Here is a 90,718-nt window from a genome sequence, read left to right as displayed (position 1 = left end):
TACACTACATTATTAAACCAACAAGGAATTTATTTAATTTATTTTTAAATTAATTTATCAAACTTATTAATACACTCGTTTTTAACTTTTTATGCATAAATGTTTTTCCTCCTATTTGAATTTATTTAAAATCTCGAACCCCTCTTCAATAGTTTTTTTTCTTTTCAACTACTATTTATCTCCTAAATTAAAGCTTTACTAACCGCTGTTTTTATCTAATGTTAGATAACTATACTATTATATATATTCTCTAAAGCTTCTAATTAATAATTAATCCAACAAAAATTGCGTCTTAGAATCCAAACAATTCTCTTTTATGACACAAAATATAGTGAAAAGTCTTACCCATATTTTACCCTAAACAATCTTTAAATCACAAAAACCCCCTGAGTACTCTTCTAAATCTCTTTGAAACCCTAAAAAAAGAAAACATTAAAAAAAAATCGAAATAATATCTACAAAAAAAGCTCCGAATATATATTCAGAGTTTTTTTTTATTTTAAAGTGCCATTTATACCATCATATATTACAACTATTTTTTAACCCTTTAATTGTATAGTCAAATTTTACACTACTTTTATTGTGATGACCAGCCGACACATAATGTCCATAAAGTGTTTTAACTGCGTTTTCATTAATCATTTGAGCAAAAATACCATAATCACCTCCATTATCTGTTGATGGATTATTTGGAATTCGAGTTATTAAATGTATATGGTTATAATCTGCAATTGTATTAGCATTAGCTCTTGTAAAACCCTCTGTATTGAATTCCCCCATAAATAAGGGTTATATTCTATAACAAAATTCTGAAGTTGTGGTTGGAGTTGCTCCTGAATCATTTATCCAAACAAAATAAGTGTCGTCTATATTTGTCATTATATCTGCCCACCAATCGTCTGCAAATGAAGTAGACATATTGCACACATACTCTTTCATCCCTAGAATTAAATTTGCTTGTGCTGTTGATGACATTTCTGAATATTTTAATCCTGTTTCGAACCCAGAATAATCATAAGTACCTCTGTACGAATCTACTTCACCATTCATATCTGCTTAACCTACCTCTAAGTAAGTGTGAAGTAGACGTTAAAGAAGCCGATGAAAGCTCTGTAGTAGAAAAACTATTATATAAAGAAAGTGCTAAATCTCTTTCATCAGAAAAAATATCAAAAGTTATACCATCATAAGTTTCTACTGCAGGTTCACCACCTAAAAATACCAGAACGATTGAAACATTATCTCCGTGAACCAAAAAATTAACTACACAATGGTGACCATCTAATTGAAAGCCCCAAGAAAACCACTGGTTTCTGGGTCTCAAAACATATCAATAGAATAATAACTTGAACTCCAAACACTACTCATTATCTCACTTAACCAACCTTCGGAAAGTTCTGTAATTTCATATACTTTTTGACAACCGTCTGAACTTAAATCTCCATAAGTAATACCATCTCTGTTATCATCATTTGCTGGTGTATTGTGCCATAAATAAAATCTTTTATCATCTAAACAAACCGAAGTTTCATCTAATAATTCAGTAGATAAAGAACTTCTGAAATCTACCATTGCTTCTCGCATATTTTCTATTTCCGTTCTTGAACACTGAGCTTCTTCTCCAACTGTATCACAAGCAGTAGTACAACCACTACCATCATTTGTATCATCAGAATCATTACTATTAAATACATAACCATCTGGTTGTTCACAAGCATACGTACTTATATCTAAATTACCCAACCCGTCTTCATCTGCATCTTAACACCAAATACTTTCTACACAATCTGTATCTGAACTATCGATACCCTTCCACATGATATAAATATAAATGAAGATGCTAGAAATAAAATTTTAAATGTTTTTGTTGCCATTCGTTTTACTTTTATTTATTTATATTTAGATGTATTTAATTTACTTGTGTGTGTGTTTACTTCTATGCCATTTAATTATCTTATGTTTTAATTCTAAAAAAAAGAAAACTACACTAAATGAAAAAAGCAAATATTAAAATAAGAATTAAGTTATCTAGATAAAAAGGTAAATGTAAAATCAAAATGGTTTTAAACAAAAAAAGCACTCTAGAAGAGTGCTTTTAAGTGGTCCCACTTGGGCAAAGTTAGTTTTTTAATAGTTTTTAACATACATTTACTACTGTTAATCAATTTGTTACGAATGTAGTTGAATGGTTTTTAATGTGGTTGAATGTGTTTTAATTCATTTTACCTCCCCTATTCAGCCCCCCAATTAAAAGAGGTAAAAAAATATTAAAAAATGAATTATTACTTTGAATTAAGAAAAGATAAAATAGATAAAAACGGTTTTGTTCCTATCAGATTAATTGTATCTGATAAAACAATCAGAATTAGAAAAAGTATTGGAGCAAAAACAAGAGTTAACGATTGGGACAATCAGAATTATTATATTAAAAACGTAAAAGGGCAAGAATTCTATAATAAGATTGAGAGCTACAATAAATCTATTGGTTCAATAAAAGAAAAAGTAGACAAGATTTTTAAGTTTTTTGAATATAACGAAATTGCATTTTCAAAAAATACATTCTTAGAGAAGTTTGAAAAAACAGAAGTAAAAGTTACAATTGATTTTTTTGATGCATTTGAAGAATATATTGAAATATCAAAACTTACCAAAACAAACTCAACTATTACAAAAATTAAATCTGTTAGAAACTTTGTTGCTGCTTTTAAAGAAGAATCTTCATTTAATTTAAGATTAGATAACATAGATTATCGGTTTGAAGAATCTTTTATGGATTATTGCTTTAACACGAGAAAAACACTAAATAATTATTATGCAAAAATAATTAAGACTTTAAAAGCATTTTTAAATTGGTGCTATGAAAGAGGCTATCATAATTCTTTAGAATTCAAAAAAATTAAATGTAAAGAAGATGACACAGAAGTAATTTATCTTACAATGGATGAGCTAATAAAGCTTTACAAGCATAAGTTTAAAAATGCTTCCATGGATAGAGCGAGAGACATGTTCTGTTTCTTAGCTTTCACTGGTCAAAGGCATATAGATATATATAGACTTAAAAATGCAAATATTGAAGGTGAGTATTTAAGCTTTACAGTACAGAAAACTAAAACTGTAGACCATCACGTTTATTTAATTAAACAAGCTAAGGAACTCATTGAAAAATATAAAGACACTATGTATTTTCCTATCCCTAGAATTACTTCTCAAAAACTAAATGAAAAAATACAAGAATGTTGTGAAGAAATTGAATTAACACAAGAAATGGTTTTAACTCGATATATAGGAGCAAGAGAAATTTCACAAAGCTTTAGAAAGTGCGATTTAATCACCTCACATGTTGGGAGAAAAACATTTATAACCAATAGCTTAGTTTTAGGGATACCAGAAAGAGTGGTAAGAAGTATATCAAATCATAAGGACGAAAAAAGTTTCAGAAAATATGTAAATATTTCTGAAATTCACAAACAAAAAGAATTAGAAAGATGGAGTTCAGTTTTTTAAGAAAGATGAAAACAAATAATCAAAAAGTAAATGAACAACCTAAATGTATTGTCCTAAACAACTACATTATACAAACTGTTGACTTTATCTTAAAAGAAGACAATATTGATTATAAAAATACATTAATTACAATATTGAAAGCTATCGAACATGAGGAGTTAGATGAAATTATAACAACCATTAAATACAATGATAAAACTAAATATATAGAGTTAGTTAAAGCCTCGGAAAATTTATCTATTCATAATGATACTCTAAAAAATTATAGATACGGTTTTAAAACAAGAATAGAAGATGACTTCTTAAAACTTCATAATGATGCTAAAGATAGTTTAAGTACAGGCGACTTAGTTGCATTCTTGTTAAAACAATATTCTTATTATAAGAATATAAATTCAGAAATAATAGTTCCTGCAATTAATTTAATATTGGATGAAATAATTATTAGTTTAAAACAAAATATCCCACTTTTAAAACAAGAAATAAACCATCAGTCCTACTTACCTATATCTAAAGCAATTTATGTATTTCTTATTTATCCTAAAAAAGAGGGTATGAATAAGTTTAAAAATATTATTCGAAAAGACTTAGATTATAAGAATAATTCAGATTTTCAATATGAGTATTTTGTTACTGTAGATAGATTTTTTCGTAGATTAGGTCTTGATTACATTCCTTATATAGAGAACATGCCTGAGAAGCATGATGTTATATTAGCAAAAAAAAGTAATTCTATAACTAAATCCGAAATATCTGCCATAATAGATAAAGATGATTTTTTTAATGTGAATGTTCCATTGTTAAATTATAAAGCTAAAGATTTAATAATTGTTGATAAAAACATTAAAAACCTAAATGAATTTACGCACTCTTTATCCATAATAATTAATCATTTCTATATAGTCAATAATACATCTAAATTGGATTTTGATTTAGGAGCAGTATTTATAGAAAATATAACAAAACCATACCCCATATACCCCGATGATGTATTAATAAGAACTAGAGAAATTCTTAAAGAGATGTTCTCTAAAGTTGATAATTTTAAACTTTACTTCTTCTACTACATCTACGAACAGAAGGATTTTAAAAACTTACCAGGTTGGGTAAATAAGTTTCCTCCATTATTAGCAAATTACCTTGGTGAGTTAGATAAATTTTCTCAAGCAACAATCAAAAAATACTTTTTACCAAATGAAGATAACCCTGTATTTAACAAAAATCAGAAAATAAATGATTTTATAGAAAACATAACTACCTAGTAATCAGGGTTGGTTATGCTTGGTTAAAGCATATTCTGTTTTATTAAAATAAATTGCGGCAAATTAAAACTCATAAAAATATGCCTAGATTTATTAAAGATGATTCAAAAGAATTAAAAGAAACAACAGTAGTCGAGAGTACAGCAAAACCAGAAAAAGAAATTTTATCTCCTTTGTATTTTCCACCTCAAGAAGACCAAATGCGTCAGAAAGATGTCGCAGCAATGTTTGGAAAATCTATACAAACAATCTGCTCGTGGACAAAGCTAAACAAAATACCCTATTTTAGGTTAGGTGATTATCCTATATATTCTAGGAAACAACTAATCTTATTTGCTTCAAAAAACCACAAACTTATTTCTAATAAATAAAAAAAGCAACGAGGTCCAAACTCATTGCTTTTTTTGTGTGTTTTTCTAATACATTATTAATAACGTATAGTACAAATATACGTATAAACTCTATAAATATGTCCGATATACCATATTTAAGGATTGGTACATCCTATTATAAAATCGTTCAAGTACCAACAATAAATAATCAGTTTAATGAAGCTTTAATTAGATGGGATGTTTCTACCATTATACAAGACCATGGTAGAAAGTATTTAGACAACATCCCTAAATATCATGGTAAAATATGTTTCCCAAGTCATTTTGATTTTTCTAAAGAAATTCACGGGTTTTACAATACTTACTCTCCGTTAAACCATACACCAAAAGAAGGAGGTGTTAAAAATACTGTTAAGTTTTTCAAACACATTTTTGGCTCACAGTTTGAACTTGGGTTAGATTATTTTAAACTTTTGTACGAACATCCTTCACAAATTTTACCTGTTCTATGTTTGGTTAGTAAAGAGCGTTCCACAGGTAAAAGCTCCTTTTTAAAATACTTAAAAGAAGTGTTTGGACATAATATGAGTTATTTAGATAGTCACTCCCTAAATAGCAATTTTAACTTGGATTGGGGAAACAAACTGTTACTTGGTTTAGACGAAGCCTTTCTTCAAAAAGAGGAAATAACGGAAAAAATAAAATACCTCTCCACATCAAATAAAAATAAGATTGAGGCTAAGGGTAAAGAACGATTTGAAGTAGACTTTTTTGGTAAGTTTATTATGTGTAGCAACAAAGAAAATTCATTCATTAAAATCGATTCTGATGAAATTAGATTTTGGGTAATTAAAGTTCCTGTAATCAAACAAGAAGATGTTAATTTTCTAGATAAGTTAGTTGATGAGATTCCAGCCTTTTTACACTTTATTAAAAACAGAAAATTTGCTAGTGAAAGAAAAACTAGAATGTGGTTTACTGCACAACAAATTTATACTCCTGCTCTTAAAAAATTAGTAAACAATAATAGAAATAGAGTGGAAAAAGAAATAGCACACCTTCTTTTAAGTGTTATGGAGAAATTTGAGTTAGAAGAAGTACACTTTAGTTTGATGGACTTATTAAATGCGCTTGGAAAAACACGAGTAAAAACGGATTTAACACAACTTCGTTTACTGCTAAAAAAAGAGTGGAAAATAGAACAAAAAAACAACTCTTTTAAGTATCAAAAATTTGTCATTTGCAGCGATGGTGAAATTATACTTTTAGACACAAAAGGAAGATATTTCACAATCAAAAAAAGTTTTTTAAACAAAAACTTTGATGACTTGATGACGACGTAGCCTTTATATACTTTAAACTCAGTAATAATAAAGGATTGTCCCGTCATCAAAACCGTCATCAAACCGTCATCAATAAAAAAAATGATGACATGTTTAAAAAAAAAGTTGATGACCTGATGACAAGTTGATGACGCAACTTTCCCATTACTGCAAAGGGATTCAAGAGTATCGTCATCAAATCATCAACTTTTAGACATTTTTCACACGCATAACACAAACAAAAATGAATTGTAAAAAAGCAAAACAAATAGATCTAGTTTCTTACCTAAAAAAACAAGGATTTAGAACAGGCAAAACCGATACAAAAGAAGTTTGGTTTTACTCCCCTTTTAGAAGCAATGAAAAAACACCATCTTTTAAAGTTGATATCAATAAAAATATCTGGTATGACTTTGGCGAAGGAGCTGGAGGAACAATCATTGACTTTTTAACAAAATACAATAATTGTTCAATCAAAGAATCCTTAGCTATTTTGTCCGAAGGTTCTTTTTCTTTTCACCAGCAAAAAAAACAAGTTATCATTGAACCAGAACCAACTTACTCTATTGAAAAAGTAACAGAATTAACGAATCAAAATTTAATTAATTATTTAATGAGCAGAAAAATTGATTTACAATTTGCAAAACGATTTTGCTTTCAAGTTCATTACTCTTTTTCTAATGGAAAAGAAAACTATGGAGTTGCTTTTATGAATGATGTTGGGGGATTTGAAATTAGACATGAATTCTTTAAAGGTTGCTTAGGAAGCAAAGAAATTACAACCATAAATAATAGTTCTGATGTAGTTTCAATATTTGAAGCTTGGTTTGATTTCCTCTCTTACCTAACCTTGAAAAAAGAAATACCTAAAGAAAATTTCATCATTCTAAATTCTACTTCTATGGTAGGAAAAGCTATTGCTTTATTGGATAATTATATAGAAATAAAATTGATGTTAGATAACGATGATGCTGGAAATAGAGCAACTGATATTATAGAAAAAAGTGTAAATATTAAAATTACAGATAACAGAATACACTATAAAAACTACAATGACTTAAATGAGTTTTTGATGAATCAAAAATAATTGCAGTCAGTTGTTAGCCAGTCGTGGCTTTAATTCCTGTTTAGTGCCTACTTCGTGCCCTAAAAAGAAATCAAAACCCGCTGGCTTATTCACAGAAAAATGTTCATAAGAAAAAAAAATGAAATCAAATTCAAACAATAAAGTAAAAGTCGTTTTTTATCTTAATTCAGAGGATAAAGAATTCATCAAAAACAAATGTGAAATCTTACAAATTAAGCCATCATTTTTTATAAGAAATGCAGTATTAGAAAAATTAAACAAACCTGTATTTACAAAAAATATATATGATTTAGATACTAGAAAATATCAGACTTCTTTAATTAGAATCGGAAATAACTTAAATCAAATAGCAAAAAAATTAAACTCAAACGAGCAGTTTTTAATTGCAGACCAACAAGTTGTTTTAGATGAAATTAAAAACATCAATAATCATATTATAGAAATCAATTCAAAATTATAAACCATTATTATGGAAGAAAATACAAACAAAGCACTTTTTACTTTAATGCAAAAAGTTGTAGATAAATTAGAAACTATTTCTAAAGATGTAAGTAGTAAAGATCAAACAGAGTTAGAAACCATTATAAAAAAAACCAATGTTCAAATAACTAAACTAGTACCAGAGGTAATTAAACTCCAATCAAAACTTTTGCAAAATAGTTTAGACACTAAGAGTGAAATTGTTGAATATGTAAAAGAAAGTATAGAAACTCCTAATGTCAACAACTATACTGAGTACAGTTTGTTTGGAAGTAAATCCCATTTTAAACCTTGGGTAATTGGGGTTTTCTTTTTTGGTTTGGTTACAGTTTGGTGTTCCGCAAAATATCTTCCTTCATATTTTACTGAAAAAAGTTTATTGAGCAAAGAAAGAGCTGAGTATCAGATTTTCTATAATTATGTTTATTTCAAACAAATTAGAAAGGATGAGCCTAATGTTGCAAATGATATTCTAAAAAAGATAAAGCAAAAAGACACCTTGTTTATGAAAGAATATCACACACTTTTAAAAACTCATCAACGAGAAATAAAAAAGCAAGAATTAAAAGAACAACTTAACGCACTTGACAATAATGATAGCTAAACTAGAATCTATATCCTATTTACAAAATGCTCTTGCGTATTGTGATCGTGGCGGAGAGTTAATTGCTTCAAATAAATGTATTGGAAACAGTACTCAAATTAATTATCAAATGGAAAAAAATAACGTTTTCAATGATAGATGTATAAAAAACAGCTTTCATATAAAAATTAGAATTGCTCCAGAAGATAAAGGAAAATTAAACACACAAGATTGGATTGATATTTCAAACGATTATGCTAAAAAAATCGGTTTTCAAGAAAATCCTTTTGCAGTATATATTCACGAGGAAAACACAGAGAGAGAGCATATTCACATAGTATCTTCACGTATACAATCTAATAATTTAGCAGTTAGTGATAGTTACACGTATTATCAAAATATGGACTTTTGTAGAATGATAGAAAACAAGTACAAGCTAAGACAAGTAAAACGTGTATTAGAAGCAGTAAAAAAACAGGAGGTATTTGTGAAAGGAGATAAAAGAATTGGACCATTGGAAGAAAAAATTAAATCTGCTATTGATCAATCTGATTCTTTTGAAGATTTTGAATTTCACTTAAAAAATATGGGAGTTAAAACAAAAAAAGGTAGAGGAATAGGTTTTATAGATGAAAAAGGGGTTTATATAAAAGGTTCTGCCATTGATAGAAAATATTCTTTAAAAGGGATTGAAAAACTATTATCATACGAACAACAAGAAAAACGAATGAATAAAAAAGTTAGAGGTTTTAAAATGTAAGTTTTTAATTTTATGAGGTAGTATAAAGCTATAAATATCTATTTATAGCTTTATCTTTTTATATAAATGCACATTTATATAAAAAGACAAACCGTACGTGACGCCTTCCGCTTGGGATCATTTTAAAAATCAGTTGATTTTTAACGCTTGCTTGTGAAGAAAAAATCAACTGATTTTTAAAACGGAAAACCTTTTATTATCCCAAAATATTTTACCAAAACACCATATATTTGATTTTATATAACCAGTTGCCTACAATTATGAAAAAAATCCTAATTACATTAATAATTTGTCTTTTAAGTATAAATAGTTATACTCAAGAAAAAATTACAACTGAATTAAAAAACGCCTACGAAAAAGAAAAATACGATTTGATAATTTCGGAACATTCTGAAAAGGCAAATGAATATCCAGCAAAAGCAATTTATTATATTGGAATGGCTTACTATATGAAAGCCGACGACAATAATGCAATTAAACTTATGGATTTATCTATTAAAAAAGACAAATCTGACCCAGATGCATATTTTATAAAAGGAATGACCTTTAATTATTTGGGACAATTAGAAAAAGCGGTTGAATCTTTCAAAAAAGCAATTGAATTAGATTCGAGTAATACAAATTATTATAGTGGTTTAGGAGATTCATATTTGAATCTTAAAAAATATGACAAAGCTCTTAAATCTTATATTACAGCAACTGAAAAAACAGAGCCTATTGAAAGACCTTTTGCAATGATTCCTCAAATTTATGCAGAATTAAATCAACCTAAAAAGGCTTTAGTGGCTTTTTACAAATCAAAAGAATCAGTTTCAAAAGAATCTGATTCTTATATAAACGCACTTTATAACATAGGACTTTATGAATTTCTAAATAAAGATTTTGAGAAATCAGAAATCGCATATAAAGAATTGATTGAATTAGCACCAAAAGACTATCAATATTATGCCAAACTAATTCAAGTTTATTATTCAAAAAAAGAATATGAAAAAGCAGAACCATTAAAAGAAAATCTTTACAAAGCTTATAAAAAAGGAGAACTAAAAGGTAATTTAAAAACTATGTTTTGTTTTGATCAATTTGAATGGAAAGGAAAAACAATACTCGTTTTTGAAAAATTTGCTGTAAAAGAAGGAGAATTATACTATAAGCATATTTTTTATATTCCAATTGAAGAAGGAAAAACTGAATTTACTATTCAAACAGAAAACTCACCAATTTCAGAAGAATTAGGGACAGGGAAATATGCAGTTGGAATGGATAAAAATGGAACTCATTCAACTTTCGGTTTTATTAAAGAAAATTTTGAATATGATAACTTGAAAAGTATTGTTATAAAAATTCTTGATGAACAAATAAAAGCAGGAGCAAGTTCAAGAAAAGGTAAGAATTAACTGTGGGCAACACCGTATAAACTTTATTGCTAGTTATAGCTCACTTGAGAAATTCCTACGGAATTTCGCCGTTCGTGTTTTATTTAGTAAATTCATTGCCTAAACCACGCAACAAAGCTTATACAACAACGTTACCACACATTTGAAAAAAATACCAGAAACAGAATGAATATTTTAAAATTATTTACACTTTTTATACTTACTACGACTCTTCTAGGATGTGAATCTAATAAACAAAAATTAATTATTCTAAAGGGATTAGCTATCGGAACTTCTTACAAGATAGAATATTATAGCAGTAATAATAATCCGAAAATCAAAAAAGGAATTGACTCTGTCATTAATTCAATGAATAAGTCTTTGAGTACTTATATACCTAATAGTGATATATCTCAAATAAATAAAGGAAATTCAAACATTAGTACAGATATTCTTTTTCAAGATGTATTTAAACTTTCAAAAGATTTATATAAAAAATCAAAAGGCTATTTTGACCCAACTGTTGGAACATTAAGAAATGCATATGGATTTGGAGATACTAAACCTCTTAAATTAATTACTGATTATAAATTAGATTCTATGATGAATTATGTCGGTTTTAATAAAGTTAAGCTATTAGACAATAATAAAATTTTTAAAGAAAATCCTAAAATTTATCTTGACTTTAATTCAATTGCAAAAGGCTATACAATAGATAAAATTGTTGAATCAATTGCAAATAAAGGTATTGAAAATCTGAGAGTAGAACTTGGTGGGGAAATTAGAGTAATTGGAAAAAACTTGAATTATAATGATAATTGGACAATTGGAATTGAAAGTATTGAATCTAAAATTAATAATAGAACAGTCAGAGCTAGATTAAAACTAATAGACAAATCAATAGCTGGTTCTGGAAATTTCAGAAAATATAGAATTGATTCTATCACTAAGAAAAGATATGTTCATACAATTAATCCACTAAACGGAAAAGCAGAACAAAGTGATGTTTTAAGTTCGTATGTAATTGCAAACACTTGTGCCAAAGCTGATGGTTATGCAACTGCATTTATGGCTATGGGAATTGAAAAATCAAAAAAATTATTGTCCGAATTAAAAGAAATAGATGCTTATTTGGTTTATTCGGATTCTTTGGGAGAAACGAAAACACATATCACTAAAGGCTTTGAAAAATTAATAATAAAATAGGAATAAAAAACGTGTGGTAACACCGTATATAATTTATTGCTGGCTTCTCGCCTACTTACGAAAGTCCTCGCGGACTTTCTTGGCCTGTAATTATTTACTAAATTAATTGCTTAAACCACGCAACAAACTATATACAACAACGTTGGCAACCATTACCAATCACACTCAAAAGGAATGAAAAATACTTTAGAATACAAAATACTAAAACATTTAAAAGATAATGATAATGGAGATTTCATTAATGTAACAAACTTAATTGTAGACAGAAAATTACTTGAAAGTAAATTACATTCTTTAGCGGAAGAACCTGAAAAATACATATCTTTCATATCTCCATATTTTTTCTTTGGGGTTACTTTATCTAATAAAGAAAACAACGAATTAAAAGCAAAAATTGAAATAAACGGAATTTTACTTTTAGATAAAATTGAAAAAGGAGATAAAAACATAACTGAAAATATATTTAATGGGAATTTTAACGGAACTTTCATTCAAGATTCTCTTTTAGATAAAAGTTTTGTTAAACAAAAAACAGTTAATAAAACAGAAAAAGAACCAAGTAAAAAGTCTTGGATTGAAATAGCTTCTTTGGTTATTGGTTCAATTATAGGTTTGATTGGTATATGGGAATTTATAATAAAAAAATTATTATAGGAATAAAAAACGGTAGCCAACACCGTGTAAAAAAAATTGCTAATTATTGTTATCATTTTGTTTCTTCTTTCTTTATTTATTATCTTTAAATTTCGGAAAGTTTAAGCGTTTTTAAACGCAACTTTCCTTACACAACTAAGTTGGTAACAATTTCAGCAACTACTCAATAAATGAAAAAAATACTATTATTTTTTGTACCAATATTGATTTTTTCTTGTAAAAAAGATAACTCAAATATAAATATTCCTAAAGATTATAAAATAATCGAAGCGGTGATAACTCGTCCAAATAATAAGGACTATAAAAGCAAAATAAAATTTGACTATAATTCCAATGGAAAGTTAAGACAGATTGTTCATTCTTCAAAAGAATATGAATTTAAAGAAACATATCAATACCAAATGGGAAGATTATCCAAAATTTCCTATTTAAACTCAAACCCCTCTTTAAACGGTAATAAAATATTTGAATATAACGATAAAGGGTATCTAAGAAGTTTAACCATAGAAAGAATGGTCAAAAATAAAAATGACTCTACCCTTACTATGACCAAGACTGCAACAAAGGAATTCACTTATAAAAAAAATGAAATAAAAATTGTAACCAAAAGTTCATCCGACAATCCAACTGTAAAAAAAGAAATAATGACTTTAGACGGGGACGGCAAGTTTTTGAATTTAAAAAACGTAAACAATTCAAAAACTGATAAGACTTATGACAAAAAAAACAGTATTAACGATTTAATTTTTGACAAATCATTAATTGGCTATGAATTATATGGAAGAGGTAACTTATTGTCTTTAGGCGATAAAATTTCGAATACTTATGAATACAACGAATTAGTATTTCCTACTGAAAAAAGGACTTTTTATGACGGAAAATTACAATCGATTACGAAGTATTATTACAATAAATAAAAAACTGTTACCAACAAAGTATAAAAAAAATTGCGGTTTAGTGCTAAAACAAAGGTCGTTGCGTGTTTGCTACATCTGATTTTCCTTCGGAAAATCCTCGCATACAAACCCGCAACTATTCTTATACATAAACGTTAGCCACAAATTATAAAAAAACCTAATGAATATAAAATATTTAACACTTTCAATTTTAATTTTTACAATTTTTGGTTGTAATGGGAAAAAGGAAAAAAATGTAAATCAAGAATTGAATAATTTCTCTGAACAAGTAAATTACTTATATGATTTTTTACTTAAAGACGTTGATTACGCATACCAAACAGTTGAGTTTAAAGAAACTGACTATTTTAAATCAACTTTTAATGAAAAAAAAATAAAAAACTTTATATCGAAAATAAAAAAAGAAATAATAATTGAAAAGTCAGTTTTTGATGATATTGTGTTGAATTTAAATATTGAATTACCTAAATCAGTTAAAAGCTTGAAATTTGAAGACCTTAAAATTAAATTAGAATCAAATGAACTATTTGATATAGACAACAATCCTATCAATTTAAGCCAAAGTAGCAGCATTAACTTTACCCCAAATAAAGTTAATTTTAGTACTAAAATTAAAAACGACTCTGTAAAAGAAAATTATTATAATAAATTTACAGGAAAACTAAATTATAGTTTCAAGTTTCTAATTGGTTACGATATAATCAAATTAAACAAAAACAATATCGGAGAAGTATTTACATTAAATAACTGTAAATTTAAATTAATCAGTATTTTTAATAATCAAATATTTATTGAAAATTTATGTAAATCCGATATTTCTTCTAAAGTTATTAATTTAACAAAAAAAGGAAAAATGATTGAACCATATCCAATTTTTGAATTTAATAAACTTAAAAAAAACAATGACACTTTTGCTAATAAAGAAAACTTTCAAACTGTAAGAATTACAAAATTTATGTCTCAAAAAATATTGAAAGAAGTTGAGAAAAATCCAAATATTTCAATATCAAAATTTAATGAAATAGTATTAAATGAAAATAAAAATCCGAAAAATTTTTCTATGATTAAAATCTTTAAAACTATAAGTGAAACTGAATTTATTTTATACTCACCAAAATATCAAACTGAATTAATTAAATTCGTAAAATAATCAGTGGCTAACACCGTGTAAAAAAAATTGCTAGTAAAAGCCTACTTACGAAAATCCTCTCGGATTTTCTTGGTTCGTGTTTTATTTACTAAATTTATTGCTTAAACCACGCAACTTTCCTTACACAACAACGTTAGCCACAAGCTGGTATGGTAAAGCCAAATTAGTAATTACATTTACTAATTAAAACCACAATTTTAACCAATTATCACTTTATGCTGCTATTCCAAAAAATTTAAATCTAGACAAAACCATATATAAGTCGAAAGGTAATAGGTGTTGAAATAATACAAGAAACGGAATAATTTCACTTTATTTTTTGTTACAAAAAAACACCAAATTCTATTAGAATTGGGTGTAATATTGGATGTAAAGCTCACAACTAACTGATTATCAACTGATATTACGGAGAGAGAGTTTTTCTCCTATATCTTAACTCATTAAATTAAATCATATCGTAAGTGAACTAAGTGTAACTCTAAAATCAATAAAATATTTTGGTACATATAGTCTTAAATTTAAAAGCTAAAACCACACCCCCTATTCAACCCCCTTATAAAATTAAAAACCTCATAATCAAATGATTATGAGGTTTTAAAGTGGTCCCACTTGGGCTCGAACCAAGGACCACCTGATTATGAGTCAGGTGCTCTAACCAACTGAGCTATGGGACCGAAATAATTCGGCTGCAAATGTAACACTTTTTATTACATTATTAAAACAAAAAAATTCTTTTTTTTTAAACCGACCTATTCATTAACCAAAGACCAAAATTCTTTAAGTTTTCTTTACTATCTTCAGTTATACTCATTGCAGATAAAGTTTTAAAAGCAATATCTGTATAATCTTTAATTTGTTCTTTTATTAAAACAGGTATGTCGTTTATCTCAAATATTCTTGTTACTTCCGCAATCTTTATAGAATTGTCTTCTAACTTTCGTTGGTAAAAAAACCTTAATTTATTCTTATCAGACTCATTAGCAACTTCTAAAGCTTTTAGGTAAAGAAATGTTTTCTTATTTTCAATGATATCACCTCCTATTTGCTTTCCAAAAGTTTCTGGATCACCAAAAGTATCTAAATAATCATCTTGTAACTGAAAAGCCAAACCTAAATTTAATCCGAAATCGTAAATTAAATTGGCATTTTCTTCATTTGTTTCAGCTACAATTGCTCCCATTTTTAATGCAGCTGCTACCAAAACAGATGTTTTTAAACGAATCATATTAATATACTCATCTATAGAAACATCATTTCTAGTTTCAAAATCTACATCTAATTGTTGTCCATCACAAACTTCTAAAGCCGTTTTACCAAATAATTTGGCTAGTTTCTGAAAAACTGCAGACTCATAATTTTCAAAATATTGATAAGCTAATATCAACATTGCATCACCAGAAAGAATACCTGTATTAATATCCCACTTTTCATGTACTGTTTGCTTTCCTCTTCTTAATGGCGCATCATCCATAATATCATCATGCACCAATGTAAAATTATGAAAAACTTCTACTGCCAACGCTGCTGGCATTGCTTTCTTATAATTAGAGGAAAATATATCTGCTGCCATTAATGTTAAAACCGGACGAATTCTTTTACCTCCTAACTGTAAAATATAATCTATAGGTTCATATAAATTTTTAGGTTCTCTAACCCATTGTTTAGACTCTAGATATGCCAAAAATTCTTGTTGATAGTGTAAAATGTTCAAATCTGTATTTTTTTGTAAAAATAATGTAAAGAAATTCTTCTTTTTAATCTTAATGTTAAAAAATAATTAAAACTTTGGAAACTTTTTTTGTTTCTAAAGTTTCCTTATATATATTTGCAACCGAATTATGAAAGAAAAAATAATAGAAAAATCTAACGAACTCTTTTTAAACTTTGGTTTTAAGAGTGTAACTATGGATGAAATAGCCAGTGCTCTTGGCGTATCTAAAAAGACTATTTATAAATATTTTAATAACAAAACAGCACTTGTAACTTCTGTAACTGAACATATTTTTAACAATATAAGTTTAGGTATTAACCAAATTTGCAGTGTAAAAAAGAATCCTATTGAAGAGATTTTTGATATTAAAAGGTTTATTATGTCTAATTTAAAAGACGAAAAATCATCTCCACAATATCAATTACAAAAATATTACCCTAAGATTTTTGCATCCATCAAAAAAAAACAATTCGAAATTATGCAGGTTTGTGTAATTCAAAATTTAAATGATGGCATAGAACAAGGGTTATACAGAAAAAATTTAGATGTAGAATTTATTTCTAGAATTTATTTTAATGGAATGACAACCATTAAAGACAAAGAACTTTTTCCTTTAAATAACTATTCTATGAACACTTTAATGAACTATTATTTAGAGTATCATTTAAGAGGTATTTGCACAGAAAAAGGATTAGAACAATTAGAAAATCAACTAAAACAGAAATAGAACCAATGAAAAAAACAATTTTAACATGCATAAGTATTTGTTTTTTCTTGATTGCCAGTGCTCAAGAAAAATCAATGAACTTATCTTTAAAAGAAGCTATAAATTATGCTATTGAAAATAGCTATAATACAAAAGCGTCTAAAAATGATATTTTGGGTGCTAAACAAAAAGTTTGGGAAACTACAGCAACTGGTTTACCTCAAATCAGTGCAGCTGTTGGTTACCAAAATTGGTTGAAACAACAAATAACTTTAATACCTGCAGAACTTTTTGGGGGAACAGCAGGAGAATTTGCTGAAGTTAATTTTAGTACAAAGCAAAGTGCTAGTGGTACTGTAACTCTAAACCAGCTTTTGTTTGATGGCTCTTATTTAGTGGGACTACAAGCCTCTAAAACTTACCTAAAAATATCTAAACAAGCAGATGAAAAAACACAATTAGTTACTAGAGAAGCGGTAATTAATGCATATGGTAACGTTTTAGTTTCAGAAAACAGTATTTCTATTTTAGAAGGTAACATTAAAATTCTTCAGAAAAATTATGATGATGCTAAAAAAATCTATGAAAATGGTTTAAATGAAGAAGAAGATGTAGAGCAATTAGAAATTACTTTAGGTAATTTAAAAAGTCAATTAAACAGTGTTTTAAGATTAAAAGATATTGCATATAAAATGCTAAATCTTTCTCTTGGTAACTCTGTAGGTACAAAACTTACTTTAACGGATTCTTTAGATTCTTTAACAGAAATGAATATTGATTTAGGTTTAATTTCTGAAGATTTTAAATATAACGATCATATAGATTTTAAGATTGCAGAAAATGATAGAGAATCTAAAAGATTATTAGTTAAACTAGAACAAAGTAAAGCGCTACCAACTTTATCTGCATATGTAAACTACGGATACAATGCTTATTCAGAATCTTTTACTTTTTTGGACAGTGATCAAAATTATTTTGGTTCTTCTTTATTAGGCGTAAATTTAAATATCCCAATTTTTAGTAGTTTAGGAAGAAGTTCTAGAACCAAACAGGCTAAAATTGAGTTAGAAACAGCAGATATAAGATTAGAAGAAACTAAACAACGTTTAACCTTATTAGCAGAACAAGCTAAAAGCGAATACCAATTAAGTATAGAAGATTATAATACTGCAAAGAAAAATGTAGGTTTAGCAGAAAGAATAGAAAAAAAACAACGTATTAAGTTTTTTGAAGGAATTTCTTCTAGTTTCGATTTACTGCAAGCACAAAATCAATTATACTCACAACAACAAAATTACATTCAATCTATGTTAAATGTAATTGCAAAAAAAGCAACCCTAGAAAACGCATTAAACTTACCAATCAAATAACCAACAAGCAATGAGAAAAATATATTCACTATTAGTAATTACAATTGTTTTTATCTCTTGTGGAGAGAAAAATTCAACATCTGTAGAAGATTTAATAGCAACAGGAACTTTATCGGAACTAAAAGCTAAAAAAAATGAGATTACAGCTAATTTAGAAGAAATAAATGAAGATTTAGAGGCTATAAATACAGCTATTTCAAAGAAAGATAGCGTTAAAAAACTTCCTTTAATAACTACTTTTTTAGCAAAAGAAGAAGTTTTTAAGCATTATTTAGAAATACAAGGAAGCGTAAAAACAAAACAGAACATTTTAATTTACCCAGAAATGGCAGGTATTTTAAAAACTGTTTATGTAAAAGAAGGACAAAAAGTTTCTAAAGGACAAATATTAGCAACTATTGATGATGGTGGTTTAAGCAATCAAGTTGCGCAATTAGAAGCGACAACACAATTAGCTAAAACAACTTACGAGCGTCAAAAACGTTTATGGGAACAAAAAATTGGTTCAGAAATTCAATACTTACAAACTAAAACAAATTTCGAAGCACAAGAAAACACTTTAAAACAACTTAAAAGTCAGCAAGCAAAATCATCAATTAGAGCTCCTTTTTCTGGTGTTATAGATGATGTTATAAAAGAAGCTGGTAGTGTTGTTGCGCCAGGTATAGGTTCAGAAATTTTTAGAATTGTAAACCTTAACAACATGTATATTGAAGCAGAAGTGCCAGAAAGATATATTGCTAGTATCCAAAAAGACAAAGAAGTTAAAGTAGAATTCCCTGTTCTTAATACAGTTGTAGAAAGTAAAGTAAGACAAGTAGGTAGTTTTATCAACCCAAATAACAGATCTTTTAAAGTAGAAGTGCCTGTTGCCAATGAAAGCGGTAATGTAAAACCAAACTTAACAGCTAAACTTCAAATTAACGATTATACAGAAGATAAAGCTATTTTAATTCCACAAAGTATTATCTCGGAAAATGCAAACGGAGAACAATTTGTTTACGCAATTAAAGATAAAAATGCAAATAACGAGGCTGTTGCAGAAAGAGTAATTATTAAAACAGGTAAAACACAAGGAAACTATATAGAAGTTTTAGAAAATTTACCAGTTGGTACAGAAATTATTCAAGAAGGTGCTCGTAGTGTAAATAACGGACAGACAGTAAAAGTTATCAATAAATAAAACAGTTAATGATGACAAAACAAAAAAAACAAGTAGATAAAGAGTTTAAACTATCGTCTTGGGCAATTCATAATAAAACAACCATTTATGTAATAATGGCTGTGTTATTTTTCTATGGTATTTCTGCGTATTTAACCATGGCTAGAGAGAATTTCCCAGAGGTAAAAGAAACTAAAATATACATTAGTACTGCTTATCCTGGTAACACAGCAGAAGATATAGAAAAACTGATTACAGACCCCATAGAAGATCAAGTAAAAACAGTTAGTAATGTTGTAGAAGTTACCTCAACATCGCAAGAAGATTACTCTATTGTTATTGTTGAATTTGATGAAAACATTTCTGTAGAACTTGCAAAACAAAAAGTTAAAGATGAAATTTCTACAGAAACTTCTAGTGAAGATTGGCCTACCTTTAATGATGCAAAAATAGAACCAAATGTGTTCGATTTAAGTTTATCAGAAGAGGTTGCCATTTTAAATATTAATATTTCTGGTGATTACCCTATTTATAAATTAAAAGAGTTTGCAGAGTATTTACAAGATGAAATAGAAGATTTATCAGAAATTAAGCAAGCAGATATTAGAGGTGCTCAAGAAAAAGAGGTTGAAGTTGCTGTAGACATTTATAAAATGATGGCCGCTAAAGTTAGTTTTAGTGATATAACAAATGCTATTAATGGTGGTAACGTAACAATGTCTGCAGGTAATTTTATTACAAGCGGACAAAGGAGAACTGTTAGAATTATTGGCGAAATAGATCAACCTAACGATTTAGAAAATTTTGTTGTAAAATCTGAAAACAACAATCCTATCTACTTAAAAGACGTTGCAACTGTTTCTTTTAAAGACAAAGACAAAACAACATTTGCTAGAGAAAGAGGTGAACCTGTTGTAATGCTAGATGTTAAAAAACGTGCTGGAGAAAACATGGTTGCCGCATCAGAACAAATTAAGGTAATTGTAGATGAAGCTACAGAAAATTATTTTCCTAAAGATTTAAAAGTTACCATTACAAACGATCAATCAGACAAAACAATTGGTCAAGTAGACGACTTAGTAAACAACATTATTTTTGGAGTTATTTTGGTAGTAACTGTTTTAATGTTTTTCTTAGGATTTAAAAATGCTGTTTTTGTTGGGTTTGCAATACCAATGTCTATGTTTATGTCTTTAATGATATTAAACATGTTAGGTTATACGATGAATACCATGATTCTTTTCGGATTAATTATGGGACTCGGAATGTTAGTAGATAACGGAATTGTAGTTGTAGAAAACGTATATCGTTTAATGGATGAAGAAGGCATGAACCGAGTAGAAGCTGCCAAAAAGGGAATTAGCGAAATTGCTTTTCCTATTATCATTTCTACAGCAACAACAGTAGCTGCATTTATTCCTTTAGGTCTTTGGCCAGGAATTATGGGAGATTTTATGGTATTATTACCTATAACGTTATCTACCGTTTTAGGTTCTTCTTTATTAGTAGCTATTTTCTTTAACTCTGTGTTGGTTTCTCAATTTATGAGTGTAGAAGATGTAGATATGCCAATTAAGAAAATTGCTGTTTTAACAGGTATAATGACACTTTTTGGAATTATTACATTATTAACTGGTGGTACTTATAGCGCTCTTGGTGCATTAATGATTTTTACCGCAGTAATGCTTTGGGTGTATAGACTACTTTTAAGAGGATGGTCTAACAACTTTCAAAACAAAGTTTTACCTAAACTAGAAGGTTGGTACGAAATCAGGTTAAGAAGTTCTTTATCTGGTAAAAAACCATACTTTTTAGTGGTATTAACTTTTATTTTACTAATTGCATCTTTTATAGCTTTTGGTTGGTCTTTAAGTACACAAAGAACAAGTGTAGAATTCTTTCCTGATAATAAACCAAACCAAATTATTGTCTATATAGAATATCCAGAAGGAACTGATATTCAAAAAACAAATGAAATTACCAAACTTATCGAAAAGAAAGTAGAAGACGTTTTATATAGTGATGAGTATATGGATGGAGACTACAACTTTATGGTAGAAAGTTTAGTCTCTCAAGTAGGTGAAGGTGCTGGAAACCCTCAAACTGATGGTGGGTCTTCTGCTGAAATGCCTCATAAAGGTAAGGTTACCGCTTCTATGAGAGAATATAAATACAGAAGAGGCTTAGATAGTGAATTAATGCGCCAAAAAGTACAAGCTGGTTTAGTTGGTATTTACCCTGGAGTTTTAATCTCTGTAGAAAAAGATGTAAACGGACCACCAGTTGGATCTCCAATTAATATAGAAATTGAAGGTGATGATTATGAAGAATTGATTCTTACTGCTCAAAGAATGAGAGATTTTATCAATACAAAAAGCATTGCTGGTATTGATGAATTAAAGATTGATGTTAACAAAGACAAACCAGGTATGGAGGTTTTGGTTGATAGAAAAAAAGCAGGTGAACTAGGGGTTTCTTCTGGTCAGGTTGGACAACAATTAAGATCATCAATCTTTGGTACTAAAGCAGGTGTTTTTAAAGAAAACGGAGAAGATTATGATATTTACGTTCGTTTTAATAAAGAAGACAGATATAATACGAGTGCATTATTTAATCAGAATATTATTTTTAGAGATATGGCATCTGGTCAAATAAAAGAAATTCCTGTTTCTACAGTGGCAACACAAAGTAATAGTTCTAGTTTTAGCGCTATTAAGCATGTAGACCTTAGAAGAATTGTTACTGTATATTCTGCTTTAGCACCAGGAGAAACAGATGCTGCAGCTGTTGTAAATAAAATACAAGCAGAAATGAAAAACTTTAAAGACTTACCAGAAGGCGTAAAGATTGATTATACTGGTCAAATTGAAGAACAGAATAAACAAATGGCATTCTTAGTAGGTGCTTTCTTTAGTGGTTTGGCATTAATTTTCTTTATTCTAATTTTCCAATTTAACTCAGTTTCTAAACCAACTATTATTATGATAGCTATTTTCTTAAGCTTTATTGGTGTATTTGGCGGAATTGTTATCTCTGGTAGCTCTTTTGTTATTATGATGACTATGATGGGTATTATTTCTCTTGCTGGTATTGTTGTAAATAACGGAGTAGTATTACTAGATTATGCACAATTATTAATTGACCGAAAGAAAGATGAATTAGATCTAGGTGAAGATGAATATTTAGAAAAAAACGATTTATTTGAAGCAATTGTAAGAGCTGGTAGAGCACGTTTAAGACCTGTTTTATTAACTGCAATTACTACTATATTAGGTTTAATACCTTTAGCAATTGGTTTAAATATTAACTTCTTTACTTTATTTACAGAATACAATCCTCACATTTATTTTGGTGGAGATAACGTAGTCTTCTGGGGGCCTTTAGCTTGGACAGTTATTTATGGATTGTTAATTGCTACTTTTTTAACTTTAATTGTGGTACCTATTTTATTCTTCTTAATTACACAATTTAAAATGTGGTTAAAAAGAAAAACAGCTAAAACAGAGCTAATTCCATAAGTAGTCTATAAAATATTTTTATAAAAAAAGGGATGAAACTCATATAGTTTTATCCCTTTTTGTATTTTCGACAAAATGATAAAAAAGAAGTCTTTTACTGTTGATGAACTAAAACGAAAGTTAGAAAACTATTGTGTTTATCAAGATCGTTGTCATAAAGAAGTAGAGCAAAAAATGCGAGAATTCAACTTGATACCCGAAGCTAGAGAAATGATTTTATTAAGTTTGATGAAAGACAACTTTTTAAATGAAGAGCGTTTTGCTAAGAGTTTTGCCCGCGGAAAATTCCGGATTAAAAACTGGGGAAAACAACGTATTATTAGAGAATTAAAATTTAGAGATATATCTACCTATAATATTAAAACTGCTTTAAAAGAAATTGATGAAAACGAATATTTAGAAACAATTTACAGAATTACAGAAAATAGAAATAACGTAATTTCTGAATCGAATACTTTTAAAAGAAAGAAAAAGTTAATTGATTTTTTAATGCGTAAAGGTTTTGAAAATAATTTAATTTTTAAAACTGTAAACGAAGTTGTTTCTGAAGAAAAATAAAATTTTCTCTTATAAAATTAAGATCTATTATATAAACTTCTAAAAGCTAACAAATAAGGTTAGACTAATTAAGTACTTGTTTGACTTCTTTTTAAGATTGGCTTTCATAAAAAAGTATATTTCATGAAGATACCTAGCGAAACATAAAAAAGGGAGTAACAAAAGCAGAAAACAGCTTTCTAATTTAATTTTGAAATTGTTTTAAAAACAAATCGTCGTTTTTCTTTTTTACTTCAATTACTTTACCCATATCAGAATTAGGTATTGTTACCGACAAAACATAATGTTTAATTTTCCAGGTATTACCTTTTTTTTCTAAAACCCCAGAGCCTCTACAAGTTCCCATTTGGGTATTTAAAAGCTCATCAAACCAAACAAAACCTGCATTATCACTTATATAAATATTGCGTTCTAAAGCTGTAAAACTCCAAGCTTTTCCTTTATCAAAATGAGGTTTACTATAGGCTTCAAATTGTTTTCTATTCCAATTTTCTGATGCATCCGTACCTATAAACACAGAAACTTTGTCCATCAAATTAAAATAATTATCAAAATTAGCTTCTGATGCTGCTTTATGCCAATTATCTAAAACTGTAGTTACATCTTCTTTTATTGATTTTTTTGTATTTTCTTTATGCTGACCATAATTTAAAAAAGAGGTTGACATTAATAAAAAGAAGAAGAAGTTTTTCATGCTTATTTGTTTTTTTTATCAACCTTAAGAAGTTCTTTCTTTTTTCTAAGATTGATAGATTTTATAGAAACACTATCCATTTTAGTGGAATCAATCCCAATAAAATCAATATCTACATCTATTTCTTCTACAAATTGCTTCTTAGATAAAATTGTGTTTATTTTAGAATTTACAGAAGAAAAAGCATCTAATGTTTTATCTACTTGTAAATTAACGTCTTTTGCTGTAATTGCTGGTATTAAAGTTAAGTCTGCTAACCTTAAAGTTTCATTATACAAAACATTAATTCTAGCATCAAAAGAAGGAATATCAAAAACTTGTGGCTTTATACTGTCCTTTAAACTTAAAACTAAATTTCTTAATTCTAAAGCATTACTTAAAGCCTCATTGGGTGATACATGCTCAAATTTCTCTATAAAACCCAGAGCCGGTCTTAAATCTTTCCAGCTTTCAATTTCTTTTTCAAACTCAGGTTTTACCTTTACTAAACTATTATGCTGTTTAGCAATACTCAACTTTGGTTTTTCTACAGGTGTATCTATATTTTCTTTCTTGCCATTACCACAAGAAAATAAAAACACAGACAGTAATAAGTAAATTATTTGTTTCACAAACTATAAATTATTGATGTAAAAGTACACATTTTAACAACTCTATTTAATCATTTAAGAAAATTGTAACAAACAAAGAAAATTACTCTTACATTTTATTTGAAAAAACATAAAAACACATGATGTAAGATTTTATTTTTTAATACGTCTATATAGTTGATTAAAAATAAATACAAAATGTAACAAAGGTTACTGTACAATTTAATCAATAAAAATATCTTTGTTTAAAATAATAATTTAGTGATGAAAAAAGTAATCGAAAAAAGTCTACAAAAATCATATACATATCAAGAATATAGAAATTTAGTTAGTAATCTATTATCAGAAAATAAATCTACAGGAAGCGCTCAGTCTGATGCCTTAACAAATTACAGTTTGTTAAATGATAAAAGAATGAAGCGTTTAGATAAAACAATTAAAATTTCTGAAGAAACAATTACAGAAGTTAGCTCTATTAAAGAACCACAAACTTGGTTAATAATTACAGAAAGCTGGTGTGGTGATGCTGCACAAAACCTACCCGTTATTAACAAGATTGCAGAAACAAGTTCTGCCATTGATCTAAAAATGGTAATTAGAGATGACAATGAAGAATTAATGGACTTATTTTTAACTAATGGAAACAAAGCAATTCCTAAACTTATCGCTTTAGATAAAGATAATAATGTAATTAATACTTGGGGACCAAGACCAACTACAGCAACTCAAATGGTAGCTGATTATAAAGCAGCAAACGGATCTGTAGATGCACAGTTTAAACAAGATTTACAAGTTTGGTACAATAAAAACAAAGGTGAAAATGTACAAGAAGATTTTATAAAGCTGCTAAAAAAACCTTCTATAATAGAAGCTTAGTTCATTAAAATATAGTTTTAAAAACCGCAAATAAATTTATTAATTTGCGGTTTTTCTTTTCTGTATATTTGCAGTTATTAATTTAGATAATTATGCTTGTAGATTACGCTTCTATACCCGATGATGCTAAAGTTTGGATTTACCCTTCTAGCAGAAAATTTTATGCCAATGAAATTGAAGAGTTAGAAGAAAAAATAAAAAAATTTACAGAAAACTGGAAACCAGAAGATGAAAATTTTAAAGCATCTTACCAGTTTTTATATAATAGATTTATTGTTTTTGTTGCTGATGATGCAGAAACTTCTTTATCTATGTTAGATATTGATGCCTCTATTTCTTTTATCCTAAAATTGCAAGAAGAATATAATGTACAGCTTTTAGACAAAATGAATGTTTGTTTTAAACAGGGAGAATTTGTACAATATAAAGAATTAAAAGATTTTAAAAAATTATTAAAAAACAAAGCTCTTACTGGTAAAACTATCATTTTTGACAACCTAATTACAACAAAACTAGATTTTGAAAGCTACTGGGAAACTCCAATAGAAGATAGTTGGTACAGCCGCTTCTTATAATATTATCACCCACTACCCTACTCTTACTTTTATGGACATATCAATATAAAAGCATCAAATTTTTTAACGTTTTTTTCTATACTGTAAATCAATCTTTTAAAGATTAAAAAATAATTCTAACACACTATTTGTCAATCAAATAAAAAGAACTACATTTGCACTCCTTTTTTAAGGAAAAAAATAATTATTAATAAACAAAAACTAATAGTGTAATTATGAACACATTAAGTTACAAAACAGTATCAGCAAACAGCGCTACCGTTAACAAGGAGTGGGTTTTAGTTGATGCAGACGGGCAAACGTTGGGTCGTCTAGCTTCTAAAGTAGCAAAGCTAATTAGAGGTAAATACAAACCAAATTTTACTCCTCACGTAGATTGTGGAGATAACGTGGTTATCATCAACGCAGACAAAATTGTATTAACTGGTAACAAATGGAGAGATAAATCTTACATTCGTCACACAGGTTATCCAGGAGGACAAAGATCGTTAACTGCAACAGAAATGTTTGAGAAAGATCCTACAAGATTAATCGAAAAAGCAGTAAAAGGGATGTTACCAAAAAACACTTTAGGTAGCGCTTTATATAGAAACTTGTATGTATATGCAGGTACAGAGCACAAACAAGCAGGTCAAGAACCTAAAGCTATTAACCTTAACGATTTAAAATAATGGATACAGTTCATAAAATTGGTAGAAGAAAAACTGCTGTTGCTCGTATTTATCTTTCTGAAGGTACTGGTAATATTACAGTAAACGGTAAAGAATACAAAAATTACTTTACAACAGGAACTTTACAATATAAAGTTCAACAACCTTTAATGTTAACAGAAAACTTAGAATCTTACGATATCAAAGTTAATGTTTACGGTGGTGGTGTAACAGGACAAGCAGAAGCTATCCGTTTAGCAATTACTAGAGCTTTAGTTTCTATTAACGAAGAGCACAGACTAGTATTAAAACCAGAAGGTTTATTAACTCGTGACCCTAGAATGGTTGAACGTAAGAAATTCGGTCAGAAGAAAGCACGTAAAAAATTCCAATTCTCGAAACGTTAATATTATGCAGAATTTTTTCTGCACTTTATTATATCGAGAACTGTTATTATTACAAATATTTAATATTAAACAGTTTAGTATCTAAATAGTTAGGACTCTAAAGACTACCTAACTATTGATTTCAAAAACAGAAAGTAAACACATTTTAAAAATGGCAAACGTAAACATTCAAGAATTATTAGAAAACGGAGTACATTTTGGACACTTAACAAGAAAGTGGAATCCAAACATGGCTCCTTATGTTTATACAGAACGTAATGGTGTACACATCATCGATTTGTATAAAACTGCAGCTAAAATAGAAGAAACTTCAGAAGCTTTAAAAAAGATTGCAAACTCTGGACGTAAAATTTTATTTGTTGCTACAAAAAAACAAGCAAAAGATATTGTTGCAGAAAAATCTAAAGCAGTGAACATGCCTTACATCACAGAAAGATGGCCAGGTGGTATGTTAACTAACTTTGTAACTATTAGAAAAGCCGTTAAAAAAATGGCTCAGATTGATAGAATGAAGCAAGATGGTTCTTTTGATGCGTTATCAAAAAGAGAAAAATTACAAATTAACCGTCAAAGAGAAAAATTAGAAAAAAACTTAGGTTCTATTTCTGATATGACTCGTTTACCAGGTGCATTATTTGTAGTTGATATCAAAAAAGAACACATTGCTGTAGCAGAAGCTCAAAAATTAAACATTCCTATTTTTGCAATGGTAGATACTAACTCTGATCCTAGATTAGTAGATTATGTAATACCAGCAAATGATGATGCTTCTAAATCTATTGATAAAGTTTTATCTTATGTAACTGATGCAATTGCAGAAGGTTTATCAGATAGAAAAGCAGATAAAGAAAAAGTAAAAGAAGCTAAAGACGCTCCTAAAAAGGAAGCTCCTAAAGCAGAAGTTACTGAAGAAACAAAATAATTCTAATCAATAAAAAACAAGTAACATGGAAACAGTAAAGATAAGTGCTGCTGATGTTAAAAAATTAAGAGAAGCTACTGGAGCTGGAATGATGGACTGTAAAAAGGCATTAGTTGAAGCAGGTGCAGATTTTGATAAGGCAATTGATATTTTACGTAAAAAAGGTCAGAAAATTGCTGCAAAAAGAGCTGATAGAGAATCTACAGAAGGCGTTGCAGTAACAAGAATTAACGACGATAAAACTGCTGGTGTAGCAATCGTTTTAGCTTGTGAAACTGATTTTGTTGGTAAAAACGAATCTTTCGTAGCTTTAGGTGGTCAGTTTGCTGACATCGCGTTAAACTATGCAGACAAAGAATCTTTTTTAGCTGCTGATTTTGGTGGTATGTCTGTTGCTGATAAATTAGTTGAACAAACTGGTGTTATTGGTGAAAAGTTAGAAATAACTGCTTTCGAAAAAGTAGAAGCTGCTTATGTAGGTGCTTATACTCACATTGGTAAAATTGCTGCTTTAGTTGGTTTATCTGCAGTTGTAGATAATGCAGAAACTCTAGCAAAAGATGTAGCAATGCAAGTTGCTTCTATGGGAGCAACAACTTTATCTTACAAAGATTTTGATCCTGCTTATGTAGCTGCAGAAACTGAAGCTAGAATTGCAGTTATCGAAAAAGATAATATTGAATTAGGTAGATTAGGTAAAACATTAAAAAATGTACCTCAATTTATTTCTATGTCTCAATTATCTGATGAAGTGTTAGCAAAAGCCCAAGAAGCTGCAAAAGCTGAATTAGCTGCAGAAGGTAAACCAGAAAAAATCTGGGATAGAATTTTACCAGGTAAAATGGAAAGATTTATTTCTGACAACACTACTTTAGATATGGAGCAGTGTCTTTTAGACCAAGCTTTTATTAAAGATGAAAAGAAAAACGTAGCACAATATGTTACAACTTATGGTGATGTTGAAGTTTCAACTTTTAAAAGAGTTACTTTAGGATAACTTCTATTTTTCTTACATATAATAATTAAAAGCCATCTATACAATAGATGGCTTTTATATTTTATAAATCTTTTTTCCCTATTTTTGTTAATATCTCTAAGAACAAATGGAAAACAAAAACCCTGAATTATATGTTGTTGCAATAGGTGCATCTGCAGGTGGATTAGATGCAATTCAGCAATTATTTGATAATGTACCAGAAAATACAGGAATGGCATTTGTTGTTATTCAACATTTATCACCAGACTTTAAAAGTCTAATGCCAGAATTATTGGCAAAGCATACAAAAATGAAAATTTTTACTGCTGAAGATAAATTAACCATACAACCAAATTGCATATACCTAAATCAACGAAATAAAAATTTACATATTAAAGGGAGAGAATTATACTTGTTAGACAAAGGTCCTAAGCATAACTTAAACTTACCAATAGATATTTTTTTCCACACATTAGGAGAAGAATATAAAGAAAAATCTATTGGTGTTATTTTATCAGGAACTGGTTCTGATGGTTCTAGAGGTATAAAAACCATTAAAGAAGGTGGTGGTGTTATTTTTGTACAAGACCCAATAACAGCTCAGTTTGATGGTATGCCAAACTCTTCTATTGCAACAAGATTAGTAGATTTTGTATTAAACCCAAAAGATATTGCTCAAAGGTTTAATAGCTTATTAAACCCTCCTTTAATTATAGATGCAGAGTTTCCTACACCAGAATCTAATGAGATTTTAATTACCAAAATACTACAAGAAGTTCATAAGTATTCTGACATTGATTTTAGAGAATATAAAAAAAACACACTTTTAAGAAGGCTTGAAAAACGTATGAACATCAATAATATTGATGAACTATACAACTATTTAACCTTTTTAAAAAATAACGAAAAAGAAAAAGAGTCACTAAAAGAAGATTTTTTAATAGGAGTAACAAGGTTTTTTAGAGATACAGAAGCTTTTCAAACACTACAAAATAAAGTAATACCTGAAATTTGTTCTCGTAAAAAAAGTTCAGAAACTATTCGTGTTTGGGTTCCTGGGTGTTCTTCAGGAGAAGAAGTATACTCTATTGCAATGCTTTTAGATAATCATATACGCTCTTTAAAACTAAACATAAATTTTAAAATATTTGCTTCAGATATAGATCCAAGGGCAATTACTGCTGCTAGCGCAGGTGCTTTTCATATTAATGTTATAAATGAATTAGATAGTATCTACTTAGACAAGTATTTTACTAAAACTGGAGATAAATTACAAATTATAAAAAGAATAAGAGAAAAGATTGTTTTCTCTAGTCATAATTTAATAAAATCACCTCCATTTATTAGAATGGATTTAATTTCTTGTAGAAATCTACTTATTTATTTAGACAACAAAGTGCAGAAGAAAGTAATGTATAACTTTCAATTTGCATTAAATAAATTTGGATACCTATTTTTAGGAAATAGCGAATCTTTGGGTGAAGTTTCTAGGTTTTTTAAAACAATAGATACCAAATGGAAAATATATCAAAACACAGCAGACACCAAACATATTCCTATACAAGAAAATTCTGCAGGAAGAATTCCATCAATATTATATAATAATCCTCCACAAAAATTAGAAAATCCACCTGTTTATAAATTTAAAGAGAATCCAGAAAATGTTTTTCACAAATATCTAAGTAAAAAATACAGTCCTTCATCAATATTCTTTGATAAAAATTACAACATCATTTATATTAAAGGAGATGCTGGTAAAAAATTAGTACATACAGAAGGAATTTTTGAAAACAATCTTTTAAAAGTTGTTGGCCATGATCTGTCTTCTATAATTAGAACTGCAGTTAATAGGTTAGAAGAAGAGAAGAAAGATATAATTGTTAAAGATATTCTTAGCCAAACTAAAAGCGGTAATTTTTCTTTTGATTTACATCTTCATAAACCTGAAAAACATGAAGCTTTAAGTGACGTTTATTTATTACAATTTGGAGAAGAAAAAAAGACTGACGACCAAGTTATTATAGAAAACGTACCTATTGATAAAATATCTAAACAAAGAATAGAAGAAATTGAAGATGAACTTAAAGCAACAAAAACAGAATTACAGAATGTAGTTGAAGAACTAGAAACTAGTAATGAAGAATTACAATCTTCTAACGAAGAATTAATGGCTTCTAATGAAGAGCTACAAAGTACTAATGAAGAATTACAATCTGTAAATGAAGAATTATATACTGTAAATGCAGAATTACAAGAAAAAAACAAACAGCTAGTAAACTTAAATAATGATGTAACAAATCTATTAGACAATACAGATATTGGTACATTATTTTTAGATAGAGAATTATACATTAGAAAGTACACACCGGCAATACAGAAACATTTTAATTTAAAGTATACAGATATTGGAAGACCTATAGAAAGTTTTGCTTCTAATTTTAATGAAGAAATTAGGCTATCTATAATAAACAATTCTAAAGACGTTCTTTTAAAATTAACACCTGTAGAAAAAGAAATAATAGATAATGATGGTAACTATTACTTATCTAGAATTAGTCCTTTTATAACTATTGATAAAAAAATAGATGGTGTTATCATAACTTTTGTAGAAATAACACAATTAAAGAATACAGAAATACAACTAAAAAATACAGAATTAAGATATCATAATTTATTTGAAAACTTAAATGAAGGTTTTGCACATGCTAAAATAATAATTGATGATTCTGGAAAACCTATTGATTGGGAATACTTATCGGTAAACCCATCTTTTGAAAAACAGATTAAAATAAACGAAGAAGACTTATTAGGGAAACCTTTTCTAGAAAACTTTCAAACTTTTAAAGATAACACAACTCTTAATTGGGTTGAGATTTATGGAGAAACTGCCTTAACGGGTAAAGAACACCTTATAGAAACTTACTCTAAATCATTAGACAAACATTTTATCGTTAGAATTTTCTCTCCTAGAAAAGGAGAATTTGGAGCAACTTTTGCCGACATAACAGATATCAAGAAAAAAGAAGAAGCTTTAGAACTTAGTGAAAGAGAGCTTAAAAGAGTACAAAGTTTAACAAATGTTGGTAGCTGGTATTTAGACCTAAAAACAGGAGATGTTACTTGGACAGAAGAATTGTACAAAACTTTTAAAGTAAGTCCAGATCAACAACCCCCTAACCTAGAGGAACAAGAAAAATTATTTAGCCCCAAAACCTATAGTAAACTTACTAAAGTATTAAAAGATATAGAAAAGACGGGAAAACCTTATGAAATAGAATTAGAAATTGTTGAGGGTAAAAAAATAATAGGTTGGCTTTGGGCAAGAGGAGAAGTTGTTAAAAATGAAGATGGTCAAATAATTGCTTTAAGAGGAGCATCACAAGATATTACAGATTATAAAAAAATTGAAGCCGAATTAGTTAAAGCAAAGCAAAAAGCAGAAAATGCAAATATTCATAAGAATTACTTCTTAGCAAATATGAGTCATGAAATAAGGACTCCTATTAACGGAATTATAGGTTTTTCTGAGTTATTAAAAGAAAATAATATTACTCAACAAGAAAGAGGAAGTTATATTGATATTATTGACGGAAACTCTAAACAACTTTTAAATTTAATTGATGATATTATAGATATCGCTAAAATTGAAGCTAACGAATTAAAAATTTCGCAACAAAATTGTGATATTTATGAGTTGATTAAGCATATAGAAATTAATACCAATCAATTAAAAATCACAAAAAACAAACCAGAAATAACTGTAAAATCTTTTACTCCAGAAGAAGCAAAAGGATTAATTATTTCTACAGACACACACAGGCTTAGGCAGGTAATTACCAATCTTTTAAATAATTCTTTAAAATTCTCTGAAAAAGGAGAAATCTATTTTGGATTTAATATTGTAGATGATGAATTGCATTTCTTCGTAAAAGATGAAGGAATGGGAATCCCTAAAAATAAATTAAAAGAAATTTTCCATCGTTTTAAACAAGTAAATTATAACGACACTGCAAAATATGGAGGAACAGGTTTAGGTTTGTCTATTTGTAAAGGAATCTTACAAAAAATGGGAGGAGATATCTCTGTAGAATCTATCTTTAAAGAAGGTACTACTTTTAAATTTACCATTCCTTTAGAAATAATTGAAACAAAGAAAGAAAGAGAAGAAAAAATAAAAAAGAAACTAACTAAAGACGACAATTCTTTTTTAAATAATAAAACCATTTTAATTGCAGAAGATGATAAAATTGTAAGATTATTATATTCTTTATTCTTTAAAGAGACTGATGCAAATATAGTTTTTGCAGTAAATGGTAAGTTAGCCGTAGAAGAATATCAAAAAAACAAAAAGATAGATCTTGTTTTAATGGATATAAGCATGCCAGAAATGAATGGTTTTGATGCTACAAAAAAAATAATTGAAATTAACCCTGATGTAAAAATAATTATGCAAAGTGCATACGCAATGCATGATGAAAAAGAAAAATGTTTTAACCTTGGTTGTAAAGACTATTTAACAAAGCCTATTTCTAAGAAAATTTTATTTAAAGTTTTACAAAAGTGGATTTAATGACACTTTAAAAAATAAAAACCTCACAAAATTGTGAGGTTTTTATTTATCAAAAAAGGAAACTCAAGAAAAAAAACGTAATTTTGCACAACTTTTAAAGAAACTATGAAATATCAAAGAATACTTTTAAAATTAAGTGGAGAAGCCTTAATGGGTGAAAGACAGTACGGAATTGATCCTAAGCGTTTATCTGAATACGCAAAAGAAATTAAAGAAGTAGTTGCAAAAAACATAGAAGTAGCCATTGTTATTGGTGGTGGTAACATCTTTAGAGGTGTTGCAGGTGCAGCTAACGGAATGGATAGAGTACAAGGTGATCACATGGGAATGTTAGCTACTTGTATTAACGGACTTGCTTTGCAAAGTGCTTTAGAAGACGAAGGTGTACATACTCGTTTACAAACTGCTTTAGAGATCAAAGAAGTTGCAGAACCTTATATTAAAAGAAAAGCAATTCGTCATTTAGAAAAAGGTAGAGTTGTAATTTTTGGTGCTGGTACAGGAAACCCATATTTTACTACAGATACAGCAGCTGTATTAAGAGCTATTGAAATTGATGCAGATGCAATTTTAAAAGGAACTCGTGTAGATGGTATCTATAACGTAGATCCAGAAAAAGATAAAAATGCAATTAAGTTTGATACAATTACTTTTAAAGATGTTATTAGTAAAGGCTTAAAAGTAATGGATATGACTGCATTTACATTAAGTGAAGAAAACAAATTACCAATAATTGTTTTTGATATGAATACAAACGGAAACTTAATAAAATTAGTTTCAGGAGAAAATATTGGTACTGTTGTTGATAATCAATAATCAAAATATTTTTAAAATTTATTAAGGATGAACGAAGAAATTGAATTTATTTTAGATTCTACTAAAGAGGCTATGAATAATGCTATAGAGCATTTAGAAAAAGAATTACGTTCAATTAGAGCTGGTAAAGCTACCCCAGCAATGTTAACTAATGTAATGGTAGATTATTATGGATCTCAAACTCCATTAAGCCAAGTTGCAAATGTAAGCACACCAGATGCTAGAACAATTAGCATTCAACCTTGGGAGAAAAATATGCTTCAAGAAATTGAAAAAGCAATTCAATTAGCAAACTTAGGCTTTAATCCTATGAATAATGGAGATGTTATTATGATAAATGTACCTCCTTTAACAGAAGAAAGAAGGGTTGGTTTGGCTAAACAAGCTAAAGCAGAAGCAGAACATGCTAAAGTAGGAGTTAGAAATGCTCGTAAAGATGCCAATAACGACATCAAAAAAACAGACATTTCTGATGATATGAAAAAAATAGCAGAAGCTGATATTCAAAAGCTGACAGATTCTTTTGTTAAAGATATCGACCAAAAATTCTCTATAAAAGAGGTAGAAATAATGAAGGTTTAAACAAAATCTAATAAATAAAAAAGAGAGTGTTTATCAACACTCTCTTTTTTATTTATACACAACTTACACATATTAATTACGTAAATTTTTATATATGAATTTCTGGACAAAAGTTGCAGGCCTTATTCTAAGAAACAGATACTTAGTTTTATTAGGTATTGCTATAATCACTGGTTTATTAGCTACACAGATGAAGTATATGAAATTCTCATATACAGAGGCTAATTTATTACCAGAAGACCATGAAGCTAATTTACAATACAATCAATTTTTAGAAATTTTTGGAGAAGAAGGAAACCTAGTTATTTTAGGTGTGAAAGACTCAACTATTTTTACTCCAAAAAAATTTAATGCTTGGAATAACTTAGTTCAAAAATTTGATAGTTTACAAGAAATCGATTTTACGGTATCTATTGCTGATGTTCAAAAGTTAAAAGCAGATAGACAAAACAAAAAATTTATTCTAGAACCTTTATATAGTAAAGAACCTACAACTACGGATGAAGTAAATGAGATAAAAATTCAACTTTTTGAGAAACTTCCTTTCTATGACAATTTGTTATATAACAAGGATACAGAAACACTACAAACTGCTATTTATATTAAAAAAGAAATTATAAATACTCCACAACGTAGAGATTTTATATATGATACACTAATACCAACCATAACAAAATTTGAAGAAGACAATAATGTAGATGTTCGAATTTCTGGAATGCCTTACATTAGAACACTAAATGCTCAGAACATTCAAGATGAAATCTTATTATTCGTTTTTGGTGCTTTAGGTATAACTGCTTTAATCTTTTTCTTCTTTTTCCGTTCTTATCGTGCAACATTTATAACTCTTTTAGTGGTTACAATTGGGGTAATTTGGGCTTTTGGTTTTATTGGATTATTTAGGTACGAAATAACTGTTTTATCAGCATTAATACCTCCTTTAATTATTGTAATAGGAGTCCCAAATGCGGTCTTTTTAATCAATAAATATCAACAAGAAATAAAAAAACATGGTCAACAGGCTAAAGCATTACAACGTGTAATTTCTAAAATAGGAAATGCTACGTTAATGACTAATATTACTACAGCTTCTGGTTTTGCCACCTTTGTTTTTGTAAAGAGTAGTTTACTGCGTGAGTTCGGAATTTTAGCTTCCGTAAACATTATCAGTATTTTTATATTAGCTCTTTTGATAATTCCTGTTATTTACAGTTTTATGCCGCTTCCAAAAGAAAAACATTTAAACCATTTAGAAACCAAATGGATTGAAAATGTTGTAAATTGGATGGAAAACACAGTTAAAAACAACAGAATTTCTATTTATTTTGCTACAGTAATTGTAATTATTGCCGGAATAATAGGTGTTTATCAAATAAAAGTTTCTGGAAGCTTAATTGAAGACATGCCTAAAAGTTTAGACTTCTACAAAGACATTAAATTCTTTGAGCAAGAATTTGGAGGTATTATGCCATTAGAAATATTAGTTGATACAAAAAAGGAAAAAGGAGTCATGAAATTATCCACCTTAAAAAAGATGGAGAAAATAAATGAAGCTATTGAAACTTTTCCAGAACTATCGAAACCAGTATCTATAACAAATTTAGTTAAATACTCTAAACAAGCTTATTACAAAGGAAACCCTAAATATTATCAGTTACCAACAACTCAAGAACAAAGTTACATATTTGCGTATACTAAAAACTCTAATAGTGAAGCAGGTATGCTAAAAAGCTTTGTAGATTCTACTGGTCGTTACGCAAGAATAACAACTTTTATGAAAGACATTGGTACAGACAAAATGGATGTAATTCAAAATAGACTAAAAGCTGTAATTGCCAAAGAATTTCCATCAGATAAGTATAAAGTTTCTTTAACAGGTAAAGCCTTAGTTTTTATTAAAGGAACTAATTATTTAATAAAAAACTTAGTAATCTCTTTATCTCTAGCTATTTTCTTAATTGCAATTTTTATGGCTTGGATGTTTAGATCTCCACAAATGATATTCATATCATTAATTCCTAATATGTTGCCTTTGTTAATTACTGCAGGATTAATGGGCTTTTTAGGTATACCAATAAAACCTTCTACAATTTTAGTCTTTAGTATTGCTTTTGGTATTTCTGTTGATGATACAATTCACTTTTTAGCAAAATACAGGCAAGAATTAATTGCTAATAAATGGAAAATAAAACCATCTGTTTATGCAGCACTTAAAGAAACAGGTGTTAGTATGTTTTACACATCTATTGTGTTATTCTTCGGCTTTTTAGTTTTTACATTATCTAGTTTTGGAGGCACAATAGCATTAGGTGGTTTGGTTTCTGTTACTCTTTTATTGGCAATGGTTTCTAACTTGCTTTTATTACCTTCTTTATTATTGACTTTCGAGAAAAAAATAGCCAATAAAAAAGTTTTTAAAGAACCTAAAATGAAAATTTTTCCACCAAAGGAGGATTAATTAAAATACAATTATTTTACTATTTATAAATCGGATGTTTTACAACATCCGATTTTAGTTTTAATAAACTCCTTATTTTACAAATAAGATAATTAATAATTTAAGATTTTTATAAAGATTTTTTAGTTGATAATGTAAATAAACAAGCCAAATTATCGTTGTTTATATTGTATCAAAAAAGTATCTTTACTCTTTAATTATAACATATATTTATATCAATATTATAAGAATATGATAAACATGAACATTGCCGATCTTTTAAAATCGGAAGGATTATTATTACAACAAATACATTTAAAAGGCTGGGTAAGAACATTTAGAAGCAATCGTTTTATTGCCTTAAATGATGGGTCTACAATTAACAATATACAATGTGTTATCGATTTTGAAAACACACCAGAAGAAACTTTAAAAAGAATAAATACTGGTGCTGCAGTTTCTATAAAAGGTACATTAGCAGAAAGCCAAGGAAGAGGTCAATCTTTAGAAATACAAGTTTCTGATATTGAAATTTTAGGAGATTCTAACCCTGATGAATATCCAATTCAACCTAAAAAACATAGTTTTGAGTTTTTACGTGAAAATGCTCACTTAAGAATGAGAACCAATACTTTTAGCGCAGTTATGCGAGTACGTTCTAAACTGTCTTTTGCGGTACATCAATATTTTCAAGAAAGAGACTTTAACTATGTAAATACACCAATTGTAACAGGTTCTGATGCAGAAGGCGCAGGAGAAATGTTTAGAGTTACCACTTTTAAAGATAATGAAGCTCCGGTTACAGAAGATGGAAAAATAGACTATTCTAAAGATTTTTTTGGTAAAGAAACTAACTTAACGGTTTCTGGTCAATTAGAAGCAGAAACTTTTGCAATGTCTTTAGGTAAAGCTTATACTTTTGGGCCAACTTTTAGAGCAGAAAACTCTAATACTACACGACATTTAGCAGAATTTTGGATGATAGAACCAGAAGTTGCTTTTATGGATTTAGATGGTAATATGGATTTAGCTGAAGATTTTATTAAATACGTAATAAATTATGTTTTAGAAAAATGTAAAGATGATTTAGCTTTCTTAGACCAACGTTTAACACAAGAAGAAAAAAGCAAACCACAAGCAGAAAGAAGTGATATGAGCTTATTAAACAAGCTTAAATTTGTGGTTGATAATAACTTTAAAAGAGTTTCTTATACAGAAGCAATTGATATTCTTAGAAATTCTAAGCCTAATAAAAAGAAAAAATTTCAATTTCCTATTAATGAATGGGGAGCAGATTTACAATCGGAACACGAACGTTATTTAGTTGAAAAACACTTTAAATGTCCGGTAATTTTATTTGATTATCCAGCAAACATTAAAGCCTTTTACATGCGCTTAAATGACGATGGTAAAACTGTAAGAGCTATGGATGTATTATTTCCAGGAATTGGAGAAATTGTTGGTGGTAGCCAAAGAGAAGAACGTTATGATGTTTTAGTCGAAAAAATGAAAGCATTAGATCTTGATGAAAAGGAGCTTTGGTGGTACTTAGATTTAAGAAAGTTTGGTACAGCTGTACATTCTGGTTTTGGGCTAGGTTTTGAAAGACTCGTTCAGTTTACAACAGGTATGGGAAACATTAGAGATGTAATTCCTTTTCCAAGAACTCCACAAAATGCTGAATTTTAATTAGATTATTGTATATTTAAATCTATGCTAAAACAAAGTTTACAATATAAACTATTACAAAAATTATCTCCTCAACAAATTCAGTTGATGAAGTTGATTCAATTGCCTACACAAGCTTTTGAAGAACGTTTAAAGCAAGAGATTGAAGAAAATCCAGCATTAGATACTGGTAAAGAAGAATCAGATTCATTTGATGAAGACTTATCAAATGAATTTGATGATTCTGGTAATGAAAAAATTGAAGCAGAAGATATAAATATTGATGAATATTTAAGCGATGATGAAATTCCTAGCTATAAAACTCAAGCCAATAATTATTCCGCAGATGATGAAGAAAAAAACGTCCCTTATGCCGCTGGTACTAGTTTTCATCAATCTTTAAAAAACCAATTAAACACTTATTCTTTTGATGATGAAGAAAGAGCTGTTGCAGAGTTTTTAGTTGGTAGTATAGATGATAGTGGATATATAAGAAGAGATATTTTAGACCTTGTAGATGATTTAGCTTTTACTGCAAATATCTTTACAACAGAACAAAAAGTAGTTTCAATCTTAAAAAGAGTAATACATACATTAGATCCTATAGGGGTTGGTGCAAGAGATTTAAAAGAATGTTTAATTATTCAATTAAAGAGAAAAGACAAAACTAAAATTAGAAGTTTGGCTATTGATATTTTAGACCAAGCTTTTGATCATTTTGTAAAAAAACATTACAAAAAACTACAAGAAAAATTTCATATTTCTGAAGAAGAATTAAAAGAAGTTAATACAGAAATCTCTAAATTAAATCCTAAACCAGGAAGTTCTTATGCTGGTAACAATAAAATAGCAGAACAAATTGTTCCAGATTTTTCTATAAAATTAGTGGATGGGGAATTAGATTTAATTTTAAATTCTAGAAACGCCCCAGAACTACACATCTCTAGAGAGTATAATAATATGCTTAAAGGGTATCAAGAATCAAGTACAAAAAGTAAATCTCAAAAAGATGCTGTATTCTTTATAAAACAAAAGTTAGATGCAGCAAAATGGTTTATAGATGCAATTAAACAACGTCAACAAACACTTTTAGTTACTATGAATACTATTATGCATTATCAGTACGAATATTTTTTGACCGGTGATGAAAGAAAGTTAAAGCCAATGATTTTAAAGGATATTGCCGATAAAATTAATATGGATGTTTCTACCGTTTCTAGAGTGGCAAATAGTAAATATGTATCTACGCCTTATGGCACAAAACTGATAAAGGAATTCTTCTCTGAATCTATGAAAAATGATCAAGGTGAAGATGTTTCTACTAAAGAGATAAAGAAAATATTAGAAACAGTTGTTGCAGAAGAAGACAAGAAAAAACCTTTAACAGATGAAAAACTAGCTAATATATTAAAAGAAAAAGGTTATCCTATTGCTAGAAGAACAATTGCCAAATATAGAGAACAATTAGACTTGCCTGTTGCACGATTAAGAAAAGAAATTTAATGAGTTTTTATAAATTCGTATCTGTAATATTACATCCAATTTTAGTTCCTACAATTGGAGTTTTCTTATATTTTTTTTTAATTGAAAATAACTTTAAGAGTAATCAAAAAATAACAGTTATTGCTTTAATATTCGCTGCAACTTATTTTATTCCTTTAATAATTTTAATACTTTTTAAAAAACTAAAACTTATTAAAAATTTCAAAGCAGAAACTATCAAAGAAAGAAAAATTCCTGTCTTTTTAATGATATTATTATTCTATTTACTAGGCAATACCATGATAGGCATCACAAATCTATCAGATTTAGGTTTATTATTTTTTTCAACTACACTTGGACTAGTCATAGTATATTTACTGTTCTTATTTAAATTAAAAACAAGTTTACATTTACTATCATTAGGTGTATCTACTGGTTTCTTCTTTGTACTAAATTCTATCTACAATCAAACATTTACTATTGTAATAATTATTTCAGTTCTACTTTCTGGCCTTTTAGGAAGTTCTAGACTCTATTTAAAAGCACATACACCTACAGAAGTATATATTGGCTATATAATAGGTTTTTTATCACCTATAGCAACTTTTTACGTCTTATAGTAAATAGAATATTAAGCCAAATTTTAAAATTTTGGTATTAATTTTTTCGCCTTCAATATAACTTTGATTAAAAACAGAATTTAATCCATAATAAATATTAATATTAAATTCATCATAACCTGCAGATAAAGTTAAGCCGTATTGAAGTTTATTGTAACTATTAATATCTGAATACTCAAAAGAAACATCATCTTCATCAACGAATTCAAATTTATTTGAGATGTTATAAAAGAATTTCAATCCTGCATATATTCTCCAAAAATCATACTTATTGGCAGCAGAAGTTCTCCATCTTAACTCAATTGGAAACTCTAAATTAGAAGATTTAAAAATATTTTTACTAATAGTACTGTCATCACTAAAAACACCTAGGTTATCAATTTTTTGAACCTTTAAATTATGATTAAAAAAATCATATCCATAACCAAAACCTCCAGCAATAGAAATAGTACCTTCTTTATTTAAGGTTATATCTTTTATAAATCCAAAAGACAAACCATAAGAGAAATTACTTTTAGAGATTACAGTTGGTTGATCTATAAACTGAGCATAAGAAACAGATAAATATATTTGATCATCTGCATACCTACTTCCAACTTGCAATGAATCTTTCTGAGCAAAATTACTTATAGATAAAAATAGTAGAAGAAAAAGAATTATAAATTTCATATTAGAATAAAAGTACAAAAAAGTTTTTATCAAAAAAAAGACAAAAAAAAAGATAATTCAAATGAATTATCTTTTTTATAAATTATATAATAATTTAGATTATTCGCCACTCTTAGCTGAGGCTGAATAACTAATTTTAAGAGCGTTTACATCTCTTAACTTTAATCTTATATCGATAATTGTACCAACACTTGATTCCTTATCTGCTTTTATAGAAGTTGTCATAAACGGTATTTCTGCTTCAGAGACTTTAGTTCTAGCATTTATAATAAATGCAGGCACTTCATCAGCTGTAGAAATCTTATCATTTAATTGAATTCTATTATAACTAGTTCCGTATTTTGCTTCTTTTGCTTTACCAACATATATAGTACTTACCAAGCTTTTATGTTCTAATTTTTTTACTTCAGAAGCAGATGGTAACCTAGGGTTTTCAACCTGCAAAGAAGTTTCTCTCATGGTAGTAGTAACCATAAAGAAAAATAATAACATAAATACAATATCTGGTAAGGCAGCTGTATTTACTGCTGGCATTCCTTTTTTCTTTTTTCTAAATTTAGACATATTGTTAAATTTTAAAAATTAATTTGTAGGTTCTGCATCAGAAATAATTTGAGGATAACTTGTTTTGATAAACTCAACTTTATTCTTCAAAGACACATTGTCTTTTTGATCACTATAAGCCTCTTCAAGTTCATCAAAAGAAATCTTAAACTTCTCAACACTTAATCTGTTTCTTAAAACTCTATAAGCTCTAAGCAGTTCATCTTGAACTGTTAGATACATACCATATTCTGTTAACCTATCACTTTGAACTGAGATAATTGCTTTGTTAGGATGATCAGAAGAAGAATCACTTCTTTCACCTCTACAATAATCACACGGCCCACTTACAACACCATTTTCAACTTTACCTACACCTCCACCATTATCTATAAAAGCGATAGCAGCATCTTTTAGGTCTTTAATTTCCATTCTTTCGCCTTCAACTAAAAGCTCATTATTTCTATTAATGTTAACTTCAAAAATGTTTTTTTCTTTAATAACAGGTGGTACATAATCTGCTGGTGGTTTTTCAGATAGTTTTTTAGAAACTCCTGAATCCACATTCATCGTTGTTGTTACTAAGAAAAAGATTAACAGCAAGAAGGCAATATCTGCCATAGAACCTGCATTAATTTCTGGATTCTCTCTTCTTGCCATATTGTTATGATTTTATTAATCCTTTTACTAAATCGAATACAAAGAAAAAAGTTGCAACAAGACCTAGAGCAACACTGTACCAAATACCAGTACCTACCCATTGGTTAATTGAACCTCCTGCTTCACCACCTTCTAAAACTTTACCTTGTGGATCTAAAACAGGATTACTATCTGCTAAGAAATAAGCAAATACTAAAACAACTCCTAAAACTGCAACACCTAACAAAGTTTTCTTTAAATTATCTGGGTTTGTAAAAAGCCCAATTAAAGAAAGAATTAAGGTTGCTCCTACAGCAAAGTAAAATAATATAGTAGAAAATGTTACTATAGTACCTACTGAACTATTTAATGCTTCTGTATCATCTCCATCAGTCATAAATATTCTGATGAAGAGAAAAGCCCCAATTATAGCGATTACGCCTATAAAAGCACTTAAAATTTTTGATAAATTACTCTTCATAATATATCTTACTTTTTATATTTCACTAATAAATCTATCAATTGGATAGATGCATCTTCCATGTTATTTACAATACTATCAATTTTAGAAACGATATAATTATAAAAGATTTGTAAAATAATTGCAACAATTAAACCAAATACTGTTGTTAATAAGGCTACTTTAATACCTACGGCAACAACACCTGGAGAAATATCATTTGCTACAGCAATCGCATCAAAGGCTCCAATCATACCAATTACAGTACCCATAAACCCAAGCATCGGTGCTAATGCAATAAATAAAGATAACCAAGAAGTATTTTTCTCTAATAATCCCATTTGTACTCCACCATAAGAAACTACTGCTTTCTCAGCTGCTTCAACACCTTCATCTACTCTATCTAAACCTTGGTAAAAAATAGATGCAACTGGTCCTTTAGAGTTTCTACAAACTTCTTTAGCAGCTTCTATACCACCAGAACTTAAAGCTTCATCTACACTTGCTACTAATTTCTTAGTGTTAGTTGTTGCCATGTTTAAATAAATAATTCTTTCAATTGCAATAGCTAAACCTAAAATTAAGGCTACTAATACAATCCCCATAAATTCTGGACCACCTTCAATAAAACGTTGTTTTAATTCTTGGTGAAAAGTTTTTGCTTCAGCTGCTTCTTGTGCGAAAGTTGATTGAATAGCTCCAAAAAACATTAATCCTGTTACGGATAGGACATTTACTACTTTTTTCATCTTTGTTATAATTAATTTTTAATAGTTAACGGGTTAAAGGTATTAATTTTCATCTCAAAAAAACAATAGGAACTAAAATTTAACTAAATATTTTTATAAAGATTAACTCTCTATTATACTTTTGAGAGTGCCAAGTAACAAAAAAATATTGAGCATTAAAAAAAAAAATCAATCTATTTAACGGATAATAGTTGATTTTATTCAATTACATATTTAAAAATGATATTTATCAGTTAATTCGCCTCTCAAAGACGTTTCAAAGACCTTTTTAAACTCTACCGATGATAGGTTTTCATTTAAAAGATACATCATTTTAGCTACAGCAGACTCCGTTGTTATATCCATACCATTAACAACACCTATTTCCTTAAGTAATACACTAGTATCGTAATGCCCCATTATAACTCTACCACTCTTACATTGTGTAACATTTACAATTTTAATCCCTTTCTCTATTGCTTTTTTTAACAATGCAATAAAACTGTCTGAGTTTGGAGCATTACCAGAACCATAAGTTTCTAAAACAACTCCTTTTAGGTTTTTAATATTAAGTATACTCTCTACAACTAACAAAGAAATACCAGGAAATAATTTAAGAACAACCACATCTTTTACTAAATCCTTTCTAACAAAAAATTTCTTTTCAATATCTTTTGTTAGATTATTAACATGCTCATTAAACTTTAAATGAACTCCACTTTCTGCCAAGGGAGGAAAGTTAAAAGAAGTAAATGCTTCAAATTGTTCTGCACTTATTTTTGTTGTTCTATTTGCTCTATATAATTTATATTCAAAATACAAACAAACCTCTGTAATTACTGGACTTCCTTTTTTATTTGCAGAAGCAATTTCTATAGAGGTAATTAAATTCTCTTTTGCATCTGTTCTTAAATCTCCTATTGGCAGTTGAGATCCTGTAAAAATAATTGGCTTTTGTAGATTTTCTAACATAAAACTAATAGCAGAAGAAGTGTATGCCATAGTATCGGAACCTGTTAAAACAACAAAACCATCAAAATTATTATAGTTTTTTTCTAATATGTTTACAATATCTACATAATAATCTGTATTCATGTTTGATGAATCTATCGGTTCATCAAAACAAATACTTTCTATTGTACAATTTAGTTGTTTTAATTCTGGTATTTTTTCTATAATCTGGCTAAAATCAAAAGCTATTAAAGCCTTGGTCTCATAATCTTTTACCATACCAATGGTTCCACCAGTATAAACTAATAATATGTTTGGTTTATTTGTCATTTTGTCATTTTTATACCCCAAACAATAAATTGGAATACTTTATGTTGTAAATTTATCAAACAAAAACGATACACAATCTTAAACACTATAAATTATGATGGGATTTTATATTTTAATTGGTGCAATCTCTATAGTGAGTTGGCTAATTAGTAATAAATTAAAAAGTAAATTTAAAGAATACTCTAAACTTTCTTTAAGAAACGGAATGAGTGGTGCAGAAATTGCCCAAAAAATGTTAGCTGATAATGGTATCTTTGATGTAAAAGTAATTTCTACACCAGGTAGATTAACAGATCACTACAATCCTTCTGACAAAACTGTAAATTTAAGTGAGTCTGTATACAACCAAAGAAATGCTGCAGCTGCAGCTGTTGCTGCTCACGAAGTTGGGCATGCTGTACAACACGCAAAAGCATATAGTTACTTAACAATGCGATCTAAATTAGTACCCGTTGTAAGTGTTACTTCTAAATTTTCGCAATGGTTAGTAATTGGTGGTATTATTTTAGGTGCTGCTTCTGGTTCTACAGGAATCGGGCTTTATATTGCTATTGCTGGTTTAATTTTTATGGGTTTTGCTACTCTTTTTAGCTTTATAACACTACCTGTAGAATATGATGCAAGTAATAGAGCTTTAGCTTGGTTACAAAACAAAAACATGGTTTCTCAACAAGAATTAGCTGGTGCAAAAGATGCTTTAAAATGGGCCGCTAGAACTTATTTAGTTGCTGCTTTGGGTTCTTTAGCTTCCTTATTATATTGGGGATTCCAAATTTTAGGAGGAAGAGATTAAACACCTTAAAAAAGATAATTTTATAAAAAAAGCTTCGATTTATTTCGAGGCTTTTTTTTATGCAGGAAACTTTTGAGTGATTTTGTGCGTCTTGTTTTAATAGAAAAAAGAATTTGTTTATCGGATTTTTAACCCGATTCATCAGAATTGCATTTTCAATTTGTAACAAAACAGGCACTTTTACAGTGTTAATAGAAAAATCAACCAACACTATTTAAAAAATTAACCTTATGAAAGTTTTAAAAATTACTATCTTTTTTTTCTTCGGAATTTTGTCTACTTTTTCTCAGCATAAAATATCAGGTAAAATTGTTGATGAACAAAATCAATCGTTACCCTTTGCCAATATTATTTTACTTAAAACCGAATCTAAAGAAACCCCAAAAGGTGTAGTTTCTAATGACGAAGGAGTATACACTCTAAAAAATATTTCATCAGGAAAATATAAAATAGAAATATCGATGTTAGGTTTCGAAACTAAAATAATAAAAGAGTTTGATTTAAATTCTGATAAAATTTTTAACATCACACTTAAAGAAGAAAGTCAACTTTTAAACGAAGTTGTTGTAAAAAGCAAAAGACCTGTAATTAAACAAACTGCTGAAAAATTAATTGTAGATTTAGAAAAATCTGAAATGATAAACACAAGTCTACAAGATGTAATGCGTAAAATCCCTGGAGTTTTAGTTACTGATAACGGAATTTCGATTGCTGGAAACAGTGGTATCAGAATCTTAATTAACGGAAAAACTACAGATTACATGGATATAGAAACGTTATTAAGAGATTTCCCTGCTGATAATATTGCCAAGATCGAATTGGTAGAACAACCTGGTGCAGAATACGAAGCTTCTGGTTCTGGTGCAATTATCAACATCATTTTAAAGAAAAATGTACGTTTAGGCACTCATGGAAGTACAAATGTTTGGGTTGGTGAAGATGAAGGCGTAGAATATGGAGCAGGTTTTTCTATTGCTAGTTATAAAAACAAACTAAACTGGCAAACAAACGTAAATTATTCTCGACCAACTTGGAGAGACGATTTATTTTTAGATAGAACCGTAGAAGACGAAACTTACAACCAAGAAACTAGAGAACCTTATAGTCCAACAAATTTTAACTTTGGAGGTAGCGTTGATTATTATATTAATGATAAACATTCTTTTGGTGTTGGAGGACAAATAAGTACAAGAACATCAGACAGAATTACAAGTAGTAAAACTATTATTTCTGATGCAACAACTACAAACACATTATTTTCTCAAAACACTTTTGATAGAGAAAGAAAAAACTTTAACATCAACCCTTATTACGAGTATAAAACTGAAACAGATAAATTAGTATTAGACTTTAATTATGTGGATTATTCTAATGATAATACCAACATTTTATCTGAAGTAGGTGGAAGCACTATTAGTTTTTCTGATAAAAAATACATTCAAGAAGGTACTTATTCTATAAAAACTTATAAAGCAGATTATTCTAAAACAATTTCTGATAACTTGAAAGTTAGCGCTGGTACAAGATATGCAAACGTAACTACCGATAATGATTTGCAATCTTTTACACATGATGATGCTAATAATTTTCAGTTTGATGAAGATTTAAGTAGCCAGTTTTTAATTGATGAAAACATTTTTGCATTGTATTCTAAAGTAAATGCAACTGCTGGTAAATGGTCTTTTTCTGGTGGTTTACGTTACGAAAACAGCAACACAGATGGTACTTCTATATTTATGGATAATGGAGATGAAATAGTCGAGGTTAAGAAAAGACCAATTAAAAAGGTTTTCCCTAGTGCTTCTGTAAGTAGAAAATTAACTGAAGTTTTAGGAGCAAGTTTATCTTATAGCTATAGAATACAAAGGCCTTCTTATAGTAGCTTAAATTCTTTTGAAACTTATTTAGACCCTTATTCTGCAGGAGAAGGAAACCCAAATTTAACACCCGCTTACACCAATAATTATCAATTTAATTTAACCTATGAAGGACAACCTTTTTTTACAATTGGTTACAGTGAAACAGAAGATGTATTATTTCAATTAATTAAACAAGACAACGAAACTGCACAAATAAGACAGCAAGATGTAAACGTAGAAAACAATGCTAATTGGAATTTTAGATTATTTGCTCCTTTAAATGTCGCCAAAGGTTTAGAAGGTTATACAGGTATTATTGTTACCAATACAGATTATCAATCTTCTACTTACGGCATTGATTTAAATAAATGGAATTTAATTTGGTTTGTACAAGCAAGCTACCAATTACCTTGGAATATTAATTTTGAATTAAGCGGAAATTACGGAACAGGTGCTTTAGAAGGTCAAATTGATGTAGATTGGTTAGCTGGATTAGATTTTTCTTTTGGTAAAAAGTTTTTAGACGATAAACTAAAAGTAAATCTTGGTTTTAATAAAATGTTAAACAGAGGTTTTGTAGGTAATATTGATTACGGAAATGGAATAGCCGCAGTTGATAGTAATGGTTCTAGACAAAATATTCAGTTACGAATGGTATATAGTTTTGGGTCTAAATTTGGAAAGAAAAAAACTAGTAGAAACACAAATACAGACGAAGAGAACAGAATTAACGACGGGAATTAATTCTAACTATGAATTACAAAACATTATTTATAATAGGCTTATTATTCGAAGCAGTAGGACAAATACTTCTAGCTCAAGGAAATGATTTTGTGTATGCATTAAAACCAATAGATTTTACACATTGGAGTTTGTTAATAGGTGTGGTTTTTATGATGCCACAAACTGTAAATTTCCCTAATAAATTCTTTAGTTATATTGGTACTCCAACTGCAATAATTGGTATAGTTTGTATTATTGGAATGTGCGTTTTAGATTTTATTTGGTGGAGTTACCCTAACTAAGAAATAAGAAATGAATTTGCCGGTCATATTTCTAAATTCCCATCAATTTGGACGCCATTTATTAAAACTGGTCCAAGTTTTTTAAATGTAGGTTTATTTATTTTAAGTTTAAATTTTATCAAAAAAAGTAAAATTGGAGTTTCATTAATTATAATTGCCACTTTAGTTGTATTTTTTGGTAGATTTATACCTCATAGATTAATCTTTACCTATTTAATTACAGCTATAGGATTTTATATGATCTTTTATAAAAGCACAAGAAATGAATACAAAATTAAATAAATCAGATTGGGTAATTCTTGCCATAATTTATGGAGTTACTATTCTATTGGGCTGTATAGATTACTATAAAGAAGGTAATAAGTTAATAGAATATTTAATTGATTTCCCAACAACAGCCTTTTTATCAACTGTAATAATATTAGTATTCATTCAAAAAATTGTACCAATATTTTTAGTACAGAAAAAAGCTTATTTACTATTTTTTATCATCAGTCTATTACTACTAACTGTTGTTGGTACTATAGAAAATTTGATTGGTAGATTAACATCAGGTAGATCTTTGAGCGATATTTCTAATTACTTTACTTATCTACAAAATGGTTTATACAATGCAACTGACATGGTTGGATTTCCTCTAGGAGTTTTACTGATGAAAAAATTTCACGAAGGACAAAAAGATTTATTAGAAGTCCAAAAACAACAAAAAGAAAACGAATTAAAATTGTTGCGTTCCCAAATAGACCCTCATTTTTTGTTCAATAATTTAAATACTTTAGATTCTTTAATTGATACAAACCCAATTAAAGCAAAAGAATACATTAATCGATTGTCTTTAATTTACAGATATTTAATTAAAACTAAAGATGCAGAAGTTATGGAACTTGCAAATGAAATAGAATTTGCAAAAAACTATATTTTTTTAATACAAACCAGGTTTGCTAATGATTATGAGTTTAAAATAAAAGAAAATGTTTCTTTGGTTGATAAATTTATACCAACAGGTTCTATTTTAACTTTATTAGAAAATGTTGTAAAACACAATAAATCTGATGGAACAAATGCTATTAAAACAACAATAACAATTAATAAAGGTTGGTTGATTATTACCAACTCTAAATCGAAAATAAAATCTACAAATGAATCTTTTGGTACTGGTTTAGATAATTTAAAAGCACGCTATAAATTACTTTCCGATGAAAAAATTCAAGTACATAATATGGATACTAAGTTTGAAGTTTTTATTCCGACCATAACTTTAAGTGAATAATGCTGTCTCCTCGAGGGCAGTTGAGAGGTTTTATTTAGGTTTCGACTGCGCTCAACCTAACAATAATTAAGTTAACTATGAAAATATTAATTTTAGAAGACGAAATACCTGCATATCAAAAACTAACAAAATCTTTAGATGCTTTTTTTGATGTAAAAATTTCTCAAGATTGGGCACGTTCTATTGTTGATGGTAAAAAATTATTGGAAGAAAATTCGTACGATTTTATTTTATCTGATATTCAATTGTTAGATGGTTTATCTTTTGATTTGTATAATTCAATTAAAATTGAAACTCCAATCATTTTCTGTTCTGCTCACGATGATTATTTATTTCAAGCTTTTAACACCAATGGAATTGCCTACATTTTAAAACCCTATTCGCAAAACGATTTTGATAAAGCCATACAAAAACACCAAGCTTTGTTTAAAAAAGGAGATTACAATACTTTAAGTAACAATACTATTGATGCTTTAAAATCGGCTTTAAAAGAAGAAAATAACACTTATAAAAAACGTTTTGTAATTAAAAAAGCAACCGGAATTCAATTGTTAAACGCCATAGACATTGCTTTAATAACTGCTTCTGGTGATTTCTGTTTGGTAAATGATAAAGACAGAAAACGACATACAATTTCACAAAATTTAGGTTCTATTCATCAGCAATTGAACCCTAAAAAGTTTTTTAAAATTAACAGAAGTGAAATTGTAAATATCGATTTTATAGAAAATATAGAAAGTCATTTTAAAAATCGATTGTTAATTTCTATTAAAAACCACAAAGAAAAAGTAATGACAAGTTCTTCTACAACTTCTGATTTTAGAAAATGGTTAGAAAACTAACTTTTAGAGAATAGCATAAAACCAAAGAAAGACAGAAAGCAGGTAAACAAGTTTAGCCCTGATTGAAATGGCATCCTTTTTAGAGGAACGAAAAAAAGATATAATGGAAAGCAGGAAATAGCTACCAATAAAAAAACCTTCTTAATTTCTTAAGAAGGTTTTATCTTTTATCTAAAATCTCTATTCTAAAAGAGCTTTAATCATTCAACTTTAAAACTGCCATAAATGCTTCTTGAGGAATTTCTACATTACCAACTTGACGCATTCTTTTCTTACCTTTTTTCTGCTTTTCTAACAGTTTACGTTTTCTAGAAATATCTCCTCCATAACATTTTGCAGTAACATCTTTACGCAATGCTTTGGTAGTTTCACGCGCAATTATTTTTGCTCCAATTGCTGCCTGAATAGGAATATCAAACTGTTGTCTTGGAATTAAAGTTTTTAATTTCTCAACAATTTTCTTACCAATTGTATACGCATTATCTGCATGTAAAAGAGCTGAAAGTGCATCTACGGGTTGTGCATTTAAAAGAATATCAACTCTTACTAACTTAGATTCTTTCATACCTATTGGATGATAATCGAAAGAAGCATACCCTTTAGAAACGGTTTTTAATCGATCGTAAAAATCGAAAACAATTTCTGCCAAAGGCATTTCGAAAATCAATTCAACACGTTCTGTTGTTAAATACGTTTGATTTACAATTTGTCCACGTTTTTCAATACACAAACTCATTACTTGACCAACAAAATCTGACTTTGTAATAATAGAAGCTTTAATAAAAGGTTCTTCTACTCTATCTAATCTAGATGGATCTGGTAAATCTGTTGGATTATTTAAGATAATAATTTCATCAGGGTTTTTCTTTGTGTAAGCATGATAAGAAACGTTAGGTACCGTTGTAATAACAGTCATATTAAACTCACGCTCTAAACGTTCTTGAATGATTTCCATGTGTAACATTCCTAAAAATCCACAACGGAAACCAAAACCTAAGGCTGCAGAACTTTCTGGTTGAAATACCAAAGAAGCATCGTTTAATTGCAGCTTTTCCATAGAATAACGCAACTCTTCATAATCTTCTGTATCAACAGGATAAATACCCGCAAAAACCATTGGTTTTACATCTTCAAAACCATCAATAATTTCTGTAGTTGGGTTGTGTGCATCTGTAATTGTATCTCCTACTTTTACTTCTTTTGCTGTTTTAATCCCTGTAATTAAATAACCAACATCACCCGTTTTTACAGATTTCTTTACAACTTGACTTAATTTTAATGTACCAACTTCATCAGCAAAATAATTTCTACCAGTTGCCATGAATTTAATTTCTTGACCTTTTTTGATTTCTCCGTTTAAAACACGAAAATAAGTTTCAATTCCTCTATAAGAATTGTAAACAGAATCAAAAATTAAGGCTTGTAATGGCGCATCTGGATCTCCTTTTGGAGCAGGGATTCTATCAATAATTGCAGTTAAAATATTATCTACACCAAAACCAGTTTTACCACTTGCATGGATTACATCTTCTGGGTCGCAACCCAATAAATCTACAATATCATCGGTTACTTCTTCTGGATTTGCAGAAGGTAAATCTACTTTATTTAAAACAGGAATAATTTCTAAATCGTTTTCTAAGGCTAAGTATAGGTTAGAAATTGTTTGTGCTTGTATACTTTGTGCTGCATCTACAATTAGCAAAGCTCCTTCACAAGCAGCAATAGAACGAGAAACTTCGTAAGAAAAATCTACGTGACCAGGTGTATCGATTAAATTTAAAACAAAAGGTTCTCCATTATGAATATAATCCATTTGAATTGCATGAGATTTAATGGTAATACCACGTTCTCTCTCTAAATCCATATTGTCTAATAACTGATTTTGCTTTTCGCGTTCAGTTACAGAGCCTGTATAATCTAATAATCTATCTGCTAATGTACTTTTACCATGATCTATATGTGCGATTATGCAAAAGTTTCTAATGTTCTTCATACTGCGTTTTCTAACTACTTTCAACTTACAAAGATATGCTATTTACAAACCTTGTCAAATAAAAAAAGTACAATGAATAAAACTCATTGTACTTTTAAAATAATTAATTCTTTTTTAATTATAGTTTTTTTTCTAATTCTAACTCTAATTCTGTAATAGCCACTTTAAACTCTTCCCAACTTATCGTCTCATCACTAGACTTATCGTACCCTTTTAATAATTCGTTAGCAATAAAACCACTTAGGAATCCATTTACTTCTGCGGATCTTAACAACTTTTTTATTTCTGTTTTTCTTAATCTACCATCCTTATCAGAATCAAAAAATTGAAATGCTTCTTCGGGGGAGTCAAACTGATTAGTAATTAAAATTCTAATTTTTCTTAAAACATTTTCTTTTGCACTCATTCTATTTCTTTAATTTTAGTTAATCTGTGCTTTAAGATAATAAATATTTTTGAATTTTTATTTATTTTTTAATCAAAGAAATTATTTATTCTCATTCTAGAATAAATCCGTTTAATTAATTATTAAATTGGTTATTTCTATTCCTAAAAAAGTTTAGTTTTTATCATCTTTATAAAAAACACTAAATTTGCAAAAAAAGACATCATTTTGATTAAAATAGGCAACATAGAATTACCAGATTTTCCATTATTATTAGCTCCAATGGAAGACGTTTCTGATCCTCCGTTTAGAGCTTTGTGTAAAGAAAATGGTGCAGATGTTGTATATACAGAATTTATTTCTTCTGAAGGATTAATTAGAGATGCTGCAAAAAGCGTCATGAAATTAGACATCTACGAAAAAGAACGCCCTGTGGGAATTCAAATTTTTGGCGCTAATTTAGAATCGATGTTAAAAACGGTTGAAATTGTAGAAAAATCGAAACCAGATATTATTGATATCAATTTTGGTTGTCCTGTAAAAAAAGTGGTTTCAAAAGGAGCTGGAGCTGGAATTTTAAAAGATATAGACTTAATGGTTTCTCTTACAGAAGCTATGGTAAAACATACTAATTTACCGGTAACCGTTAAAACTCGTTTAGGTTGGGATCATGATTCTATAAGAATTGTTGAAGTTGCAGAACGTTTACAAGATGTTGGTTGTGCAGCAATTTCTATTCATGGTAGAACTCGTGCACAAATGTATAAAGGTGATGCAGATTGGAAACCTATTGCCGATGTTAAAAATAACCAAAGAATGCACATTCCTGTTTTTGGAAACGGAGATGTAACATCACCAGAAAAAGCAATGGAAATGAGAGATTCTTACGGTTTAGATGGCTGTATGATTGGTAGAGCTGCTATTGGTTATCCTTGGTTTTTTAATGAAGTTAAACATTATTTTGAAACTGGAAAATATTTAGCAAAACCAACAATTGCAGAAAGAACTCAAGTTGCAAGAAGACATTTACAAATGTCTATTGATTGGAAAGGGCCTGTTTTAGGTGTTTTTGAAACAAGAAGACATTATACCAATTACTTTAAAGGAATTCCGCATTTTAAAGAATATAGAATGAAAATGGTTACTTCTGATGATGCAAAAGATGTTTTTAATGTTTTTGATGAAGTAGAAGCTAAATTTGGAAACACAATTATTCCTGAGTATAAATAGGTTCTTTTATTTTCAAGGAGTTTATAACCTGTATTACATCAACTAAATATTTTTCAAAATTATCATCGGAGGCAAAATAATAAAAATTTTGATGTTATAAATATGGAAACCTATTTTCTGGAATTTCAATTGAAAAATGATTATTAAAATTATTTACAACTGATATTTCTATTTCTTCAAATTGTTTTAATCTAGGTTTTGTTTTTGATGAAGCACACTAAAAACACAAACTGTCAATAGTTAATATGTATATTTTTTCATTAACTAATTAACTCCAATTTAAACACATCAAAACCAATCAATTAAACACAAACAATTCTACTTTTCTATAAATTCTTTAGAAATTCTGCTACTTGCTATTTTTGATGCTATAAAGCCTAAAAATGTTATGGTAAAGATTACAATAAGTAAATTAGAAAATCTAAATTCTACAGGATAAGGTAAGTTTTGAGTAATCATAAATAAACCAAACTCTTTTTGTACAAAGACTAAAACACATCCTAAAGTTAAACCAAGTAACATTCCTAAAAAAGTTAATAAAAACCCTTGTATTTCGAATGTTTTTTTAACTTCCTTAATCGTTGCTCCAATACTTAATAATGTTTTTAGGTTTGATTTTTTATCAATAATCATCATTATAATCGCTCCGATAACATTAAACAAAGCAATGATAACAATCAATGTAAAAATTAAATATGAAACTATATTTTCTGTATTAATAACTTTATAAAATACTTCGTTTAATTGTTCTTTGGTTTGCACTTTAAAAGTATCACCTAACTCTTTTTGAAGTTCTTCTGCAAACAAATCTACCTCTGTATCTTTTTCTAATTTTAGTTCAATACTTGTAATCTGATTTTCTTTGAATTTTAATAGTTTTCTGGCATCATCAAATGAAACAAATACAAACTTATTTTCAAACTCTTCAGTACCGGAATACAAACCAACAATTTGAACATCTAATTTATAAAAAGCATTATTAGGGTTGATAAAACCTGTACCTGGTTTAGGAACCAAAATGGATAATGGAGCTCCAAAATTTAAAACTCCTAAAGATAATTTTCGTGATATTCCATTACCAACCACAGCTGTATTAGAATATTCTTCATTTATCCAATTACCTACAGATAAAATAGAATCTACATGTGTAATTGAAGTATAGTTTTCTTCTACACCTTTTAAATAAGCTATTTCGTTCTTATCATTGTATTCTAGAAAAACACGTTCTTCTATAACTTTAGAGAATACTTTTATAGAAGTATTATTTTCTAGTATTTGATAAAGATCTTCATCAAATAAAAATGATTTCCCTTTTATTGAAGATATTTTTATATCAGGATCAGAATTTTCTAATAAGCTATAACTAAAAGTTCTTAACCCCGAAAAACCTGATAAAATGATAAATAATGCTAAAGAGCCTACAATTACACCAAAAGATGCAATTATTGTAATAATGTTTATCGCATTATTACTTGTTTTAGAAAATAAGTATCTTTTTGCTATGTAGAAAGGAAAATTCAAATAATGCCTTTGAATTTATTTTTTTTGACGTCTCGGTAAAACCTCCGGATTCATGATTGGGTTTTCATCTTCTCCTTTTAAAGACTTGTCAATTTCTTCGATATAATCTAAAGTATCGTCTCCGTAAAATAGTAATTCTGGCATTCTACGTAATTGATTTTTAGTTCTAGCAGCCATTTCATGACGAATTAAAACCGTGTTAGATTGTACTCCTTTTATCAATTCCTCTCTTTTATCTGATGGAAAAACACTTAAGTATACTTTAGCAACACCCAAATCTGAAGTTACATGAACTTTAGAAACAGATATAATAACTCCTTTCATTCCATCTTGTGCTGCCTTTTGCAGTACATCTACCAAATCTTTTTGTAAAACACCTGCTATTTTACGCTGTCTATTAGTTTCTTCCATAATGCAAATTTACAATTTTTAAATAATAGTCTTTTTATAAAAAAGAAAAACCTCAAAGTAATTAAATATACTTTGAGGTTTTATATAATTTATTTTGATAATTTAATCTGCTAAAATGATTACTTTATTATCATTTGATTCTAATGTACCAGAATTAATTTTTAATGTTAAAATTTTATCGTCAGATACATCTGGCACTAATTTACCATTTAAATCATCTAAATCCATATTAGTTTGAGAATGAATATGAACTTTTATTGTTCCTTCCTTTAAATTAGAAACAACAGGTGCGTGATTGTTTAGCATTTGAAACTCTCCATTAACACCAGGAACTGATAAAGTATCAATTTCTGATGAAAATAATATCGCTTCTGGTGATACAATTTCTAAATACATATTTTTATTATTAAGCTTCTGCTAACATTTTTTCTCCTGCATCAATTGCGTCTTGAATTGACCCTCTTAAGTTAAATGCAGCTTCTGGGTATTTATCTAACTCACCATCTATAATCATATTAAATCCTTTAATAGTGTCTTTAATATCAACTAATACTCCTGGTATACCTGTAAATTGTTCTGCAACGTGGAAAGGTTGAGATAAGAAACGTTGTACACGTCTAGCTCTATGAACTACTAATTTATCTTCTTCAGATAATTCTTCCATCCCTAAAATAGCAATAATATCTTGTAACTCTTTATAACGTTGTAAAATTTCTTTTACCGCTGTTGCTGTGTTATAGTGCTCATCACCCAAAATTTCTGCTGATAAAATTCTTGAAGTAGAATCTAAAGGATCTACTGCAGGATAAATACCTAACTCTGCAATTTTACGAGATAATACTGTTGTTGCATCTAAGTGAGCAAAAGTTGTTGCTGGTGCCGGATCTGTTAAATCATCCGCAGGTACATAAACTGCTTGAACAGATGTAATAGAACCTTTTTTAGTTGATGTAATACGTTCTTGCATTGCACCCATTTCTGTTGCTAATGTTGGTTGGTAACCTACCGCAGATGGCATACGTCCTAAAAGTGCTGACACCTCTGAACCTGCTTGAGTAAAACGGAAGATATTATCAACAAAGAAAAGTACATCTTTACCTTGAGAGTCTCCTGCTCCATCTCTAAAATACTCTGCAATTGTTAAACCAGATAATGCAACACGTGCACGTGCTCCAGGTGGCTCATTCATTTGTCCAAAAACGAAAGTCGCTTTTGAATCTCTCATTCCAGGTTTATCAACTTTAGATAAATCCCATCCTCCTTCTTCCATAGAATGCATAAAATCATCACCATATTTGATAATTCCAGATTCTAACATCTCACGTAATAAATCATTTCCTTCACGAGTTCTTTCTCCAACTCCTGCAAAAACTGATAAACCACCATGTCCTTTTGCGATATTATTAATTAATTCTTGAATTAATACAGTTTTACCTACTCCGGCTCCACCAAATAATCCAATTTTACCACCTTTTGCGTATGGCTCAATTAAATCAATTACTTTAATTCCTGTAAATAATACTTCAGTAGAAACAGACAAGTCTTCAAATTTAGGTGCAGAACGGTGGATAGGCAATCCTTCTTCACCAACTTTGCTTAAATTCCCTAAACCATCAATAGCATCTCCAGTTACGTTAAATAAACGTCCATAAATATCATTTCCTATTGGCATTTGTATTGGAGTTCCTGTAGCAACTACTTCTGTACCTCTACTTAACCCATCTGTAGCATCCATAGAAATGGTTCTTACAGTATCCTCACCAATATGTTGTTGTACTTCTAATACTAAAATTGAACCATCAGCTTTTGTAATTTCTAAAGAATCGTAGATCTTAGGAAGCTCATTCTCAGTATTGAATTCCACATCAATTACAGGACCAATAATTTGAGAAACTTTACCTTTTATTGTAGACATTGTGTATCTAATTAAAGTTATTATTAATATATGAGACTTCTCTCTCATTTTCAGAATGCAAAGGTACTTTTTTTGTTTTTAATTAAAAAGAACTTTTCTTGTTTTTAATTAAAAAAAGAAACAATAACAACAAAAAAACTCTGCTCAAATTGAGCAGAGTTTAATTTATAATTAAGTAAGTAATTACTATTTATCAGTTAACTTAATAACTACCCTTCTATTTAACTTTCTACCTGCTCTTGTATTATTAGTTGCTACAGGCTCTTTTTCTCCGTAACCTTTAGTTTCTAATCTATCAGCAGCAAATCCTTTTTTAACTAAGTAAGCTTTTACAGACTCAGTTCTTCTTTCAGACAAGTATAAGTTATAAGCATCACTTGCTCTACTATCTGTATGACCTTCAATTACAAAAATTACATTTTTAGTAGGTGTAATTAAATCGTAAACTACATCTAAAATCTCAGCAGATTCTTTAGAGATGTTAGCTCTATCTGTTGCAAATAAAACATTATTTTTAGCTAAAGCTTCTCTTAATTCTTTATAATCTTCTGGACATCCATTATTACCTGCTAAACCAGCAACTTCTGGACAGTTATCATCTTTATCTACAATTCCGTCTCCATCTGTATCAGGACATCCTTTATTTGCTTTTGTTCCTTTAGCATCAGGACATGCATCATCTTTATCTACAACACCATCTCCATCTCTATCTGGACAACCATTATTTGCTTTTGTTCCTTTTTCGTTAGGACAAGCATCATCTTTATCTGCAATTCCATCTCCGTCTGCATCAGGACAACCATTCATGATTGCTAAACCAGGAACTTCTGGACAAGCATCTTCTGAATCAATTACTCCATCTCCATCTGAATCTGGACATCCATTAAATTCTGCTAAACCAGGAATTTCTGGACATGCATCGTATTTATCATAAACACCATCTCCGTCTGTATCATTTCCTCCAAATTTAACAACTAAACTTACAGAATGCTTAAATACATCAAAACCACTATTTTTAAAGTTATGAGCATAACCAGTTTGAAAGTTTAAACCTAAGTTATCATTAAACCAAGTATTAAAACCTAAGTTACCCATGTACATAAAATCAGAATCACCACTTAAAGAGTTTCTAAAAGCTGGTTGCTCATGATCAAGATCTTGATAACCTACACCCGCAGAAACATAAGGGTCAAACCAACCTGTTTCTCCAAATAAATAATTTAAATCATATTTAGCTAAAGCATCTATTGCAAAAAACAATGCATCAGCATCATCCTTTACTTCAACAGTATTTAATTTGTTAATAGCACCTGCAAGTTGCACACCAAAACCATTACTTAAGTATCTATCTACAGTAATTCTAGAAATAGAAGGCAAAGTATTACCACCCCATTCAGAAGTATTAAAATAGTCATCCATAATGTCTCCAAAGCCTTTCTCATAAACCCTAACATCTACAGTATTTATACCAAAACCTACTACCCAAGGGTTATTCTTATCTTGCGCGCTTACATTACTAACTGTTACCAACATAAACAAAGCTACTATAGCTAATTTTAATTGTCTCATTATCAAGTTTTTAAATTAAAAGTCATTTTATTTAATACGCAAAAGTAACCCCTTAAAACGTATCTACAAAGACAAATCTACAAAATATTAGAAAAAAAACAATAAACCAACGAGACAAAAAACTTTTAAATTAGTGATTAAAGTAGACGTTAACCATCAAATATTTTTTTATCTCCATACCATCCAAATATTTAACATCAAACTTTAACAATAGTTATATTTTCATTCACATAAATCAATATTTTTTCAAAAACATTTAAACCAATAGAATTTAAAACCCTTTCGTATTTTAATAATTGTTGATGATACTCCTTTGATTGAGAACCTGTTTTATAATCGATTATTGTAACCTCTTTATCATTTGTAAAAACCAACCTATCTGGAATCATTATTTGATTATCTACATCAACAATTTCTCTTTCATTAAAAACAACGACATTCTCTGAAAAATATTCTATCAATTCTGGATGATTAACTACTTCTAAAATACTGTTTTTAATTACTATTAATTGCTCTTCACTTAAAACCCCCTGCTGATAATATTGAGAAAGAACTCCTTCTACATCTTTAACCGTAATAATCTTAGCCAGAATCTCATGAAAAAGATTACCAAAATCTATTGCTTCTCCTTGTTCTGTATTCCACAACTTAGAAGAACTTGCCAATAGATTTATATTATGTTCTCTCCATTGTGTAGAAATAAACTTATCATGAATTTCTGTAATAGAATTGTCTTCCTTTTTCTTACTTACTCTATTTTCTTCACCAAAAGTGTATTCTAAAACTTCATCTTTCCATAAGTTTTTTTGTTTTAGATAATTGATAAAAACTCCCGAATAATATTTTAAGTCTTCTTCTTTATTTTTACCAACTAATTTCTTATCCGTAATTACATGTAATTGCTCAACAGCTCTTGTTAAGGCAACATATAGTAAATTAAAATTATCTAACTCTAACTCTTCTCTTTGTTGATCATAAATCTGTAAACCTCTTTCATTTACCAAACTTAGACTTTTACTATAACTAACTAATAACTCATTAAAACCACTATAAGAATCTGGCAATTGATTCAACCAAGATTTTGGATTTATTTGCCCATAGATATCTACATCGCAAGGAAAAATTACGACAGGAAATTCTAATCCTTTAGATTTATGAATCGTCATAACCTGAACCGAATTTGAACTTTCTGGCGCAACAATACTCAGTTTATCTTTTTTAAGTTCCCAGAACTCTAAAAAATCTATCATATCTACACCTTTTCTTTGTTGCTCTAAAACAACATCTAAAAAAAACTGTACATAAGCATCCGAAGAATTCACGAGATTAAACTCTCTTATGATGTATTCTATCTTTTCATAAAAAGGTAAAAGGTAAAATGCCAAAACATCAAACGAAACTTCATACTTTTTTAAGTATTCTAAAATTGTTTGAATATTAGATTTTGCCAATTCATTAAAAAAATTGTGTCTAGAATCTTCTACTTTTAAATGCTCGTATAAAAAATATAATATTTCAAAACGTGATTCTTCATCACTTGGATTTTGTAAAACATACAAAACATTTACAATAAACGTAACTTTAGCATTGTTTTGTAACAATAAAGTTTCTGATGAAACAATATTAATTCCTTTATCGGATAAATAATTTGCAACTGCAATTCCGTCTGATCGTTTTCTTGTTAAAACACAAATTTCATTAAGAGAAAAATCTTCCTTTAAGTGATTAATTTTTTCTAATACCTTTTTAGGGTATCTTAACTTTTTCTCTTCTTCATCTTTTTCTTCTTCTAAAAATGACAGTGAAACAAAACCTCCTTTTTTACTATTCTCTAACTGTTTATTGCCTTCTATAAAAATATTTTTATAAGATTCATTCTGAAGAAAATTAGCAGTATGCTGAAAAAAAGAATTATTAAAATTGATGACTTCTGAATAACTTCTAAAATTTGTTTCTAAATTTTTTATTTCTTTCTCAATATGAAAAGGATTTTCTAAATCAGAACCTAATTGAATAAACTGTTCTGCTTTTCCTCCACGCCATCTGTAAATTGCTTGTTTTCCATCTCCAACTAACAACAAATCACTATTTTCTTGAGCTAAAGCATTATCTATTAACGGAATTAAATTTTGCCATTGTAAGACAGAAGTATCTTGCATTTCATCGATAAAATAATGTTGAAAACGTTGACCAATTCTCTCATATATGAAAGGTGCTGGTTGATCTTTTATATTATCGGAAATCAATTGATTAAACTCTGCATTTAACCGAATATTATTATCTTCCTTTATATTCTCTAATTCTGTATTTATATTATTTAAAACCGCAAGAGGAATAATACTTTTTAAAGCAATTTTATTTAAAACATATAAAGAATATTTAGTATCAAATAGTTGTTTTGATTGATAATAATAAGCATGGAATTGATCTTTTAAATCATCAATTATATCTTTAGACTGAGGTGATGTTTTACCCGCATATAAGTTTTTAGAATTTTCTATATTGTTAAACAATCTTCCTTCAAACTTTATATCTCCGTTTTTTAAAAATCGTAAATCAATAAATCTCTGAAAATGCTTGGGATAATCTCCATAACTAAAATCAGTTACTAAAAGACCGTTATTTTTGATAAAAGTTAAAACTTCATTCCCTAAGTCTTTATATTCTCTTTCAATTTCGGTATTTATTTTTTGGAGTTTCGCTTTTAATCCAAAAAAATCTTCTAATTTTTTTTCTGATAAGCTTCTAAAATGTTTTACGTCATCTTCATTCAACAGAATTTTTGCAAATTCATTTAAATCTCTAGAAATATCCCAAGATTTATCATCATCAGTTTTTTCTAAAGAATAATCAATTAAAAGATTGGTTAATTTTTTATCGGTTCCTATTTTAGAAATCAAAACATCTACCGCTTCATTTAAAAGTGAAACAGCATCCATTTCTACTTCAAAATTTAACGACAAACCTAAATCAAAAGCAAAACTTTTAATTATTTTATGCGTAAAACTATCAATAGTTGTAATTGAAAAAGCTGAATAATTTTGTAAAACTGCATCTAAAATCTTTTTACTCCTTAATTGTATTGTAGCTTTATCAACACTTACTTCTTTGATAATAATTTTAAATAAATCGTTCTCCTTTCCATTTGCAAAATCTTCTAAATTCTCTAATACTCGCTCTTTCATTTCACCAGCTGCTTTGTTGGTAAATGTTATCGCTAATATTTTTTGAAAGGAAAAAATATCTTCTGACTCTAATAAAACTTTTAGATATTCTTTTACAAGTGTAAATGTTTTTCCGCTACCTGCAGAAGCATTATAAACTTGAAATGTAGATGGTTGTTGCACAATTTTATTTTAGTGCAAATTAAGGTTTTTACCATCATAAGACAAGATGATAATATTAGATTTTATTAAAAAGAAAATCGATAACAACTTAGAGTTTCTAACTTGTTATCGATTATTATTTTATTGTCATATAAATTTTATCCTAAACCAACATCAAGAGACATCATCACTATAAAACCACCTATAAAGCCTAGTGTGGCAATATCTGTATAATTATCTCTTTGTGTTTCTGGCACTACTTCTTCAATTACTACAAAAATCATTGCACCTGCAGCAAATGCTAAAGCATAAGGTAAAATTGGCGTAAAAAATGAAACCGCTAAAGCTCCTAAAACTGCAGCAATTGGTTCTACAATTGCAGATAATTGTCCATACCAAAAACTTTTAATTCTACTTACCCCTTGTCTTCTCAACGGCATTGCAACAGCAAATCCTTCTGGGAAATTCTGAATACCAATACCTATTGCCAATGAAATAGCTGCAATTATCATTTCTGTTTGCTCTACACCAACTAAAGTTGATGCTGCTCCAAAAAGAACTCCAACCGCCAAACCCTCTGGAATGTTATGTAACGTTATCGCTAAAACCAGTAAGATTGTTTTATGCCAATCTGTTTTTACACCTTCAGCTTCACTTTCATTAAAATTAAGGTGCAGGTGCGGTAAAATTTTATCCATTCCGAAAAGAGATAATGCTCCCAATGCAAAACCAATAACAGAAGGTAACACTTTCTTAAAACCTTCTCCTGGGCTATTTTCTATTGCTGGCGCTAATAAACTCCAAAAACTTGCAGCAACCATTACACCACCAGTAAAACCCAACATTCCATCTAAAACGGCTCTATTCATTTTCTTAAAAAAGAAAACTAATGCAGCTCCTAAAGCCGTTAATCCCCATGTAAAAAGAGATGCATATAATGCCGCTAAAATTGGATGTTCTTTTCCAAATACAACTAACTGATCAAAAGTGCTCATGATTTTTTTATGTATAAATTGTTTGCTATTTTATTTGAGATAGACATTTTTTTATCATTAATAATTATTGATAAAGAATCATCAAACTCTTCTTTTTCTAATACCGTAATCTGTTTACCTAAAGTAATTCCTTTTTTATCTAAAAATTGTAAAAACTCTGAAGAAGAATCATCTACACCAATGCAAATACCTTTTTCATTTTTTGATAAAGTTGATAATAAACTCTTTTCTACAATTTTTAACTCTCCTTCCTTGTCCGGAATTGGATCTCCGTGTGGGTCATGTGTAGGGAAACCCAGAAAAGCATCTATTTGATCTACCAATTTTTCCGATTTTATGTGCTCTAATTGCTCAGCTACATCATGCACTTCATCCCAAGAAAAGTTTAGTTTATCAACTAAAAAAACCTCCCAAAGTCTGTGCTTCCTTACAATGCTTGCCGCAATTTTACTACCTAAATCCGTTAACTTTACTCCTTTATACTTCTTGTAAACCACGACTTCTTTTTCTGATAATTTTTTAATCATATCAGTTACAGAAGAAGCCTTTGTTTCTAATTTTTCTGCAATAGAATTTGTACTAATTCCCTTATTAGAAATTAAGCTTAAATGATAAATTGCTTTTAAATAATTTTCTTCTGATTGACTAAACATCTCTATAATTGAAGTGCAAATATATAAAATTTTGACTTAAGTAATTAAATTTTTAGTCTAGACTAAAAATATTTTTATATTTGCATAAAAATTATAATTACATGAAACTAAAATACTTTCTTTTATTAATAGCTTTTATCAGCTTAAGTTCTATTTTTTCACAAGAAAATTCTATTTCAGGTAAAATATCTAGCAATTCTAAAGCACTGCCTTTTGCTAATATTTATTTGAAAAAAACCAAAATTGGAGCTGCTTCTGATGAGAATGGCTTTTATCAACTAAAAAATATCCCTAATGGAAACTACACGCTGGTTATTAGTTCTGTAGGATACAAAACAAAATCAATTAGAATTTCTATTGATGAAAATCAAAATATAACAAAGAACTTTTCTTTACAAGAAGACAGTTCTTTGGATGAAATTGTTATTTCTGGTACTTTAAAACCAGTTACAAAGTCTAACAGTCCTGTTCCTGTAGAAGTATATAGCGAAACATTTTTTAAGAAAAACCCTACTCCATCAATTTTTGAATCTTTACAAAATGTAAACGGAGTTAGACCTCAATTAAATTGTAATGTTTGTAATACTGGAGACATTCATATAAATGGCCTAGAAGGACCTTATACTTTTGTTTTAATTGACGGAATGCCAATTGTTAGTGGACTTTCTACTGTTTATGGCTTAACCGGAATTCCGCAAGCTTTAATCGAAAGAGTAGAAGTTGTAAAAGGGCCTGCGTCTACTTTATATGGTTCTGAAGCCGTGGGAGGAATTATAAATATCATCACAAAAAAACCAACAAATTCACCTGCTCTAGCAACCGATGTTTTTGCAAGTTCTTGGGGAGAAGTAAATACTGATATTGGTTTACGTTATAAATTATCTGAAAAAGCACAGGGATTATTGGGTGTAAATTATTTTAATTATCAAAATAGAATAGATAATAACGCTGATGGATTTACAGATTTAACACTTCAAAATAGAATATCAATCTTTAATAAAGTAAATATAGAAAGAGAAAGTAATAAAGTATTTACAATTGCTGGTAGATATGTTTATGAAGATCGTTGGGGAGGAGAAATGGACTGGGAACGTGAATTTAGAGGAACAGATGTTATTTACGGAGAAAGCATTTATACAAATAGATGGGAAACTTTTGGAACATATCAATTACCAACATCAGAAAACATTAATTTTCAATTTAGTGCAAACGGACATTATCAAGATTCTTTTTACGGAACGGATGCTTATGATGCACAACAATTAATTGGTTTTGGGCAATTAGTTTACAACAAACAAATTAAAGAGGTTCATGATTTTACTCTAGGTTTCGCTTATAGGTATACTTATTATGATGATAATACTTTTGCAACTTTTGAAGAAGATGGAATTACAAACAAAGCTTCTATTACACATTTACCTGGAGTTTTTATTCAGGATGAAATCAGTTTAAACAAACAAAACAAATTACTTTTAGGAGCAAGATGGGATTACAATAGTTTACACGGAAATATTTTTTCTCCAAGAATAAATTACAAATGGAATTCCAAAGATAATTCTAATATTTTTAGATTGAGTGCTGGTAACGGGTTTAGAGTTGCCAATGTTTTTACAGAAGATCATGCCGCTTTAACTGGAGCAAGAGAAGTTGAGTTTGATGGAGAATTAGACCCAGAAATTTCTTGGAATGTAAATGCCAATTATGTGAAAAAAATAAATACAGAAAATGCTTTTATTACATTAGATGCAAGTGCTTTTTACACTTATTTTGATAATAGAATTTTACCAGATTACGAAACAGATTCTAATAAAATAATTTATGCTAATTTAGATGGATATTCTGTTTCTAAAGGAGTTTCTTTAAATACAGATATTACACTTACAAACGGAGTAGCTGTAAATTTTGGAGCAACTTTAATGGATGTATCCATAACTGAAGATGATATAAAAACTAGACAATTATTAACAGAAAGTTTTAGTGGAGTTTGGTCTATTTCTTATAAATTTGATAATCATTTTACAGTTGATTACACAGGAAATCTATACGGACCAATGAGATTACCTTTGTTAGGGGAAAATGATGTTAGAGATGAATATTCTCCTTGGTACAGTATACAGAACATACAACTAACTAAAAGATTTAATAATAATTGGGAAATCTATGGTGGTGTAAAAAACTTATTGAACTTTACTCCTCCAGCAAATAGTATTAATAGTGCAGATAATCCTTTTGATATTGGCGTTGATACAGAAGCAAATCCTGAATTGGCTTTTGACCCAAGTTACGTATACGCTTCTAACCAGGGGATTAGGGCTTTTTTAGGATTACGCTACACAATCTTTTAATTTAATTTCATGAGAAAATATATTGCTTTTATTATTTTATTTATTTGTTTTACAACTCAATCTCAAGAAGAAAAAGAAGAACTAAAAGTTTATTCTTTTAATGAAATTGAAAAATTAAATAAGCAAATCCCTAAACCAATAGTTGTTTTTATTCATACCGATTGGTGCAAATATTGTTTTGCTATGAAAAAAAATACATTTAACAATAACGAAGTAATAAAGGCTTTAAATGATAAATTTTATTTTGTATTTCTAAATGCAGAAAGTAAAAAAGATATCACTTTCTTAAATCATACTTTTAAATATAAACCAACAGGCAATAATACAGGAGTACATCAGTTAGCAAATGAATTAGCGGGTATAAAAAATAGAATTAGTTATCCTACAACAACTATTCTAAATTCTAAATTTGAAATAGACATACTCAAAAACGGTTATATAAACAGTAAAAAAATGCTATTTATATTAAAAAAATATAATACTACCTATTCCAACTTCTAGTACGACCTCCTTTATGTTTTGAAGTTGAGTTTAAGTTAAAACTATAAACTAAACCTAACATTCCTTGTATATGAGAATCCATAGAATCATACTTAGAATTAATATTCTTATACACTAATCTACTAGAAAGACCTACATTATTAGAAATCCAATAAGTACCTCCAACCAAAAAATTTAAACTAATAACATCTTGAGTATTTTCTATACTATTTGCCCCTTTAATATATCCGTAACCAACACCAATAAAAGGAGAAATATTTAAAAAAATAGTAGAAAAATCATATTTTAAAGAAATATCAAAAGAACCATATTCAAATGCATTATTGCTTCCTAAAGGGTTTGCTAATTCTGTAGTATAAACTAAATCTGCAACTAACCTATCTCCTAATCTTTTACTTAAAAAGAAGCTAGAAAACTGAGAGTTATACCTCTCTGAAAGTTTATTATTTTCATTAAACTCACCAAAATACTCTAAAGACATTCCTAAGCCAACAGACCAACTAGCATCTTTATTTTGTGCATTTACCCCATAAACCAACAACCAAACAATAGTACATAATACTACTTTAAACACTTTTTTTAACATTCTGCAATTTTATATTTATAAACTTTTTCGTGACAAATATATTAAGTTTATTATAAAATGAAGCTACTTCTTTTTTTTATCTTAAAAAAAAGTATTTTTGCTTAAAACATTTTAAATTGAGTAAGCAGAACATTGTAAATCAATATCAAAAATCTGCGAATGTTTCGCAGGCAATTACCCAGTTTCAACAAGACAAAAACCATCTTCAAATATCAAATTTGGTAGGATCTTCATTGTCTTTTGTTATTTCAGAAACTTTTAAAAAAGCAGACAAACCTTTTCTTTTAATTTTTAATGATAAAGAAGAAGCTGCTTATCATTTAAATGATTTAGAACAACTATTAGGCGAAAAAAATGTACTTTTTTATCCCGGTTCTTACCGAAGACCTTATCAAATAGAAGAAACAGATAATGCCAATGTTTTATTGCGATCAGAAGTTTTAAACCGAATTAATTCGCGTAAAAAACCAGCAGTAATTGTTACCTATCCAACTGCTTTATTTGAAAAAGTTGTTACCAAAAAAGAATTAGACAAAAGCACATTAAAAGTTGCTGTTGGTGAAAATTTATCTTTAGATTTTGTAAACGAAGTTTTATTTGAATACAAATTTAAACGCGTAGATTTTGTTACAGAACCTGGTGATTTTTCGGTTAGAGGTGGAATCATAGATGTTTTTTCTTTTTCTAATGATGAACCTTACAGAATCGAATTTTTTGGTGATGAAATTGATAGTATTAGAACTTTTGATGTAGAAACTCAATTATCGAAAGAGAAACTAAACAAAGTTTCTATAATGCCCAATGTAGAAAACAAAACGCTCGAAGAAAATAGAGAAAGTTTCTTAAAATACATTTCATCTAAAACAGTCATTTTTTATAAAAATATTGATTTAATCGTCGGTAATTTAGACAAGTTTTTTAACAAAGCTGAAGAAGCTTTTTTAGATTTATCTAAAGAAATAAAACATGCAAAACCGTCAGAATTATTTTGTGATGGCACTTTTATCAAAAATCAATTACAAGATTTTACATTAGTTAATTTTGGGAACCAGAAATCTAAAAACACTCTAATTGAATTCAACACCATTGCCCAACCTTCTTTTAATAAACAATTTAATTTATTAATTGATAATTTAGAAGAATACCATAAAGCAAAATTTACAAATTATATTTTTTGCGCCAACGAACAACAAGCAAAACGTTTTCATGATATTTTTGATGATGCAGAACAAGAAGTACATTACGAAACTGTTGTTTTTCCTTTATACAAAGGTTTTGTAGATGTAGACAATAAATTGGTTTGTTATACAGATCACGAAATTTTTGAACGCTATCATAAATTCCGATTAAAAAACGGTTATGCTAAAAAGCAAGCCATTACTTTACAAGAAATCAACAAATTAGAAATTGGCGATTATGTAACTCATATGGATCATGGAATTGGAAAATTTGGTGGTTTACAAAAAATTGATGTTCAGGGTAAAAAACAAGAAGCTATTAAACTAGTGTACGGAGAAAGAGATATTTTGTATGTAAGTATTCACTCGCTACATAAAATATCTAAATTCAATGGTAAAGATGGTAAAGCACCTAAAATTTACAAATTAGGTTCTGGCGCATGGAAAAAAGTAAAGCAAAAAACCAAAGCAAGAGTTAAACATATTGCATATAATTTAATTCAATTGTATGCCAAAAGAAAACTGCAAAAAGGTTTTGCATACGGACCAGACACACATATTCAGCATGAGCTAGAAGGTAGTTTTATGTACGAAGATACACCTGATCAATTTACAGCTACGCAAGATGTAAAATTAGACATGGAAAAAGAACAACCAATGGACAGATTGGTTTGTGGTGATGTTGGTTTTGGAAAAACAGAAGTTGCCGTAAGAGCTGCATTTAAAGCGGTAGATAACGGCAAACAAGTTGCCATTTTAGTACCAACCACTATTTTGGCTTTTCAACATTATCAAACATTTTCAGAAAGATTAAAAGATTTTCCTGTTAGAATCGATTATTTAAACCGTTTTAGAACTGCTAAACAAAAAACTGCTGCCATAGATGGTGTAAATGATGGTTCTGTAGATATTATAATTGGTACACATCAACTTACAAATAAACGTTTACAATTTAAAAATTTAGGTTTATTAATTATTGATGAAGAACAAAAATTTGGGGTTGCTGTAAAAGATAAGTTAAAAACTTTAAAAGAAAATGTAGATACATTAACTTTAACTGCAACGCCAATACCAAGAACCTTACAGTTTAGTTTAATGGCTGCAAGAGATTTATCCGTAATAAAAACACCTCCTCCAAACAGACATCCAATAGAAAGTAATGTCATCCGCTTTAGTGAAGAAACAATAAGAGATGCTGTTTCTTACGAAGTTTCTCGTGGCGGACAAGTTTTCTTTATTCATAACCGAATAGAAAATATCAAAGAAGTTGCTGGCTTAATACAAAGACTGGTTCCTTCTGCAAAAGTTAGTATTGGTCACGGTCAGATGGAAGGTAAAAAACTAGAAGAATTAATGTTTGGTTTTATGAACGGAGATTTTGATGTTTTGGTTTCTACTACAATTATAGAAAGTGGATTAGATGTACCAAATGCCAACACAATTTTTATCAATAATGCCAATAATTTTGGTTTGTCAGATTTACATCAAATGCGTGGTAGGGTTGGGCGTTCTAACAAAAAAGCCTTCTGTTATTTTATTACACCTCCTTATCATATGATGACAGATGATGCTAGAAAACGTATTGAAGCGTTGGTTTTATTTTCTGATTTAGGAAGCGGAATTAATATTGCCATGAAAGATTTAGAAATTCGTGGAGCAGGAGATTTATTAGGTGGCGAACAAAGTGGTTTTATCAATGATATTGGTTTTGATACCTATCAAAAAATATTACAAGAAGCTATTGAAGAATTGAAAGAAAATGAATTTAAAGAACTCTATCCTAACGACAATTCTAAACCAAAAGAATTTGTAAAAGAAGTGCAAATTGATACAGATTTTGAGATTCTTTTTCCGGACGATTATATCAATTCTATTACAGAAAGGTTATCTTTATACTCTAAATTAGGAGAGTTGACTAAAGAGAGTGAACTTGAAATTTTTGAGACTGAAATTATAGACAGATTTGGAGAATTTCCTACACAAGTAGAAGATTTATTAGACTCTGTTCGTATAAAATGGCTAGCAAAAGAACTTGGTTTAGAAAAAATTATTCTGAAACAAAAACGTATGATTGGTTATTTTGTTTCTGATCAACAAAGTGATTTTTATCAAACTGATGCTTTTTCAAGAATGTTAAAATATGTTCAGCAAAATAGCAAAAGTTGTGTAATGAAAGAGAAAGAAACAAAAAACGGTTTGCGCTTATTAATTACTTTTATTAAAATTGATTCTGTTAAAACTGCTTTAAATATTTTACAAAAAGTGTAATGGAAAATACACATACAAAAAATTTATCATTTTTACTTTTAGGAACTCTTTTTGTAAGTACTTCTGGTGTTTTAGGTAGATATATTGCGTTACCTGCAGAAGCCATAATTTTTTGTAGAGCATGTCTTGCATCTGTTTTTATTTATATTTTTTGTCGATTTAAAAAAATCGATTTAAAGATAAAGTCTAAAAAAGATTTTATCTCTTTTGTTATTAGTGGTTTTTTTATGGCAAGCCATTGGATTACTTATTTTATAGCTCTTAAACTATCTAATGTTGCACTAGGTATGTTGTCTATGTACACTTACCCTGTAATTACGGCTTTTCTAGAACCTTTATTTTCTAAACAAAAACTAAACCCCGTACATGTATTATTAGCTATTATAGTATTGATTGGTGTTTATATACTTGTACCTGATTTTTCTTTAGAAAACGATCAGTTAAAAGGAATTTTATTCGGAATTTTTTCTGCTTTCTGCTACTCAATTAGAAACCTTACTATCAAAAAACATGTAAAAGATTATAACGGAAGCATGTTAATGTTACACCAAATGTTAATAATAGCGGTCTTATTAATTCCTGTTTTGTTTTTTAGTAATTTTTCTAACCTTCAAAGTCAAATTCCACTTTTATTATTAGTAGCATTATTAACCACTTCTATTGGGCATACAATGATGGTAAATGCTTTAAAACATTTTTCCGTTGCTACCGCAAGCATTATTAGTAGTGTTCAACCAATATTCGGAATTATTATTGCCTACTTTTTTGTAAACGAAATTCCTTCTTTTAACACTTTTATTGGAGGTGCTTTAATTCTATCAACAGTTATCATAGAAAGTATCAGAAGTAAAAAGTAGCTTAATATTTCCTTTTTTATATAATTAAAAACGCTTTTTCTCTTTTTTTGGAATCAAAACACAACATATCACTATATAGAATAATTAAAAATAACGCCAATTTGTTTAATTATTATTAATTAGACTAATTATAAATTATTGTTAATTCATTAAAAAACTGTTAAAACAATAATTCATTAATTCTATTATACTTATTTAGATTAATTACAAATAAAGGTATATTTGTCAAAAAATAAAACACATGCCTTTTTTAAGAATATTTGTATTTTTCTTTTTATCATGCTCTGTTTTCGCTCAAACGGGAGACATCTATGGAAAAGTAAACCTTAATAATAATGAACCTGCTATAGATGTATTTGTAGTTATAAAAGGGGATAATTTTTACAAAGAAACGATTACCGATTTTGATGGAAAATTTTATATAAAATCGGTTCCTTATGGCAAACACACCATTCAATTCCACTCTTTAAACACAAAAAAGAAAGAGGTTAAATTACTTTTAAATGTAACAAAAAAAGAAGTAAACCTAACCTTAGGATTGATAAAAAATCAATTAAAAGAGGTACGTATTACTTCTAAAACAACCAAAACAAAAAAAGAAACACAAGGTTTTGTTGTAAATATTATAGAAACCAAAGAAGCTAGTATTAGAAACATACAAACTAATGAGTTGCTAAACACTACAGTTGGTGTAAAATTAAGACAAAATGGAGGTTTAGGTTCTAATGTAGAATATTCTTTAAATGGTTTATCTGGTAGATCTATCAGTATTTTTATTGATGGAATTCCAATTTCTGTATACGGATCATCTTTTAGCTTAAACAGTATTCCTCCTTCTATGATCGAGAATATTGAAGTCTACAAAGGTGTTGTTCCTGGTCATTTAGCCGATGATGCATTAGGTGGAGCTATTAATATTGTGATGAAAAAAGGAGTAAAAACAAATTTAAATGCTGCTGTTTCTTATGGTTCTTTCAACACTTTTCAAGCAAGCGTAAATGGATTATATCGATATAAAAACTCAGGATTTACAATTAAAACTTCGGGTTTCTATAACTATTCTGATAATGATTATAAAATTAGTGGAAAAACTATTGTTGATAAAGGTTTAGGAGGTGTACAAACACTTATTACAGCCAGAAGATTTAATGATGCTTACAGATCTATAGGTGGTATGCTACAATTAGGGTATACAGATGTAAAGTGGGCTGATCAATTTTTTATAGGCATTACTGGTTCTGATGATTACAAAGAAGTACAACACGGTGCTTTTGTAAACACAACACCTTATAAAGGTAGATTTTTAGAATCTGATGCTTTACTTACTAATTTAACCTACTTAAAAAAGGATTTTCTTGTTAAAGGTTTAGACATAAATGTAAATGGTTTGTATGGAAAAAGAGATCGTGTTGTAAATGATACAACTGCAATTGCTTATAGTTGGACAGGAGAAAGAGCTATTGATTACAAAGGTGATGAATTTGAGTATACATGGGGATCGCAAAGTGAAAACGGACCTACTTTACTAAATATTAAAAGAAATGTAGCCTCTATAAGATCGGGTATTTCTTACAAAATTAACAAACAACACAAAATATTACTAAACCATGTTTATAGTGGCGTGGATAGAGAAGACACTGATGAAATGATTTCTTTATTAGAAAACACGTTTCAACAAACAAGCGATTTATACAAAAACATTTTTTCTTTAAGTTATGAAATAAATGCTTTTAACAATAAACTTAAAGCTAATATTTTTGGTAAACATTACAGACAAAAAGTTTTAAACACATCACCTGAATGGAATGAAGCAGAAACCGAGATAATTGATGAAATATACCAAAGTAATAAAAATTATAACGGATACGGGCTAGCTACATCTTACTCTATTTTATCAAACTTAACAGTTTTAGCTTCTACAGAAAAAGCAGTAAGATTGCCAAGCGAAACAGAAGTTTTTGGAGATTTAGGAGATAATACCATTGCAAACCTAACAATAAAACCAGAAATTAGCCATAATTATAATTTAGGTTTTCGTTTTGGAAAATTTCACATTCAAAAACATGGCTTAGTTCTTTCTACAAATCTTTTTTCTAGAAACATAAAAAATTTAATAGGTTTTGATATAGATGGATGGGAAAATGATGAGCTGGTTCAATATTCAAATTTTGATCAGAAAAGTACTTCTAAAGGAATAGAAGCTCAGATAAATTATACTTACAATAATAATTTTGGGTTTAACTTTAACTTTTCACGTTTAAGTTTAAAGACAAGAAATACAGCAGGTATTACTGTAGATGTACCTAATACACCATTATTTACCATGAATACTTCTTTGCGTTATTCATTAAAAAACATCTTTCAAAAAAACACCCGTTTAAACCTATTTTATAACGCTTATTTTACAGATGAATTCTCTTATATAGTGCCACAAGGATCCAACACCATAGGTCAAGAAAAATTTTTAATACCTAAACAATTTATACAAGACTTTGGTCTTAGTTATACGTTTCCTAAGAAAAATTTTGTGCTAAGTTTTGATGCTAAAAACATTTTTGACAAAGCTGCTTACGATAATTTATCTGTACAAAAGCCAGGGCGTGCATTTTATCTGAAACTTAATTACTCAATAAATAAATTTTAATTCCATAACTTTTAAATACTAAAAAATGAAACAAACTATTCTAAATTATAAAGCATTAGCTTTAATACTAACATTTGGTTTATTAAATGCTTGTAGTGATGTTAATGATGACCCTATTGATCCAGACCCAACACCCGTAGCAGACACTAGATGGATAACTATTGCTGGTGCCAAAATGGGAGAAGAACCTGGAGATGGTAATGGTGGAACATTAATTTACGCTGTTACTAGTGAAGATGCTAAAGACCCAAGTGTTTCTATTGATCCTTTTGAAAATGGATTTGTTGCTCCATCAAACAGAACGGCAAGATTACAAGCTTCTGAAGATGGTAGTACTATCTTTAACATTAGTTATGCTGGAGATACTGGAGGAATCTACACAAAATATACTGTAGAAGGCGGACAAACTTTTACACAAACAGGTACAGAAGTTAGTATCTCAGAATATGTAGGTACAGCTCCTAGATGGATTAAATTATTTGACGGAGACCAAACAGGATCTGCAGTTTATGTTTCTACAGAACATGAAATTGATGATAACGAAACTCCTGACGATGCAACAGATGATACATACTTACGTACAGAAGCTACAATTGGTGTAGTAACTTTAGACTTAGAAAACTCATTAATCAATAATTTTCAAGAACATAGTGTACCTTTAAGTGATGAAGAAGAAGCTGCTGGTTATTATATTTCTAGAATTGATATGCCTACTTTAAATGAAGCAGGAGACAAATTATATATTGGTGCTCGTTTAAGTAAAGTAGATCCTACAACTGTAGAAAGCGACAGCGATTACGAAATTTTAGGATCTAAAACAATTGTATTAGATTATCCTTCTTTATTAAACCCAACAGTAATAACTTCTACTGTAGGACACGGAAACACTAATGGTTACCGAAGTATAAATGCTTTTGAATATAACGGAAGTGTTTACCAAGCAAACCAAAGTGACCCAGAAGGTTCTTACATTTTAAAAATTGATGCAGATAATGAATATGATAATTCTTACGAATTTAATTTAGATGCAGCTTTAGGTGTAACAGGAGCATATGTGTTAGCTTGGAGACCAGCTTCTAACGGAAAAGCAGTATTAGCTTACCGTCATGATGATTCTCAAGAAGGACTTGCAGGAAGAGGTGAAAGCTATTTTGCTTTGGTAGATTTAAATGCTAAAACTGCTACAAAAATTAATGAAATTCCTTATGATGTAGATATGGAAATGTTCCAATACCAAGGATTTGCAGTTGAAGGTACTGAGATTTACTTTACAGCTGCTTCTGTAGGACAAAATGGAAACATTTATGTAATAGACACAGAAACTGGTGAAGTTACAAAAGGTGCTGAGTTAGTAAATGCTACCGGAAGTCATTTTATTGGTGCTTGGTAAACCCAAAACACTCAATAAAAAAGAGGTACAAGAATTAATTCTTGTACCTCTTTTTTTTATTCATATAATCTGTTTTTTAACAAAGTTTTAACTTTGGCATCTGTTTTGATTTAGCTTTTGTAAATCCGATATTATGAACTCTAAATTTAAGATTACAATACCAAAACCTTGTCATGAAAACTGGAATGAAATGACACCAAAAGAGAAAGGAAGGTTTTGTAGTTCTTGCTCTAAAACAGTAATTGATTTTACAAAAAAATCCACCAAAGAAATTGCAGATTATTTAGTAAAAAATAAAGAAGAAAGAGTTTGTGGTCATTTTTATAAAAAACAATTAGATAGTATTACAATTGAAATTCCTCAAGTTACTTTTAACAAGGAATTATCTTTTCAAAAGCTATTTATTTTAGCTTTATTTTTTGTCATGGGAACGACACTTTTTAGTTGCCAATATTCTGATGGAAAAAAACAGAAAATTGAAAAAGTTATTGTTGTTGATACAATTGAAAAAATTAATAAAGAAATCGATTCTTTAAAAGAACCAATTGAAAAAGATACAACTCTTGTTTCTAACAAAAATATTGTACCTCCACCTTCAAGTACAACTGGAATTTCACTTTGTGATACTAATTCAAAAAAAAAATGAAATTATAGAAATTGTTACTATAGGAGAAATTGTTGAAGAACTGCAAACCGATGGAGAAATTGAGCTTATTGAAATTGAAGAAGAAGAAATTATAATGGGACTTATTATTGAAGAACCACCAAAATTTAAAGATTCTGAAGAAAATACTCGAAAAGATTTCTCTGAAAATATCAAAGAGTTTTTTGGAGAAAATTTTAACAGCAAACTTGTAGAGAAATTAGATTTAAAAGAAGGTAAATACAAAATTTATACTCAATTCAATATCAACAAAAAAGGATTTGTAACAGACATTAAAATTAGAACTCCTTATTCTATAATAGAAGAAGAAGTTCTAAAAATATTTAAAAAATTACCACAATTTACCCCTGGTAAACACGCAGGTAAAGTTGTAAAAACAAAGTATAATTTACCAATTACTTTTATAGTTGAATAACGTTTAAGAAAAGAATTCGTATACAAGCAAGTCTAGCCATGATTGAAATGACATCCTTTTTTGAGGAACTAAAAAAAGATATAATGGAAAGCAGGAAATAGCTTCTAAAACAAATCTTTGTTACGGATATCTAAATAATTACGTTTTACAAAAGATAAAATAGTTTCTAAAATTTCTCCCATATTATTACAGTCTTTAAACTTAACGTCTCCTACATATTTTATTAAATGTTTTTTTAACAATGCTACATTTTCTGGGTAAGAAATGGTATCGTTTTTCATACATTTAATTAACCATTCTGTTCTTCTTGGTGTTGTAATCATACGCTTTGCCATAAAAGAACGTTCTTCTATTTTATATTGTTCTATAGAGCTATTTTGTAGTTTTTTACTTACCATTTCTACCATCTTAAAGTTTTCTTTCATAAACTGAAGATTGTAAACTTTTAAATTACCTTCAAAAGATTGCTGATCGAAATCGATCGCTCTAATTTTATAAATAATATGATAAAAATCGTGTGTTGGTGTAACTACATAATTATAAGAACGCATATCTCCCAGCAAACGAACTAGGCAACGCTCTTTAAACTTTACAAATTCTTTGGCAATTTGTGTTTTTTCTGATTCAGTACATTTTGGTAAGAAATTTTTTATAAAATCGTCTCCAGGAATACCAACAATATGCTCTTCTATTAAAGTGTCTTTGTACACCAAAAAATTAATATTATGCGGAGATAATATGTGCTCTAATTCTAAACCATAAACTCTAGAAGCATCTGCCTTTTTTACATAAAAATACGTGTAATTATCGTTTAAGATATTTCTTACTTTTATTCTAAATGGTTTTGAGTTACCGAATGTACAAAAGTCTATAGCATCTACATTTAAAAAAGGTAAAGTTTCATCACTTCCATCAGAAAGCAACATCATGTATATTTTTTTTAAACTTTTGTCTATTTCTATTCTATCCCATTCAGAATAATAAGTACGTATCCAAAGTGTGTCTTCATCATTTTTATCATAAACAGTTACAGAACCTTGAAAACGTAATAAATCATCATAAAAAATTGGGATTTTAACATTCCTCTTATATTTTTTTAAATATTCACTCAACATTTCATTAACAGGAAATGAGGGTTTCTTTTTTGACATTAATTTTTTCTCGGATTTCAACATATTTTCAAAAATAAGCAATATTAAGCAAGCTCAAACATCTTTCCTGGCAAAGGTTTTAGAACCCCTTTTAATTCCATTTGTAACAATATAGAAGATAATTGATAGATAGGAATGTTACACTCTAAAGAAATAATATCTAAAACTTGTTTACCATTTAAATGAAGGTAATCATTTATTTTCTGTTCGTCTTCATTTAATTCTACAAATAATTGCCTTTGAATTTGTGGTGTTTGTTTTTCCTTTAAATCCCAATTTAACATTTTTACAATATCTTTTGCAGAGGTTAGTAAGTTTGCTTGATTATTTTTAATTAAGTTATTACAGCCTTTGCTATAAATATCTGTTGCTCTACCCGGTAAAGCAAAAATATCTCTATTGTAGGAGTTGGCAATATCTGCCGTTACTAAAGAACCTCCTTTTTCTGCACTTTCTATTACAATTGTTGCTTTAGAAATACCAGCAACTATTCGGTTTCTTTTTAAAAAGTTTTCCCTTAAAGGTTGCTCTTCACTCCAAAACTCTGTTATAAAACCGCCGTTTTCATTTACTTGATTTATATATTTTTTATGTACTTTGGGATAAATCTGCTCAAAACCATGTGCTAAAACAGCTATGGTTTGTAAATTATTTTCTATCGCAGCTTTATGCGCGCAAATATCTACTCCATAAGCAAAACCACTTATAATTGTAGGATTGTATTCGGCCAATTCATTTATTAAATTATTACAAAAATCTCTTCCGTAAGAACTCATATTTCTTGTACCAACAATAGAAATGATATTTTTATTAGTAAAATCTAAATTACCATCTTTAAAAAAAAATATAGGAGAATCTATACAATTCTGAAGGTTTTCAGGATAATCTTCATCTAGAAAATAAGAATAAGAAATTTTGTTTTTTTTGATGTAAAACAATTCTTGTTCTGCTAAATTGATGTTTTTCTGATCAAAAAGATGTTTTAAAACATGAGAACCAATTCCATTTATTTTTGATAAAACAACAGGTTTTTCTTTAAAAACTTGTTCTATATCTCCCACATTTACAATAAGTTTCTTTGCTAAAATATCTCCAATAGCCTTGCATTTCTGCATTCTTAAGATAGCAAGTAGTTTTTCTTCTTTCAAATTGATAACTTTTTGAATACCAATATATAAAATAATTGTTGATAAAATTGTTAAGAAATTGTTTTACAAAACAGCATAATATCTATATTTGCTACAATGAATTTAGCTACATACATAAACGATTTATTATACAGATACGATTGCGTAATTGTACCAGATTTTGGCGGTTTTGTAACCACAAGAATTGGTGCTAAGATGGATAGAGATATGCAAACTTTTTATCCGCCTACAAAACAAATTACATTTAACAGTCATCTAAAACATAACGATGGTTTATTAGCTAATTATATTGCTTCTGCAGAAAACACTTCTTTTGATAAAGCTTCTTCTGCAATTTCTTTATCTGTAATTAAATGGCAAAATCAACTACAATCTGGTGCAATACAAATAGATAATTTAGGTGTTTTAACTTTAAATGAAAACAAACAAATTATTTTTGAACCAAATACAACCGTTAATTATTTAACAGAATCTTTTGGTTTAACTAATGTTAAATCTACTGCAATCCCTAGATTAAAAGAGCAAGCTGTAGTAAAACCATTAGTAGCTAATGTACCTGTTAAAGAAGACAAAAAAGTAATACCTGCTTTTATTAAATATGCAGCTACTGCGGCAATTTTATTAACTTTAGGTGTTGCTGGTTATAATGGATATCAAAATAATCAACAAAAAGAAGTTTTTGCAAAAAAAGAAAAAGCAATACAACAAAAAATTCAAGCAGCTACATTTGTAATTTCTAATCCTTTACCAACAATAGATTTAAATGTTGTTAAAGAGGTTTACAAACCTTATCATATTGTTGCTGGTGCTTTTCAAGTTATAGAAAATGCAGAAACAAAAGTAAACCAATTAAAAGCAAAAGGGTTTGATGCTTCTATAATTGGCACTAATAAATGGGGATTAATACAAGTTGTATTTAGCAGCTATGTTAAGCGTAACGATGCGATTAATAACCTTTACAAGATTCAAAAAACAACATCTAAAGACGCTTGGTTATTGGATGAAACTTTAAATTAATTGAAGTTTCTTTAACAGTTTAAAGGTTTTCTTTAAATTAGCGATTCTTATATTTGCCAAAATTATTATTCATGGAAGCAAAAACTCCACTAGAATCATTAACAGTACTTACCGATTTAGTTTTACCTGGTGAAACTAATTATTTAGATAATCTTTTTGGTGGCGAGTTACTTGCTAGAATGGATAGAGCTTGTAGTATTGCTGCAAGACGCCACTCTAGAAGACTTGTTGTTACTGCTTCTGTTAACCATGTTGCTTTTAGTAAAGCCATACCTGTAGCAAGTGTAGTTACTGTAGAAGCCAAGGTTTCTAGGGCTTTTAAAACTTCTATGGAAGTTTATGTTGATGTTTGGATAGAAGACAGACAATCTGGACATAAAACTAAAGTTAATGAAGGTATTTATACTTTTGTTGCTGTTGATGAAACTGGTAAACCTGTAGAAGTGCCACAAATTATACCAGAAACAGAAATAGAAAAAACTCGTTTTGAAGATGCTTTAAGACGTAAAGAGCTGAGTCTGGTACTAGCAGGAAGGTTAGATCCAAAAGAAGCAAGTGCCTTAAAAAAAGTTTTTCTATAAAATAACAAATACAAAATGGAACTAGACCACTATAAAATAATAACATCTGTAGCTATTTTTATAGTTGCGTTTTTTGTCCGTTTATTAATAACTAATTCGCTTAAAAGAATTCAGATAAAATTTGGGTTTCAAGAGGCTAGAATATTAGTTACTAATAAAATAATTACTGTACTTATATACATTACCGTAATTGTATTTATCTCTTTTCTTTGGGGTGTAGACGAAAAACAATTGTTAATATATGTTTCTTCTTTTTTAACCATTTTAGGGATTGCCTTTTTTGCACAATGGTCTATACTTTCTAATATTACAGCAGGCGTTATTTTATATATTAATTACCCCGTAAAAATAGGAGACTCTATTACAGTTCTAGAAAAAGACAACAATATTACTGGAGAAATAAAAGATATTGGTGCTTTTTTTATCACCTTAAAAACACCAGAAAAAGATTTAATTACCTTACCGAACTCTATTATACTTCAGAAAAATATTAGGTATTATTCTGAATAAAATTTATCTTCTTAAGATCCAAGAAGCAGGGTTTAATCTTGTTGTATTTTTAAATAACACAAAAATTAAAGTTGTCTTTTTAGAAACTTTATCTGTAAAAATCTGACCTATTTTTTGTCCTGTGCCTACTCTTTCTCCTTTTTTTACGTAACTAGATTCTAAATTATTATATGAAGTTATATAATTACCATGCTGTATTAAAACATTCTTCCTTCCCTCCTTACTTACTAAAATATTTAAAACCGTTCCATTAAAAATAGCATTGGCAGAGCTACCTGTTTTAGTAACAATATGTAAACCTGTACCATTTATTGTAATTCCAGGAAAAGAAGGATGTGGTTGTGTACCAAATCTTCTAACAACAATACCTTCGCCAACCGGCCAAGGTAATTTTCCTTTATTTTGTTCAAAACTTGCCGCTAAAGCCTTTGCCTCTGGCGTTAAAACAAACTCATTTTTCTTAACTGCTTTCGGTTTTGTTTTTAATTTAGAATTTGCAACTTTATTTGCTTTAGCAATTTCAGCTTTAATTAATTTATCTATACTTGCAGTAACTCTTTTTTCTTCAACAATCTTTTTTCTTAAATCTCGCTTGTACTTACTTCCTTTCTTTTTTATTAAAGAAATTAATCTTTCTTGATTCTTTTTATCATCCTCAATCTCTTGTTTCTGATTTTTTTGAGCAAGTAGTAACGTGTCTTTTATTTGTTTTTGATAAAACAAAGAATCATTGTACTTCTCAACTACCTTTGCTTGGATAACAATACCTTCTCCTTGTTTTTTTCGATAAGCAGTATATTGTTTCATATACTCTAATCTTTTATAAGCTTGATAAAAATTCTGAGAAGAAAGCAAAAACATAATTCTACTTTGTTGAGATTTACTTTTGTATGATTTTAAAATCATGCTTCCGTAATCTTCTTTTAGTTTTTTAAGCTCTTTTTCTAATTTATCTAATTTTCTTTCGTTAGCTCTAATTTCTTTAGAAAGTGCATTTGCTTCTAAATTAATAGTAGCAATTAATCGCTCTCTAACTTCAATTTTTTTATTTAAATCTTTTAATTCTTCTAAAGCGTTTTTCTCCTTTTTTTGTTCTTTAAATAACAAGGAATTCACCTGCTTAATTTCTTTATTTAATTTTATACGTTGTGCTTCTAATTGCTTTCTTGTTTGACCAATAACAGCAAAAAAACTGAATAAAAATATTAAAATTGATATGTAAAGCTTTTTATTTATCACTACAATTCAATTTGTTTATAACCTTCTGGTATCTTAAATGACGTATCTACATCCTCATCAAATACTACAGATTTTAATACAAAATCTATATTTGTAAATTTCTTTGGTTCTTTCGCATTTATTTGAATCTCTTGAGGAAAATACACATTATCTATCAATTTATAAGAAGGATAAAAGACATCTAATCTTTGTTCTTTAGCAGAATTTACAACAGATTGCTTGTCTAATTTAAAATGTGCTGGATTCACAAAAAAGAAAATATCAAATAAATCTTCTTGAATTTCCGGTGATAAAACGTACGAATTGTTTTCAATATTTATATTTTGTTTCTCGTCTTTTAAATTGATTAAAGATTGACCCAAAAATAAATTTTGTAGTTGGTTAAAATTGATATCTACACCTAATAAATCTTTTATAAATGTAAAATCTCCATCAAAATAAACCTTTGCAAAAGGAGAGTAAAAACTTACCGAAGTTGGTGTTATTTTAGCTTTAAATACAGTAATAAACTTAGTTCCTTTTAACCAAATCACCTCATCTTTTACCATTCTTAAACTTACAGAGATACTTTGTTTTACTTTTCCGTTGTTATAGTTTGCTTTAAACTTTGCGTCGACTGATTCTTTGTCAAAACCTGAAGAAATATGTTTTCTTATTACTTTTTTTGCCGACATTTCTTTGGCGATAATATTTGTATCCATTAAATTCTTGTTTGATTTACAAGAAGTAAATAAGATTAAAAACAGCGTAAAATATTTTAGAATTTTCATTTTAAATTTTCATTTTTTTAATTTTATCGGTCAACTTTTCTTCTTCTTTAAAGTTACCCAAACCTTTGTAAGATTTTGCCATTTCTTTGTAAAAATCCACTTCCATTTTATCTTCTATAACAAAATCAATACCACTCTGTAAAGTGGTTAACGCAATATTATATTCTTTCTTATAATTTAATGCTTTTCCCTGCATTAAATATACAAAAGGTTGTGCAGGAAAAAGAGAAATTCCTTCACTACTATATTTTAAAATTTCAGAATTATCTTTAGAAGTTAATAGAATTTCTTTTAAAATAGCATAAGATTTATTTGCTTCGAACTGCTCTAATAAAGAAAACTCTTCATCTATTTGCTTCTTTAAAACAACCTCTTTTTTGGGTCTTTCTAAATCTGTTTTTAATCTTTTTAAACTAGGAGAAAGTACTTTTTCTTTTTCCATAATGTTTAATAAAGCCAATGATTTTTCTAACTCATTATTTTGCAAATATAACTTTATAAGTAAATCTCTTTCTGTTGCATCTAAAGCAACTATTTTTTCTTGAATTAAAATACTTTCAGAAAAATTTTTCTCTTTAAGTTCTATTTTAACCAGATGTTTTAACATCCAAATATTATTTGGTTCTTTTTTTAAAGCTCTATTAATGTATTCTTTTGCTAATAAGGTGTTTTTTAATAAAAAATAATTTTTAGAAAATTCAAAAAAAACAGCAACATTGTTTGATATAATCTGGTTACAGTTTTCTAAGTTTTCTAAGGCCTTTTGGTAGTTTCCAATCGATTTTTCTGATAAAGCTTTAAAAAAATATTGCTGAAAATTCAACTCTTTTTCTTCTGTTAAATCTTTAGCAATTGGTATACTGTCTTGCGATACGCAATTCATAGAAAAAAGAACAAAGAATAAAGAAAAGAGAATTAATTTATATTTATAAATACCTCTCTTTTCTTCTAATTTTTTTATCTTAATTCTATATATCATTTATGTTAATTCTGTATAATCACCTATACTTACAGAAGTAAATTCCCCATTATATTTGGCGTAATTACCAATCATAGCATTGTCTAAATTTGCATTAGAGATTTCTACATTTGTTTGAATAAGAGAGTTTACAATGGTAGAATCTTTAACTAAACTATTTTTTCCTATAGAAACATAAGGGCCAATTTTAGTGTTTTTAAGAACTACATTTTCTCCCACAAAACAAGGTTGAATAATTTCTGAATTTTCTAAAACAACATCATCAGAAACTAAATTATTACCTGCATTATGCTCAAAACCTAATGTTTGTTTATTTGTATCTACAGTTGGTTCTTTCTTACCACAATCCATCCAAGCACTTACAGTACCAGGCACAAATTTTGCACCTTGTTCTTTTAAAGATTCTAAAACGTTTGTAAGTTGATATTCATTATTTTCCTTTAAATCATTATCTATTAGATATTGAATTTCTTCTAATAATTTATCTCCATCTTTAAAATAATAAATTCCGATAATTGCTAAGTCAGAAACAAATTCTTTTGGTTTTTCTATAAAATCTGTAATAACACCATCATTCAACTTTACTACACCAAAAGCACTTGGGTTTTCTACTTTACTCACCCAAATTGCTCCGTCTGCGTTTACATCTAAAGTAAAATCTGCTTTAAACAATGTGTCTGCATACGCAACAACACAAGGTCCGCTTAAAGACTCTTTAGCACAATAAATTGCATGTGCAGTTCCTAAAGCTTCTTCTTGCACATATACAGAACCTTTTGCTCCTAATTCTTTCGCTATTTTTAATAATTGTTCTTCTGTATCAGAAGGAAAACCTTTTGTTCTAGGACCTATTACAAAGGCAATTTCTTCAATTTCTTCATCAATAACAGAAGCTATATCTTCTACTAAACGCTGTACTATTGGTTTACCAGCAATAACTGTTAAAGGTTTAGGCACTGTTAAAGTATGAGGTCTTAAACGAGAACCAATCCCCGCCATTGGTACGATTATTTTCATTTTATTTCTTTTCTATTACAGTATGCAAGATACCATTTATTAAGAGATTCTATAATGTTTTTAAATTTAAAAAATTAATATATCACTATAAAAATTAACTTTTAAAGGATAAAAAAACTGTAAAAAATCTTTTGCAAAATTACCTATATATAGGTATTTACAAACACTAATTATTATAGGTATATTTACAACACAATTTTATATATATTTCCCTCAAACTCTATTTATATAATTGATGTTGAAAACTCAAGTTAATTCTTGGGTTTTTTTGTTTCTTTGCCAAACCTAAATATAACTTTGTGAATTATTTATCAGTTGAAAATATCTCTAAATCTTATGGAGAACGTATCTTATTTGAAGACATCTCTTTCGGAATTAATAAAGACCAAAAAGTTGCTTTTGTAGCTAAAAACGGAAGCGGTAAAACGTCTATCTTAAATATTATTGCAGGTTTAGATGTACCAGATTCTGGACAAGTTGTTAGTAGAAAAGGTATTTCTATTGCTTATTTGGCTCAAAAAGATGATATAGATCCAAAGTTAACTATAGAGGAAACTATTTTTGCAACTGATAATAAAATACTATCTATTGTTAATCAATACGAAAAAGCATTAAAAAACCCTGATGATGCAGATGCCTATCAAGCTGCATTTGATTTAATGGATCAATACAACGCATGGGATTTTGAAACACAATACAAACAAATTTTATCCAAATTAAAACTAGAAGATTTAACTTTAAAAGTTGGTGCGCTTTCTGGAGGACAAAGAAAACGTTTGTCTTTAGCTATTGTTTTGATTAATAAACCCGATTTATTAATCTTAGATGAACCAACAAATCATTTAGATTTAGAAATGATTGAATGGTTAGAAGCTTTTTTTGCCAAAGAAAAAATTACGCTTTTTATGGTAACGCACGATCGTTACTTTTTAGAACGCGTTTGTAATGAAATCTTAGAGTTAGACGAAGGAAAAATATATAAATACAAAGGAAATTACTCTTATTATTTACAAAATAAAGAAGAAAGATTAGCTTTAGAAGCTACCAATTTAGGTAAAGCTAAAAGTTTATTTAAAAAAGAATTAGATTGGATGCGAAAGCAACCAAAGGCAAGAACTACAAAATCTAAGTCTAGAACAGACGATTTTTATGCAATTAAAGAAAAAGCACATCAACGCAGAAAAGATCATCAAGTACAATTAGAAATTAATATGGAACGTTTAGGAAGTAAAATTCTTGAACTTCATAAAGTTTCTAAATCTTTTGGTGATAAAAAGATTTTAGACGTATTTGATTATGTTTTTAAGCGAGGAGAACGTGTTGGAATTATTGGTAAAAACGGAACAGGAAAGTCTTCTTTTTTAAATATTATTACAGAAACAACTCCTGTAGATTCTGGTAAAGTTATTTTAGGTGAAACTGTAAAATATGGATATTATACACAAGCCGGAATTAATATTAAAGAAGGCCAAAAAGTAATAGAAGTTGTTAAAGAATTTGGAGAGGAAATTCCTTTAACAAAAGGAAGAAGAATTTCTGCTTCGCAACTTTTAGAACGATTTTTGTTTGATAAAAAGAAACAGTACGATTTTGTTGAAAAACTGTCTGGAGGAGAACAAAAACGTTTGTACTTATGTGCTGTTTTAATTCAAAATCCTAACTTTTTAATTCTTGATGAGCCTACAAACGATTTAGATGTTGTAACTTTAAATGTATTAGAAAGTTTCTTATTAGATTATCCAGGTAACCTTTTAGTTGTTTCTCACGACCGTTATTTTATGGATAAAATTGTAGATGCTCTTTTTGTTTTTAGAGGAGAAGGTGTTGTCGAAAATTTTCCAGGAAATTATTCTGATTTTAGAGCTTATGATAGTTCTGAAACCAAAGAAGTTGTTGAAAAGAAAGTAGTAGAAGTAAAAGTTGAAAAGAAAGTTACTAAAAACACCTTAAGCTTCAATGAAAAACGTGAGTTTGGCGCTTTAGAAGCAGAAATAGAAAGGTTGCAAAAAAGAAAAGAAACGATTGAAACCCAATTTTTAAATGTAGAAATTGCTTCTGATGACATTGCCGAAAAATCTAAAGAACTGCAAGATGTTATTAATACTTTAGAAGAAAAAGAAGAACGTTGGTTAGAGCTCTCAATGAAGTTAGAAGATTAAACTCTAATAATATTTTCTTCTTTTAACAATTCTTCATTATTAAAACGAAGTAATATTTGAGCAATAGCAATAGTGTCTTTTTCGCAATAAGTTACAATTCTTTGTATGTTTTTTTCTTTGTAATAAACATCTGCAACCTCGCTACCATCAATATCATCTTTTGGTGATGGAACACCTAAAATTGAAGTTAGCAATTTTAAAGAGGTGTAATGTTTGTAATCGCCAAATTTCCAAAGTTCTAAAGTATCTATATGTGGCACTTCCCATGGTTTTTTTCCAAATAAATTCAATTTTTTAGGCAATTCTATTTGATGTACAATCATTCTTCTAGCTATAAAAGGAAAATCGAATTCTTTACCGTTATGAGCACACAGAACATGCTCTTTTTTACCAAAATGTTTGTCTAATAAAATTTTAAAATCGGTTAAAAGTTTATGTTCATCATCACCAAAAAAAGAGGTTATTCTTAGTTGTTTTTTTTCTTTATCATCCGTAAAATATCCAACAGAAATACAAACTATTTTCCCAAATTCCGCCCAAATACCTGCACTATTATAAAATTCTTCTGCAGTAACACCTTCCTTTCTTTGATATTTAGTTTTTTGCTTAAAAAATTCTTGATTTGTTATAGAAACCAAATTCCAACGTTCTTCTTGCGGAACAGTTTCTATATCTAAAAACAGAATATTATTTAATTTGTAATTAAGATTCATAGCTAATTATTTTCTTTTTCTAGCTAAATATACAAAATAAAAAAAGCTCCAAAATTAATTTTGGAGCTTTATAAGTAAGAAACAGTTTTTTAATAAAATTGTTTTATCTAATTACTAATTTTTTAGTAGCTAATTTACTTCCTTCTGTTACTTTTAAAATATAAACGCCAGAATTTAAACTAGAAACATCTAAATTTTTGTTTAACCCAGAAAAAGAAGTAGAAAATACTTTTTTACCAATTACACTAAAAATAGCTACTTCTTTAGTATCTGTACTACTACTAGATACTGTAAAGTTTTTATTTGTAATTGGGTTAGGATACGTTGCAAAACCCTCAATAGTATTATTTTTTAATGATGCAGTAGCTCCTGAAGTATAAGTTCCTGTAGGAAACACCGAATCACACTCTGCATTAGTTCCTGTATCATCACTTTTATCACAACCATCTAAAGCATTAGCTCCACTAAAACTCCAATCAGAAACATTAAAAGTTGTACTTGGTAATGCGCCAGAGCTTCTATAAGCCCAACCATCTAAGTGATCCCAATCTTCACCAGAACCGTCTACACCAACTACACCAAAAACATCAATTGCAACAGCATTTTCATATAAAACAACAGCATCATCACCATTAATATTTATATCTCCAGAAAAATATTGAGGAGTTACTCCCAAGTATTGAACAAACCCTTCAGAAGAACCATCTCCAGTAGCTGCTAAATATATAAATGTACCCGCATCAATTGCATCTGCAGGAAAAGTATAATCAACTCCATCTGACTCATTTCCATTTGCAGCTCTTTCAATTCCATAAATACTTAAATCAGGTATAGCATTTATAGCATATAACTCAATCCCTTTAGGGTAACCTCCTGGTAATGGACCATCTATTGCTCCTGTAATCATTAAATCTTGTCCAAAAGACAATACGCTAAAACATAGCGTTAGTAATAAAGTA

81 protein-coding genes and 1 tRNA gene (1 of these 82 running past the window's edge) are annotated in these 90,718 nt (G+C 28.7%); 49 read left to right on the top strand and 33 right to left on the bottom strand.

What is annotated here, in order from left to right:
* Window positions 1-519: 519 nt before the first annotated feature.
* From ACJJVY_RS16670 to ACJJVY_RS16655, 4 genes are read right to left on the bottom strand one after another with little or no spacing between them, the layout of a single operon-like run.
* Entirely contained in the window at window positions 520-780 is a 261-nt protein-coding gene (locus tag ACJJVY_RS16670; protein WP_405611534.1) for a hypothetical protein, read from the bottom strand.
* A gap of 9 nt (window positions 781-789) precedes the next feature.
* The gene (locus ACJJVY_RS16665; protein ID WP_405611531.1) at window positions 790-1,050 is read right to left on the bottom strand and encodes a DUF3500 domain-containing protein; all 261 of its coding nucleotides are present in this window, start codon (window positions 1,048-1,050) and stop codon (window positions 790-792) included.
* Complete coding sequence (locus ACJJVY_RS16660) at window positions 1,040-1,324, bottom strand: DUF3500 domain-containing protein (RefSeq protein ID WP_405611528.1); 285 nt, start codon at window positions 1,322-1,324, stop codon at window positions 1,040-1,042. Before ACJJVY_RS16660 ends, ACJJVY_RS16665 begins: the two co-directional genes overlap by 11 nt.
* Window positions 1,321-1,743, bottom strand: coding sequence for a DUF3500 domain-containing protein (locus tag ACJJVY_RS16655; RefSeq protein ID WP_405611525.1), 423 nt, complete (start codon window positions 1,741-1,743; stop codon window positions 1,321-1,323). The genes ACJJVY_RS16660 and ACJJVY_RS16655 overlap by 4 nt, the downstream gene beginning before the upstream one ends.
* Window positions 1,744-2,274: 531 nt before the next feature.
* On the opposite strand from ACJJVY_RS16655, the gene ACJJVY_RS16650 reads away from it, so the two are divergent.
* From ACJJVY_RS16650 to ACJJVY_RS16590, 13 genes are all read left to right on the top strand, one after another.
* Window positions 2,275-3,504 (top strand): tyrosine-type recombinase/integrase, encoded by a 1,230-nt coding sequence (locus ACJJVY_RS16650; RefSeq protein WP_405611522.1) that lies wholly within the window; start codon window positions 2,275-2,277, stop codon window positions 3,502-3,504.
* A gap of 5 nt (window positions 3,505-3,509) precedes the next feature.
* The gene (locus tag ACJJVY_RS16645) at window positions 3,510-4,766 is read left to right on the top strand and encodes a hypothetical protein (RefSeq protein ID WP_405611519.1); all 1,257 of its coding nucleotides are present in this window, start codon (window positions 3,510-3,512) and stop codon (window positions 4,764-4,766) included.
* Window positions 4,767-4,846: 80 nt separating this feature from the next.
* Window positions 4,847-5,137 (top strand): hypothetical protein, encoded by a 291-nt coding sequence (locus ACJJVY_RS16640; protein ID WP_405611516.1) that lies wholly within the window; start codon window positions 4,847-4,849, stop codon window positions 5,135-5,137.
* Between the two features lie 98 nt (window positions 5,138-5,235).
* Window positions 5,236-6,441, top strand: a complete 1,206-nt coding sequence (locus ACJJVY_RS16635) for a primase-helicase family protein (RefSeq protein WP_405611513.1) — start codon at window positions 5,236-5,238, stop codon at window positions 6,439-6,441.
* Window positions 6,442-6,664: 223 nt separating this feature from the next.
* Entirely contained in the window at window positions 6,665-7,507 is an 843-nt protein-coding gene (locus ACJJVY_RS16630; RefSeq protein WP_405611510.1) for a toprim domain-containing protein, read from the top strand.
* A gap of 118 nt (window positions 7,508-7,625) precedes the next feature.
* Window positions 7,626-7,967 carry a plasmid mobilization protein gene (locus ACJJVY_RS16625; RefSeq protein WP_405611507.1) on the top strand — a complete coding sequence of 114 codons (342 nt, stop codon included), beginning with the start codon at window positions 7,626-7,628 and terminating at the stop codon, window positions 7,965-7,967.
* Between the two features lie 9 nt (window positions 7,968-7,976).
* Window positions 7,977-8,591, top strand: a complete 615-nt coding sequence (locus ACJJVY_RS16620; protein WP_405611504.1) for a hypothetical protein — start codon at window positions 7,977-7,979, stop codon at window positions 8,589-8,591.
* Window positions 8,581-9,330: a relaxase/mobilization nuclease domain-containing protein gene (locus ACJJVY_RS16615; RefSeq protein ID WP_405611501.1), complete on the top strand. Its 750-nt coding sequence runs from the start codon at window positions 8,581-8,583 to the stop codon at window positions 9,328-9,330. The genes ACJJVY_RS16620 and ACJJVY_RS16615 overlap by 11 nt, the downstream gene beginning before the upstream one ends.
* A 260-nt stretch (window positions 9,331-9,590) precedes the next feature.
* Complete coding sequence (locus tag ACJJVY_RS16610; protein WP_405611498.1) at window positions 9,591-10,724, top strand: tetratricopeptide repeat protein; 1,134 nt, start codon at window positions 9,591-9,593, stop codon at window positions 10,722-10,724.
* Between the two features lie 165 nt (window positions 10,725-10,889).
* Window positions 10,890-11,909 (top strand): FAD:protein FMN transferase, encoded by a 1,020-nt coding sequence (locus tag ACJJVY_RS16605; protein ID WP_405611495.1) that lies wholly within the window; start codon window positions 10,890-10,892, stop codon window positions 11,907-11,909.
* A 174-nt stretch (window positions 11,910-12,083) separates the two neighbouring features.
* A complete protein-coding gene (locus ACJJVY_RS16600; RefSeq protein WP_405611492.1) occupies window positions 12,084-12,563 on the top strand; it encodes a hypothetical protein in 480 nt (159 codons plus the stop codon).
* Between the two features lie 170 nt (window positions 12,564-12,733).
* Window positions 12,734-13,480 carry a hypothetical protein gene (locus ACJJVY_RS16595; RefSeq protein WP_405611489.1) on the top strand — a complete coding sequence of 249 codons (747 nt, stop codon included), beginning with the start codon at window positions 12,734-12,736 and terminating at the stop codon, window positions 13,478-13,480.
* A gap of 160 nt (window positions 13,481-13,640) precedes the next feature.
* Window positions 13,641-14,630, top strand: a complete 990-nt coding sequence (locus ACJJVY_RS16590; protein ID WP_405611486.1) for a hypothetical protein — start codon at window positions 13,641-13,643, stop codon at window positions 14,628-14,630.
* Between the two features lie 600 nt (window positions 14,631-15,230).
* On the opposite strand, the gene ACJJVY_RS16585 is transcribed toward ACJJVY_RS16590, so the two are convergent.
* Both ACJJVY_RS16585 and ACJJVY_RS16580 read right to left on the bottom strand, forming a co-directional pair.
* A tRNA-Ile gene (locus ACJJVY_RS16585) sits at window positions 15,231-15,304 on the bottom strand.
* 65 nt (window positions 15,305-15,369) lie between these two features.
* Window positions 15,370-16,341 (bottom strand): polyprenyl synthetase family protein, encoded by a 972-nt coding sequence (locus ACJJVY_RS16580; protein WP_405611483.1) that lies wholly within the window; start codon window positions 16,339-16,341, stop codon window positions 15,370-15,372.
* Between the two features lie 127 nt (window positions 16,342-16,468).
* On the opposite strand from ACJJVY_RS16580, the gene ACJJVY_RS16575 reads away from it, so the two are divergent.
* The 5 genes from ACJJVY_RS16575 to ACJJVY_RS16555 all read left to right on the top strand — a co-directional run bounded on the left by ACJJVY_RS16575 (window position 16,469) and on the right by ACJJVY_RS16555 (window position 23,655).
* Window positions 16,469-17,068 (top strand): TetR/AcrR family transcriptional regulator, encoded by a 600-nt coding sequence (locus tag ACJJVY_RS16575; protein ID WP_405611480.1) that lies wholly within the window; start codon window positions 16,469-16,471, stop codon window positions 17,066-17,068.
* A gap of 5 nt (window positions 17,069-17,073) precedes the next feature.
* Window positions 17,074-18,417 (top strand): TolC family protein, encoded by a 1,344-nt coding sequence (locus tag ACJJVY_RS16570; protein WP_405611477.1) that lies wholly within the window; start codon window positions 17,074-17,076, stop codon window positions 18,415-18,417.
* A gap of 10 nt (window positions 18,418-18,427) precedes the next feature.
* Complete coding sequence (locus ACJJVY_RS16565) at window positions 18,428-19,600, top strand: efflux RND transporter periplasmic adaptor subunit (RefSeq protein WP_405611474.1); 1,173 nt, start codon at window positions 18,428-18,430, stop codon at window positions 19,598-19,600.
* An 11-nt stretch (window positions 19,601-19,611) separates the two neighbouring features.
* The gene (locus ACJJVY_RS16560; RefSeq protein ID WP_405611471.1) at window positions 19,612-23,097 is read left to right on the top strand and encodes an efflux RND transporter permease subunit; all 3,486 of its coding nucleotides are present in this window, start codon (window positions 19,612-19,614) and stop codon (window positions 23,095-23,097) included.
* 75 nt (window positions 23,098-23,172) lie between these two features.
* Window positions 23,173-23,655 (top strand): regulatory protein RecX, encoded by a 483-nt coding sequence (locus tag ACJJVY_RS16555; protein ID WP_405611468.1) that lies wholly within the window; start codon window positions 23,173-23,175, stop codon window positions 23,653-23,655.
* 184 nt (window positions 23,656-23,839) lie between these two features.
* On the opposite strand, the gene ACJJVY_RS16550 is transcribed toward ACJJVY_RS16555, so the two are convergent.
* Together ACJJVY_RS16550 and ACJJVY_RS16545 are read right to left on the bottom strand one after the other, a co-directional pair.
* On the bottom strand, window positions 23,840-24,349 hold the full coding sequence (locus tag ACJJVY_RS16550; RefSeq protein WP_405611466.1) for a nuclear transport factor 2 family protein: 510 nt from the start codon (window positions 24,347-24,349) through the stop codon (window positions 23,840-23,842).
* A 2-nt stretch (window positions 24,350-24,351) separates the two neighbouring features.
* Window positions 24,352-24,960, bottom strand: coding sequence for a hypothetical protein (locus ACJJVY_RS16545; RefSeq protein ID WP_405611463.1), 609 nt, complete (start codon window positions 24,958-24,960; stop codon window positions 24,352-24,354).
* Between the two features lie 243 nt (window positions 24,961-25,203).
* Here ACJJVY_RS16545 and ACJJVY_RS16540 point away from each other — a divergent pair, with 243 nt between their 5' ends.
* From ACJJVY_RS16540 to ACJJVY_RS16480, 13 genes are all read left to right on the top strand, one after another.
* On the top strand, window positions 25,204-25,815 hold the full coding sequence (locus ACJJVY_RS16540; RefSeq protein WP_405611460.1) for a thioredoxin family protein: 612 nt from the start codon (window positions 25,204-25,206) through the stop codon (window positions 25,813-25,815).
* Window positions 25,816-25,907: 92 nt separating this feature from the next.
* Window positions 25,908-26,390, top strand: coding sequence for an ABC transporter ATPase (locus ACJJVY_RS16535; protein ID WP_405611457.1), 483 nt, complete (start codon window positions 25,908-25,910; stop codon window positions 26,388-26,390).
* 215 nt (window positions 26,391-26,605) lie between these two features.
* The gene (rplM, locus tag ACJJVY_RS16530) at window positions 26,606-27,061 is read left to right on the top strand and encodes a 50S ribosomal protein L13 (RefSeq protein WP_405611454.1); all 456 of its coding nucleotides are present in this window, start codon (window positions 26,606-26,608) and stop codon (window positions 27,059-27,061) included.
* Window positions 27,061-27,447, top strand: coding sequence for a 30S ribosomal protein S9 (gene rpsI, locus ACJJVY_RS16525; protein WP_405611451.1), 387 nt, complete (start codon window positions 27,061-27,063; stop codon window positions 27,445-27,447). Before rplM ends, rpsI begins: the two co-directional genes overlap by 1 nt.
* Before the next feature lie 151 nt (window positions 27,448-27,598).
* Window positions 27,599-28,369: a 30S ribosomal protein S2 gene (gene rpsB, locus ACJJVY_RS16520; protein ID WP_405611448.1), complete on the top strand. Its 771-nt coding sequence runs from the start codon at window positions 27,599-27,601 to the stop codon at window positions 28,367-28,369.
* Between the two features lie 25 nt (window positions 28,370-28,394).
* Window positions 28,395-29,366, top strand: a complete 972-nt coding sequence (gene tsf, locus ACJJVY_RS16515) for a translation elongation factor Ts (protein ID WP_405611445.1) — start codon at window positions 28,395-28,397, stop codon at window positions 29,364-29,366.
* A gap of 106 nt (window positions 29,367-29,472) precedes the next feature.
* Complete coding sequence (locus tag ACJJVY_RS16510) at window positions 29,473-33,915, top strand: chemotaxis protein CheB (protein ID WP_405611442.1); 4,443 nt, start codon at window positions 29,473-29,475, stop codon at window positions 33,913-33,915.
* 105 nt (window positions 33,916-34,020) lie between these two features.
* Window positions 34,021-34,731, top strand: a complete 711-nt coding sequence (pyrH, locus tag ACJJVY_RS16505) for a UMP kinase (protein ID WP_405611439.1) — start codon at window positions 34,021-34,023, stop codon at window positions 34,729-34,731.
* 27 nt (window positions 34,732-34,758) lie between these two features.
* Window positions 34,759-35,313 (top strand): ribosome recycling factor, encoded by a 555-nt coding sequence (gene frr / locus ACJJVY_RS16500; protein ID WP_405611436.1) that lies wholly within the window; start codon window positions 34,759-34,761, stop codon window positions 35,311-35,313.
* 94 nt (window positions 35,314-35,407) lie between these two features.
* On the top strand, window positions 35,408-37,771 hold the full coding sequence (locus tag ACJJVY_RS16495; RefSeq protein WP_405611433.1) for an RND family transporter: 2,364 nt from the start codon (window positions 35,408-35,410) through the stop codon (window positions 37,769-37,771).
* Window positions 37,772-38,002: 231 nt separating this feature from the next.
* On the top strand, window positions 38,003-39,439 hold the full coding sequence (gene asnS / locus ACJJVY_RS16490; protein WP_405611430.1) for an asparagine--tRNA ligase: 1,437 nt from the start codon (window positions 38,003-38,005) through the stop codon (window positions 39,437-39,439).
* Window positions 39,440-39,463: 24 nt separating this feature from the next.
* Window positions 39,464-40,921 carry an RNA polymerase factor sigma-54 gene (gene rpoN, locus ACJJVY_RS16485; RefSeq protein WP_405611427.1) on the top strand — a complete coding sequence of 486 codons (1,458 nt, stop codon included), beginning with the start codon at window positions 39,464-39,466 and terminating at the stop codon, window positions 40,919-40,921.
* Complete coding sequence (locus tag ACJJVY_RS16480; protein ID WP_405611424.1) at window positions 40,921-41,520, top strand: hypothetical protein; 600 nt, start codon at window positions 40,921-40,923, stop codon at window positions 41,518-41,520. Before rpoN ends, ACJJVY_RS16480 begins: the two co-directional genes overlap by 1 nt.
* On the opposite strand, the gene ACJJVY_RS16475 is transcribed toward ACJJVY_RS16480, so the two are convergent.
* The 6 genes from ACJJVY_RS16475 to ACJJVY_RS16450 form a co-directional block, all read right to left on the bottom strand.
* Window positions 41,515-42,189: a porin family protein gene (locus tag ACJJVY_RS16475; RefSeq protein WP_405611421.1), complete on the bottom strand. Its 675-nt coding sequence runs from the start codon at window positions 42,187-42,189 to the stop codon at window positions 41,515-41,517. The genes ACJJVY_RS16480 and ACJJVY_RS16475 overlap by 6 nt on opposite strands.
* Before the next feature lie 99 nt (window positions 42,190-42,288).
* The gene (locus ACJJVY_RS16470; RefSeq protein WP_405611418.1) at window positions 42,289-42,753 is read right to left on the bottom strand and encodes an ExbD/TolR family protein; all 465 of its coding nucleotides are present in this window, start codon (window positions 42,751-42,753) and stop codon (window positions 42,289-42,291) included.
* Window positions 42,754-42,771: 18 nt separating this feature from the next.
* Window positions 42,772-43,392 (bottom strand): ExbD/TolR family protein, encoded by a 621-nt coding sequence (locus ACJJVY_RS16465; protein ID WP_405611415.1) that lies wholly within the window; start codon window positions 43,390-43,392, stop codon window positions 42,772-42,774.
* Window positions 43,393-43,396: 4 nt separating this feature from the next.
* Entirely contained in the window at window positions 43,397-43,852 is a 456-nt protein-coding gene (locus ACJJVY_RS16460; protein ID WP_405611412.1) for a hypothetical protein, read from the bottom strand.
* Window positions 43,853-43,860: 8 nt separating this feature from the next.
* On the bottom strand, window positions 43,861-44,580 hold the full coding sequence (locus ACJJVY_RS16455; protein WP_405611409.1) for a MotA/TolQ/ExbB proton channel family protein: 720 nt from the start codon (window positions 44,578-44,580) through the stop codon (window positions 43,861-43,863).
* Between the two features lie 213 nt (window positions 44,581-44,793).
* Entirely contained in the window at window positions 44,794-45,840 is a 1,047-nt protein-coding gene (locus tag ACJJVY_RS16450) for an asparaginase (RefSeq protein ID WP_405611406.1), read from the bottom strand.
* Window positions 45,841-45,934: 94 nt separating this feature from the next.
* Between ACJJVY_RS16450 and ACJJVY_RS16445 the strand changes: the two genes are divergently transcribed.
* From ACJJVY_RS16445 to ACJJVY_RS16425, 5 genes are all read left to right on the top strand, one after another.
* The gene (locus tag ACJJVY_RS16445) at window positions 45,935-46,633 is read left to right on the top strand and encodes a zinc metallopeptidase (RefSeq protein ID WP_405611403.1); all 699 of its coding nucleotides are present in this window, start codon (window positions 45,935-45,937) and stop codon (window positions 46,631-46,633) included.
* Window positions 46,634-46,863: 230 nt separating this feature from the next.
* Window positions 46,864-49,236, top strand: coding sequence for an outer membrane beta-barrel protein (locus tag ACJJVY_RS16440; protein WP_405611400.1), 2,373 nt, complete (start codon window positions 46,864-46,866; stop codon window positions 49,234-49,236).
* Window positions 49,237-49,244: 8 nt separating this feature from the next.
* Window positions 49,245-49,517, top strand: a complete 273-nt coding sequence (locus ACJJVY_RS16435) for a hypothetical protein (RefSeq protein WP_405611397.1) — start codon at window positions 49,245-49,247, stop codon at window positions 49,515-49,517.
* 262 nt (window positions 49,518-49,779) lie between these two features.
* Window positions 49,780-50,787 (top strand): sensor histidine kinase, encoded by a 1,008-nt coding sequence (locus ACJJVY_RS16430; RefSeq protein ID WP_405611394.1) that lies wholly within the window; start codon window positions 49,780-49,782, stop codon window positions 50,785-50,787.
* A 77-nt stretch (window positions 50,788-50,864) separates the two neighbouring features.
* Window positions 50,865-51,629: a LytR/AlgR family response regulator transcription factor gene (locus ACJJVY_RS16425; RefSeq protein ID WP_405611391.1), complete on the top strand. Its 765-nt coding sequence runs from the start codon at window positions 50,865-50,867 to the stop codon at window positions 51,627-51,629.
* 196 nt (window positions 51,630-51,825) lie between these two features.
* Here the strand turns inward: ACJJVY_RS16425 and lepA are convergent, their stop codons facing one another.
* On the bottom strand, window positions 51,826-53,622 hold the full coding sequence (lepA, locus tag ACJJVY_RS16420; RefSeq protein ID WP_405611388.1) for a translation elongation factor 4: 1,797 nt from the start codon (window positions 53,620-53,622) through the stop codon (window positions 51,826-51,828).
* Between the two features lie 118 nt (window positions 53,623-53,740).
* Window positions 53,741-54,028 (bottom strand): EF-hand domain-containing protein, encoded by a 288-nt coding sequence (locus ACJJVY_RS16415; RefSeq protein WP_405611385.1) that lies wholly within the window; start codon window positions 54,026-54,028, stop codon window positions 53,741-53,743.
* Window positions 54,029-54,235: 207 nt separating this feature from the next.
* On the opposite strand from ACJJVY_RS16415, the gene dusB reads away from it, so the two are divergent.
* Complete coding sequence (gene dusB, locus ACJJVY_RS16410) at window positions 54,236-55,237, top strand: tRNA dihydrouridine synthase DusB (protein WP_405611382.1); 1,002 nt, start codon at window positions 54,236-54,238, stop codon at window positions 55,235-55,237.
* A gap of 318 nt (window positions 55,238-55,555) precedes the next feature.
* Here dusB and ACJJVY_RS16405 read toward each other — a convergent pair whose 3' ends face one another.
* The 8 genes from ACJJVY_RS16405 to ACJJVY_RS16370 all read right to left on the bottom strand — a co-directional run bounded on the left by ACJJVY_RS16405 (window position 55,556) and on the right by ACJJVY_RS16370 (window position 65,627).
* Window positions 55,556-56,758, bottom strand: a complete 1,203-nt coding sequence (locus ACJJVY_RS16405; protein ID WP_405611379.1) for an ABC transporter permease — start codon at window positions 56,756-56,758, stop codon at window positions 55,556-55,558.
* Between the two features lie 15 nt (window positions 56,759-56,773).
* Window positions 56,774-57,169 (bottom strand): 30S ribosome-binding factor RbfA, encoded by a 396-nt coding sequence (gene rbfA / locus ACJJVY_RS16400; protein WP_405611376.1) that lies wholly within the window; start codon window positions 57,167-57,169, stop codon window positions 56,774-56,776.
* Window positions 57,170-57,271: 102 nt separating this feature from the next.
* Window positions 57,272-57,565 (bottom strand): FoF1 ATP synthase subunit delta/epsilon, encoded by a 294-nt coding sequence (locus tag ACJJVY_RS16395; RefSeq protein ID WP_405611373.1) that lies wholly within the window; start codon window positions 57,563-57,565, stop codon window positions 57,272-57,274.
* 10 nt (window positions 57,566-57,575) lie between these two features.
* Window positions 57,576-59,084, bottom strand: a complete 1,509-nt coding sequence (gene atpD / locus ACJJVY_RS16390) for a F0F1 ATP synthase subunit beta (RefSeq protein WP_405611370.1) — start codon at window positions 59,082-59,084, stop codon at window positions 57,576-57,578.
* A gap of 186 nt (window positions 59,085-59,270) precedes the next feature.
* Window positions 59,271-60,653 (bottom strand): OmpA family protein, encoded by a 1,383-nt coding sequence (locus tag ACJJVY_RS16385; RefSeq protein WP_405611367.1) that lies wholly within the window; start codon window positions 60,651-60,653, stop codon window positions 59,271-59,273.
* A gap of 197 nt (window positions 60,654-60,850) precedes the next feature.
* The gene (locus ACJJVY_RS16380) at window positions 60,851-64,000 is read right to left on the bottom strand and encodes a UvrD-helicase domain-containing protein (RefSeq protein ID WP_405611364.1); all 3,150 of its coding nucleotides are present in this window, start codon (window positions 63,998-64,000) and stop codon (window positions 60,851-60,853) included.
* 137 nt (window positions 64,001-64,137) lie between these two features.
* A complete protein-coding gene (locus tag ACJJVY_RS16375; protein ID WP_405611361.1) occupies window positions 64,138-64,974 on the bottom strand; it encodes a ZIP family metal transporter in 837 nt (278 codons plus the stop codon).
* Window positions 64,971-65,627 (bottom strand): metal-dependent transcriptional regulator, encoded by a 657-nt coding sequence (locus ACJJVY_RS16370; RefSeq protein WP_405611358.1) that lies wholly within the window; start codon window positions 65,625-65,627, stop codon window positions 64,971-64,973. Before ACJJVY_RS16370 ends, ACJJVY_RS16375 begins: the two co-directional genes overlap by 4 nt.
* A gap of 101 nt (window positions 65,628-65,728) precedes the next feature.
* Between ACJJVY_RS16370 and ACJJVY_RS16365 the strand changes: the two genes are divergently transcribed.
* Window positions 65,729-67,972: a TonB-dependent receptor gene (locus ACJJVY_RS16365; RefSeq protein WP_405611355.1), complete on the top strand. Its 2,244-nt coding sequence runs from the start codon at window positions 65,729-65,731 to the stop codon at window positions 67,970-67,972.
* A 9-nt stretch (window positions 67,973-67,981) separates the two neighbouring features.
* Window positions 67,982-68,473: a thioredoxin family protein gene (locus ACJJVY_RS16360; RefSeq protein WP_405611352.1), complete on the top strand. Its 492-nt coding sequence runs from the start codon at window positions 67,982-67,984 to the stop codon at window positions 68,471-68,473.
* On the opposite strand, the gene ACJJVY_RS16355 is transcribed toward ACJJVY_RS16360, so the two are convergent.
* Window positions 68,454-69,059, bottom strand: coding sequence for a hypothetical protein (locus tag ACJJVY_RS16355; protein WP_405611349.1), 606 nt, complete (start codon window positions 69,057-69,059; stop codon window positions 68,454-68,456). The two genes, ACJJVY_RS16360 and ACJJVY_RS16355, sit on opposite strands and share 20 nt — an antisense overlap.
* 116 nt (window positions 69,060-69,175) lie before the next feature.
* On the opposite strand from ACJJVY_RS16355, the gene mfd reads away from it, so the two are divergent.
* The 6 genes from mfd to ACJJVY_RS16325 all read left to right on the top strand — a co-directional run bounded on the left by mfd (window position 69,176) and on the right by ACJJVY_RS16325 (window position 78,475).
* Window positions 69,176-72,505, top strand: a complete 3,330-nt coding sequence (gene mfd / locus ACJJVY_RS16350; RefSeq protein ID WP_405611346.1) for a transcription-repair coupling factor — start codon at window positions 69,176-69,178, stop codon at window positions 72,503-72,505.
* Window positions 72,505-73,362: a DMT family transporter gene (locus ACJJVY_RS16345; RefSeq protein ID WP_405611343.1), complete on the top strand. Its 858-nt coding sequence runs from the start codon at window positions 72,505-72,507 to the stop codon at window positions 73,360-73,362. The genes mfd and ACJJVY_RS16345 overlap by 1 nt, the downstream gene beginning before the upstream one ends.
* A gap of 241 nt (window positions 73,363-73,603) precedes the next feature.
* Window positions 73,604-76,006, top strand: a complete 2,403-nt coding sequence (locus tag ACJJVY_RS16340) for a TonB-dependent receptor domain-containing protein (protein ID WP_405611340.1) — start codon at window positions 73,604-73,606, stop codon at window positions 76,004-76,006.
* 25 nt (window positions 76,007-76,031) lie between these two features.
* Entirely contained in the window at window positions 76,032-77,396 is a 1,365-nt protein-coding gene (locus ACJJVY_RS16335; RefSeq protein WP_405611337.1) for a hypothetical protein, read from the top strand.
* A 133-nt stretch (window positions 77,397-77,529) separates the two neighbouring features.
* The gene (locus ACJJVY_RS16330) at window positions 77,530-78,042 is read left to right on the top strand and encodes a hypothetical protein (RefSeq protein WP_405611334.1); all 513 of its coding nucleotides are present in this window, start codon (window positions 77,530-77,532) and stop codon (window positions 78,040-78,042) included.
* Window positions 78,017-78,475: an energy transducer TonB gene (locus tag ACJJVY_RS16325; protein WP_405611331.1), complete on the top strand. Its 459-nt coding sequence runs from the start codon at window positions 78,017-78,019 to the stop codon at window positions 78,473-78,475. The genes ACJJVY_RS16330 and ACJJVY_RS16325 overlap by 26 nt, the downstream gene beginning before the upstream one ends.
* A gap of 104 nt (window positions 78,476-78,579) precedes the next feature.
* Here ACJJVY_RS16325 and ACJJVY_RS16320 read toward each other — a convergent pair whose 3' ends face one another.
* Window positions 78,580-79,647 carry a hypothetical protein gene (locus tag ACJJVY_RS16320; RefSeq protein WP_405611698.1) on the bottom strand — a complete coding sequence of 356 codons (1,068 nt, stop codon included), beginning with the start codon at window positions 79,645-79,647 and terminating at the stop codon, window positions 78,580-78,582.
* A gap of 23 nt (window positions 79,648-79,670) precedes the next feature.
* Complete coding sequence (gene dprA, locus ACJJVY_RS16315; RefSeq protein WP_405611328.1) at window positions 79,671-80,774, bottom strand: DNA-processing protein DprA; 1,104 nt, start codon at window positions 80,772-80,774, stop codon at window positions 79,671-79,673.
* Between the two features lie 96 nt (window positions 80,775-80,870).
* On the opposite strand from dprA, the gene ACJJVY_RS16310 reads away from it, so the two are divergent.
* The 3 genes from ACJJVY_RS16310 (at window position 80,871) to ACJJVY_RS16300 (ending at window position 82,882) form a co-directional block, all read left to right on the top strand.
* Window positions 80,871-81,791 carry an SPOR domain-containing protein gene (locus ACJJVY_RS16310; RefSeq protein WP_405611325.1) on the top strand — a complete coding sequence of 307 codons (921 nt, stop codon included), beginning with the start codon at window positions 80,871-80,873 and terminating at the stop codon, window positions 81,789-81,791.
* Window positions 81,792-81,862: 71 nt separating this feature from the next.
* Window positions 81,863-82,372: an acyl-CoA thioesterase gene (locus ACJJVY_RS16305; protein ID WP_405611322.1), complete on the top strand. Its 510-nt coding sequence runs from the start codon at window positions 81,863-81,865 to the stop codon at window positions 82,370-82,372.
* 15 nt (window positions 82,373-82,387) lie between these two features.
* A complete protein-coding gene (locus ACJJVY_RS16300) occupies window positions 82,388-82,882 on the top strand; it encodes a mechanosensitive ion channel family protein (RefSeq protein WP_405611320.1) in 495 nt (164 codons plus the stop codon).
* 3 nt (window positions 82,883-82,885) lie between these two features.
* Here ACJJVY_RS16300 and ACJJVY_RS16295 read toward each other — a convergent pair whose 3' ends face one another.
* The 4 genes from ACJJVY_RS16295 to ACJJVY_RS16280 form a co-directional block, all read right to left on the bottom strand.
* Window positions 82,886-84,121, bottom strand: a complete 1,236-nt coding sequence (locus ACJJVY_RS16295; protein ID WP_405611318.1) for a murein hydrolase activator EnvC family protein — start codon at window positions 84,119-84,121, stop codon at window positions 82,886-82,888.
* Window positions 84,121-84,822 carry a DUF4292 domain-containing protein gene (locus tag ACJJVY_RS16290; protein WP_405611316.1) on the bottom strand — a complete coding sequence of 234 codons (702 nt, stop codon included), beginning with the start codon at window positions 84,820-84,822 and terminating at the stop codon, window positions 84,121-84,123. The genes ACJJVY_RS16295 and ACJJVY_RS16290 overlap by 1 nt, the downstream gene beginning before the upstream one ends.
* Window positions 84,823-84,892: 70 nt before the next feature.
* Window positions 84,893-85,870, bottom strand: coding sequence for a tetratricopeptide repeat protein (locus tag ACJJVY_RS16285; RefSeq protein ID WP_405611313.1), 978 nt, complete (start codon window positions 85,868-85,870; stop codon window positions 84,893-84,895).
* Window positions 85,871-86,887 (bottom strand): sugar phosphate nucleotidyltransferase, encoded by a 1,017-nt coding sequence (locus ACJJVY_RS16280; RefSeq protein ID WP_405611310.1) that lies wholly within the window; start codon window positions 86,885-86,887, stop codon window positions 85,871-85,873.
* Between the two features lie 299 nt (window positions 86,888-87,186).
* On the opposite strand from ACJJVY_RS16280, the gene ACJJVY_RS16275 reads away from it, so the two are divergent.
* Entirely contained in the window at window positions 87,187-89,046 is a 1,860-nt protein-coding gene (locus ACJJVY_RS16275; RefSeq protein ID WP_405611307.1) for an ABC-F family ATP-binding cassette domain-containing protein, read from the top strand.
* Here ACJJVY_RS16275 and ACJJVY_RS16270 read toward each other — a convergent pair.
* Both ACJJVY_RS16270 and ACJJVY_RS16265 read right to left on the bottom strand, forming a co-directional pair.
* A complete protein-coding gene (locus ACJJVY_RS16270) occupies window positions 89,043-89,759 on the bottom strand; it encodes a 3'-5' exonuclease (protein WP_405611304.1) in 717 nt (238 codons plus the stop codon). The genes ACJJVY_RS16275 and ACJJVY_RS16270 overlap by 4 nt on opposite strands.
* A 103-nt stretch (window positions 89,760-89,862) precedes the next feature.
* On the bottom strand, window positions 89,863-90,718 hold the 3' portion of the coding sequence (locus tag ACJJVY_RS16265) for a T9SS type A sorting domain-containing protein (RefSeq protein WP_405611301.1). 20 nt of this gene lie beyond the right edge of the window; only the last 856 of its 876 coding nucleotides appear in the window; its start codon lies beyond the right edge, outside the window; its stop codon occupies window positions 89,863-89,865.

This window comes from Polaribacter sp. Asnod1-A03 (genome assembly GCF_045063585.1).
In the GTDB taxonomy this organism is placed as follows: Bacteria; Bacteroidota; Bacteroidia; order Flavobacteriales; family Flavobacteriaceae; genus Polaribacter.
The sequence above is the reverse complement of the archived record's forward strand: the minus strand, read 5'-3'. Positions and strand labels throughout refer to the sequence as shown.

What these genes read in the sequence shown, in the direction of transcription:
- ACJJVY_RS16670 (WP_405611534.1), bottom strand. Translation starts at nt 780, where the DNA reads ATGGGGGAATTCAATACAGAGGGTTTTACAAGAGCTAATGCTAATACA.
- ACJJVY_RS16665 (WP_405611531.1), bottom strand. Translation starts at nt 1,050, where the DNA reads ATGAATGGTGAAGTAGATTCGTACAGAGGTACTTATGATTATTCTGGG.
- ACJJVY_RS16650 (WP_405611522.1), top strand. Translation starts at nt 2,275, where the DNA reads ATGAATTATTACTTTGAATTAAGAAAAGATAAAATAGATAAAAACGGT.
- ACJJVY_RS16645 (WP_405611519.1), top strand. Translation starts at nt 3,510, where the DNA reads ATGAAAACAAATAATCAAAAAGTAAATGAACAACCTAAATGTATTGTC.
- ACJJVY_RS16640 (WP_405611516.1), top strand. Translation starts at nt 4,847, where the DNA reads ATGCCTAGATTTATTAAAGATGATTCAAAAGAATTAAAAGAAACAACA.
- ACJJVY_RS16635 (WP_405611513.1), top strand. Translation starts at nt 5,236, where the DNA reads ATGTCCGATATACCATATTTAAGGATTGGTACATCCTATTATAAAATC.
- ACJJVY_RS16630 (WP_405611510.1), top strand. Translation starts at nt 6,665, where the DNA reads ATGAATTGTAAAAAAGCAAAACAAATAGATCTAGTTTCTTACCTAAAA.
- ACJJVY_RS16625 (WP_405611507.1), top strand. Translation starts at nt 7,626, where the DNA reads ATGAAATCAAATTCAAACAATAAAGTAAAAGTCGTTTTTTATCTTAAT.
- ACJJVY_RS16620 (WP_405611504.1), top strand. Translation starts at nt 7,977, where the DNA reads ATGGAAGAAAATACAAACAAAGCACTTTTTACTTTAATGCAAAAAGTT.
- ACJJVY_RS16615 (WP_405611501.1), top strand. Translation starts at nt 8,581, where the DNA reads ATGATAGCTAAACTAGAATCTATATCCTATTTACAAAATGCTCTTGCG.
- ACJJVY_RS16610 (WP_405611498.1), top strand. Translation starts at nt 9,591, where the DNA reads ATGAAAAAAATCCTAATTACATTAATAATTTGTCTTTTAAGTATAAAT.
- ACJJVY_RS16605 (WP_405611495.1), top strand. Translation starts at nt 10,890, where the DNA reads ATGAATATTTTAAAATTATTTACACTTTTTATACTTACTACGACTCTT.
- ACJJVY_RS16600 (WP_405611492.1), top strand. Translation starts at nt 12,084, where the DNA reads ATGAAAAATACTTTAGAATACAAAATACTAAAACATTTAAAAGATAAT.
- ACJJVY_RS16595 (WP_405611489.1), top strand. Translation starts at nt 12,734, where the DNA reads ATGAAAAAAATACTATTATTTTTTGTACCAATATTGATTTTTTCTTGT.
- ACJJVY_RS16590 (WP_405611486.1), top strand. Translation starts at nt 13,641, where the DNA reads ATGAATATAAAATATTTAACACTTTCAATTTTAATTTTTACAATTTTT.
- ACJJVY_RS16575 (WP_405611480.1), top strand. Translation starts at nt 16,469, where the DNA reads ATGAAAGAAAAAATAATAGAAAAATCTAACGAACTCTTTTTAAACTTT.
- ACJJVY_RS16570 (WP_405611477.1), top strand. Translation starts at nt 17,074, where the DNA reads ATGAAAAAAACAATTTTAACATGCATAAGTATTTGTTTTTTCTTGATT.
- ACJJVY_RS16565 (WP_405611474.1), top strand. Translation starts at nt 18,428, where the DNA reads ATGAGAAAAATATATTCACTATTAGTAATTACAATTGTTTTTATCTCT.
- ACJJVY_RS16560 (WP_405611471.1), top strand. Translation starts at nt 19,612, where the DNA reads ATGACAAAACAAAAAAAACAAGTAGATAAAGAGTTTAAACTATCGTCT.
- ACJJVY_RS16555 (WP_405611468.1), top strand. Translation starts at nt 23,173, where the DNA reads ATGATAAAAAAGAAGTCTTTTACTGTTGATGAACTAAAACGAAAGTTA.
- ACJJVY_RS16550 (WP_405611466.1), bottom strand. Translation starts at nt 24,349, where the DNA reads ATGAAAAACTTCTTCTTCTTTTTATTAATGTCAACCTCTTTTTTAAAT.
- ACJJVY_RS16540 (WP_405611460.1), top strand. Translation starts at nt 25,204, where the DNA reads ATGAAAAAAGTAATCGAAAAAAGTCTACAAAAATCATATACATATCAA.
- ACJJVY_RS16535 (WP_405611457.1), top strand. Translation starts at nt 25,908, where the DNA reads ATGCTTGTAGATTACGCTTCTATACCCGATGATGCTAAAGTTTGGATT.
- rplM (WP_405611454.1), top strand. Translation starts at nt 26,606, where the DNA reads ATGAACACATTAAGTTACAAAACAGTATCAGCAAACAGCGCTACCGTT.
- rpsI (WP_405611451.1), top strand. Translation starts at nt 27,061, where the DNA reads ATGGATACAGTTCATAAAATTGGTAGAAGAAAAACTGCTGTTGCTCGT.
- rpsB (WP_405611448.1), top strand. Translation starts at nt 27,599, where the DNA reads ATGGCAAACGTAAACATTCAAGAATTATTAGAAAACGGAGTACATTTT.
- tsf (WP_405611445.1), top strand. Translation starts at nt 28,395, where the DNA reads ATGGAAACAGTAAAGATAAGTGCTGCTGATGTTAAAAAATTAAGAGAA.
- ACJJVY_RS16510 (WP_405611442.1), top strand. Translation starts at nt 29,473, where the DNA reads ATGGAAAACAAAAACCCTGAATTATATGTTGTTGCAATAGGTGCATCT.
- pyrH (WP_405611439.1), top strand. Translation starts at nt 34,021, where the DNA reads ATGAAATATCAAAGAATACTTTTAAAATTAAGTGGAGAAGCCTTAATG.
- frr (WP_405611436.1), top strand. Translation starts at nt 34,759, where the DNA reads ATGAACGAAGAAATTGAATTTATTTTAGATTCTACTAAAGAGGCTATG.
- ACJJVY_RS16495 (WP_405611433.1), top strand. Translation starts at nt 35,408, where the DNA reads ATGAATTTCTGGACAAAAGTTGCAGGCCTTATTCTAAGAAACAGATAC.
- asnS (WP_405611430.1), top strand. Translation starts at nt 38,003, where the DNA reads ATGATAAACATGAACATTGCCGATCTTTTAAAATCGGAAGGATTATTA.
- rpoN (WP_405611427.1), top strand. Translation starts at nt 39,464, where the DNA reads ATGCTAAAACAAAGTTTACAATATAAACTATTACAAAAATTATCTCCT.
- ACJJVY_RS16480 (WP_405611424.1), top strand. Translation starts at nt 40,921, where the DNA reads ATGAGTTTTTATAAATTCGTATCTGTAATATTACATCCAATTTTAGTT.
- ACJJVY_RS16475 (WP_405611421.1), bottom strand. Translation starts at nt 42,189, where the DNA reads ATGAAATTTATAATTCTTTTTCTTCTACTATTTTTATCTATAAGTAAT.
- ACJJVY_RS16470 (WP_405611418.1), bottom strand. Translation starts at nt 42,753, where the DNA reads ATGTCTAAATTTAGAAAAAAGAAAAAAGGAATGCCAGCAGTAAATACA.
- ACJJVY_RS16465 (WP_405611415.1), bottom strand. Translation starts at nt 43,392, where the DNA reads ATGGCAAGAAGAGAGAATCCAGAAATTAATGCAGGTTCTATGGCAGAT.
- ACJJVY_RS16460 (WP_405611412.1), bottom strand. Translation starts at nt 43,852, where the DNA reads ATGAAGAGTAATTTATCAAAAATTTTAAGTGCTTTTATAGGCGTAATC.
- ACJJVY_RS16455 (WP_405611409.1), bottom strand. Translation starts at nt 44,580, where the DNA reads ATGAAAAAAGTAGTAAATGTCCTATCCGTAACAGGATTAATGTTTTTT.
- ACJJVY_RS16450 (WP_405611406.1), bottom strand. Translation starts at nt 45,840, where the DNA reads ATGACAAATAAACCAAACATATTATTAGTTTATACTGGTGGAACCATT.
- ACJJVY_RS16445 (WP_405611403.1), top strand. Translation starts at nt 45,935, where the DNA reads ATGATGGGATTTTATATTTTAATTGGTGCAATCTCTATAGTGAGTTGG.
- ACJJVY_RS16440 (WP_405611400.1), top strand. Translation starts at nt 46,864, where the DNA reads ATGAAAGTTTTAAAAATTACTATCTTTTTTTTCTTCGGAATTTTGTCT.
- ACJJVY_RS16435 (WP_405611397.1), top strand. Translation starts at nt 49,245, where the DNA reads ATGAATTACAAAACATTATTTATAATAGGCTTATTATTCGAAGCAGTA.
- ACJJVY_RS16430 (WP_405611394.1), top strand. Translation starts at nt 49,780, where the DNA reads ATGAATACAAAATTAAATAAATCAGATTGGGTAATTCTTGCCATAATT.
- ACJJVY_RS16425 (WP_405611391.1), top strand. Translation starts at nt 50,865, where the DNA reads ATGAAAATATTAATTTTAGAAGACGAAATACCTGCATATCAAAAACTA.
- lepA (WP_405611388.1), bottom strand. Translation starts at nt 53,622, where the DNA reads ATGAAGAACATTAGAAACTTTTGCATAATCGCACATATAGATCATGGT.
- ACJJVY_RS16415 (WP_405611385.1), bottom strand. Translation starts at nt 54,028, where the DNA reads ATGAGTGCAAAAGAAAATGTTTTAAGAAAAATTAGAATTTTAATTACT.
- rbfA (WP_405611376.1), bottom strand. Translation starts at nt 57,169, where the DNA reads ATGGAAGAAACTAATAGACAGCGTAAAATAGCAGGTGTTTTACAAAAA.
- ACJJVY_RS16395 (WP_405611373.1), bottom strand. Translation starts at nt 57,565, where the DNA reads ATGTATTTAGAAATTGTATCACCAGAAGCGATATTATTTTCATCAGAA.
- atpD (WP_405611370.1), bottom strand. Translation starts at nt 59,084, where the DNA reads ATGTCTACAATAAAAGGTAAAGTTTCTCAAATTATTGGTCCTGTAATT.
- ACJJVY_RS16385 (WP_405611367.1), bottom strand. Translation starts at nt 60,653, where the DNA reads ATGAGACAATTAAAATTAGCTATAGTAGCTTTGTTTATGTTGGTAACA.
- ACJJVY_RS16375 (WP_405611361.1), bottom strand. Translation starts at nt 64,974, where the DNA reads ATGAGCACTTTTGATCAGTTAGTTGTATTTGGAAAAGAACATCCAATT.
- ACJJVY_RS16370 (WP_405611358.1), bottom strand. Translation starts at nt 65,627, where the DNA reads ATGTTTAGTCAATCAGAAGAAAATTATTTAAAAGCAATTTATCATTTA.
- ACJJVY_RS16365 (WP_405611355.1), top strand. Translation starts at nt 65,729, where the DNA reads ATGAAACTAAAATACTTTCTTTTATTAATAGCTTTTATCAGCTTAAGT.
- ACJJVY_RS16360 (WP_405611352.1), top strand. Translation starts at nt 67,982, where the DNA reads ATGAGAAAATATATTGCTTTTATTATTTTATTTATTTGTTTTACAACT.
- ACJJVY_RS16355 (WP_405611349.1), bottom strand. Translation starts at nt 69,059, where the DNA reads ATGTTAAAAAAAGTGTTTAAAGTAGTATTATGTACTATTGTTTGGTTG.
- ACJJVY_RS16345 (WP_405611343.1), top strand. Translation starts at nt 72,505, where the DNA reads ATGGAAAATACACATACAAAAAATTTATCATTTTTACTTTTAGGAACT.
- ACJJVY_RS16340 (WP_405611340.1), top strand. Translation starts at nt 73,604, where the DNA reads ATGCCTTTTTTAAGAATATTTGTATTTTTCTTTTTATCATGCTCTGTT.
- ACJJVY_RS16335 (WP_405611337.1), top strand. Translation starts at nt 76,032, where the DNA reads ATGAAACAAACTATTCTAAATTATAAAGCATTAGCTTTAATACTAACA.
- ACJJVY_RS16330 (WP_405611334.1), top strand. Translation starts at nt 77,530, where the DNA reads ATGAACTCTAAATTTAAGATTACAATACCAAAACCTTGTCATGAAAAC.
- ACJJVY_RS16310 (WP_405611325.1), top strand. Translation starts at nt 80,871, where the DNA reads ATGAATTTAGCTACATACATAAACGATTTATTATACAGATACGATTGC.
- ACJJVY_RS16305 (WP_405611322.1), top strand. Translation starts at nt 81,863, where the DNA reads ATGGAAGCAAAAACTCCACTAGAATCATTAACAGTACTTACCGATTTA.
- ACJJVY_RS16300 (WP_405611320.1), top strand. Translation starts at nt 82,388, where the DNA reads ATGGAACTAGACCACTATAAAATAATAACATCTGTAGCTATTTTTATA.
- ACJJVY_RS16290 (WP_405611316.1), bottom strand. Translation starts at nt 84,822, where the DNA reads ATGGATACAAATATTATCGCCAAAGAAATGTCGGCAAAAAAAGTAATA.
- ACJJVY_RS16285 (WP_405611313.1), bottom strand. Translation starts at nt 85,870, where the DNA reads ATGATATATAGAATTAAGATAAAAAAATTAGAAGAAAAGAGAGGTATT.
- ACJJVY_RS16280 (WP_405611310.1), bottom strand. Translation starts at nt 86,887, where the DNA reads ATGAAAATAATCGTACCAATGGCGGGGATTGGTTCTCGTTTAAGACCT.
- ACJJVY_RS16270 (WP_405611304.1), bottom strand. Translation starts at nt 89,759, where the DNA reads ATGAATCTTAATTACAAATTAAATAATATTCTGTTTTTAGATATAGAA.